The 115343-nt window shown below is 58.3% G+C and carries 111 protein-coding genes, 3 tRNA genes and 1 pseudogene (1 of these 115 running past the window's edge); 62 read left to right on the top strand and 53 right to left on the bottom strand.

Annotation, left to right across the window (positions count from 1 at the left end):
* The 5 genes from G6R15_RS16255 to G6R15_RS16235 form a co-directional block, all read right to left on the bottom strand.
* Positions 1-1293, bottom strand: partial view of a sarcosine oxidase subunit alpha family protein gene (locus G6R15_RS16255; protein WP_164661032.1) — the start only. Its footprint begins 1641 nt before the window's first position; 1293 of the gene's 2934 nt are visible here — the first part of the coding sequence; its start codon is at positions 1291-1293; the stop codon falls past the left edge of the window.
* Positions 1290-1553 (bottom strand): sarcosine oxidase subunit delta, encoded by a 264-nt coding sequence (locus tag G6R15_RS16250; RefSeq protein ID WP_164661031.1) that lies wholly within the window; start codon positions 1551-1553, stop codon positions 1290-1292. The genes G6R15_RS16255 and G6R15_RS16250 overlap by 4 nt, the downstream gene beginning before the upstream one ends.
* A 59-nt stretch (positions 1554-1612) precedes the next feature.
* Positions 1613-2866, bottom strand: coding sequence for a sarcosine oxidase subunit beta family protein (locus G6R15_RS16245; RefSeq protein WP_164661030.1), 1254 nt, complete (start codon positions 2864-2866; stop codon positions 1613-1615).
* A 159-nt stretch (positions 2867-3025) separates the two neighbouring features.
* The gene (locus G6R15_RS16240) at positions 3026-3925 is read right to left on the bottom strand and encodes a hypothetical protein (protein WP_240336789.1); all 900 of its coding nucleotides are present in this window, start codon (positions 3923-3925) and stop codon (positions 3026-3028) included.
* A gap of 168 nt (positions 3926-4093) precedes the next feature.
* Positions 4094-5524, bottom strand: coding sequence for a Glu/Leu/Phe/Val dehydrogenase (locus tag G6R15_RS16235; protein WP_164661029.1), 1431 nt, complete (start codon positions 5522-5524; stop codon positions 4094-4096).
* 339 nt (positions 5525-5863) lie between these two features.
* Here G6R15_RS16235 and G6R15_RS16230 point away from each other — a divergent pair, with 339 nt between their 5' ends.
* The 3 genes from G6R15_RS16230 to G6R15_RS16220 are packed head-to-tail and all read left to right on the top strand — an operon-like array spanning position 5864 to position 8649.
* Positions 5864-7561 (top strand): pilus assembly protein, encoded by a 1698-nt coding sequence (locus G6R15_RS16230; RefSeq protein ID WP_164661028.1) that lies wholly within the window; start codon positions 5864-5866, stop codon positions 7559-7561.
* Positions 7558-8094: a TadE/TadG family type IV pilus assembly protein gene (locus G6R15_RS16225; RefSeq protein ID WP_164661027.1), complete on the top strand. Its 537-nt coding sequence runs from the start codon at positions 7558-7560 to the stop codon at positions 8092-8094. The genes G6R15_RS16230 and G6R15_RS16225 overlap by 4 nt, the downstream gene beginning before the upstream one ends.
* A gap of 3 nt (positions 8095-8097) precedes the next feature.
* Positions 8098-8649 carry a TadE/TadG family type IV pilus assembly protein gene (locus G6R15_RS16220; protein ID WP_240336788.1) on the top strand — a complete coding sequence of 184 codons (552 nt, stop codon included), beginning with the start codon at positions 8098-8100 and terminating at the stop codon, positions 8647-8649.
* Between the two features lie 197 nt (positions 8650-8846).
* Here the strand turns inward: G6R15_RS16220 and G6R15_RS16215 are convergent, their stop codons facing one another.
* Entirely contained in the window at positions 8847-9317 is a 471-nt protein-coding gene (locus G6R15_RS16215; protein ID WP_164661025.1) for a hypothetical protein, read from the bottom strand.
* 98 nt (positions 9318-9415) lie between these two features.
* Between G6R15_RS16215 and G6R15_RS16210 the strand changes: the two genes are divergently transcribed.
* The gene (locus G6R15_RS16210; protein WP_164661024.1) at positions 9416-10591 is read left to right on the top strand and encodes a 4Fe-4S double cluster binding domain-containing protein; all 1176 of its coding nucleotides are present in this window, start codon (positions 9416-9418) and stop codon (positions 10589-10591) included.
* On the opposite strand, the gene G6R15_RS16205 is transcribed toward G6R15_RS16210, so the two are convergent.
* The gene (locus G6R15_RS16205; protein ID WP_164661023.1) at positions 10588-12009 is read right to left on the bottom strand and encodes a GMC oxidoreductase; all 1422 of its coding nucleotides are present in this window, start codon (positions 12007-12009) and stop codon (positions 10588-10590) included. The genes G6R15_RS16210 and G6R15_RS16205 overlap by 4 nt on opposite strands.
* Positions 12009-12134: a hypothetical protein gene (locus tag G6R15_RS23025; protein WP_255456178.1), complete on the bottom strand. Its 126-nt coding sequence runs from the start codon at positions 12132-12134 to the stop codon at positions 12009-12011. The genes G6R15_RS16205 and G6R15_RS23025 overlap by 1 nt, the downstream gene beginning before the upstream one ends.
* Positions 12135-12383: 249 nt before the next feature.
* Between G6R15_RS23025 and G6R15_RS16200 the strand changes: the two genes are divergently transcribed.
* Together G6R15_RS16200 and G6R15_RS16195 are read left to right on the top strand one after the other, a co-directional pair.
* Positions 12384-13295: a pirin family protein gene (locus G6R15_RS16200; RefSeq protein ID WP_164661022.1), complete on the top strand. Its 912-nt coding sequence runs from the start codon at positions 12384-12386 to the stop codon at positions 13293-13295.
* A gap of 38 nt (positions 13296-13333) precedes the next feature.
* Positions 13334-13633 (top strand): antibiotic biosynthesis monooxygenase, encoded by a 300-nt coding sequence (locus G6R15_RS16195; protein ID WP_164661021.1) that lies wholly within the window; start codon positions 13334-13336, stop codon positions 13631-13633.
* On the opposite strand, the gene G6R15_RS16190 is transcribed toward G6R15_RS16195, so the two are convergent.
* Entirely contained in the window at positions 13634-14221 is a 588-nt protein-coding gene (locus tag G6R15_RS16190) for a TetR/AcrR family transcriptional regulator (RefSeq protein WP_164661020.1), read from the bottom strand.
* A 100-nt stretch (positions 14222-14321) separates the two neighbouring features.
* On the opposite strand from G6R15_RS16190, the gene G6R15_RS16185 reads away from it, so the two are divergent.
* From G6R15_RS16185 to G6R15_RS16125, 15 genes and pseudogenes are all read left to right on the top strand, one after another.
* On the top strand, positions 14322-14621 hold the full coding sequence (locus G6R15_RS16185; RefSeq protein ID WP_164661019.1) for a hypothetical protein: 300 nt from the start codon (positions 14322-14324) through the stop codon (positions 14619-14621).
* An 87-nt stretch (positions 14622-14708) separates the two neighbouring features.
* Positions 14709-15995 (top strand): homoserine dehydrogenase, encoded by a 1287-nt coding sequence (locus G6R15_RS16180; RefSeq protein ID WP_164661018.1) that lies wholly within the window; start codon positions 14709-14711, stop codon positions 15993-15995.
* 94 nt (positions 15996-16089) lie between these two features.
* Positions 16090-17076 (top strand): class II fructose-bisphosphatase, encoded by a 987-nt coding sequence (gene glpX, locus G6R15_RS16175; RefSeq protein WP_164661017.1) that lies wholly within the window; start codon positions 16090-16092, stop codon positions 17074-17076.
* A 94-nt stretch (positions 17077-17170) separates the two neighbouring features.
* Entirely contained in the window at positions 17171-18910 is a 1740-nt protein-coding gene (gene recJ, locus G6R15_RS16170) for a single-stranded-DNA-specific exonuclease RecJ (protein ID WP_164661016.1), read from the top strand.
* A 92-nt stretch (positions 18911-19002) separates the two neighbouring features.
* Positions 19003-19077 (top strand) — tRNA-Glu (locus G6R15_RS16165).
* A 202-nt stretch (positions 19078-19279) separates the two neighbouring features.
* Positions 19280-19354: transfer RNA gene (locus G6R15_RS16160), tRNA-Glu, on the top strand.
* A 383-nt stretch (positions 19355-19737) separates the two neighbouring features.
* On the top strand, positions 19738-20613 hold the full coding sequence (locus G6R15_RS16155; protein ID WP_164661015.1) for a hypothetical protein: 876 nt from the start codon (positions 19738-19740) through the stop codon (positions 20611-20613).
* A 96-nt stretch (positions 20614-20709) separates the two neighbouring features.
* Positions 20710-21495: a molybdate ABC transporter substrate-binding protein gene (gene modA, locus G6R15_RS16150; protein WP_164661014.1), complete on the top strand. Its 786-nt coding sequence runs from the start codon at positions 20710-20712 to the stop codon at positions 21493-21495.
* The gene (modB, locus tag G6R15_RS16145) at positions 21495-22190 is read left to right on the top strand and encodes a molybdate ABC transporter permease subunit (RefSeq protein ID WP_164661288.1); all 696 of its coding nucleotides are present in this window, start codon (positions 21495-21497) and stop codon (positions 22188-22190) included. The genes modA and modB overlap by 1 nt, the downstream gene beginning before the upstream one ends.
* Positions 22187-23275, top strand: a complete 1089-nt coding sequence (gene modC, locus G6R15_RS16140) for a molybdenum ABC transporter ATP-binding protein (RefSeq protein ID WP_164661013.1) — start codon at positions 22187-22189, stop codon at positions 23273-23275. Before modB ends, modC begins: the two co-directional genes overlap by 4 nt.
* Positions 23276-23499: 224 nt before the next feature.
* A pseudogene (locus G6R15_RS23130) lies at positions 23500-23664 on the top strand (SAM domain-containing protein); the annotation flags it as partial.
* Positions 23665-23832: 168 nt separating this feature from the next.
* Positions 23833-27099 (top strand): adenylate/guanylate cyclase domain-containing protein, encoded by a 3267-nt coding sequence (locus G6R15_RS16135; protein ID WP_240336787.1) that lies wholly within the window; start codon positions 23833-23835, stop codon positions 27097-27099.
* A 28-nt stretch (positions 27100-27127) separates the two neighbouring features.
* Positions 27128-27385 carry a DUF4242 domain-containing protein gene (locus G6R15_RS16130; protein WP_164661011.1) on the top strand — a complete coding sequence of 86 codons (258 nt, stop codon included), beginning with the start codon at positions 27128-27130 and terminating at the stop codon, positions 27383-27385.
* Positions 27386-27512: 127 nt separating this feature from the next.
* Positions 27513-27680 (top strand): hypothetical protein, encoded by a 168-nt coding sequence (locus G6R15_RS22930; RefSeq protein ID WP_240336786.1) that lies wholly within the window; start codon positions 27513-27515, stop codon positions 27678-27680.
* The gene (locus G6R15_RS16125) at positions 27653-28699 is read left to right on the top strand and encodes an FAD-binding oxidoreductase (protein WP_306432351.1); all 1047 of its coding nucleotides are present in this window, start codon (positions 27653-27655) and stop codon (positions 28697-28699) included. The genes G6R15_RS22930 and G6R15_RS16125 overlap by 28 nt, the downstream gene beginning before the upstream one ends.
* A gap of 171 nt (positions 28700-28870) precedes the next feature.
* Here G6R15_RS16125 and G6R15_RS16120 read toward each other — a convergent pair whose 3' ends face one another.
* Genes G6R15_RS16120 through G6R15_RS16110 form a run of 3 tightly spaced genes read right to left on the bottom strand, consistent with a single transcriptional unit; the run spans position 28871 to position 31101 of the window.
* On the bottom strand, positions 28871-29335 hold the full coding sequence (locus tag G6R15_RS16120) for a CoA-binding protein (protein WP_164661010.1): 465 nt from the start codon (positions 29333-29335) through the stop codon (positions 28871-28873).
* Positions 29336-29338: 3 nt separating this feature from the next.
* Positions 29339-29746 carry a 2Fe-2S iron-sulfur cluster-binding protein gene (locus G6R15_RS16115; protein WP_164661009.1) on the bottom strand — a complete coding sequence of 136 codons (408 nt, stop codon included), beginning with the start codon at positions 29744-29746 and terminating at the stop codon, positions 29339-29341.
* Positions 29743-31101 (bottom strand): selenium-binding family protein, encoded by a 1359-nt coding sequence (locus tag G6R15_RS16110; RefSeq protein ID WP_164661008.1) that lies wholly within the window; start codon positions 31099-31101, stop codon positions 29743-29745. Before G6R15_RS16110 ends, G6R15_RS16115 begins: the two co-directional genes overlap by 4 nt.
* Positions 31102-31170: 69 nt before the next feature.
* On the opposite strand from G6R15_RS16110, the gene G6R15_RS16105 reads away from it, so the two are divergent.
* The gene (locus G6R15_RS16105; protein WP_164661007.1) at positions 31171-31911 is read left to right on the top strand and encodes an IclR family transcriptional regulator; all 741 of its coding nucleotides are present in this window, start codon (positions 31171-31173) and stop codon (positions 31909-31911) included.
* 113 nt (positions 31912-32024) lie between these two features.
* Positions 32025-32378, top strand: a complete 354-nt coding sequence (locus G6R15_RS16100) for a putative quinol monooxygenase (protein WP_164661006.1) — start codon at positions 32025-32027, stop codon at positions 32376-32378.
* A 21-nt stretch (positions 32379-32399) separates the two neighbouring features.
* On the opposite strand, the gene G6R15_RS16095 is transcribed toward G6R15_RS16100, so the two are convergent.
* Entirely contained in the window at positions 32400-33449 is a 1050-nt protein-coding gene (locus G6R15_RS16095; protein WP_164661005.1) for a patatin-like phospholipase family protein, read from the bottom strand.
* A 253-nt stretch (positions 33450-33702) separates the two neighbouring features.
* Between G6R15_RS16095 and G6R15_RS16090 the strand changes: the two genes are divergently transcribed.
* The 3 genes from G6R15_RS16090 to G6R15_RS16080 all read left to right on the top strand — a co-directional run bounded on the left by G6R15_RS16090 (position 33703) and on the right by G6R15_RS16080 (position 36867).
* The gene (locus G6R15_RS16090) at positions 33703-34719 is read left to right on the top strand and encodes a catalase (RefSeq protein ID WP_255456177.1); all 1017 of its coding nucleotides are present in this window, start codon (positions 33703-33705) and stop codon (positions 34717-34719) included.
* Between the two features lie 106 nt (positions 34720-34825).
* The gene (locus tag G6R15_RS16085; protein ID WP_164661003.1) at positions 34826-35440 is read left to right on the top strand and encodes a hypothetical protein; all 615 of its coding nucleotides are present in this window, start codon (positions 34826-34828) and stop codon (positions 35438-35440) included.
* Positions 35437-36867: a hypothetical protein gene (locus tag G6R15_RS16080; protein WP_164661002.1), complete on the top strand. Its 1431-nt coding sequence runs from the start codon at positions 35437-35439 to the stop codon at positions 36865-36867. Before G6R15_RS16085 ends, G6R15_RS16080 begins: the two co-directional genes overlap by 4 nt.
* A 24-nt stretch (positions 36868-36891) precedes the next feature.
* Here G6R15_RS16080 and G6R15_RS16075 read toward each other — a convergent pair whose 3' ends face one another.
* The gene (locus G6R15_RS16075) at positions 36892-40053 is read right to left on the bottom strand and encodes an AAA family ATPase (protein WP_164661001.1); all 3162 of its coding nucleotides are present in this window, start codon (positions 40051-40053) and stop codon (positions 36892-36894) included.
* A gap of 133 nt (positions 40054-40186) precedes the next feature.
* The gene (locus G6R15_RS16070) at positions 40187-41152 is read right to left on the bottom strand and encodes an SMP-30/gluconolactonase/LRE family protein (protein WP_164661000.1); all 966 of its coding nucleotides are present in this window, start codon (positions 41150-41152) and stop codon (positions 40187-40189) included.
* Positions 41153-41191: 39 nt separating this feature from the next.
* Between G6R15_RS16070 and G6R15_RS16065 the strand changes: the two genes are divergently transcribed.
* Positions 41192-41542 carry a hypothetical protein gene (locus G6R15_RS16065; protein WP_164660999.1) on the top strand — a complete coding sequence of 117 codons (351 nt, stop codon included), beginning with the start codon at positions 41192-41194 and terminating at the stop codon, positions 41540-41542.
* Positions 41543-41735: 193 nt separating this feature from the next.
* Here G6R15_RS16065 and G6R15_RS16060 read toward each other — a convergent pair.
* Positions 41736-41825: transfer RNA gene (locus G6R15_RS16060), tRNA-Ser, on the bottom strand.
* Between the two features lie 206 nt (positions 41826-42031).
* Between G6R15_RS16060 and G6R15_RS16055 the strand changes: the two genes are divergently transcribed.
* From G6R15_RS16055 to G6R15_RS16025, 7 genes are read left to right on the top strand one after another with little or no spacing between them, the layout of a single operon-like run.
* Positions 42032-42928 carry an SPOR domain-containing protein gene (locus G6R15_RS16055; protein WP_164660998.1) on the top strand — a complete coding sequence of 299 codons (897 nt, stop codon included), beginning with the start codon at positions 42032-42034 and terminating at the stop codon, positions 42926-42928.
* A gap of 14 nt (positions 42929-42942) precedes the next feature.
* Positions 42943-44109, top strand: coding sequence for a D-alanyl-D-alanine carboxypeptidase family protein (locus G6R15_RS16050; RefSeq protein WP_164660997.1), 1167 nt, complete (start codon positions 42943-42945; stop codon positions 44107-44109).
* On the top strand, positions 44106-44735 hold the full coding sequence (gene tmk / locus G6R15_RS16045) for a dTMP kinase (RefSeq protein ID WP_164660996.1): 630 nt from the start codon (positions 44106-44108) through the stop codon (positions 44733-44735). Before G6R15_RS16050 ends, tmk begins: the two co-directional genes overlap by 4 nt.
* 7 nt (positions 44736-44742) lie before the next feature.
* Positions 44743-45864: a DNA polymerase III subunit delta' gene (locus G6R15_RS16040; RefSeq protein WP_164660995.1), complete on the top strand. Its 1122-nt coding sequence runs from the start codon at positions 44743-44745 to the stop codon at positions 45862-45864.
* Positions 45861-46676 (top strand): TatD family hydrolase, encoded by an 816-nt coding sequence (locus G6R15_RS16035; RefSeq protein ID WP_164660994.1) that lies wholly within the window; start codon positions 45861-45863, stop codon positions 46674-46676. Before G6R15_RS16040 ends, G6R15_RS16035 begins: the two co-directional genes overlap by 4 nt.
* Positions 46673-47473: an MBL fold metallo-hydrolase gene (locus tag G6R15_RS16030; RefSeq protein WP_164660993.1), complete on the top strand. Its 801-nt coding sequence runs from the start codon at positions 46673-46675 to the stop codon at positions 47471-47473. The genes G6R15_RS16035 and G6R15_RS16030 overlap by 4 nt, the downstream gene beginning before the upstream one ends.
* 27 nt (positions 47474-47500) lie before the next feature.
* Positions 47501-48433 (top strand): AEC family transporter, encoded by a 933-nt coding sequence (locus G6R15_RS16025; protein ID WP_164660992.1) that lies wholly within the window; start codon positions 47501-47503, stop codon positions 48431-48433.
* 164 nt (positions 48434-48597) lie between these two features.
* Here the strand turns inward: G6R15_RS16025 and G6R15_RS16020 are convergent, their stop codons facing one another.
* Positions 48598-49605: a HupE/UreJ family protein gene (locus G6R15_RS16020; protein WP_164660991.1), complete on the bottom strand. Its 1008-nt coding sequence runs from the start codon at positions 49603-49605 to the stop codon at positions 48598-48600.
* A complete protein-coding gene (locus tag G6R15_RS16015) occupies positions 49602-50447 on the bottom strand; it encodes a peptidyl-prolyl cis-trans isomerase (RefSeq protein ID WP_164660990.1) in 846 nt (281 codons plus the stop codon). Before G6R15_RS16015 ends, G6R15_RS16020 begins: the two co-directional genes overlap by 4 nt.
* A gap of 109 nt (positions 50448-50556) precedes the next feature.
* On the opposite strand from G6R15_RS16015, the gene G6R15_RS16010 reads away from it, so the two are divergent.
* Positions 50557-51300, top strand: a complete 744-nt coding sequence (locus tag G6R15_RS16010; RefSeq protein WP_240336785.1) for a CbiX/SirB N-terminal domain-containing protein — start codon at positions 50557-50559, stop codon at positions 51298-51300.
* Between the two features lie 9 nt (positions 51301-51309).
* Here G6R15_RS16010 and G6R15_RS16005 read toward each other — a convergent pair whose 3' ends face one another.
* Positions 51310-52389 (bottom strand): peptidoglycan-binding protein, encoded by a 1080-nt coding sequence (locus tag G6R15_RS16005; protein WP_373456017.1) that lies wholly within the window; start codon positions 52387-52389, stop codon positions 51310-51312.
* 36 nt (positions 52390-52425) lie between these two features.
* Here G6R15_RS16005 and G6R15_RS16000 point away from each other — a divergent pair, with 36 nt between their 5' ends.
* Positions 52426-52677 (top strand): hypothetical protein, encoded by a 252-nt coding sequence (locus tag G6R15_RS16000; RefSeq protein ID WP_164660988.1) that lies wholly within the window; start codon positions 52426-52428, stop codon positions 52675-52677.
* Between the two features lie 331 nt (positions 52678-53008).
* On the opposite strand, the gene G6R15_RS15995 is transcribed toward G6R15_RS16000, so the two are convergent.
* The 15 genes from G6R15_RS15995 to G6R15_RS15920 form a co-directional block, all read right to left on the bottom strand.
* Positions 53009-54565, bottom strand: coding sequence for an SUMF1/EgtB/PvdO family nonheme iron enzyme (locus G6R15_RS15995; RefSeq protein ID WP_164660987.1), 1557 nt, complete (start codon positions 54563-54565; stop codon positions 53009-53011).
* Positions 54565-55761 (bottom strand): ABC transporter permease, encoded by a 1197-nt coding sequence (locus tag G6R15_RS15990; RefSeq protein ID WP_164660986.1) that lies wholly within the window; start codon positions 55759-55761, stop codon positions 54565-54567. The genes G6R15_RS15995 and G6R15_RS15990 overlap by 1 nt, the downstream gene beginning before the upstream one ends.
* Positions 55755-56468 carry an ABC transporter ATP-binding protein gene (locus tag G6R15_RS15985; RefSeq protein ID WP_164660985.1) on the bottom strand — a complete coding sequence of 238 codons (714 nt, stop codon included), beginning with the start codon at positions 56466-56468 and terminating at the stop codon, positions 55755-55757. Before G6R15_RS15985 ends, G6R15_RS15990 begins: the two co-directional genes overlap by 7 nt.
* 4 nt (positions 56469-56472) lie before the next feature.
* On the bottom strand, positions 56473-58386 hold the full coding sequence (locus G6R15_RS15980; RefSeq protein ID WP_164660984.1) for a vWA domain-containing protein: 1914 nt from the start codon (positions 58384-58386) through the stop codon (positions 56473-56475).
* Positions 58370-59341: a hypothetical protein gene (locus G6R15_RS15975; protein WP_164660983.1), complete on the bottom strand. Its 972-nt coding sequence runs from the start codon at positions 59339-59341 to the stop codon at positions 58370-58372. The genes G6R15_RS15980 and G6R15_RS15975 overlap by 17 nt, the downstream gene beginning before the upstream one ends.
* Positions 59338-61959, bottom strand: coding sequence for a virulence factor SrfC family protein (locus G6R15_RS15970; protein WP_164660982.1), 2622 nt, complete (start codon positions 61957-61959; stop codon positions 59338-59340). The genes G6R15_RS15975 and G6R15_RS15970 overlap by 4 nt, the downstream gene beginning before the upstream one ends.
* 7 nt (positions 61960-61966) lie before the next feature.
* Positions 61967-65032, bottom strand: coding sequence for a virulence factor SrfB (locus G6R15_RS15965; protein WP_164660981.1), 3066 nt, complete (start codon positions 65030-65032; stop codon positions 61967-61969).
* A gap of 9 nt (positions 65033-65041) precedes the next feature.
* Positions 65042-65977: a hypothetical protein gene (locus G6R15_RS15960; RefSeq protein ID WP_164660980.1), complete on the bottom strand. Its 936-nt coding sequence runs from the start codon at positions 65975-65977 to the stop codon at positions 65042-65044.
* Positions 65978-65984: 7 nt separating this feature from the next.
* A complete protein-coding gene (locus G6R15_RS15955; protein WP_164660979.1) occupies positions 65985-67670 on the bottom strand; it encodes a trypsin-like peptidase domain-containing protein in 1686 nt (561 codons plus the stop codon).
* 4 nt (positions 67671-67674) lie between these two features.
* Complete coding sequence (locus G6R15_RS15950; RefSeq protein WP_164660978.1) at positions 67675-68373, bottom strand: hypothetical protein; 699 nt, start codon at positions 68371-68373, stop codon at positions 67675-67677.
* A 311-nt stretch (positions 68374-68684) separates the two neighbouring features.
* Complete coding sequence (locus G6R15_RS15945) at positions 68685-69719, bottom strand: GGDEF domain-containing protein (RefSeq protein ID WP_164660977.1); 1035 nt, start codon at positions 69717-69719, stop codon at positions 68685-68687.
* The gene (locus tag G6R15_RS15940) at positions 69716-70303 is read right to left on the bottom strand and encodes a heme NO-binding domain-containing protein (protein ID WP_164660976.1); all 588 of its coding nucleotides are present in this window, start codon (positions 70301-70303) and stop codon (positions 69716-69718) included. The genes G6R15_RS15945 and G6R15_RS15940 overlap by 4 nt, the downstream gene beginning before the upstream one ends.
* Before the next feature lie 140 nt (positions 70304-70443).
* On the bottom strand, positions 70444-72003 hold the full coding sequence (locus G6R15_RS15935; RefSeq protein ID WP_164660975.1) for a trimethylamine methyltransferase family protein: 1560 nt from the start codon (positions 72001-72003) through the stop codon (positions 70444-70446).
* Between the two features lie 493 nt (positions 72004-72496).
* Positions 72497-73186, bottom strand: a complete 690-nt coding sequence (locus tag G6R15_RS15925; protein ID WP_164660973.1) for an HAD family hydrolase — start codon at positions 73184-73186, stop codon at positions 72497-72499.
* 56 nt (positions 73187-73242) lie between these two features.
* Positions 73243-73527: a DUF3572 domain-containing protein gene (locus G6R15_RS15920; protein WP_164660972.1), complete on the bottom strand. Its 285-nt coding sequence runs from the start codon at positions 73525-73527 to the stop codon at positions 73243-73245.
* 95 nt (positions 73528-73622) lie between these two features.
* Here G6R15_RS15920 and G6R15_RS15915 point away from each other — a divergent pair, with 95 nt between their 5' ends.
* The gene (locus G6R15_RS15915) at positions 73623-75017 is read left to right on the top strand and encodes a diguanylate cyclase (protein WP_164660971.1); all 1395 of its coding nucleotides are present in this window, start codon (positions 73623-73625) and stop codon (positions 75015-75017) included.
* Positions 75018-75019: 2 nt separating this feature from the next.
* Here the strand turns inward: G6R15_RS15915 and G6R15_RS15910 are convergent, their stop codons facing one another.
* Genes G6R15_RS15910 through G6R15_RS15895 form a run of 4 tightly spaced genes read right to left on the bottom strand, consistent with a single transcriptional unit; the run spans position 75020 to position 76934 of the window.
* Positions 75020-75484 (bottom strand): periplasmic heavy metal sensor, encoded by a 465-nt coding sequence (locus G6R15_RS15910; RefSeq protein ID WP_164660970.1) that lies wholly within the window; start codon positions 75482-75484, stop codon positions 75020-75022.
* Entirely contained in the window at positions 75485-75847 is a 363-nt protein-coding gene (locus G6R15_RS15905) for a hypothetical protein (protein WP_164660969.1), read from the bottom strand.
* The gene (locus tag G6R15_RS15900) at positions 75840-76427 is read right to left on the bottom strand and encodes an RNA polymerase sigma factor (RefSeq protein ID WP_164660968.1); all 588 of its coding nucleotides are present in this window, start codon (positions 76425-76427) and stop codon (positions 75840-75842) included. Before G6R15_RS15900 ends, G6R15_RS15905 begins: the two co-directional genes overlap by 8 nt.
* 57 nt (positions 76428-76484) lie before the next feature.
* The gene (locus tag G6R15_RS15895) at positions 76485-76934 is read right to left on the bottom strand and encodes an EF-hand domain-containing protein (protein WP_164660967.1); all 450 of its coding nucleotides are present in this window, start codon (positions 76932-76934) and stop codon (positions 76485-76487) included.
* A gap of 248 nt (positions 76935-77182) precedes the next feature.
* Between G6R15_RS15895 and G6R15_RS15890 the strand changes: the two genes are divergently transcribed.
* Positions 77183-77575, top strand: a complete 393-nt coding sequence (locus G6R15_RS15890) for a DUF983 domain-containing protein (protein WP_164660966.1) — start codon at positions 77183-77185, stop codon at positions 77573-77575.
* A 22-nt stretch (positions 77576-77597) separates the two neighbouring features.
* On the top strand, positions 77598-78311 hold the full coding sequence (locus G6R15_RS15885) for an NUDIX hydrolase (RefSeq protein WP_164660965.1): 714 nt from the start codon (positions 77598-77600) through the stop codon (positions 78309-78311).
* 221 nt (positions 78312-78532) lie between these two features.
* On the opposite strand, the gene G6R15_RS15880 is transcribed toward G6R15_RS15885, so the two are convergent.
* Genes G6R15_RS15880 through G6R15_RS15870 form a run of 3 tightly spaced genes read right to left on the bottom strand, consistent with a single transcriptional unit; the run spans position 78533 to position 80561 of the window.
* A complete protein-coding gene (locus G6R15_RS15880) occupies positions 78533-79435 on the bottom strand; it encodes a DMT family transporter (protein WP_164660964.1) in 903 nt (300 codons plus the stop codon).
* 21 nt (positions 79436-79456) lie between these two features.
* Positions 79457-80365 carry a fatty acid desaturase gene (locus G6R15_RS15875; RefSeq protein WP_164660963.1) on the bottom strand — a complete coding sequence of 303 codons (909 nt, stop codon included), beginning with the start codon at positions 80363-80365 and terminating at the stop codon, positions 79457-79459.
* Positions 80358-80561 carry a DUF2061 domain-containing protein gene (locus G6R15_RS15870; RefSeq protein ID WP_164660962.1) on the bottom strand — a complete coding sequence of 68 codons (204 nt, stop codon included), beginning with the start codon at positions 80559-80561 and terminating at the stop codon, positions 80358-80360. The genes G6R15_RS15875 and G6R15_RS15870 overlap by 8 nt, the downstream gene beginning before the upstream one ends.
* A 115-nt stretch (positions 80562-80676) precedes the next feature.
* On the opposite strand from G6R15_RS15870, the gene G6R15_RS15865 reads away from it, so the two are divergent.
* Positions 80677-81543, top strand: a complete 867-nt coding sequence (locus tag G6R15_RS15865; protein WP_164660961.1) for a helix-turn-helix domain-containing protein — start codon at positions 80677-80679, stop codon at positions 81541-81543.
* Positions 81544-81621: 78 nt separating this feature from the next.
* Here G6R15_RS15865 and G6R15_RS15860 read toward each other — a convergent pair whose 3' ends face one another.
* From G6R15_RS15860 to G6R15_RS15850, 3 genes are all read right to left on the bottom strand, one after another.
* A complete protein-coding gene (locus G6R15_RS15860) occupies positions 81622-82395 on the bottom strand; it encodes an SDR family oxidoreductase (protein WP_164660960.1) in 774 nt (257 codons plus the stop codon).
* Entirely contained in the window at positions 82392-83855 is a 1464-nt protein-coding gene (locus G6R15_RS15855; RefSeq protein ID WP_164660959.1) for a carnitine 3-dehydrogenase, read from the bottom strand. The genes G6R15_RS15860 and G6R15_RS15855 overlap by 4 nt, the downstream gene beginning before the upstream one ends.
* A 93-nt stretch (positions 83856-83948) precedes the next feature.
* The gene (locus G6R15_RS15850) at positions 83949-84866 is read right to left on the bottom strand and encodes a 3-keto-5-aminohexanoate cleavage protein (RefSeq protein ID WP_164660958.1); all 918 of its coding nucleotides are present in this window, start codon (positions 84864-84866) and stop codon (positions 83949-83951) included.
* A 134-nt stretch (positions 84867-85000) separates the two neighbouring features.
* On the opposite strand from G6R15_RS15850, the gene G6R15_RS15845 reads away from it, so the two are divergent.
* Positions 85001-85987, top strand: coding sequence for a GlxA family transcriptional regulator (locus tag G6R15_RS15845; protein WP_164660957.1), 987 nt, complete (start codon positions 85001-85003; stop codon positions 85985-85987).
* Positions 85988-86058: 71 nt separating this feature from the next.
* Here the strand turns inward: G6R15_RS15845 and G6R15_RS15840 are convergent, their stop codons facing one another.
* On the bottom strand, positions 86059-87105 hold the full coding sequence (locus G6R15_RS15840; RefSeq protein WP_164660956.1) for an aldo/keto reductase: 1047 nt from the start codon (positions 87103-87105) through the stop codon (positions 86059-86061).
* A 113-nt stretch (positions 87106-87218) separates the two neighbouring features.
* Between G6R15_RS15840 and G6R15_RS15835 the strand changes: the two genes are divergently transcribed.
* The 5 genes from G6R15_RS15835 (at position 87219) to G6R15_RS15815 (ending at position 91383) form a co-directional block, all read left to right on the top strand.
* Complete coding sequence (locus tag G6R15_RS15835; RefSeq protein WP_164660955.1) at positions 87219-87617, top strand: rhodanese-like domain-containing protein; 399 nt, start codon at positions 87219-87221, stop codon at positions 87615-87617.
* A gap of 94 nt (positions 87618-87711) precedes the next feature.
* Complete coding sequence (locus G6R15_RS15830) at positions 87712-88437, top strand: hypothetical protein (RefSeq protein WP_164660954.1); 726 nt, start codon at positions 87712-87714, stop codon at positions 88435-88437.
* 157 nt (positions 88438-88594) lie between these two features.
* A complete protein-coding gene (locus G6R15_RS15825; protein WP_164660953.1) occupies positions 88595-89224 on the top strand; it encodes an ImuA family protein in 630 nt (209 codons plus the stop codon).
* Positions 89225-89301: 77 nt separating this feature from the next.
* Positions 89302-89937 (top strand): YceI family protein, encoded by a 636-nt coding sequence (locus G6R15_RS15820; RefSeq protein WP_240336784.1) that lies wholly within the window; start codon positions 89302-89304, stop codon positions 89935-89937.
* Positions 89938-90159: 222 nt separating this feature from the next.
* Entirely contained in the window at positions 90160-91383 is a 1224-nt protein-coding gene (locus G6R15_RS15815; RefSeq protein WP_164660952.1) for an MFS transporter, read from the top strand.
* Here the strand turns inward: G6R15_RS15815 and G6R15_RS15810 are convergent.
* Positions 91380-91679, bottom strand: coding sequence for a hypothetical protein (locus G6R15_RS15810; protein WP_164660951.1), 300 nt, complete (start codon positions 91677-91679; stop codon positions 91380-91382). The two genes, G6R15_RS15815 and G6R15_RS15810, sit on opposite strands and share 4 nt — an antisense overlap.
* 72 nt (positions 91680-91751) lie before the next feature.
* Between G6R15_RS15810 and G6R15_RS15805 the strand changes: the two genes are divergently transcribed.
* The gene (locus tag G6R15_RS15805) at positions 91752-91979 is read left to right on the top strand and encodes a hexameric tyrosine-coordinated heme protein (RefSeq protein ID WP_240336783.1); all 228 of its coding nucleotides are present in this window, start codon (positions 91752-91754) and stop codon (positions 91977-91979) included.
* A gap of 55 nt (positions 91980-92034) precedes the next feature.
* Here G6R15_RS15805 and G6R15_RS15800 read toward each other — a convergent pair whose 3' ends face one another.
* Positions 92035-93705, bottom strand: coding sequence for a flotillin domain-containing protein (locus tag G6R15_RS15800; protein WP_164660950.1), 1671 nt, complete (start codon positions 93703-93705; stop codon positions 92035-92037).
* A gap of 63 nt (positions 93706-93768) precedes the next feature.
* Positions 93769-94476, bottom strand: a complete 708-nt coding sequence (locus G6R15_RS15795) for an OB-fold-containig protein (RefSeq protein WP_164660949.1) — start codon at positions 94474-94476, stop codon at positions 93769-93771.
* Between the two features lie 246 nt (positions 94477-94722).
* Between G6R15_RS15795 and metG the strand changes: the two genes are divergently transcribed.
* Entirely contained in the window at positions 94723-96438 is a 1716-nt protein-coding gene (metG, locus tag G6R15_RS15790; RefSeq protein WP_164660948.1) for a methionine--tRNA ligase, read from the top strand.
* Positions 96439-96511: 73 nt separating this feature from the next.
* On the opposite strand, the gene G6R15_RS15785 is transcribed toward metG, so the two are convergent.
* The 4 genes from G6R15_RS15785 to G6R15_RS15770 form a co-directional block, all read right to left on the bottom strand.
* Positions 96512-96736 carry a hypothetical protein gene (locus G6R15_RS15785; RefSeq protein ID WP_164660947.1) on the bottom strand — a complete coding sequence of 75 codons (225 nt, stop codon included), beginning with the start codon at positions 96734-96736 and terminating at the stop codon, positions 96512-96514.
* A gap of 147 nt (positions 96737-96883) precedes the next feature.
* Positions 96884-98206, bottom strand: coding sequence for an aspartate aminotransferase family protein (locus G6R15_RS15780; protein ID WP_164660946.1), 1323 nt, complete (start codon positions 98204-98206; stop codon positions 96884-96886).
* Positions 98203-98961: a 3-keto-5-aminohexanoate cleavage protein gene (locus G6R15_RS15775; protein ID WP_164660945.1), complete on the bottom strand. Its 759-nt coding sequence runs from the start codon at positions 98959-98961 to the stop codon at positions 98203-98205. Before G6R15_RS15775 ends, G6R15_RS15780 begins: the two co-directional genes overlap by 4 nt.
* An 84-nt stretch (positions 98962-99045) precedes the next feature.
* Positions 99046-100014: a GlxA family transcriptional regulator gene (locus tag G6R15_RS15770; protein ID WP_164660944.1), complete on the bottom strand. Its 969-nt coding sequence runs from the start codon at positions 100012-100014 to the stop codon at positions 99046-99048.
* Positions 100015-100266: 252 nt separating this feature from the next.
* Between G6R15_RS15770 and G6R15_RS15765 the strand changes: the two genes are divergently transcribed.
* From G6R15_RS15765 to G6R15_RS15745, 5 genes are all read left to right on the top strand, one after another.
* Positions 100267-101442 (top strand): efflux RND transporter periplasmic adaptor subunit, encoded by a 1176-nt coding sequence (locus G6R15_RS15765; RefSeq protein WP_164660943.1) that lies wholly within the window; start codon positions 100267-100269, stop codon positions 101440-101442.
* Between the two features lie 3 nt (positions 101443-101445).
* Complete coding sequence (locus G6R15_RS15760) at positions 101446-104601, top strand: efflux RND transporter permease subunit (RefSeq protein WP_164660942.1); 3156 nt, start codon at positions 101446-101448, stop codon at positions 104599-104601.
* A 268-nt stretch (positions 104602-104869) separates the two neighbouring features.
* The gene (locus G6R15_RS15755; protein WP_164660941.1) at positions 104870-105046 is read left to right on the top strand and encodes a hypothetical protein; all 177 of its coding nucleotides are present in this window, start codon (positions 104870-104872) and stop codon (positions 105044-105046) included.
* A gap of 108 nt (positions 105047-105154) precedes the next feature.
* Entirely contained in the window at positions 105155-105412 is a 258-nt protein-coding gene (locus G6R15_RS15750; protein ID WP_164660940.1) for a metal-sensing transcriptional repressor, read from the top strand.
* Positions 105413-105415: 3 nt separating this feature from the next.
* Positions 105416-106741, top strand: a complete 1326-nt coding sequence (locus G6R15_RS15745; RefSeq protein ID WP_164660939.1) for an MFS transporter — start codon at positions 105416-105418, stop codon at positions 106739-106741.
* A gap of 189 nt (positions 106742-106930) precedes the next feature.
* Here G6R15_RS15745 and G6R15_RS15740 read toward each other — a convergent pair whose 3' ends face one another.
* The gene (locus G6R15_RS15740; protein WP_164660938.1) at positions 106931-107953 is read right to left on the bottom strand and encodes a LacI family DNA-binding transcriptional regulator; all 1023 of its coding nucleotides are present in this window, start codon (positions 107951-107953) and stop codon (positions 106931-106933) included.
* Positions 107954-108090: 137 nt separating this feature from the next.
* Between G6R15_RS15740 and G6R15_RS15735 the strand changes: the two genes are divergently transcribed.
* From G6R15_RS15735 to G6R15_RS15695, 9 genes are all read left to right on the top strand, one after another.
* Positions 108091-108279 (top strand): hypothetical protein, encoded by a 189-nt coding sequence (locus G6R15_RS15735; protein WP_164660937.1) that lies wholly within the window; start codon positions 108091-108093, stop codon positions 108277-108279.
* 23 nt (positions 108280-108302) lie between these two features.
* Complete coding sequence (locus G6R15_RS15730; protein WP_164660936.1) at positions 108303-109448, top strand: TRAP transporter substrate-binding protein; 1146 nt, start codon at positions 108303-108305, stop codon at positions 109446-109448.
* Between the two features lie 113 nt (positions 109449-109561).
* The gene (locus G6R15_RS15725; RefSeq protein WP_164660935.1) at positions 109562-110074 is read left to right on the top strand and encodes a TRAP transporter small permease; all 513 of its coding nucleotides are present in this window, start codon (positions 109562-109564) and stop codon (positions 110072-110074) included.
* An 11-nt stretch (positions 110075-110085) separates the two neighbouring features.
* Positions 110086-111414, top strand: a complete 1329-nt coding sequence (locus G6R15_RS15720; RefSeq protein WP_164660934.1) for a TRAP transporter large permease — start codon at positions 110086-110088, stop codon at positions 111412-111414.
* A gap of 12 nt (positions 111415-111426) precedes the next feature.
* On the top strand, positions 111427-112734 hold the full coding sequence (gene hisD / locus G6R15_RS15715) for a histidinol dehydrogenase (RefSeq protein WP_164660933.1): 1308 nt from the start codon (positions 111427-111429) through the stop codon (positions 112732-112734).
* On the top strand, positions 112727-113488 hold the full coding sequence (locus G6R15_RS15710; RefSeq protein ID WP_164660932.1) for an SDR family NAD(P)-dependent oxidoreductase: 762 nt from the start codon (positions 112727-112729) through the stop codon (positions 113486-113488). Before hisD ends, G6R15_RS15710 begins: the two co-directional genes overlap by 8 nt.
* Complete coding sequence (locus G6R15_RS15705) at positions 113485-114465, top strand: alcohol dehydrogenase catalytic domain-containing protein (RefSeq protein ID WP_164660931.1); 981 nt, start codon at positions 113485-113487, stop codon at positions 114463-114465. The genes G6R15_RS15710 and G6R15_RS15705 overlap by 4 nt, the downstream gene beginning before the upstream one ends.
* Before the next feature lie 21 nt (positions 114466-114486).
* Positions 114487-114897 carry a universal stress protein gene (locus tag G6R15_RS15700; RefSeq protein WP_164660930.1) on the top strand — a complete coding sequence of 137 codons (411 nt, stop codon included), beginning with the start codon at positions 114487-114489 and terminating at the stop codon, positions 114895-114897.
* 32 nt (positions 114898-114929) lie between these two features.
* Positions 114930-115343: thiamine pyrophosphate-binding protein (locus G6R15_RS15695; RefSeq protein ID WP_164660929.1), on the top strand; the 414-nt coding region annotated here is incomplete at its 3' end.

The following is a 115343-nucleotide window of genomic DNA, read 5'->3' as shown; positions in this document are numbered from 1 at the left end:
GCCCGGTGTCGGCACAAAGCTTTCAATCTCGCGCTTCCAGGTTGGTCGCCCGTTCATGTGACAGGTCAGATGCACGGTCGGATTCCACCCGCCACTCATTGCCAGACAGTCGGCATGCAGGTTCTGTTCGCCGCTCGCGCTGCGGATGGTGATGGATTCCAGCGCCTTGCGCCCAGCGCTGTTGCTGACCTGCGCCCCGCGATAGACCGGATAGTCCTCAGACGTCGGCCCGTCATGACGGCTGTCGATGACGCCTGCCACATGCACGCCTGCATCCAACAGATCGCGCGCCGTGCGGTGTATGTCATTGGTGTTGCCAAAGACGGCAACCCGCTGACCAGGGGCCACGCCCCAACGGTTCAGATAGGTCCGCACCGCGCCCGCTGTCATGATGCCGGGGCGGTCGTTGTTGCGGAAAGCGACGGGACGCTCCAAAGCGCCCGCTGCCAGCACGGCACGCTTCGACGCAATCCGCCAGAACGTCTCGATCGGCGCACCCGCCGGGCGGCTGCCCAGATGATGGCGCACCCGCTCCAGTGCACCAAAGGTGCCGCCATCATAGGCTCCCGTCACGGCCGTACGTGTCATCAGGCGCACATTGTCCATCGACCGGAGTTCCGTCAGCACTTCGTCAGCCCAGACATGACCCGGCTTGCCGTCGAACTCTTGTGTCTCGGCCAACAGTCGACCGCCCATACGGCTGTCTTCCTCGGCCAGGATCACATCGGCACCGGCGCGCCCCGCGACCAAAGCCGCCATCAACCCGGCAGGGCCAGACCCGATCACCAGCAGATCGCAAAAGGCATAGGCCTTGTCATAGACATCCGCGTTGTCCTCACCCGACAGCGCACCCAGACCGGCGGCTCGACGAATGATCGGCTCGTACAACTTTTCCCAGAACGCGCGCGGCCACATGAATGTCTTGTAGTAGAACCCTGCACCCAGGAACGGCGCGGCCAGATCGGTGATCGCCATCGGATCGAACTGAAGCGACAGGCCGCGGTTCTGACTACGCGCCGACAGCCCCTCGTACAGTTCCTGCATCGTGGCGCGCACGTTTGGTTCCTGCCGCCCTCCCTGACCCACGGTCACAAGCGCATTGGGCTCTTCGCTGCCCGCCGTCAGGATGCCGCGCGGGCGGTGATATTTGAACGAGCGGCCCACCAGCCGCACCTCGTTGGCCAACAGTGCCGAGGCCAACGTGTCGCCCTCAAGTCCTGTGTAGTTCACCCCATCAAAGGAGAAGGTGACCGGCTTGCTGTAATCCAGCAGCCCCTTACCTGCGACCCTCATGACGTTTCCTCCGACACCAGCTGCGTTGCGGTGATCTCATGGGTCACGGTGTTGCGGGTCACTTCAATCCAGGCGCCGCAACCGCCTTCGTGATACCACAGATCGCGTGTCTCCCCAGCCGGGTTGTCGCGCAGATAGACGTAGTTGTCCCAAACCTCTTCACCTGCATCCGGTTCAGGCCTGTTCAACGACACAGCGTGCCCTTTGTAATAGAACTCGCGGCGATCCCGCTCGCCGCACAACGGACAGGTGATCCTCATGCCTCAAACCCCTGCTTCATTTTGTTACAAATACGGAAATCCGACATCTGCCTTACCCCCTAGTGCAGGTTGTGTTGAGAGCCCTTGCTCTCTTCGTCGATGATGCCCCGCCCGGTGCGGAAGCGATCCAGCTGATAGCCAGAGGCGTTCTCGTGATAGCGGTCCGTCGCGATCAGATGGGCAAAGACGTTGCCCGACCCCGGCACCGCTTTGAACCCGCCGTAGTTCCAGCCGCAGTTCAGATAGAGCCCGTCGATATGGGTTCGGTCTATGATGGGCGAGCCATCGGGCGACATGTCCATAATCCCGCCCCAACTGCGCAGCATCTTGGCCTTGCCGATCATCGGCATCAGGGCCATGCCCGCCTCCATCACATGTTCCGCCGTCGCCAGATTGCCCCGCGCCGCATAGGATGCGTAGAAATCCAGATCGCCGCCAAAGACCAGCCCCCCCTTGTCCGACTGGCTGATATAGAAATGGCCCATGCCAAAGGTGACGACATTGTCGATCACCGGCTTCAGCCCCTCGGTGACAAAGGCTTGCAGCACGTGGCTTTCGATTGGCAGGGTCATGCCCGCCATCGCTGCCACCTGGCTGGAACGGCCTGCGACGACCATCGCCACTTTCTTGGCCCGGATCGGCCCGCGAGAGGTTTGCACGCCCTTGACCGTGCCATCCTCTATATCGATGCCCGTCACTTCGCAGTTCTGCAGCAGATCGACGCCGCGCTGGTCTGCACCGCGAGCAAAACCCCAGGCCACAGCATCGTGGCGCGCAGTGCCGCCGCGCGGGTGATACAGCCCGCCGTAAATCGGGAAACGCGCGTTGTCGAAATCCAGATAAGGCAGCATTTTGCGCAGCTCGTCCCGGCCCAGCAGAACAGCATCATCGCCCTGGCTCAGCATCATGTTGCCTTGTCGCGCCCGCGCATCACGCTGCCCGTCGGAATGGAACAGGTTGATGATTCCACGCTGCGAATGCATCACGTTGTAGTTCAGGTCTTGTTCCAGCCCTTCCCACAATTTCAGCGAATGCGAGTAGAATTCGGAATTGCCCTGCAGGAAGTAATTGGCGCGAATGATCGTCGTATTCCGGCCCACGTTGCCGCCGCCGATATAGCCCTTTTCCAGAACCGCGATATTGGTCAACCCGTGTTCCTTGGCCAGGTAATAGGCTGTCGCCAACCCGTGCCCCCCGCCGCCAATGATGACGATGTCATATTCCGACTTGGGTTCGGGATCGCGCCAATGGGGTTTCCAGCCCTTGTTGCCGGTCAACCCTTCCTTGATAACGCGAAGGCCTGAAAAACGCATGATCTGCTTCCTCCTGTTGGGCCGGAATGCGCCCGTCAGAATAGATGTATCAATCCACTTTCAGATCACCATATCGCTTTTCGACAAAAACATGTCAGAGTGCGACCGGATCTGTTGCAAAGACGCCCCGCAGAGGATGCAGGAATGCCACGACTTTCCCTAAAACCGAATTCGCGCGGCTAAGCCGACGATTGGTGCGGTGTCATAATCTTGGCGACTGATTTCGGTGCCAGTCGCTGAATCCAGCGTCAGACGTCCGTCAAATTCGGCCCCGACAAAGGCGCTCACGCGGACGCCTGGGTTGGGCTCGTATGCCACAGACAGAACCACCGGAATGCTTCTGTCTTCGCCAACCCCGCCAGGCGCAAGGCCAGTGTTGTCCAGGCGAAAGCGAACTCGTTCCGATCGTGCTGCCAACGAAAAGCTCCATGCATCCGAATGCTGGTAGCTCAGGATCACTCCGGGTCCCTGTGTTGCCCCTAGACCCGTACCTGTGCTCAGGTTCCAATTGGGCGAGAAGTCCCAATCTACCAAAACCGCGGGAAAGATTTCGGTGCCGTCGGTTCCCACTTCAGAAAACGCGCCAAATGCAGGGCCAATCCGCAAGTTCGGGTTCACCTGCCAGCTGATGCCGGCAAAAACCCCGTAAGTCCGCCCATCAGACGACTGTGCCCCTTTCTCGTAATCCCAACGAACTTGCGGCGAGACAAAGACCGTGGCGGTCTCACCAACAGAAAACCGAACTGGAGCTGAAATCCTGACATCCCGGATGCGGTCCCAGGGTTGGTTGCCCGCAAAGCTGAAATCGTAAGAGAACTCGCCGTAGCTAAGAAACAGGCCCGCCGAAGCGCCGCTGTCGAACCGGTAGAGCCCGCCCCCGCGCACGAACGCACGCGATGCGCTGAATTCGCCCCCGGCGCTTAAGCCTGCGTTGCCCTGAAAAACCGCGAGCCCTTCAAACTGGGACACCCACCCCGTGCGCTGTTGCGACGCGGCTGGATCTCCGGTGAGCAAAATAGCGCCGGTGCAAACGGCAAGCAGACGTGTTAGATAGGTCACCGGCAATTCCTTTTGCATCTCATACCGAAATAATAGAGCGATGCCGCGTTCATCCCAACCCAAGCTGGCTAAAATCTAAAAACACTGCCTTTTCGGACACAGAGCGCCCAATAGGCAAAAAAGCGGCGCGCAAAACTGCACACCGCTTTGATTGTTGTTTCCATAAAATTAGAGGCCTTTGGCGCGATAGCTCGCTGCGACCTTGTTGATCGACACCAGATAGGCCGCCGTTCGCAGGTCTTCGACATCCGCACGGTCGTGCCAGATCTCGCGCATCGACTGATAGGCGATCCGCATGGTGTCATCGAGGCCCGAGCGCACCAGTTCCAATTCACCGGCACCACGCAGATACTTCTGTTTGAAGTCCGGCGACATCGACCAGGCATCGCCCAAGTAATTGTCCAGACGCTGCAGCTCGTCGATAACCAGCTGATGGCGCGCCTCTTCCTGACGGCGCTGCATCCGGCCAAAGCGGATATGGCTCAAGTTTTTGACCCATTCAAAGTATGACACTGTCACACCGCCCGCGTTGGCGTACATGTCGGGAATGATCACTGTGCCTTTCTTACGCAGTATATCATCAGCGCCGGCGGTAACGGGGCCATTCGCGGCCTCGATGATCAGCGGGGCTTTGACGTTGGCCGCGTTGCCCAGATTGATCACACCTTCCAGCGCCGCCGGAATGAGAATGTCACAGTCCTCTTCCATAAGAACCGCACCATCGGCTGTATGGGTTGCATCCGGATACCCGGTCACGCCGCCATGTTTGATGATCCAGTTCCGCACACCTTCGACGTCCAACCCATCAGCATTGAACAAACCGCCATCGCGCTCGATGATGCCGATGATTTTGGAGCCGTCTTCCTCTTGCAGGAACTTGGCCGCGTGATACCCCACATTACCAAGGCCCTGCACGATCACACGTTTGCCATCAAGCGAACCGCTAAGCCCTGCCTTGGCCACATCACGCGGATCGCGGAAGAATTCGCGCAGGGCGTATTGCACGCCGCGCCCCGTCGCCTCGACCCGGCCCGAGATACCGCCCGCATTCAGCGGCTTGCCGGTGACACAGGCACGCGCGTTGATGTCCGTGGTGTTCATCCGCGCGTATTGGTCCGCAATCCAGGCCATCTCGCGCTCGCCGGTGCCCATGTCCGGGGCCGGAACGTTCTGAGACGGGTGGATCAGATCACGCTTGGCCAACTCATAGGCGAAGCGGCGGGTGATCTGCTCCAACTCGTGCTCGTCATACTGACGCGGATCAATGCACAACCCGCCCTTGGAGCCGCCAAACGGCGCCTCGACCAGCGCGCATTTGTACGTCATCAGGGCGGCCAACGCCTCGACCTCGTCCTGGTTCACCGATGGCGCGTAACGGATACCGCCCTTGACCGGCTCCATGTGCTCGGAATGTACCGAGCGATAGCCGACAAAGGTTTGGATCTGTCCGCGCAATCGCACGCCGAACCGCACCGTGTAGGTCGCATTGCAGACCCGGATCTTCTCTTCCAGCCCCGGCGGCAGGTCCATCAGGGCAACCGCTCTGTTGAACATCAAATCTACGCTTTCACGAAAACTGGGCTCATTTGTACGGGTCATACTCACAATACTTCCTCCATGACCTTCTGCGACTCGCTCAAGGATGAGTTGTCGCAGCGACAGTATGACCGTTCGATTAATAAGTGCGACATTTTTAATCACTTGCAAAATGCCGGACTTACGGTAAATGCCGAATCACGCCCCGAATTGCGCAACGCGCCCATTGTTTCACCCAAGGAAACAAAGCCTGAGCGGCCACTCGAAATGTCTCAAACCAAGAGTTAATATCCTTTGTTTGGAACATATTGCGCCCCAATTTAGCCATCATCTCACGGCAAAAACATTCAGTGGAAGTTTGTCTTCAGAGTACTTGCGAGACGCTGAAGAGAGAGGTGAGTCATGTTTACTGACGGTGATAACAAGACCAGGCTTAACCGTGCCATGCGTCGTAATCTGTCACGTCGCGCAAAGCGTTTTGCGTCCGATGAAAGCGGCGTGATCGCCATTTTCGTATTGTTTCTGTTCGTCATCATGCTGGCCGTAGGCGGCATCGGAATCGATGTCATGCGATACGAACGGGACCGCGCAAAGCTGCAATACACAATGGACCGCGCCGTTTTGGCAGCGGCTGACCTTGACCAATCCCTCGAACCCGAAGCCGTGGTCCGCGAGTATCTGGAGAAGGCCGATCTTCTACAGTTTCTGACCAGCGTGACCGTCTCCGAGGGTTTAGGTTACCGGAACGTGAAGGCGACTGCGGAATCAGAATTTCCAACCCAGTTCATGCATATGACAGGCGTCGACACGCTGAGCGCTCCGGCGGCCAGCACCGCCGAAGAAAGTATCGGTGGCGTCGAGATTTCATTGGTTCTGGACGTGTCGGGATCCATGAATTCGAACAGCCGTCTAACAAACCTGAAGGTCGCCGCGCGCGATTTTGTCGACCAGATGGCTGACAATACCGAAGACGGGAAATTGTCGATTTCCATCGTTCCCTACGCCACCCAGGTGTCTGTGACGGACAACATGATGGACGAGTTCAACGTGACTGGCGAAAACGCCCACTCGAATTGTATCAACTTCCCATCCAACGACTTTTCATCGACGCTTCTGAACCCCACTGCAGCACGCCCGCGGACCTTGCATTTCGACACGTTCACCAGTTCAGGTTCCAGCCGCAGCGACGGCCGCCCTTATGGCGATCTGGTAATATTCCCGGTGTGCGAATCCGACAGCCGCCGCGAGATTATGCCACTGCAAAAAGACCGCGACACACTGAAGAACTTCATCACGGCGCTGACCGCGCGTGGCAACACGTCGATCGATGTGGGTATGAAATGGGGCACTGCTCTGTTGGATTACAGCATGAACGGTGTTGTCACCAACCTGATCACGGATGGCGATATTCCCAACGATTTCGCGCTGCGCCCGCACCGCTATTCGGATGGCGAAACGCTAAAAGTCATCGTGTTGATGACGGACGGCCAGAACACCAGCCAGTATTATCTGCGTGACCAGTATCGTCAGGGCAATTCGAACATCTGGTGGAATTCACAAGAAGAGAAGTATTCGGTCTACAGACCGTCTACCGACCGCTATTACTGGCCGCACGAAAACAGCTGGGAAGATCATCCCTATGGCAACGGTACAACCACGGAGTGGGAGTGCACCGGTACCCTTTACTACGGTAACTGCTACTATGGCAGTTGGGTTCAGGAAACCGTCGAAGAACCAGGGAGTGCCGAGCGTCTGGCATATCCTCAGCTGTGGGAACAGACTTCGCTGCAGTTCAATCTCAGCAAACATTATTATCCTTGGATGAACGACAGCCAAGCGCGGGATGAATGGTACTACGGCGTGCGGAGTTATGTAGGCTCCAGCACCAAGGACAATCGCACCAAAGATATCTGTGACGCCGCAAAGGCGGAGAACGTGATCGTTTACACCATCGGTTTCGAAGCCCCCAGTAACGGCCTGGCGGTCCTCAAGAACTGCGCCAGTTCGGACAGCCATTTCTATGATGTGGACGGGTTGGAGATTTCAGACGCCTTTGCGTCAATCGCCTCCTCGATCCGCAAGTTGAGGCTGACCCAATGATCAAGCGTATGGTTAAACGGTTCCGCCGCTTTTCGGACGACGAACGGGGCAATGCAACGGTCGAATTCGCGCTGCTGTTTCCCTTGCTCATGGTGGCCATGTTATCGGGGATCGAACTGGCCTTTGTCACACTCAAACACGCCATGCTGGAACGCGCCGTCGACATGACGGTGCGTGACATCCGTCTGGGCACCGGTGTCAACTTTCAACACGACGATCTGAAAACGACGATCTGTGAACGTGCCACCTTTATCAAAAGCTGTGATGCCAACATGCGGCTAGAAATGATCCAGGTGGATCCGCGCAGCCCGCTGGACATCGATGGCGATCCCGATTGCACAGACCGCACCGAAGAGGTCAAACCGGTGCGAAGCTTTGTCAGCGGAGCAAGCAACGACCTGATGATCTTGCGCGCCTGCGCCAAAATCGACCCACTGTTCCCAACCTCGGGACTGGGCAAGCAATTGGCAGACAACGCCGAAGGCCAATATGCGCTGGTCGCAACAACCGTATTTGTGCAGGAGCCGCAGTAAGCCATGTCCCGTTCAATGTTCAAAAACTTCCTGGGTCGGTTTGCCCGCGACGAAAGCGGGTCGGTTTCTGTCGAATTTGTCCTGATGTTCCCGGTGCTCTTCTGGGTCATCATGGCCTGCTACACCTACTTTGACGGCTACCGCCAGAGCGCGGCCAACCTTAAGGCAGCGTTTACCATCAGCGATCTGGTCTCACGCGAGACTGCTGGTATTAACGATACCTACATCGATTCGATGCAGCGGCTCCTGAACCTGATGACTCGCAGCCAGTCGTCCACCAAAGTGCGCATTTCTGTCATCCGCTGGGATGAAGAAGACGACCGTTATTACGTTGATTGGTCGCGTGTCCGCGGCTATCAGGACGAACTGACCAATGCGACCATCGGTGACATGGCCGACCGCCTGCCAACGATGCCGGACGAAGAGCGCGTGATCCTGATCGAGACCAGCAACACCTATGTGCCGCCCTTCAAAGTTGGGATCAACGAGATGGAAATGGACAATTTTGTCTTTACCCGTCCGCGTTTCACCAACCAAGTGGCCTGGGCGTCCTGAAACTGGCCACGATTGCGCCCTCTGCTATCTGCTGCGCGTCCGAAAGCTTCGCGGCGCAACGATTGGCACCTCGCCAAAGGCGAGGCCACGCCCAACGGGAGGACGTGCATCTTTGATGCATCGACGACTGGCGGGAGCACCCCGTTTTCTTGACAGCCACCAACACAATCCGGTCGCAGACGGCTGGCGTTTTGTCCTCAATCCCGCTGCGCGATCATGGCCGAGATCATTTCGGCCATGAATTTGCTCTGTGATCCGGGCGTCACGCCCCCGATCCCGACGCGGCGCCCCATCCGCCACCACAGACCCGGTTGCCAAACACGAGACGCTGGCTGGCTGGTCCGCAGCAGGAAACCATTCGAGGGTTTGAACGCAAAAACGCCCCGATCCATGTTTTCGATATCTTCGACCCGTGCGATCAGCTGACCATCGGTTGACCGCAGCTCGGTCTCGGTCAGTTCAACTTGCGCCGTGGTGGCGCGCCACATCTTGAGCGCCAGCCACATGGCCGCACCGCCCACGACGATCAAAAACGCCTGCCACAATAAGTCTGGTCCGCCCAGCAAAGCGACATAGAACGACATCAGCGACATAGCGGCGAGCATGCCGACCCCCATCCACCTGCGCGGGGCCGAGGCCTCGACCACTGCCAATATCTCTTCGTTCATCTGCCCCTCCGTTGGTCTACGGTCCCGGGCATAGCGCATCCAGCGCGCGGGCAACAGGGCCATTGCCCTACCCACAAACCGCAGATAGCGTCCAGATCATGAGCTATCCATCGAACCGGGACACCCCGCAAAAAGCCAATGACGCCGCCGCCGGCATCGACGTGACCGAAGATTTCGAACGGTTCACGCAGCGCAACGACGTCTTCACCCGCGCCATGTGGGACAACAGGGTGAAATCCAAGCACACGGCGAAGTTCTTTGCCTCTTACCGGATGGAGGCCACGCCCCGGCGCGGGGACGGGTTCACGCAAAAGGACTTTGCCCTGCGCAACGCCGCCTGGCTGATCTCGGACGTAATGACCAACCGTTTCGCGGATCAAGGTCGGCGTGAAGGGTTTCAGGCTCCGATCAGCAGCGACACCCCTGTCGCGCCCCTGCAGGCCGAGATCGACGATCCGGCCAAAATGAGCGACGAGGTCAAACGCATCGCCAAGTTCTTTGGTGCTGATCTGTGTGGCGTGACCGATCTGGATGACCGCTGGCTTTATACCTCGCGCGTGGATACCCGTGACCTGACCGAAGCACCGCTCGATCTGCCCGAGGGGCTGAACTCGGTGATCGTGCTGGGGCACGAGATGGACAAGGAACTGGTGGCCACCTACCCTTCGGCCCTGGCCGGCGCCGCCACTGGGCGTGAGTATAGCCATGAGGCATCGGTCGTCATGCAACTGGCCGCCTACATCCGCAATTTGGGGTATGAGGCCGTGCCGTCAATGAATGACACCGGGTTGGTCATCCCCTATGCGGTAAAGGCTGGCCTGGGTGAATATGCCCGCAACCAGATGGTGATCACGCCCGAATTTGGCCCTCGTCTGCGGTTTTCCAAGATCTTCACCAACCTGCCACTGGCCCATGACATCCCCGAACCAAAAGGGGTAAAGGCTTTCTGTAATATCTGCACCAAATGCGCCGACGCCTGCCCGGTTAAGGCCCTGCCCTACGGCCCACCATCGACCGACACGGCCAATGTCTCGGCGATCAAGGGCGTGCGAAAATGGACGTCTGACGCTGAAAAGTGCTTTTCGTTCTGGGCCAAGCTTTCATCCGATTGCGCGATATGTATGCGGGTGTGCCCGTTTAACCGCGACTATTCCAAACGGCGACACAAGTTGTGGCTAAAGCTGGCGCTGTCCCCCCTGCGCAAACTGGCTTTGCGCCTGGCAAAAGATCATGGGCAGCGGTCAAAACCAGGGGACTGGTGGGCAAATCCTTAAACACCTGCCCCAAGGTGATCCGCCAGGCGAAGCGCAAACTGCACGATGGCCAATGTCGGGTTGTTGTATCCAGCCGTGGTGTAGAGCGACGAACCAGCCATATACAGGTTCTCGGACCCAAACACTTTGCAATTGCCATCAACCACCCCGTAACGCGGCGAATGCGACATGCGCGTGCCACCCATGTGGTGATACCCCGCCAGCACATCGTCATCGGGGTATTCATCCCCCTGATATACCCAATCGCGCAGCTGCAGACGCCCCAGGTTTTCTCGGAGGATGTAGGCATTGAACTGCTGCGTCGAGGCCAGCATGGTTTCTCGATCGATCGGTGCCTTGGTCCAATGTAGTTCGGACAAGGGAACGCCGAAGCGGTCCACATCTCGATCAGACAAAGCCACCCGGTTTTCCCGATTTGGCGCCTGTTCCCACGCAGCGTGGAATTTGTACGAACAGATCAACTTTTTGCCAGCCAGATCCGCCGCCCAGGCGCCAATGCCTGGCGCCACGCACAACAAATCTTTGACCAGGCGTTTGGTGTTGCTGTCCCCTTGCTCTTCGACGACAACGCCGCATCCCAAGATACCCAACGTGCGCTGCATCTTTTCGGTCAGGGCAAAATACGTGTTTGCCTGATCCCAGGATTTGATCAACGCCTCACCAATGGTGAAATGCGGATGCTCCATCCAATATCGACCGATGGGCAAATCACGGTCGAACAAGGAGGCGCCGTGTCTCCCCTCCATCCACAAAAGTTGCCGCGAGTTGTCGATCCCACCCATGGCAAACACAACGGCATCTGATCGGATTTCCAGCTCTTGATCGGCATAGTTTCTAAGTTTGACAGAGCGGACACGCCTGTCAGCGCCCATCAAGTCTACAAAATTCGCATTCAGGAACAGATCGATGTTCTTTGAGGCTTCGATCTCGTCGTGAAATTTTTCACTAAAAACGACTGGCGGAGAATACTTGAAATCCACTTGCCGCAGCCCAAGCTGCTCGTCCACAAGATGGTCCTGGTAGTCAGAGTCGATCTCGACAATCTCGCACGCGTCGGACCGGTAAGCCAGAAGTTCATCGTAGGTGATGGGCCAGCGAAAATCGTCCCCCATGTGTCCACGATTGAAATCTGCGGCTTCAAAAGAACGGCAATACCCACCCCAATGATTGGTTGAACCGCCAAAGTACCGCAGACGCGCGATGTCCAGATCAAAATACGGGTCACCTAGGGTTGAGCCAGCATAAATCTCTTGCGACTCATCCTCATAATCCAGGCCCCCGCCTTCGCACAATGCCACACGCTTGCCCGCGCGACCCAGACGGACCGCCAAGGTTATTCCGGCCGCTCCGGCGCCTAGAATGCAAACGTCGTACTGCTTGTCCGACACAATAGAACCCTGCGCAAAATCAAACAGCATCAGACGTCTTCATCCTTGAGCAGCCATCCGTTCTGAACCCGCTGCGGGAAATAGCGCTTGAACAATGGGACCTGGCCCAATGTCAAAGCAACAAAGGCTGAAATAGAAAATGTGCGTCGATTCATTCGCCCCCCCTTAATGACCTAAATCTATAGCAGATTTTCTAAATCCAAGCATATATTCGCATTCATCCGGCTCCTGCATCGGGACAATCACTGGTAACGACGGCAATTGGGCGGTGATGCGAAATAATATTCTTGGTGTCAGGTGCAGACCTGTGCGATTTTGCACATAGCGCGTGCCGTTTCGCGGATTTGTGCAGAGGCTCCAGCTCATTATGTATAGGTGAACACCACATCGTCAGAGGTATCATAATGTCCATCAGACCGATCCTTGAATCCCGACCCGCCACCCCGACAATGGAGGGCGCGGGCGTCAAATTGCATCGGGCGTTCGGGTTTCAGGATCCGTCCGAGCTCGACCCGTTTTTGTTGTTTGATGATTTCCGCAACGAGCACCCGCGGGACTACATGCGCGGCTTTCCCTGGCATCCACACCGCGGGATCGAGACGATCACCTATGTTCTTTCCGGCACGGTCGAGCACGCAGATTCGCTCGGCAACGCCGGCCAGCTTGGCGCAGGCGACGTTCAGTGGATGACTGCCGGGTCGGGCATTTTGCACCAAGAGATGCCGGAGGGAAACGCGACCGGCCAGATGCACGGGTTTCAGCTGTGGGGCAACTTGCCTGCCAGCCAGAAGATGACTGCGCCGCGTTATCAAGACGTCGAAAGCAAAGAGATCCCCGAGGTCATCGACGATGACGGCACCCGGGTTCGGATTATCGTGGGTGAGTTTTGGGGTAAGACCGGTCCTGTGGATGGCATCGCCGCTGATCCGCAGTATCTGGATATCAGCATACCTGCCGGCGTAAGGAAAACCTTCAAGATCGACACCTATCGTCGTGCTTTTGCCTACGTGTTCCAAGGGGTCGCCGCCTTTGCTGATGCTTCCCAGCCCACTGGCATTCTGTTGGAAAAAGAGTTGGCTGGCCAAGAACTTAACATCCGCGACATGTCCGGTGATCGCACGTTGATCCGCTTTGGAACTGGGGACGAGGTCACGGTTCAGGCCGGTCCCGAAGGTGTTCGCTTTTTGTTGATTTCAGGCGCACCGATTGAGGAACCGGTGGCCTGGCACGGCCCCATCGTGATGAACACACAGGCCGAATTGCAGCAAGCGATGCGCGACCTGCACAATGGCACCTTCATCAAAGCTGCGCACTGAACTTGTGTTATGATGGCCTTCTTAGAACGGAGGCCATCATGATCGTTCGAATTTTTCGCGCCGTCATCTACGATAACAAGATCGACCACTTTCGCGCATTCATGCTCGATACTGCGTTGCCGCTGATGCGACAGCAGCCCGGTCTTGTGTCAATCACCCCTTGCCTGCCTCGCCCTGAAACACCCAACGAGTTTTGCTTGGTTATGGTTTGGGAAACCGTCGATGCACTGGCGGATTTCGCCGGAGCAGATTGGCGCCAACCCCATGTTCACCCTGATGAAGAAGGCATCGTAAAAGAGCGTTATCTGCATCACTTCGATCTGGCGGAAACGGCCTGATCAGCGCACAACCGATTTGCGGACCATGTCCCAATAGATCTCTTCGACCTCGGGCAGCGACAGGCGCCCGCCCGAGCGGTACCAGGTGTTGACCCCGGTCAGCATCGCGATAACGGCCAGTGTGGCGATCTTGGGGTCGGGCACATCAAAGACGCCGTCGGCCACGCCCTGGTGCAGGATCTCTTCGAGCATGTTTTCGTACTGCCCCCGCAACCCTTCGATGGTGGCAAAGTTATCGGGGCTCAGGTTGCGCAGCTCCATATAGGCGATGAAAACCGCGTCCGGGCGTTCCGAATGAAAGCGGATGTGGAACCGGGTGAATGCCTCTAGCCTGTCCATCACCCGCTTGGGGTTGGGCTGCGCGGCGGTAGCCTCCAGCAACTCTTCCAGATGGGACCGCATCAACCCAAGCAGCAACGTCTGTTTGTCCGGCGTGTAATTGTAGAGCGCCCCGGCCTGCACCCCCACCGCACCCGCAATCTGGCGCATGGACACCGCCGCATAACCGTGTTGTGCAAAAAGCCGCTGCGCCGCATCCCGGATGCGGGGGCCGGTGATGTCAGAATGGGAACCTTGGGTACGTGCCATGCGCCTCACGCTATCTGAACAAACGTTCAGAAAAAACCCCCGCTTGCGCCTTTTCGATCAAACAGGCATCAAAGGGCCACGATTACGGGAACCACTGATCATGAAATTGCGCCTTGCCATCTGCCTTTTGCCTGTTTTGGCTGCGTGTACGCAAGTGCCCGAGTTGAACGAAAAGGTCTCGTCGCAGTTGCAGGACGCAAAATATCCCGAACTGCTCCCGCTTGATCAAGCCTTGGGCCCGCCAATTGCCCCCGAAGCAGAGGCACGAAAGGTCACCCAACAGCTCGAGGCGCGGCGCGACAGTCTGAAACGTCGGGCTGCGGCGTTGCAAAATCCGGTTGTGGATGCCGATGATCGTGACCGTTTGGACGAAACTGTCCCCCGCCCCACATCTGACTGATTGCACCCATGCGCTGAACCCGCTAAGGCACGATCCGACCTTAGGCCGAATTTTCGGCGGGTTTCATAGCATGGAAGGACCCTCACGATGACACGAACGCTGCGGCTTGGAATTGCAGGTTTGGGAACCGTGGGCGTGGGGGTCGTCAAGATCATCCGCCGTCAGGCCGCACTGCTTGAGGCGCGCACCGGCGCGCGGATCGAGATCTCGGCCATTTCTGCTCGCGACGCGAACAAGGACCGGGGTGTCAACCTGTCAGGTTATGCTTGGGAAACTGACCCTGTGGCGTTGGCTAAACGTGATGACGTGGACGTTTTTGTCGAGCTAATGGGCGGATCAGAAGGCGCGGCAAAAAACGCGACCGAGGCCGCATTGGCCGCGGGCAAGGACGTCGTGACCGCCAACAAGGCACTACTGGCCATCCACGGTCAGGCACTGGCCGATCAGGCCGAAACTGCAGACCGTGTGATCCGGTACGAGGCCGCTGTTGCTGGCGGCATCCCGGTGATCAAATCCCTGACCGAAGGTCTGGCCGGGAACGAGATTACCCGCGTCATGGGTGTTATGAACGGCACCTGCAACTATATCCTGACCAACATGGAAGCCAAAGAACTGGGCTATAACGCGCTGTTCGATGAATGCGCCGAGCTTGGTTATCTTGAGGCTGACCCGAACCTGGACGTAGGCGGCATTGATGCGGCGCACAAGCTGGCGATCCTGTCGTCCATCGCGTTTGGAACCAAGCCCAACTTTGACGGGATCGAAATCGAAGGCATTCAGCGCATCACGCTAGAGGACATCCATCAGGCCGCCGATATGGGCTATCGCATCAAGCTGCTTGGGGTTGCCCAACGCACCGCGCGCGGTCTGGAACAGCGCATGCAGCCCTGCCTGGTGCCCGCGACCTCGCCCATCGGTCAGCTTGAAGGTGGCACCAACATGGTCGTGATCGAAGGCGACGCGGTCGAGCAGATCGTTCTGCGCGGTCCCGGTGCCGGCGAAGGCCCCACCGCCAGCGCGGTATTGGGCGACATCTGCGATCTGGCGCGCGGCCTGCGCATTCCGACCTTCGGTCAGCCTGCCGCAATGTTGGAAGAGGCGAAACCCGCCCGTACCGGCCTGCCTGCGCCCTATTACCTGCGCACGGCGCTGCTCGACAAACCCGGCGCGCTGGCAAAAGTGGCCTCGATCCTAGGTGATGCGGGTGTTTCCATCGACCGGATGCGCCAATACGGGCACACCGATGCCACCGCCCCGATCCTGATCGTCACCCACAAAACCACACGCGCCGCGCTGGACGAGGCGCTTTCGGCGCTGAACGCCACGGATGTGGTGGCTATGGAACCGGTCGCCTTGCGGATCGAAGAGCTTTGAACTCGGCCTGTCGCAGGCCACCCCCTTGCGGGAATGAACATGACCGGGGTATGCCGGTAAAAAACAGTCTGTATTGACCAAAAGGATAGTGAACATGAGCGCTTCGGCACCCCAAATCGCATTTGACGACCGCATGCTGTCGCTGGGTCTGGCCCGCGTCGCGGAACAGGCCGCGCTGGCTTCGGCCTCGCTGGTGGGACGTGGCGACGAAAAGGCCGCAGACCAGGCCGCCGTGAACGCCATGCGCGAGCAGCTCAACAAACTGGACATCGCCGGTGTCGTCGTGATCGGCGAAGGCGAACGCGACGAAGCCCCGATGTTGTTTATCGGTGAAGAAGTCGGCACCGGTAACGGCCCCGGCGTCGACATCGCGCTGGACCCGCTTGAGGGCACCACGCTGACCGCCAAGGACATGCCCAACGCGTTGACCGTGATCGCCATGGGCCCGCGCGGCTCGATGCTGCATGCGCCTGACACCTACATGGACAAGCTGGCCATCGGCCCCGGTTTCGCACCCGGCGTTGTGACCCTGGACATGAGCCCGCGCGAGCGGGTCGAAGCCCTCGCCAAGGCCAAGGGCTGCGCCCCCGCCGACATCACCGTCTGCATCCTGGAACGCCCCCGCCACGAAGCGATGATCGCCGAAGTGCGCGAAACCGGAGCCGCGATCCGACTGATCACCGATGGTGACGTGGCTGGCGTCATGCACTGCGCCGAAAGCGAGATCACCGGCATCGACATGTACATGGGTTCGGGCGGCGCGCCCGAGGGTGTGCTGGCGGCTGCGGCTCTGAAATGCATGGGTGGTCAGATCTTTGGCCGCCTGTTGTTTCGCAACGACGACGAACGTGGCCGTGCTGCCAAGGCGGGCATCACCGATTTCGACCGAGTGTATACACGCGACGAGATGGTTACAGCAGATGTGATCTTTGCCGCCACCGGCGTCACAGGCGGCTCGCTGCTGCCTGCGATCAAGCGTCAGCCGGGCTGGGTTGAGACTGCTACCTTGTTGATGCGTTCAAAAACCGGCTCGGTTCGCCGCATGAGCTATCGCACCCCGCTGTCCTCGCACGAAGAATAAGCGGCTTGCGCCGCTGCCTGGAGCGCGCGTAATTTTGAAAAGATGAAGAGGCCGGGTTCGCATTGGGTCCGGCCTTGCTCTGTCGGAGGTGGGAATGAGTTATCTGGGCGTTTCACAGTCTTTGACAGGTCGCCAATGGGTCGGACCATCCATCGAAGTCGAACGCACGGCCGAGATGATGGGACAGACCACCGACCTGCCTGCCTCGGTCTGCCAAGTTCTGGCGCGGCGCGGTGTTCCCGCGATAGAGGCCACGGGGTTCCTGTCCCCCACCCTGAAAGAGCTTTTGCCCGACCCCCGGTCGATGAAGGACATGGAGGTCGCGGCTGCGCGGTATCTGACAGCCGTGCGCAATCGCGAGAAGATCGCGGTTTTTGCAGATTATGACGTCGATGGCGGCAGTTCTGCCGCGCTGCTTCTGGTTTGGCTGCGGCAGATGGGGTTGCAGGCGACGCTTTACGTGCCGGACCGAATTGACGAAGGGTACGGCCCCAATGTTCCGGCCATGCAGGCACTTGCGCGGGATCACGACCTGATCATCTGCGTTGATTGCGGCACACTCAGTCACGAACCAATTGCGGCTGCCAAGGGCGCGGACGTGATTGTTCTGGACCACCATTTGGGTGGCGAGACGCTGCCTGATTGTGTCGCCGTGGTGAACCCAAACCGTCAGGACGAAAGCGGCGATCTGGGCTATTTCTGCGCGGCTGGCGTTGTCTTTCTGATGCTGGTCGAAGCAGGTCGACAGATGCGCGATGCCGGTGCCAATGGCCCAGACCTGATGGCGCTTCTGGATCTGGTTGCGCTCGCCACCGTCGCCGATGTAGCTCCGTTGATCGATGCGAACAGGGCACTGGTGCGTCAAGGCCTCAAAGTGATGGCGCAACGCCAACGGCCCGGTTTGGTGGCCTTGGCAGACGTGTCGCGTATGGATGCGCAACCATCGACCTATCACCTGGGGTTCCTGTTGGGCCCGCGCGTCAACGCCGGTGGGCGTATCGGCAAGGCTGATCTGGGCGCGCGGTTGCTGAGCACGGATTCGATGATCGAGGCCGAAGCCATGGCCGAACGGTTGGATGAATTGAACCGCGAGCGTCGGGACATCGAAAACGCGGTGCGCGCGGCTGCCATGGATCAGGCAGAAGAGCGCGGGTTTGAGGCACCTCTTGTCTGGGCGGCTGGCGAAGGTTGGCACCCGGGCGTGGTGGGCATCGTCAGCTCGCGCCTGAAAGAAGCCGCGAACCGTCCCGCTGTGGTCATCGGCTTTGATGGCGACGAGGGCAAAGGCTCGGGCCGGTCGGTGTCTGGCGTCGACCTGGGCGCGTCAATCCAGAAGCTGGCGGCCGAGGGGTTGCTGGTCAAAGGCGGCGGTCACAAGATGGCGGCGGGTCTGACGGTGATGCGCGACCAGCTGGAACCGGCGATGGCGCGGTTGAGCGAGTTGCTGGAAAAGCAAGGCGCGGGACAGGGTGGGCCTGCGGACCTCAAGCTCGACGGCATGCTGATGCCAGGTGCGGCGACGGTGGACCTGATCGAGCAGATCGAACAGGCAGGTCCCTTTGGTGCGGGTGCCCCTGCCCCGCGCTATGCCCTGCCCGATCTGAGCATCCGCTTTGCCAAACGCGTGGGCGAGTCGCACTTGAAACTGTCGCTGTCAGACGGCCTGTCCGGCGGCATTGACGCAATCGCCTTTGGTGCGTTTGACACCCCCCTTGGGGACCGGTTGCTGAACCACGGCGGTGCACGCTTTCACTTTGCTGGACGGCTTGAGATCAACACTTGGGGCGGTCGCCAATCGGCACAGCTGCGCCTGGACGATGCCGCACCGGCGTGAGGCCGTAGATGGTCAAAGTATTTTCACTAAACCGCACTTTTTGACTTGCGGACTTGGGCGCGGGAAACTAAATACCCGCTCACGCCAAGAGCGTCCCGTTCGTCTATCGGTTAGGACGCCAGGTTTTCAACCTGGAAAGAGGGGTTCGATTCCCCTACGGGATGCCATTTTCTCCCCCATCGGCATCTTCAAGCACGTTACCGCTGGCGGCCCGCAGCGTTCATGCGTCCCCATGCAAGCCTTTGAAAAAGATATGGAAATTTCGCCGTTCCTGTGTCGCGCAAACGCTGGGAAAAAATCTACGCATTCTGGGAAAAGGCACTTGCGCAGCAGCGCAGCCTTAATTAGATACCCCCTCACGCCAAGAGCGTCCCGTTCGTCTATCGGTTAGGACGCCAGGTTTTCAACCTGGAAAGAGGGGTTCGATTCCCCTACGGGATGCCATTTTTCCCAGAACTTCACTGTACGTCACATCGCGAATGACGATCTGGTTGTCTGTTCAAGAACGGCTCTGGCAAGAATGCATCCTTGACCTCGAATAATGCGCAGGTTCGAAAATTAGTGATTACGCCGATGATCCGTCCCGCATGAGCGTACTGACTTTCTCGGGCGGTCGAGCTGGCGCGCCGGTATGGGCAAGACGGCCATCACACCCAACGTCGCAGTTATCTTCTTGCTGCGATGATAATGATGCCCCGAACCCGGTCGACGTCACCGCAACGCGCATCCTGACCAACGCCCTACATCTGCAACCCGTTTGACTGCACCGAAGCAACGCGATAACTCATAGTCAACGTTGGAAGTTTTCAGAGGCAGTATCGACAGCAATGCAGATTACTTTTCACACCGGCGCACATGCAACGGATGATGAGCGTCTGCTGAAATGCATGTTATACAACAAAGAGCCTTTTGGAAAACGCGGCATTGCCGTGCCCGGCCCCGGAAAATATCGCAACCTGTTCGAAGAGGCCTTTGCCGCAATGGAAACGGCTGATCCGGCCGACGACGCGCGCGATGTCCTGATTGATGCCATTCTGGACGAAGAAGCGGCTGATCGAATGCTCTTGTCCAATCCTCATTTCTTTGGGTCTCGGCGGTTCTCATTGGATGGTGATACGTTGTTTCCACTGGCTGACGTGCGCTTGCGTCAACTGCGCAACCTGTTCAAATTCGATCAGCTCGAAGTCTTTATGGCGATCCGGAATCCAGCCAGTTACATTCCCGCACTTTTGTCCAAGGCATCGCCGGCGCGGCTCAAAGAGGTCGCGGAAACCACCAACCCGCTGAACCTGCGCTGGTCAGAAATGTTTCAGCGTTTGCGCTCCACAGTGCCTGACATACCGATTACCGTTTGGTGCAACGAAGACACCCCGCTTATCTGGGGACAGATCATGCGGGATTTCGCAGGGCTAGAGCATGGCACTAAGATGACCGGAGGCTTTTCGCTGCTTTCAGACATCATGAGCAACGAAGGCATGACTCGCTTTCGCGGATACCTGCATCAGCACCCCGAACTGACAGAGATGCAGAAACGCCGCGTCATTGCTGCGTTCCTTGACAAATATGCAATCGAAGATCAGGTCGAAGAGGAACTTGACCTCGAAGGATGGACCGAAGAACTGGTAGATGAACTGACCGACATCTACGATGAGGATGTCTTTGCCATCCAACGCATCCCCGGCGTCACCCTGATTGCCCCCTGATCACGACTGCTGTCTTTGTTGCGCCCTGCTCTTGCATCTCTTTCCTTTGGCTTGCCATATTTGATGGGCAACCCGGGCGAGGAAACAGGACAAACCATGGCCAACCCATTGCGGAACGTTCGGGGGCTCACGTTGGCTTGTGCCGCGTTGCTTTGCCTGCCCAATTTGTCGCTGGCAAACAGTGTCACCGTCTTTGCCGCCGCCAGTCTAAAGCCCGCCCTCGACGAAATTGCGCAAAACTATGAGACGGCAAGCGGTCAAGAAATCGATTTATCGTATGCTGGTAGTTCTGCCTTGGCCCGCCAGATTCAGCATGGGGCACCGGCGCAGGTTTTCTTGTCGGCCAATACCGCCTGGATGGACGCGCTGGAAGCGGACCGTCTGCTGGCGGATGGCACCCGCCGCGATCTTCTGACGAACCGGCTGGCCCTGATCGCGCCCGCAGACAGCCACCTGACACTTTCACCTGAGCCCGGTGCGTCCTTTATCCAGGCCCTGGGCGACGATCGGCTGGCAATCGCCCTGGTTCAGGCTGTACCGGCCGGGATTTATGGGCAGCAAGCGTTAGAATATTTGGGACAGTGGGACGAGGTTCGCAGCCAGCTGGCTCAGACCGACAATGTGACCGCAGCCCTGCGGTTGGTCACATTGGGCGAAGCGCCTTTGGGCATCGTTTATGAAACAGATGCGGCGACCGGTGATCAGGTCAAGCTTTTGGGGCTTTTCCCTCAGGAATCTCACAGTCAAATTGTCTATCCCGTCGCCCTGGTGCGCGACGGCGAAACCCCGGAAGCACGCGCCTTTTGGGACCATCTGCAATCACCCCAAGCGGGCGACCTTTTTCGTGCGCACGGTTTTGGTCTTGTCGGGGACGCGCAATGATGGATTGGTTCGGCCCGGAAGAATGGCAAGCCGTAGCGCTGTCTCTAAAAGTGTCGTTCTGGGCCGTTTTGTTGAGCCTGCCATTTGGCACGCTCACCGCCTATGCTCTGGCCCGCTGGCAGTTTCGCGGGCATCAGGTTCTCAACGGTCTGGTCCATTTGCCACTGATCCTGCCACCTGTCGTCACCGGGTATCTTTTGTTGCTGACTTTTGGACGGCGCGGTCCGGTTGGGGCCTGGCTGGAAGAAACATTTGGCCTGATATTGGCCTTCCGCTGGACAGGGGCAGTTCTGGCCGCTGCGATCATGGCTTTTCCGCTGATGGTTCGGGCCATTCGTCTGGCGATCGAAGCGGTGGACCCAAAGCTTGAACAGGCGGCTTCTACCTTGGGTGCCTCGCGCCTGTCGGTATTCACAACGGTTACACTCCCCTTGATCCTGCCGGGGGTGATCACCGGTGTGGTGCTGGCTTTTGCCAAAGCGATGGGTGAATTTGGCGCGACCATCACATTTGTCTCGAACATTCCTGGCCAAACCCAAACTCTGCCATCAGCAATCTACACGTTCCTGCAGGTGCCTGGGGGCGAAGGCCCCGCATTACGATTGGTGATCGTGTCGGTGATTGTTGCGATGGGGGCGCTGATTGCATCCGAATTGCTTGCGCGGCGCGCCAGAAAACGGGTGTCGGGCTCATGAACTTGTCCGTGACAATGCAACATCAATTGGCCGACTTCTCTTTGGACGTCAGCTTTGAGGCCCCCCGTGGCATCACGGCCTTGTTTGGGGCCTCGGGCACCGGAAAAACCTGTGTGGTCAACGCCGTATCCGGCCTTTTGCGCCCTGATCAGGGGCGTATTATCCTGGATGGCGAACCGATCTTTGACACGGCAATGAAGATCAATATCCCGCCGCACAAGCGCCGCCTGGGATATGTGTTTCAGGATGGTCGGCTTTTTCCGCATCTGTCGGTGCGCCAGAACTTGATGTACGGCGCGCGCTATGCCCCACCCGATGCCCGTGGCCCCTCGTTTGACGAGGTTGTTGACCTGCTTGGCATCGCCCCCCTGCTTGATCGCAGACCCGGACCGCTTTCAGGAGGTGAAAAGCAACGGGTCGCCATTGGCCGCGCCCTGCTGTCGCGCCCGCGGATGTTGTTGATGGACGAACCACTGGCGGCGTTGGACAGCGCCCGCAAAGAGGAAATTCTGCCATTTCTGGAAAATCTGCGCGAGCATACTGACATCCCAACGCTTTATGTTAGCCATTCGGTGGCCGAGGTGGCGCGTCTGGCGACATCGGTGGTGATGCTGGACGGTGGCCGTGTCACTCAGGCGGGCCCGGCCGAACAGGTGCTGTCCGATCCGGCAACAGTGCGTCAATTGGGTCTGCGTGAGGCCGGTTCGATCCTGCCCGCAACGGTGCGGACCCACCACCCCGATGGGCTAACAGAGCTCAGCGTATCAGGCGGGCGGCTGTTCCTGCCAAAGATCGACCAACCAATAGGCAGTGCAACGCGCGTGCGTATCCTGGCGCACGACATCATCGTCGCGCGCAATTACCCCAAGGATATTTCGGCGCTCAACATTCTGCCCGGAGAAATCACATCCCTGCGTCAGGGCAGCGGCCCTGGCATGATCATACAAATCAAATGCGGCGTTGATTTCTTGCTTGCTCGCATCACACGGCGCTCGGCCGAGGCGATGTCATTGAAACCCGGAGCGCAGGTGCACGCAGTCATCAAGGCCGTCGCCGTGGCGCGCGTGGACGTCGCCACACGCTGATCATCACCAAATTTGGCGCACTAGGTGTTTGATCCCAAAACCGTTGCGAAATGGCGCTAACGTCGAACCGTTGACCGCCGCAACCCCGACCACAAAGCACCAAGGTCACATCGGCCTTTGCAACGTTTGTCGTTCCCCCGAATCCGACCTATGCCAGACAAGCGAAAAGCATGCTTCTGTAGCGTTTTCTTGATTAGCTCCCGTTATCTCAGCATGATCGGGTTATGGTAAACGATATTAGCAAGTGGCTGAGAGATCTCAAACTAGGTCAGTACACTGACGCTTTTGCGGAAAATGACGTCGACGCGCGCGTCTTACCGCTTTTGACAAACGACGACCTTAAGGAGCTGGGGGTTAGCCTTGGCCATCGAAGAATCATTTTGGCCGCCGTTCAAGAGCTGACTGATGGGCAAGCGTTGCCAAGATCAAGTTCTGCACCAAGCCTTCGGACGGAAGAAAATGACCGAACACCCGACCCTAATGCTCGACCAGAAGAACATCCGTCAATTGGAGGCCCCGCAACCAAAGGCACCGCTGAACGGCGCCATCTGACAGTCATGTTCGCAGATTTGGTTGGTTCCACCGAACTGACCAATCAGCTTGATCCCGAAGACATGCGAGAGTTGCTCCAGACCTATCAGGATGCCGTTGCAGGAGCCGTGAGCAGGTATGGTGGATACGTCGCGAAATATCTGGGCGATGGCCTTCTTGTGTTTTTTGGCTGGCCTACGGCCTACGAGGATCATGCAATCCGCGCAGTTAAAGCCGGTCTTGAAGCCATCAGACGAGTCCATGAGCTCAAAGCACCAGATGGTGAGCGCCTGTCGGCCAGGTTGGGCATCGCAAGCGGTGACGTCGTGGTTGGCGACACAATTGGCGAAAACACTTACGAAGAAGGCGCCATGACCGGTCCGATCGTCAACCTCGCCGCACGAATTCAAGAGCTCGCAGAACCCAACACGATTGTCTTGCCGGCAGAAGAAACCGAAGCCGCCGTGCGTCGGGTATTCGAGTGCTCGTCTCTCGGGCAAACCCACCTGAAAGGGTTCGATGAGCCACGAACATTGTTGCGGGTGATCGCGGAACACAGCGCGGAAAGCCGCTTTCGAGCGGCTCATAGGAACGACAGCGTTACAGAAACGATTGGCCGGGATTACGAAAAAGGTATCCTATTACAGTCATGGCACCGCGCCCAAAATGGTCACGGGGAAGTTGTCATGCTGGCTGGTGAAGCCGGAATCGGAAAATCCAGGCTGACCGAAGACATCCTTTCCGAAGTGGCTGCAAATGGCATGGCCGACGTCATAAGGCTGAACTGTTCTCCTTACCTGTCCAGTAGCCCCTTCCATCCAGTCACCCAGAGAATATCTCAAGACGCCGGTGTCGAGCCGGATTTTGATGACGACCAAATCCTTGAACACGTACGGAAAGTGCTGGAAACCCGTGATGGCTTGAACGTGGATCAGGTTTTGCCCGCCTTCGCAGCGCTGGTGGCACCACGTAGCGCTCCCGCGCGAAAGGTGCTCGACCTGTCGCCGCAAGAACAGCGCGACATCACAATTCAAACTTTGGTCCAAACAGTGCAGGTACGGTCAAGTGTTTGCCCTGTTATCCTGTGCGTCGAAGACGCGCATTGGATCGACCCATCTACGCAAGCACTTTTGGATCGCTTCAAGGCAATCTGCGCCGACCTGCCCTTGATGATCCTGATAACCCACAGGCCCGGCTGGGAACTGGTCCGCGACGATGGCGACGCACATGTTCAAACGCTACAACTGCGCCGGTTCGACACAGCCGATGTATCTAACCTGGTGTGCAGAATTACAGGACGTACACCTGACGACGAACTGATCGCCGCGATTGTAGAGAAGACCGACGGTATACCCCTGTTTGTAGAAGAATTGACAAGGGCACTCGTCGAGGCCGGTGAACAGCGGCAAGTCAACGTTCCATCATCATTGAAAGGTGCGCTGATGGCCCGTCTTGATGCGGTTACACCAGAGGCCAAACAGGCGGCTCTATCCGGTTCCGTCATCGGTCGTGAATTCGAACCAACGTTGCTTTGTGCAGCGATGGGAATTGACAAGGGTGACCTTCAATCCCGCCTGGAAGAATTGTCTCGCACGGGTTTGGTTTATGAAAGCGGCCACAACCGGGGGCATTTCGTGTTCCGGCACGCTCTCATCCGTGACACCGCTTACAACTCTATGTTGGGCTCTACCCGAAGAGAACAGCATGCGAACGTCGCCCGTGCTTTGACACAACTACGTTCGGCAGAAATTGAACGCCGCCCCGAGTTGGTCGCCCGACACCTTTCAGAAGCTCAAGATTGGAGTGCTGCTTTCGACCGGTGGCACTCTGCGGCCGAAATGGCGCTGGCCCGGTCCGCGAGCCAAGAGGCGATGGTCAACGCCCACGAAACTATGAAAGCTGCAGAAGAGCTGACATCTGAGACAGGCATTGAGACGATCAAGAGCAAAATCCTGATTGGACGTAGCCATGACAGTCTGGGCCAGTTGCCCGAGGGTATTTCAATCCTGAAAGAAGCCGCCGACACAGCCCAAGAAATCGGCAATGTGGAACTCGCAGCTGATGCTGCGCATCACTTTGCCGACTCGTGCATGATGTCGAGCGAGCGATACGGCGAGGCCATTGGGCTTTGCCGAGACGTGCTGAAAGATTTGCCGACAAGCGACGAGGTTCGCCAATGCAGATTGATGAGCCAGCTTGCACGCGCCTATATGTTCGTTGGTCAGTTTGTCGAAGGCACGCGCTATGGACAGCAATCGATGGAACTGGCAGCGCGCCTAGGTGACCACAAGTCTCAGTTCTCTGTCATGATGATGCATTTTGGGGCACCTTTCGTGGCAAGAAAGGAAAGCGAGGCGCAGAACTGGCGTGAAAATCTGAAAGCAATGCATCAGGTCGCCGAAAAGTTAGGCACTATTGACCAGGGGCGCAACCGGACGCTCAGCCTGTTTGTTGGGGCCGAAATGGCCGACCGTCAATTGATGGACCGCTCGCTCGAACGTCTGACCGAGATATCGACCAAGGACAATCATCTACAGCTTTACTGGGTTCAAAAACACGCACAAGCCATGGTTGCGATCATGGAAGGTGATTTTCACCAGGCTGAACTGCACGCGACAGAGGCCGTGAACATCGGTCGAAAAACACACGGCAAGCATGTCGAAGGTGTCTTTGGTGTTCAAATGTTCACGATCCGCCGCGAGCAAAGCCGCCTGCACGAAGTTGCATCGGTTATGAAGCGGTTGATGACGGAAAGCCCCGAAGATGTGGCCTGGAAACCGGGCTTTGGCCTAATTGCCGCAGAACTGGGGTTCAGGGATCACGCCGGGCGTATTCTGAACGAAGTCGCTGAAGGTGGTTTCGTTCTGCCACCGGACGCAATGTATTCGACAACATTATCATACCTTTCGGACATCTGCGTCGCTGTGGAACATCTGGAATATGCAGAGACGATCTACAATTTGCTCAAACCTTACGAAGATCTGACAATCACGGCTGGGGCAACGACAGTATGCACCGGCGCGGCAGCCCGGCGATTGGGCAATCTGGCTGCAGTATTGCGGGACTGGGACACAGCTGAAAGGATGTTCCAGAAGGCGATTGAGATTGACACACGCATGAAGTCCCCGCCCTGGATTGCACACAGCAAAGCGGCGTATGCATCCGCCCTAAGAGGTCGTGGGAGCACGAGTGATACAAGGCGGGCGTTTCAACTGGAAGCCGAAGCGTTGGCAATTTCACAGGAACTGAGTATGGTTTCCCTAAGGTCAAAGCTCGAAGGAGTTGCAAGCTAAGGTCCGTTTAATGCCTGGGGGGAGCATTATGCCAAGATACATTATTGAAAGAAATTATGTCGAACAGCTGAATGTCAGCGACGAGGACAAAATTCACATCAAAGAGATAAACGACGATATCGGCATAGAGTGGATTTTTTCGTTTCTCAGCGCGGACAAGCGCAAGACGTATTGCTTGTACGAAGCCCCTGATGAGGAAAGCCTGCGACAGGCTGCTGAAAGGCTGAACATTCCCGCAGACGTGATAACGCCTGTAGACCGGATTGATCCAGGAATATTCGCCTGATCCCCATAACGATTTTACGACTGCAATATCATCCTCGTCGCCGGCAACAGGTGAGGTGAGGTGAGGGAATTGCCAAGGTGCTGAGGCAGCCGTGCAAGAAGCCATACCTGAAATAGGGAGGCGATCCATGTACGACCTGAAGTCACTTGATGGAAACACGGCAACTGTGGATCAAGCAGCGCTGGATTTGCTTGATGCATCACTGCGTGGCGCAGTCCATCTGCGAGGCAGCCAAGAATATGACGAAGCCCGGCCAGATGGAACAGCATGGTCGAGCGCCACCCCGGCGTTGTGATCAGGGCAATGGGGGCCAGTGACGTCCAAGTCGCGGTAAACTTTGTGCGCAACGCGGGCCTGATGTTGTCCATAAAATCCGGCGGCCACCAAATCGCGGGGCATGTCGTCGCTGACGACACGGTGCTGCTGGATCTGTCCATGATGCAATCGGTTTATGTGGACCCAGAAGCCAAAACCGCACGCGTGGCTCCGGGGGCATTGCTGGGCGATGTCGACCGGGAAACACAGGCCCATGGGCTTGTCGTACCCACAGGCATAAATTCCACAACCGGAATTGCCGGGCTGACACTTGGCGGTGGGTTCGGATGGACCACGCGCAAGTTCGGCATGACCATAGACAACTTGCTGTCTGCCGAAGTTGTGACAGCAAACGGGGAGATCGTCACAGCATCCCCCAACACTCACCCTGATCTTATTTGGGCAATCCGAGGGGGTGGAGGCAACTTTGGTGTCGTGACATCATTCAAGTTCCAATTGCATGACCTGGGACCGGATGTCCTGCCTGGCTTGATTGTTCACCCGATCGAAAATGCGCCAGAACTGCTGGCAGAGTACGCAAAGATTGCGGACACCTCGCCCGACGAACTCACCGTATGGAGCGTCATGAGAACGGCGCCCCCACTGCCGTTTTTGCCTGAAGAGTGGCACGGGAGGGAAGTTTTGATACTTGCGGCTTGCTACAGTGGCCCAATGGATGAGGGCGAAAAGGCAATGTCAGCCTTACGCGGGCTCGGGGAACCGATTGCCGATGTCATCTCACCTCACAAGTTCGTGGATTGGCAAGCAGCATTCGATCCATTGCTGACGCCGGGTGCTCGGAAGTACGGGAAAAGCCATGATTTCTTCGGGCTTACTTCGGACGCGATTGCAGGGCTTTTGGACGGTATTTCCAATTTTCGCGACCCCGCATGCGAAGCTTTTATCGCCCACGTGGGTGGCGCGAGGCTTTCACGAATTAAAGGAACCTACGATTCCGGCAACAAGTTCAGGCCAAACCACAACATATTGCCCTCATAAATGGGTAAAATGGCAGGCTAGGCCGAGCGGCTGCAACGCTACTTTCAGGCCTCCTCAGGATGTCTGCCACACATATGACTGGGATGTACTCTGTCCTTTCCCTGCCCTTCGCAGCGGCTAGAGCCGACCTATACCTGTGTCGGCCCATAGCCTTGCAACTGCCAGCTAGTGTCAGATTGCCAGATCAAGGCGTGGCTTCCAGAACGGGCGGAACAGCTCGATTTTGGGGCAACGGTTCATGACCACTTTTAGCCCCGCGTCTTCGGCGAGTTTTGCCGCGTCGTCGTCATAAACACCAATCTGCCCCCATAATACCTTTGCACCAATGGCAATGGCCTGTTCGGTGATGGCAAACAGCTCTTCTTTGGGGCGAAAAACCTCGACCATGTCGACGGGGCGGTCGATCTTTTCCAACGAGTGAAATACGGGAATGCCGCGGATCTCTGTCAGATTTGGGTTCGGGTTCACCGGGATCATATCGTATCCTGTTTCGTGCAAAACCCGAAGCACGCCGTAGCTGAACTTGGTCTTGTCAGCACTGGCCCCGACCATGGCAATGGATTTGACCGATTTTAGAATATCGGCCAGAAATTTGGGATCATAGTCATACAGGTCGTCCAAGGCAGCCGCAGGCATGGCTCAGGCCTCCTTCTTCGGTTTTGACCCAAGCGCTTCATCGCTTGAGGGCAACGGTGTCGCGATGTCCGCTTTCAGCTCATGTGGTTCCAGCGGATCAAGAAAGGGGTTGCGGTACAGCATGTCGTGGCTTTCGACGCCGATTTCCAACGTGCAGTCGGTTGTCGCGCGGGCAACGCACAGCAGGACATAGCCGTTGTTGATCTGACGGTTGCTCAGCGCAACCTGGCGCCGTTGATCGACTTCGCCAGTAGTCAGTTTGGCCGCACAAGTGATGCAGCCACCGTATTTGCAGCCGTACGGCAGATCGACCCCCTGCTCGCGCAGCGTATTCAACAAGGGGCGGCGGGCATCGACGCTATAGGTTGCCCCGTCGCGGTTGGCGATTGTTATTGTGTGGCTCAAGGTCACAGCCAGATATCGCTGGTGCAATCGCCACCGGGGTAGCGGGTTTCGTGGCAACGGCTGGGCCCATTGGGTTCCTTGCCGAAATCCACGATGAAATCCTTGTTGATCTTCATGCCGCCGTTTTCGACATCGCAATCGATCATGACCATAACGCCTCCTTGCGTGCGAATTTCGGGGTAAAACTGGTTGTCCCACGTCGAAAACAATGAAGTTGTGACGTAGAGCCGCTTTCCATCAAGCGAAAGCTGGTACATCTGCGGCCCACCCGCGACCTTCACGCCGTTGACCTCAGGCGCTTTGCCCAACAACCCGCCCATCCAGACCTGCCCGGTCAAGACGGGGTTATGGGGATCCTCGATATTGTATTGGCGCATGTCCCCGTGCAGCCAATTGTTGAGGTAAAGAAATTTGTCATCCATCGATACCAAGATCGCTGACATTACCCCCGGCACGGGGATTGGCCATTCGGGATGTGGTTCGTTCTCCACATCGATGATTTTTTCCCATTCCCATTTGCCGGCATCGGATTTCCAGAAATGGATGACATTGGCGCTTAGCGCTGCGCCGCAAAATCCGTGGGTGCTGTCAGGGTTGTGATGGAACTTCACCTCAAGCGGGATCAAGCCATCTTCGCCCAGATACATAGTCTCGATCGGTACGCGCTTTTCAAAGTCCCAGATATGCAGGCGGCGACCATATTTTAGATGCCCAACCTCTTCGAGGTCAAAACCCGGCATGAAGGTGTTTGGCGCCGCCCATTCCGAAGACACCATTACGTTATGGCGCGGCTGGTACCAAAAATCATAGCCGAACGGGATATCACCCATAGAGTTTTCCCAACGCCCGACAATCTCGAATTCTTTGTTGAGATGCAGATAGCCACCCGGTGCCTCACCTTTCGCGTCACCAAGGAAAGAAATGATAATCTCGGACCCTAGGCAATGCACAGTATGGGGACCGCTGAGGTCGGTCTTTGACTTGATCTCGGCCCCATCTATCACCTTGTGCAGGCGCGGCGCACGCGGATCGGTTGCGGTGTCGATGATGTGAATGTTGTTTGACCGTACACCGGGCACCAGCAGGTACTTTCGAGACATGCCAGCATCATCATGGCAGGACGAACAGGCATTCCACCCCATGTGATGCAGTTCGTCCCCAATACCAGGCATTTCAAGACGGTGAATGACCTGGGAATAGGTCGCGCTGTCGGGATCAGCGTCTACAGTGGCCAAATAGTCTGGCTTTTGAATGCCGGTGCCCGTGTAGATCGCGATCGTGTACAGCAGTTTCTCGCGGGGGGCCTTGATTGCCTCAGCCGGGCTTGCATAGCCGGGGCCGCAGCATGTGCCATCCATCATCACATTCCTCCCTTGTGAAACCACCTATATTCTCGTAATTCGATAATTAGATTCTCACAAGGTAAAATCATGCATCTCGAACGCCTCACGTCGATCCTGGAAATTGTAGGACAGAAAGGCGAGGCCACCGTGGCCCAGATCTGTACGCATGCTGACCTGCCCAAACCCTCTGCCTACAGATTGGTACAGGACCTTGTCTCTGCCGACCTGTTGACCCCATCAGCACGAGGCCGGTTTGCTATTGGTGCCCGACTAAAACGGATCACCCTGCGTGATCTGTCCGATCCGGCGCTTTTGGAAGTTATCACACCTGTTCTTGCGCGCGCCGCAACGGATCAAGGTGCAGCTTTCTTTCTGTCGCGTCTACGCGGGCAACGGGTGGAAATCATCCACGTCGCTACCCCTGAAAACGGCGTGTCGTATTTGCATCCAGGTTTAGGCAAACGGCCACTGCACGCCTGCTCGTGCTCCAAAGTGATTGCGGCCTTCTCGCCCGAATTGCTGTCAAAGCACGACCTTCAGGGTCGTCTCAAGAAATACACGGAAAGTACGATCACCAATCTCCAGGATTTGGAGACGGAGTTCGACGTAATTCGCAAGCAAGGGTACGCTGAATGCGTCGAAGAGCTTGAACGCGGTATGTGCTCTGTCGCGGCCATCTTGACCGAAACTGGACCCGGTGCGACACTTTCCATCGGTGCCACGGCGTCCACGCGGGTGTTCAACGATGCGGCACGAGAAGAAATTGGCCGAACCTTACAGGCAATGTCGCGAAAACTTTCAACCACACTAGGGTGGAGCGAAACCTAACCCAGCTTACAAACGGGATAAGGCAACAGTCGTTGATGAGATGGCTGATGATCGCAAGGTTCGCATGTGGCTGCCTTTGCACTGAAGGGAATTGTGGAAAAAGGGGATTGAAGATGTCAGACGGAATGCTTGGGACCTTTTTCGCGATCAACGTCCTACCCATACATCGAAAGGCCTTTTTGGACGCAAGCATCTTTGTGGCGCAAAGCGTAATAAGTGAGGAACAAGGCGTCTTCCAGTTTCACGTCATGGTGGATACCGCCAATCCGAACCGTTTCTATTTCTACGAAGTGTTTCGGGATGAAGCCGCCGCCCATGCACACAGGGAAACATCCGCTTTCAAGAATTGGTGGGAGACTGTCCAACCCCTTCTGGACGGTGAGTTGGAAACGATTGCGAATATGCGCTCTCTGTTTCCAACGGCCAAAGGTTTCCAAGCGCAAAAGCCTGGGCTGCTGCAATGGTGAGCCCCGATTGGCGAAAACGGCTCACCAGCTTTGCAACAGGACAAGAGCATCCTGCCAATACGGACTGTCCTTGGCGAATTGAGACGCCTCGTCCATCAGCTCGTACGACTTGGTATCACGCGAGGTCAGGCTAACGGTATTGGCAAGAGGCGGGTCCAGTCGAACAAGGCGATCATCCAGGACCAGCTTCGCGATCCAATATTGGTTTTCGGCCGACGTGGTCAACCCGAGATCCAGCAATGCCCCCCCAGGGGCGTCCGAGGTCAGGCCGAACCATTTGAGAAGACCCCAGTCATCGGGGTTTTTCACCATCTCTTCAGAGATCGAGATGGGTTGACGTCCGGTTCCAATTGAAATGACTTCTATGTCTGAAAGATCATTTGCGTGCCCCGCAGCGATTGCAACATTGATCCCGTTCAAAACCGGATTGTTGGCAAAAACGCCCCCGTCGATAAAATAACCGTAATCATGACCCTCAGAAACAATCTGGTGCGGCGGAAAAAACGTCGGGGCCGCCGAAGTGGCCATGGCCATATCCAGCAATTTGACGGTGCTCAGGTTCAACCAATCATCCCTGCTCAGTTCCTGGTTCGTCAGAGTGAACGGGGCCCAGCCGACACGATTGCTCCAGTGCAAACAGACTGCCGGTACCGCCAACACAATATCGGGTGGGATTGACCCAAGCTCCCGGTCGCCAACCAACGACTTGCCAATTTCTGCCAAACCCGTCGAGGTGAACTGCGACGATCTGATGCCTGGCCCATCGCCAAAACCGAATTTGTGCGCCATCGCATCAAACGATCTGTCGAATATGTTATGATAATTCTCACGGAATATTTTGTCAGCCTGATTTCTGTAAATGGATGTGATCTCATCCAACAAAGCCCCCAGATCCTTGCCCTGAGATCTGCCATCGGCCAATGCAACAGCTATCAACCCACCCGTAGACGTTCCGATAAACCCATCTACTTTGTCCAGAAATCCGGTCTCTTTGTGCAGCCCACTCAAGATCAGACAGGTCAGATAGCCTCTGACCCCACCACCGTCACAGGACAAGAGTTTGAATGCCATCGGACCCCTCCTGACCGAGCAGATTGCAATCACCTTAAGCACGTAGAAACGGCAATCGAAGACAGTTTTCACAGATAAATTCGAGCTGCGAACTCGCCAGTGAAACAAGCCAAGGGTCAGTCTTGCTTGCCCCTGACGATGCTCACAATGATCACCTTCAACCCGCTTTTGTTACAATAAGACGCGATTCTGCGCAAATTGTTACGCTTTTTCGTGTAATGATATTCAAATTGGAGAATCTGTGAGGTTGGATATGAACGATCAGACGATTGCAGCAGACCTAGTAAGAGCGCTCCAGCGACCCGATGGTGATCTTGACCTCCGCCCTGTTCACACGATGGGCATCGGGATGAGCGGACATTTCATAGCTTCAGACGTTGCCCCCAACTTTTGCACGGCGGCCCATTTTCAGGGCGCCAAAATTCCGGTTACGGGCCGGTTCTCGAATGGATCGGGCAGCGCGACGGAACGTGATGATTGGTCAGACGTGCGGGGCATGGCAATCCGGTTCCACCTGCCCGATGGCACTGCGACCGATCTGCTTGGAATGACGTTGCCCGCGTTTTTTGGGCCAACCAAGAAAACGGCGCTGGCATTCATCAATGCGTCCCCAGCAATCCCATATTTTCGTGAAAACGCATGGGCAAAGATATTTGACTATCTGCGAATGATGATACCCAAACGCAATCCCTACCCTAACGAAACCTTGAGCCCGGACGAGGGTGCGTTCGATTTTGCAAACAAGAACCGGTTCTCACAGCTTCCGATTTTTGGAGCAGCCACAATCGGAGCACCAACAGGATATACCCGTGCCGATTACCATGCGGTGCATACGTTCATTATCACATCTCCTGATGGCGTACGCCGGTATGTCCGGTTCACGTGGCAGCCGATTTCTGGCGTTCAGCCGAGAAGGCTGACCAAAGAACCTGACAACAACTATCTGCACGACGAACTGAGAGCCCGGCTGGATGGCGACGGGGAAGCGCAGTTCTCGTTGATGATGCAGCTTGGCGAAGCGGGCGATGACTATAACGATTGTTCGCGACCCTGGCCGCCCCACAGAATCCGGATACTTATGGGGACACTGACGCTGGACAAGGTCGCCGAAGATCAAACCGCAGATTGCGAAGATCTGAGCTTCAATCCGGGGCTTCTGACGAAGGGTATTGAACCCTCTGACGACCCGATCCTGGCCGCCCGGCGGGATGCTTATGAAATTTCAAGCGAGTGGCGCAAGGCCACACGCTGCCCGTTTGCGAAGGATTGAAATTATGGCGAACGAAGAAAGCTGGTTTGATCGTTATGTTGATTCACTGCCCGAGCGTGGGTGGTTCAAGTTTCTTTCCAAAAATGTCGTGCTTCCATATTGGGCAATGAAGGCCCCTGCCCCCAAGATGCCTGGCGGGCCACGCGAAACGCAGCAAAACAGCGAAAACGTGCAGAGGATGATGAACCTCGTCATGCCGCTCAAGGACAGCTCATCTATTGGGCGGGCCAAGGCCGCATTGGCCATTGCGCAGAACGTTGACGAGATTTTCGCCGGTCTGGACAATGTTGGCACAGTTCACTTTGCCCGCTTCCTGATTTTGGGGGACAATTTGTGCATGATTTCGGTCTATGACGGTGATTTCAGCAACTACATCCGTGACTTCATAATCACGATCGGCAGCGTTTTCGATGACGTGATGACCGTGGTCGAGGGCGGTGATGAGATGATACCTACGGCGCACAACATCGAAAAGTTCATCGATTGGGTTCACGCACACGATCTCTTTCAAGCGCCCGATTATCCAACCGATGTGTTTGAGCTTTTGGACGAAGCACGCGGGGTATCAAAAGATAGCCCGCCCCATGATCTAAAGACCTTGCCGCGCGAGCTTATTCTGTTGCTGCACGCAAATCCCGATCTGTCGTTGGGTGGCGGCTATCGTGCCTACCCCGGTTATTCAGCAGCGCAAGTGCGCGGCAAATTTGGAGTAGGCTGGTGACAAAAGAGTTCAACCACGAAGACGTGCAAGGCAACATCCTGCGTGGGTATTCCCTTAACCGTGTGCGCCACCTCGTGCTGGAAGTCACAAACCGGACACTGGCGCGTCAGTTTTTGGCCGCCGCGGTGTCCGGCACAACGGACGCAGTGCCAACTATTACCCGCGAATCCTCTGAAAAATGGGCAGACCCGCCGGATCTGTGCTTCAACATTGGCGTGACCTTTGCCGGATTGCGGGCTTTAGGTGTAACGCAGGATCACTTGGATACATTCCCGACTGAGTTCCGTCAGGGAATGACGAAACGCGCAGCCAAGATTGGCGACTTCGGGGACAGTGCGCCGAAGAACTGGGCAGAACCGTTCAACCAACCTGATCGAGTACATCTGATCGCGTCTATCTACAGCGACACCGACGAGCAGCTTGAAAAAGTTGAACAGGTGCAAGCACAAGTCGCCAAGGCCTTCGGTGTCATTGGCGTTCAAGACGGGCGTAACCTGCCTGAAGGTAAAGTCTTTTTTGGGTATCGCGACAGCATTTCGCAGCCGCGTTTTGCCCATGTGATCAATCCGGACCGCGCGAATGACAATGAACCGATCAACCCTCTAGGGACAGTTCTACTGGGGTATCCGACACACTACGAAGGTCTTCTGTTTCGGGTCCCGAACCCTGATGAGTTGGGGCGCAATGGCGCATTCAATGCCTTTCGCGTGCTGGCTCAGGACACGGTCGGGTTTGAGAAATACCTTTCGACTGCCGCTACTGAATTGGAGAACCACCCAGAAGTGGATCACCTGCTTCCTCCAGGAGCCGAAGAGAACATATTTGGAATGAAGGATAATAGACACGGTGCGCTTCGCGAGGTTGTGGCAGCCCAGATGTGCGGGCGTTGGCGCAACGGGATGCCTTATGAAAAGTCTCCCAATTCGACCGGACCTATACCGGACACCCCTGGCTTCCTGACCAACTTTGACTACGACCGCGAGTCGCGTTGCCCGGCTGGGTCGCACACCCGCCGCGCCAATCCGCGCAACGGTCATATCGTACAGCGCATGTCGAATTATTCTCGACGTATCGTAAGACGTGGCATGTCTTATGGACCGGATTTTGACCCCGCCAACCTCGACGAAGCAAACAATCCGGAACGCGGTCTGCTGGGTAATTTCTTATGCGCCAATCTGGGCGCCCAGTTCGAAGCGGTGATGTGTGACTGGATCAACGTCGGCTTGCAAAACCCTGATATCACGGGTGCTGACGACCCACTACTGGGCGCAAACGAGCCGGAAACAAGCTGGTTTGATCTTACGCTTGCGAATGGTGGATCGATCCGATTGCGTGGCTTTCCACGCTTTATCAAAGCGCGCGGTGGCGCATACACCTTCCTGCCCAGCCTGTCGGCAATTGCCTATCTGTCGCAGCTTGACACGTAATCAGGGGCCGACTGTGGCTTTGAGTTACTTGGCTGCTTCAAGTTCGGCCAGTGCCACATCAATGCGGGTCAGGAAGGGGGACGGGCCGATCTGTTCGGCAATACGGCGCGCGTCACGCAGGTGTTCGACGGCCAACCCCTTCTTTTTCTTAAGCTTGTACAGCAGACCAAGGATCATCTGACCCCGCGCGAAATAGTACCCATCTCGGTCAAACTGTGGATTAGCGCAGGCCTGGTCGATCAACTTGATGATGCGTCCGGCCCCGAACGTAAAAACCCAACTCAGCGATCTTATGTTGCGGAACAACAGACCCAGAGACGCCTCGCCTTCGCCAGAAAGGATGCCAAGATAAAGCTCTCCAAGGAATAGGCGATACCAGTCCGCGGCAAGACCATAGCCCTCCTGCTCACGTCGACCGATGGCGTCTTCCATGTGGCGCAAACCTTCGTCGATGCGCCCATTCATCGTCAGGGCGACGCCCAGCATCATGTCCGGGCCTGACAAAAACATTCCCCATCCGTCTTCTTCGCATTTGGAGATGAACCGATTGACCTCGTCAATGGCCTCCGGCCGTTCAAGTGGAACCAACGCCGCGGTGCGCGCAGCCTCGGCCGAGGCGCGTTCGAATTCGGCATGCGATACCTTTAACGCTTGTTCCGCGATCTCCAGCGCCTTGGCGTGATCGTCGTTGAGCATAGCGATCAGCGCGTTGAGAGCCGTCGCATAGCCCAATGATCGCGGATCATTCTTGGCTTCTCCAAGATCCACCATGCGTTTTGTCGCGTCATACGCATGAGCGAACCGTCCCCGACTCGTCTCATTCCAGGCCAATATTGCCAGGAAAAAGTTCTGCAAATAGGCGTCTTCGACACTGCCCATTACCACTTCTGCCTCGCGTCTCTTGGCCTCAAAAGCCTCATTGGATAGGTGTCCAAAAAAGCAAGAAACCGAAAGTTCACTGACAAGCGCATAGGCCGCTGCTTCCGGCGTATCCTGTCGCTCGGCCATCGCGGTCAAATCTTGTTGGGTTTGAAACGCATCTACGTAACGACCGTTGTAAACAAGGCAAGCGATGTAGTGATGTAGGAAGACGACATGCTGATAGGTGTCACCCAATCGACCCAGGATTGGTCGGACTTGGGGTGCCAATTCGATAAATTCCGTGATCTTCAAAGAGATATTCGAACAGGTCGAGTAGTCGACAAGAAATGCCGCAAATTCGTGGTCGTTCGCGCAGCCCGGATCGCTTTGGTACAGGCTAAGTGCACTTTCGAAATACCTGTTCGCATCCCCGAGAGAGTAAACACCAAGGCTCCTGGCACCGGCCAACGCGTTGTATTTGAACGCAAGGTCCCCGCGCTCGGTCCGCAAATAGTGATGTGCCAGTGCGCCCGCGACTTCTCCGACACGATTGTCGTTTCGCTGCTCCAGAGCCGCCGCAATGGCCAAGTGCAATTCGGACGCCCGCTCTGCCAACAAACTTTGATACACGGTGTCGCGTAACAGAACGTGTTTGAACGCATAATCAGAAGATCCGTCGTCACGGTGAATCAGATCCTGGGTCTGCAACCGGCGAAGCGCTTCGCCTACGGAGCCGTCGGTCTTGACAACGGACGTCAGCAAGCCCGGATCAAAGCGCCGGCCGATCACCGAAGCCGCCTGCAGCAACGCTTTGTCAGCGGGTTCAAGCTGGTCCATGCGTACCGTGAACAGGCTACGCATGCTTTCGGGCAACCCACTTGAAGCGAGATCAATATCGAAATTGGCATTTTCTGCATCGACGCTTAGCGCCCCCTTGCTGATCAAGAAAGACAAGATCTCTTCACCAAAGAGTGGATTGCCTCCCGCACGCTCGCTCACTTGTTCGACAAGGTTAGAGGGGAGGTTGTCGACTTGCAGACGGGTCTGAACGAGGTGCCCAATTTCACTAGAGGACAGCGGCAAGAGGGCGACTTCGGTCACTCTGGAATTCTCGATCCAACTCGGTTCATATTCTGGACGCCTTGTATGCAGAACAAAGAGGTTGTTGGGTTCGCCATCTTCAACGATTTTGCCCAGAAATTCTGCCGAAGCACTGTCGATCCAATGAATATCCTCGATCAAGAAGATGACCACAGAGTTGGCGCATTCCGCCTTCAACATAGCACGCAACAAATTGCGTGTGCGATGTCCGATCAAAACACCATCAAGACCGTCAAGCGATCCAGCGGGCGGTTCTTTTCCCAAAAGGTTCAGCAACAAGCCCAGGCTCTCTGGGTCATCCAAGCCCAAGCCGAGTAGCCCCCTTTGCAGTTTTTGTGAAATCTCTGCGGGTTCATCTTCAGAGCGGATTTGAAACGCCTCATTGACGACCTCAAGAAATGGAAAAAACGGAACCTGGGTGCGATCGGCAGCACAATGCCCGCGAAAAAGACGCGCTTCTTTTGGATTTATGCGCTGCAAAAACTCGAAAACCAGCCGCGTTTTTCCTAACCCTGCTTCACCGGCAAGGTCTACGACCTTCAAGTCTCCAACAGCTTCGGAGAATTTGGCGGAGATTGCTGCGAGTTCCTTTTCGCGACCAACGAAATGGCTTAATCCCCGAGCAACAGATCCATCGAAACGGGAAGCAGCTTTGCGTATCGCCAGCAGATTCCACAGCTTCCGATGCTTTGACACGCCTTTGATTTCATACTCGCCATCAAAATTCAGATCGACCTGCCCTTCGACTAGCCGTCTTGTCGTGTCACAAATCAGGCAGTTTCCCGCAGCGGCCAAGTTCTGAATGCGCGAGGCCAAATTCACTGTATTCCCGACAGCTGTCGCCGGTGCATCCTGCCCCTCAATCGACGCCATCAATGCAACACCTGAGCTTACCCCAACCCTCATGCGCGGTCGAAGTCCAAACCGGCGTTCAATCTCGTCAGCCGCTTCCGCAAAAGCTGTTTGAATGGCTAAAGCTGCGCGACAAGCCCGCAAAGCGCCGTCTTCCAGCGCCTCGGGAAGGCCAAAGAGGGCCATAACGCTGTCGCCGCCATAGCTGCTGATAGTGCCGCCATGTTCAACGACGGTATCAGCCATGAGGTTGTAAATCACCTGCGCGAACGGCAGCGTTCCGTCCTCTCCCAACCGTTCTACAGCGGCCGTGAAACCGACCATATCTGCGAACAGAACGGAGACCTGACGCCGCTCCCCCACGTGTGTCATTGATCCAGAAGCAATGCAGTTGCCCCCCTAAAGATTAGGTTAACGGCATTAACTCTTTACGACAACCTTCGGCGAATAGGCGCGTTTCCCGCCTGAACGATCAGCAATTTAAGTTAGTGTGGCCCCAGCATATTCAAGCCGTAAACGCCAAATTCAAACCTTTTCTTGGCCAACGCGCCTTATAGATTTTTCGCGAACTCGACGCCGTGATCCAAAGATCCTGCATATCGGTTCCCCCAAAGCAGAAGTTGGTCACGAACAGCGCCGGAATCGGGACATGTTCAAACGTGCCGTCATTGGGTTCAAAGACGGTGATGCCGCCATTGAAAATGGTGCCGACACAGACTTTCCCACTCGCCTCTACCTTCAGACTATCAAGCCATTGATAGATGGATTGATGCACCGGAAGAGATTGCACAATCCGACCGGGCATGTCGGGCAATGGTCCGGGTTCGACCTCGCCGGGGCCTTTAATGTCCAGCGCCCAAAGGCGGCTAAAAATAGTATCCGAGACATAGACCGTCTTTCCATCTGGTGACAGCCCCACACCATTCGCCATGGGTATTGTGGCAACCTTTTTCAGCGGCTGACCGTCTATCGTCCCATAGTACAAAGCGCCCTTGTATTGGACGTCCTCATCTTGATAACCGGAATCGGTGAACCAAAAACCACCTTCTTTGTCGAACACGATGTCATCAGGCGCGAGCAATTTTTCCTTGGACCAGGGTGAAGGGTAGAGAGTTGTGACATTGCCGTTACTCAGATCAACCCGCTGTATCGAGCCACCGGTGTAATTGGGCCGGCTTGGCCATGGCACATTTGCCGTCCCTCCGGGAACGGGAACCTCCTTGAACGTATAGACACCGCCATTGTTGCAGACATAAGCTGCGCTGTCGGGCCCAATCGCCACTCCGTTTGGGCCACCAGGTATTTCGGCGACAGTCCTGATCGTCCCATCGGAGGTGACCTTCGACAAGGTCTCTTTCTCGATGTCGACAAACAACAACGAACCATCGTTCATTGCAACAGGACCTTCGGGGAAGCCAATGTCTGAGGGGCCGGCCACTTCTTCTAGGTGCAATTCCAAATCCAATGACATTCAGTTGTCTCCCTCTATTTGACTATTTTACAAATCGGCGTGGCCCAGAAAAAGATGGCGTCAAGAACTACAAAAAATGTCCAGTTGGACATGCGCGCCTGTATTTTTTGGGTAAGCTTGCGCCAAAGGCGCTCAAACAACAAGTTCCGTGTATCTCCCCGTCAGATGCTTGAATACGACCAACAAGGCAGCCTGCACAAATGTCGACATCTGATCGTGTCCCTCGAACAGCTGAATTCTTACCAGGTTCGTGCAGATCTACTTGGCAAAAAAACAAATGAAAATTTGGTGCAGGAACAGAAATTGCTGCACGCTCTAATACTGCACAAGATCAGGGTGCCAGTGACGTCGCCCCCGAAAAGCCGACGGACCGCAGAGAAGGTTTCGTGATTTATGTGTCTTCGAAGCAGGCGGAATTGGCTGACGAGTCTGCGGCCGTTCGAAAAGGGTACCTGCGATCTGTCATCAACAGGATCGACGTCGGTAGAAAAAAATCAGAATTAAAGGATTCTGTGCGTCGATTGCACAAGCCTTGGCGTCAGGCAAAGTTCACCTAACGGCGGTTCCCACTTCTGTTCGTGAATGGCGGGGAGACAGGGATTCGAACCCTGGGAACGCTCTCACGTTCAACGGTTTTCAAGACCGCCGCATTCGACCACTCTGCCACCTCCCCGCGTGCGACGTGATTTAGGTCCTCCCCACAGTCGACGCAAGCTGAAAATGGGGAAAACTTGCCGACCGATGCGCTGCGGACTTTCATTGAAAGGCCTGTCGCGTTATGATCATGCCAAACAAGCTTAGAGCTTGATACGCGGGCAAACGACCGGACAACCGGCGCAAGGGGTGCAAAAGACGCCCAAAACAGGCAAGGAACACGACATGACCTACGGGGCTGAACGACGGACAGAACCACGCAAGTTGCCGAAACGACTTGTTTTGTTTGCGGCGACACTTGGCATCTTGGCCGGCTGTGAAGAAGGGCCCAACATGTCCTTTTTGCAACCCAAGGACAAGGAAACGACGACCGAAGAAAGCGGGCAAAGCACCCAGCTGATCGAACGCGACGTCGAAGCGCCCGAAGTGTTCGAGGTGACAGAAGCCGGTCTTTGGGACGGTCGACCGTCGCTTGGCGGTGTCTGGGTGGCCCATGCTGACGTGACCGAACCGGAACGCGTCATCATCCGCAACGCCTCTAACGGCAAGTTTGTGATCGGCGCCCTGTTCCGCAGGGCGCGTGAAATCCCCGGCCCGCGCATTCAAGCCTCGTCTGACGCCGCAGCTGCGCTTGGCATGTTGGCCGGTTCTCCGGTTGAATTGCACGTGACCGCACTGCGCCGCGAGGCTGTTGAAGAAGCTCCAGAAATTGACGCGACCGAAGTGGCCGTCGTCGAGCCGGAAGCGGAGATTTCGGAAGCAACGTTGGATCCTATCGCTGGTGCAGCCGCTGCGATCGACGCCACGGTTCCTGCTACGGCGGAGGCCCCAGTCGTGACTGCCTCGGCGTCTGCCGCAACCCCAGCGCCCAAACCCAAATCTTCGTCGCTGTCCAAGCCGTACATCCAGATCGGCATCTTCAGCGTCGAAGCCAATGCCAACCGCACTGCCGATCAAATGCGCAACTCTGGTATGGTTCCGACCGTCCTGGCGCAAAAATCGAACGGCAAATCCTTTTGGCGGGTTGTCGTGGGCCCGGCGCAATCCACTTCAGAACGGACGGCCCTGCTCAAGCAGGTCAAGGAAACCGGGTTTTCTGACGCCTATGCTGTCACCAACTAAGGAGAGCTGAACTCGTGCTGTCGTTGCTCCGCACAACTGCTGCTGCGCTGACCCTGGCGCTTGCAGCCCTGCCCGCCCATGCCTTTGACACCAAGGCCACAGCGGCCTATGTCCTGGATCAAAGCACCGGCACGGTCTTATTGGCCAAAAACGCCGAAGAGCCACTGCCGCCCGCGTCCATGTCCAAGCTAATGACGCTTTATGTGGCGTTTGAGGCGCTGCGCGACGGTCGGTTGACGCTGGATGAGCGCCTGCCCGTCTCACAGCACGCGATGAACTATGGCGGCTCGACCATGTTTCTGAACACACAGGATCGCGTCCGGGTCGAGGATCTGATCCGTGGCATCATCGTGCTGAGTGGCAACGACGCCTGCGCCGTAATCGCCGAAGCCCTCAGCCCCGATGGATCTGAGGCCGGGTTTGCGCGCTACATGACCCAACGCGCCAAACAATTGGGGATGGATAACTCGACCTTTGCCAATTCCAATGGCTGGCCAGCAGCGGGACATCGGATGTCGGTGCAGGATTTGGCTATTCTGGCCAATCGGCTGATCGCGGATTTCCCTCAATACTACCCCCTTTTTGCCGAAACCGAGTTCGAATTTGACGGGCGCGCGCCATCAAACACCCGCAATCGCAACCCGCTCTTGCGTTTGGGAATCGGCGCGGATGGCTTGAAAACCGGCCACACGCAAGAAGCTGGATACGGCCTTGTTGGGTCTGCCAAACAAGCGGATCGCCGCGTGATCTTTGTGATCTCGGGCCTCGACAGCACGGCACAACGCGCAGAGGAGGCGGAAGCCATCGTTAACTGGTCGTTTCGCCACTTTAGCCAAAAAACCATCGCCAAGGCCGACACCCCCGTCGCCCAGGCCCAAGTCTGGATGGGAAGTCAACAATCGGTAGGTCTGGTGCCGGCAGAGGACCTAAGCCTACTTCTCCCGGTTCTGTCGGATAAAGAGGTTCAGGCCGATGTGGTCTATGATGGCCCGCTCAACGCCCCAATCGTCAAAGGTCAGCAGTTGGCTGAACTGGTAATCAAACCCGAAGGTCTACCTGAAATGCGGCGTCCGCTGGTGGCTGCGCAGGACGTACCTATCGGTGGTTTTGTTGTGCGCATGAAAACGGCGGCGAGCCTGTTGATCAAACAATTCACTAACGGTCCTACGGGGGCAATGTGACAATTCCCCAAGGTCTGTTCCTGACATTCGAGGGTATCGACGGGTCAGGAAAATCCACCCAAGCGCGGCGTTTGGCCGACCACCTGCAGGCTCAGGGGCGTGACGTTGTGCTGACCCGCGAACCCGGCGGTTCGCCCGGGGCCGAGGAAATCCGCCGTCTGGTTCTGGAAGGCGATCCCGATCGCTGGTCTGCCGAAACCGAGATCCTGCTCTTCACCGCCGCGCGCCGCGACCATCTGGAGCGTACAATCCTGCCTGCGCTGGAAGCGGGTAAAGTCGTGATTTGCGACCGATTTGCTGACAGCACCCGCATGTATCAGGGCCTGTCACGTGGCGATCTGCGCGCGCTGGTAGATCAATTGCATGGGCTGATGATCGGGCGCGAACCGGACCTTACGATCCTGGTGGATATGGACCCCGAAACCGGCCTTAGCCGCGCCAAGGGCCGACAGGGCACAGAAGAGCGGTTCGAAGATTTCGGGCCAGAGCTGCAACGTAAGATGCGTTCCGGATTCCTTGGACTGGCGGACGAATTCGCGAGCCGCTTTCGCGTGATCGACGGCAACCGGGACATGGACGCCGTCGCGCGCGATATTGCGGGCGTTGTGGAACAGGCTCTGGTATAGAGCGGACATGAGCGACGACCTCCCTTCCCCGGATCAAGCGCCCGGTGCACCACACCCGCGTGAAACCGCGCAACTGTTCGGCCAGGATGCGGCGCAGACGGCGTTTCTGGATGCCTTCAACTCGGACCGCCTGCACCACGGCTGGCTTCTGACCGGCCCTCAGGGTGTCGGCAAGGCGACGCTGGCCTGGCGCATCGCGCGGTTCTTGTTAGCCACGCCGCCGGTGGGTGATGGTGGCCTGTTTGGCGCTCCGCCTCCGCCAACAACTCTGGACATCGGCCCGGATCATCCGGTGGTGCATCGCATTCTGGCGGGCGCTGAACCGGGATTGGCCTCGATCACACGCTCGGCCAATGATCGCGGCACCATGCGGGGTGAAATCGTGGTCGATGACGTTCGCAAGCTGGGCCGCTTCTTTGGCCTTTCATCGGCTGATGGCGGGCGCCGCATCGTGATCGTCGACAGCGCCGACGAGATGAACACCAGTGCGGCCAACGCCCTGCTCAAGATGCTCGAAGAGCCGCCCGCGCGCACCACGCTGTTGCTGATTTCGCACCAGCCCTCGCGCCTCTTGCCCACGATCCGCTCGCGTTGTCGCACCCTGCGGCTGTCGCCGCTGGATGCGACCGACATGCAGGCCGCCCTTGCCCAAACCGGGACCGAGCCGCCCGCCAACCCCGATCACCTTGCCGCTTTGGCATCGGGTTCGGTTGGTGCGGCCCTCAGGCTGATCAATCTTGGCGGGTTGCAAATGTACGCGGAACTGATCGCCATTCTGGGCACCATGCCCCGTCTGGATCGCGCCCGTGCGTTGAAACTGGCCGAGGCCGCCGCGCAGCGCGGCGCGGCCGAGAAGTTTGAACTGCTTCTCAATCTCATCGACATTTCGCTGGCCCGCCTTGCGCGGACAGGTGCCACCGGCCAACCACCGGAACCACAAGCCGCTCTGGGCGAGGGCGAGGTGCTGCTGAAGCTGGCGTCCGACCCGCAACGCGGGCGCAAATGGGCGGAAATTGCCGCAACGATCACGGCCCGTGCGCGCCATGGTCAGGCGGTGAACCTTGACCCCGCTGCACTTGTCCTAGATACGGTTTTCAAGATGCAGGAAACCTCCAGTTGGGGCTCATGAGCGACCACCAGATCACACCGGAAATCACCGATAGCCACTGTCACCTCGACTTTCCTGATTTCGAGGGGCAGTTGGATACAATCATTGCAAACGCGGCAGAAGCTGGCGTCACCCGCATGGTGACCATCTGCACACGCTTGCGCAATGAGCCATCAGTGCGCGCCATCGCCGAAGCCCACGCGCCGGTGTTCTACGCCGCAGGCACGCACCCGATGAGCGCTGCCGAAGAACCGATGGCTACTGTCGACCAGTTGGTCGCCCTATCGGCGCATCCGAAATTCGTAGGCATAGGTGAAACAGGCCTGGACTATCACTACACGGCTGAAAGCGCCGAGGTGCAGAAACAAAGCCTGCGCAACCATATCGAAGCCGCACAGCGCACTGGCCTGCCGCTGATCATCCACGCCCGCGCCGCTGATGACGACATGGCCCTCATCCTGGCCGAGGAACACCGCAACGCGCCCTATTCTTGCGTGATGCATTGCTTCTCGTCCTCTGCCGAATTGGGCAAAGCGGCGCTTGATCTGGGGTTCTACCTGTCGATGTCGGGCATCGCAGCCTTTCCCAAAAGCCAGGAACTGCGCGACATCTTTGCCATGGCCCCGGTCGACCGCGTTCTGGTTGAAACCGATGCGCCTTATCTGGCCCCCCCGCCCTATCGAGGCAAACGTAACGAACCTGCTTATACTGCACATACCGCCCGTAAGGGTGCAGACGTGTTCGGCATGGATTACGCCGACTTTGCCGCGCAGACGCAGGCCAATTTTGACCGGCTGTTCTCAAAGGCCGCCAATCACAAGGCAGCCGCATGACAAACGAGCTGCGTTTCACCATCCTGGGCTGCGGCTCGTCCGGCGGCGTACCGCGCCTTGGCGGTCATTGGGGCGATTGCGACCCCGCCAATCCGCGCAATGTACGCCGTCGCTGCTCGATGCTGGTTGAACGCGAAGGGCTAGAGGGCACGACAACCGTGCTGATCGACACCACACCGGATATGCGCAGCCAGTTGCTGGATGCGGGCACCGGGCGGTTGGACGGGGTGGTTTACACCCATTCGCACGCCGACCATGTGCATGGCATCGATGATCTGCGCATGATTGTTTACAATATGCGCGCCCGTGTTCCCGTCTGGGCCGATGGCGACACGCAGAACGCTCTGCTGTCGCGGTTTGGGTATGCCTTCATTCAGCCCGAAGGCTCGCCCTATCCGCCAATCCTGGATCTGAAAACAATCGGCGGCCCGTTTGAGATTGACGGACCCGGCGGCCCGATCACCTTTCGCCCCTTCAAGGTCGGTCATGGTTCGATCGACAGCCTGGGGTTCCGTATTGGCGATCTGGCGTATCTGCCGGATGTGGCCGAGATCTATGACGACTCATGGGCCGAGCTCGAAGGGCTGGATTGTTGGATCTTGGATGCCCTGCGCCGCACACCACACCCGACTCATGTGCACTTGGATCGCGCGTTGGAATGGATCGAAAACATGGCACCGAAACGCGCCGTGCTGACCAACATGCACATCGATCTGGATTATGCCACGGTCAAGGACGAAACCCCTGACCATATCACACCGGCCTATGATGGCATGGTGATCCGCTACAGTTTGTAACCCAAGCAGCAAAAGACGTCGCATCCCATGTTTCAAAGCCTGATCGACGTCATCCTGCCGGTTTTTCTGGTCATCGGGGCGGGCTACACCGTCACCCGCGCCGGGTATTTCAACCAAAGCCATATCGACGGGCTGATGCGGTTCACGCAAAGCTTTGCGATCCCCTGTCTGCTGTTTCGCGCTATTGCATCGCTGGATCTGTCGGCCAGCTTTGACCCGCGCTTGCTGGCGAGTTTCTACACCGGGGCAGCGCTCTGTTTCATCGCAGGCATGGCCGGAGCACGGTTGATCTTCAAGCGGGATTGGGAGGATGCGGTTGTCATCGGCTTTTGTTGCCTGTTCTCGAATTCGGTCTTGCTGGGCTTGCCGATCACCGAACGTGCCTATGGGGCAGACAATCTGACCGGTAACTACGCAATCGTCGCCTTTCACTCGCCTTTTTGCTACGGCGTCGGAATCACGGTAATGGAAGTGATCCGTAATCGTGGCAATGGTGGAACCAAAATGGTGGGATCGATCCTGTCCGCCATGTTCAAAAACGTGCTGATCTTGGGGATCGCCCTGGGGTTTATCGCGAATTTGACCGGGCTGGTGATGCCGCAAGTGGTGGATGACGCGCTTGATCTGGTGATCCGCGCGGCCCTGCCCGGCGCGCTTTTTGCGCTTGGTGGCGTGCTCGTTCAATATCGGCCCGAGGGCGATATGCGCACGATCCTTTTTGTCTGCTGTATCTCGCTGATGGTGCACCCGACGCTGGTTTGGATTTTTGGCAAGACGCTGTCGCTGCCGCAGGATCTGTTCCGCTCGGCGGTGCTCAATGCCTCGATGGCGCCTGGGTTCAACGCCTATATCTTTGCCAATATGTACGGGCGCGCCAAGCGGGTGGCGGCGTCATCGGTATTGATGGCGACCGGGGCATCGATCCTGTCGGTCTGGCTGTGGCTGACAGTCTTGGGATAGTCCAGCCTTCCGCGCCTGCGCGATTTCGACGTCATGCAGCGCTTGCCTTCGACGGTGCCGCGCCTCGCCGCAGGCGAGGCGCCCGGCGCAACGGGAGGAGTGTCCCGCAAGGGACAACGACGACGGGCGGGAGCGCCTTGGAAACCCGCACATCGACCGAAAGATCAGAACCCGGCCACCCGCTCTGCCAACCAATAGGTGGCCACGCCGCCAATGGCATAGCCCATCACCAACGTCCCGGATGAAGTTGGATCGCGTAGAATCGCGGTCACCCTTGGCGCCACTCCACGTAAGACGGCAAAGAGCGTGAGAATGACCGCAACAAAGGCCAGCTGTCCCGCTTCGACCCCGACGTTAAACGCCAGCAACGCCAGCGGAATATCCCCTTGTGGTAGACCGATCTCGGCCAACGCTCCGGCAAACCCCAGCCCGTGCAGCAGGCCAAAACCAAAGGACAACAGCCATGGGTATCGTTCAGTCAGTTGATCCCCGCCACGTCGGCGACGCAGAATCTCAACCGCCAGCAAGACAATGGACAGCGCAATAACCGCCTCGACCGGGGGCGATGGCACCCGGATCAGGTCCAAGGTGGCCAGTGCCAATGTCATCGAATGCGCCACCGTAAAGGCAGTGACCGCCCCCACCAGCCGCCAGGGATCACGGATCAGTACAAGTAGTGCAAAGACAAAGAGCAGATGATCGAACCCTTCGAGGATGTGATCAAAGCCAAGGGCGACATAACTGGTAAAAACCTCCCACCCTGTCATGTCCACAGGCACGTTGAATTCGGTCTGATCCGCCGTGAGCCGTTTGGACAGGGCCTGACCATCTGGCCCGGATAAACGGACCAAAACATCTGTGCGTGTCGCTTCCAGCCCTTTGATCACGATGGGCTGTCCGGCCAATCCACCGGGACACAGCGCCACCCATTGCGACACCCAAGCCGCGCCGTCGAACTGTGGATCACCTTCGGCCTGCCTCGGTCCGCAGTTGGGTGGCAAAATCGCGTCGATCGCCATCGGCTCACTCTGAACGGTTGGCTTACGCCAAAACACTTGCCACGCGTCGCCTTCCAGATGCTGTAGTTGCAAATAGCCAGGGTCCAAGGCATGGGCCTGCGCCATCCCGGTCCAGACCCACAACGCCATTATTGCGGCCAAAAGCTGTTTCATTGCACCACCAGCGTGTTCAGGTCGTCATCGGACGGAGTCTCGACCTCATAGGCTGTCAGCAACGCCTTGAACTGTGCCGCGGACAGGGCGTTGGCCTGTTCCCGGCGCCAATCGAATAAAACTTTGTCTTCGACCTCGGTCAGATCGGGCAGTCGGGGCGGCTCTGCTGCGCTCACCCGGATCAAATGGATGCCAAAACCGGACCGCACCGGGCCGCTCCACTCACCAACAGGTAATTCCATCAGCGCCTTTGAAAATCCACGTCCAAAGCCGCCATCAATCTGAACAGGAGCGGACGCGGGCACCTCGGTCGGCAGCATCGACGCGGTTCCCATGGACAAGGGCTCTGCTCCGTCGCGCAGTGCACTCAAGGCAGATTTTACGTCACCCTCGGTCGGGTTGCTGCCAAGCATTACCTGCTCAAACGCGAGCGTTCCAGATCGTTCGAACCGATCGGCGTTGGCCTCCAGATGAGCTTGCAATACTTGCGTTTGGGGGGTCAGGGCCTGGGCTGCGCTATCTGTCAGAAACTGCATCTTCTGGCGCAGACGATTGCGGATCACCCCATCGCCATTGTCCAACCCAAGCGCCAATGCCTCGCGCACCAAAACCTCCTCGCGAATGCGGGCCTGGATCAACCCGTCCAGCTCTTCGCGAGTCGGTGGCCTGTTCCAGGCCTGGCTGTATTGTTCGACAAGCAACCTCGCTTCGGCAGTGGATATCTCGATGACCCCGTCATCGACCGCTTCCGGCTCAGGCTCGGCCACAGCTTGGAAATAGATGAACAGGCCAATCGCCAAAAGTCCAAAATGTACAATAGGTTCGCGTAAAATCCGACGCATGAACTCTTTCTCCCCAGAGTCGCTCTTGCGATCAGTTTTGCCTCTGGAGAAGAGACACGCAACAGGCGCCTTCGGCTCAACATTGACAAGTGCGCAGTGCAGGACATTTATGGCACAACGCCAGATGGAGCCGCCGAACATGTCCCCTTTGCCTCGCCAGGCCCTGATTGTCTCGCATGGGCAACCCTCTGATCCCGCCCCGGCTGAGGTCACGCTGAAAAAGCTTGCGTTGAACATTGCGGCCCATCTGCCCGATTGGCATATTCAGTCGGCGACGCTGGCCGCCGACGGTCACCTGGAAAAGGCGCTAACACCGTTATCCGCTGGCGCGCTGGTCTATCCAATGTTCATGGCAAAAGGCTGGTTCGTCACGTCTGCCCTGCCAGAACGACTTGGTGACACGCAAGTCACCGTCGTCGACCCACTGGGTCTGGAACCGTCGTTGCCAGATTTGGCGGCTCAGGCTCTGCGAACGGCCGCAGAGACGGCAGGATGGCCGCTCGCCCAGACCACAGTTCTGCTGGCCGCTCACGGTTCGGGCCGTAGCCGGAAACCCGCACAGATGGCACAGAATTTTGCCGATGCCATCGCGACGCGCCTGGCACTGGCTGACATTCGCGTTGGATTTGTCGAAGAAGAGCCCTTTGTCGATCAGGCCGCCACAGGATGCGGCCCTATGTCGATTTGCCTGCCGCTCTTTGCCTGCCCTGGATTTCACACAACACAAGATGTGCCGGAAGCACTCGAAAAGGCGAGTTTTTCGGGAAAACTTCTGCCTGTTCTGGGCGAGGCACCGGGGATTCCTCGCCTTATTGCCGACAGGCTGCAAAACCATCACAGCCCGTCTGAGTGACTTTGTTTTTTAGTTGCCCGTAGGTACCGCAGGAAAGGCGGGGAGTGCAGCAGTGCCTGTCTGAGCCGGAACACCGGTCATCGCAGCGGACAAGACGGCGATCCGGTCAGGCGTTTGCCCCAGAACCGTTGCCCCGCTTTGGGCGGCGTTGATCGCCATTCGCATCCATTCGCTGGCAACGTTGGCTGGCCCCTTGGCGGCACCAAAACCCTCGCGCAAGTGGTGGCTGACAATCTCGCCATAGCCGAGCTGCCCGGCTGAGGCCAACAACACGCCCGAAGCCATCGCCATTTCAGCGTCATCGGTGCGATAGCCTACTCCCAGACACACCTTGCCGCCAGACACCAATTGATCCATCGGCTTACCGGAATTGCGTAGGAAGGATGAGCCATCTGCAATCACTTCACTGGGCGACTTGCTGTCAATCCCGACCATCTGCGGCGCCATGGCCTGCGTCAGGCCCTGGCATTGTGCCTCGATCTGCGGCGCCGAAAGGTTGGGGATCGTCGCCTCGATCCGCGAGCTTTCAGCCATAGCCTGCGTGCGGGCCAGGCAGAACTGCTCATTCAGCGCAAATTCTGCATCCGCAACGTTGCCGCCTGCGGTCAGTCCACCGTTGGCGGCGGTCAGGACGTTGATTTCGTTGCAGTGTTCGTTAGCGGAACGCGTTTGTTCACCAAACGTGAAATCGGGCAAGGCGCCTGTGTTGGCGCGTGCCGGAACTGTATTCTGGGTTGGCGCAGGTGCCGTGGCCTGCTGGACCTGCGGTTGTTGAACCTGCGGCGTTGGAATGCCCAACTGTTCGTCGCGATAGGTCCGCAGCAAGCCCTGCTGTCCCTGGCTGGCCAGGATCTGATTGTACGGCGCGACATGGGCGCTCGCCTGCGCGCGATGGTGGCTGTTCAACAAAAAGCTGCGTTCCGCGTCATCCAGGCGACCGTCGATGGAATAACCCATGTCTGACTGATAATTCGAGATACCCGCGCGCGTCTTGCGCCCGATAGATCCATCCACGGTTCCCACATTGTAACCAAAATAGTTCAACGCGGATTGCACGTTTCGGTTTTGCTCTCGTTGCGCAGCTGAAATCCCTGTCGATCGGGTAGATGTCCGCGCCCGGGTTTGTTGCTGTTGCTGCTGCTGTCGCTGCCGGGCTTTGTTTTTGTTGACTTCGTTGATGATGAGCCCACCCAGGATGGCACCGCCAATCAGAGCTGCCGCTTCATCGGCTCGCGCCTCTTTGGCTGGGGCCAGAACCAGACTGGTTGCCACGAGAGTGGCACAAACGCTTTTGGTAAACATAACAATAACCTCGTCGATCCCGACAAGAGTCGCACGTTGGCTGAGCCTGCAGGGATCTTTGCTAATGGAATTTGAGCCCTTGATCCAACAAGCCGAACAAACGGACACCTCATTGTCAAGGTTGAGACCTGCCCAAACCCGGATTTCACATCAAATGTGAACATATCAGGGCTGTTAGCACAAGGCTGTGTGGCTGCTCGCTGGCCAGTTCCCGCGCTTCAATCGGCAGAAGCACGCCTACGATGAAGCCCCCTGGTCAAGCTGCGCGGCCTTTCGGCCTTGCGTCCTGCGGACGGCAGGGGGCCAGGCTCACGCGGGCTTTGCCCGCGTGAGCCTGGCCCAACGGGAGGAGATGTTCCGCAAGGGGCATCGACGACGGGCGGGAGCACCTCGCCTTTTCATACCGCTAGCGTTGCCTCAAAGTCAGATCAAGAAGGTCATCGGCCTGCATGTCGGGCTGTGTCTCATATTGTCCCAGCGTCTGTGCAAACCGGTCCAAACCTGCACGCAACTGGGTTTGCCTCGACAAGGTCAGCTCCTCTTTGAGCACGTTCAAGGCCGTTTGCCGGGTCTCCGCCCCGATGTCCGCCACCAAGGTGTCCAGCGCCGTTCGGTACGACAAAAGATACACCTGCTGCTGACGCCGCATCTCTTCAATTTCGGTTACGTGCTTTTGTACCTGCCGGTCAAAGACCTCACTCTTGCGACCCGCCCTTTGCAGCGACACGAGCATGCGGATGTTTGCGGCCTTGTTATTGATCGCGCGCGCGTTTTCAACCAGAGCTTCGGCAAAAACCGTCCCCGCCAACAAGGTCGATCGCGCCATTTGTTGCTGTGCGATCTCAACCTGATCGCGATTGCGGCGCAGGTCCAATTGCAGATCCGTCAACGCCCCACGCCTGCGCGGGTCGGGTTCGGCTTCGATCAAGCCTGACAGCAATTCGGCCGGATCTGCCTCTCCGTCCCCCTCGGTTCCTTTTGCGCGCGCAATCCATCGGTCGCGAATGTCGGTCAGACGCGCCTCAGACGTGGCGATGTAGGTCGAGATCACGAACCGCGCCCCGAAACTGTCCCCGCGCAAGGGGCGGCCTGTACGTACATCGAACGGTGGATACTCGGTGCGCTGCGCGGAATAAATCTGATCCTCACTCGACAGAACCGACCCGCCTCGCGTGACAATCCCGCCCACCTGTCCATGTGCTCGCCCCAAAGCATTCAGGCGAAAGGGTTCCAGCATCAGTTCTTCTGCGTTGCCGTATACGTCGTACATGCCCAGCGGATTGGGACGCCGCAACCCCACCGGATTTAGCCGCCCGCGCCCGGCCCCTGCCCCCTGGTGAATCGCATAGTCCCGCATCTCGCCGTCATCAAAAAAGGTCAGATCCGAAAACCGGTTGGCGTCGATCACAGCCCCACCCCGCGTAGCATATTCCCATTCCGTTTCCGTCGGCAGACGGACATAACCCTTTGCCCCGTCTGCCGTGGGCAGCGTTTCGGCGGCATTGGCATAAAGCCAAGCGGTATAGTTTTGCGCCAGGGTGACCGCGTCGAACCAGCTAAGACCGCCACGCGCAATCCGGTCCTGTCGCGCGACCGGCGCACAATCCCCCTGAAGCGCGCGAAACTGGCCTTGTGTCAGTTCATACCGGCCAATGTAGAAAAAAGTGGTGCCGGCTAGGTCATCCACGAAAGGTCCGCGCAAAAAGTCATCCCGCAGATATTCGGCATACCCCGTCTGGTCCAGCGATTGCCCCAATCGCACCCGCCGATCCGCCAGCGGATCCGAGGCATCAAGCGGCACAGCCACTTTTTGAAACGCCATTTGCCCCCCACAAGGCATGGGCAAAAGCAGATCGGCAGTGGGCTCTGTTGCGGGATCATATTGTTCAACCGGCCAATCCTCGGACGTCTCAGCCGATGCAAGTGCAGGGAGCATCATCAGAGCAATCAAAGCCGCACGCATCACGTAACCTCTCGCAACACTGTCGCTGGGTCGATCCGCTGCACGGACCAGCCTGCAATAGCCGATACGCATAGCAACAACACCATGACCGCAGCCCCGATGCCGATGGCTTGGCTCGGCGCGATCAGCGTTAACGCCGCGCCCTCGGGCAAACCGCTGCCGAACAGGTTTTGCGCGATCCGGCCTGCCAAGTGATACCCGATCCAAGAGATGAACAATCCCAAAGCACCCGTCACGGCTGCTTGCACCACAGGGAAAAACATCAACTTCCTCCCAGTTACGCCAACCAGCGCGATCGAGGCCAACACGCCTTTTTTGCGCGCCACATCGCTCCAAAAGGCAAACCCCAATGCCGCCCCCAACCCGACCGAGGCCAAGCCTGCTGTCAACCCAAGCGCAAGTGTCAAGTTGCGGCCCAAACCCAACAAGCCCTCAACCTCGCGGGTGCGGGCCAGGGTTGCGACACCCAGATGGTCCTCAAGCCGGGCCTGTAGTGGGGCCAGGTTATCCAGGCTATCTGCATAAACTCGTACGCCCCCGTAACTTGGCACCCGCTGGTTCAACGACTTCGTGCCCACGATACCATGATCTGGCAGCTCATAGGCGTCGTAAAAAGCTTCGATCAGATCGAGAATTTCAAATGGGGCCAGCACCGCTCGCCCTGCGAGCGCTTGTTCGGGCAGCACAAAGCCCACACGTGCGTCAAGCACCAGTTGCCGGGGGCGGTCTTCGGCTTGGGTGATGAGCTGCAAGGACGCACCCGTTGTCAGGTTCAACTGCCGCGCCAACGCTGCACTGATCGCAAGGCTATCCTGGGCCAGGGCCGCACCTTTTGGCAAAGTCGGGTCCCCCGTGCCCGAAGGGATCACCAGTGCTGCCGCCAACCGCTTACCTTCTACGGAGCGGACGTTGACATAATCGAACTGGCTGCGAACCTTGGGGGTCGCAAACGCCACACCGGGCCAATCGCGGAGTGGGGCGACGTCAGCTTCGGTAAAAGTGGTGTTGCCTGCCGTGTCGATCTGACGGCTGGCCGGGTCGGCCAGCATTTCGTTCAGCAGCACCGCATAGACGCCGTTCTTGACCCCAAAGAGCAACAGCAAGGGCACCAGAACCCCGACCAGTATCGCCGTGTTGCACATCAAAAAGAACCTGTCCCGGAACAGATCGCGAAGGGCGAGCGAGACGATCAACATGGACCCGCCTCTAACCGGCTCACCACTGGGGGACCTGCCTGCACCTCCAGATTTCTGCGAGCAATCCCGTGACGCGCCATCCGGTCCAGATCATGAGACGACAGGATCACACCGGCCCCCTGCTCGGCTGCAATGTCCAGGAACAGTGCCAACACCTCGTCGGCGCTGGTGGGATCAAGCGCCGAAGTCGGCTCGTCCGCGATCACAATCCGGGGGCGATGGGACAAGGCACGCGCAATGGCAGTGCGCTGTCGCTGCCCGATGGACAGCGAGGCAGGGTATTGCCCCGCCTGATCGCTCAACCCCAAACGGTCCACCAAAGAGGCGCACCAGCCCGGATCGGGTTGCTCGCAAACACGTTGCGGCAGTGCGATGTTATCGGCCACTGTCAGAAAGGGCAGAAGACCGCCAGATTGCGGGACAAAGCCGAAGAGCCGCCCACGCATCTCAGCCAGCCGTGGATTGCGCGCGCCATCCCGCCAAAGCGCAGCCAAATCTATATCATCGACACAGTAACTGTTTACTGCCTGCGGTGCGCGCAACAGACCCAACATTTCCAGGATGAGGGTTTTGCCCGACCCACTGGCCCCCGTCAGCGCCAACGCCTGCCCGGTTTCAAGTTGCAGTTCTGGTACGTGAACCTCAAACTTTCGGTCCCCATCTGACAGGCTGATCTGCCCGTCAACCATGTGCAACCCCGCGCTCATCTGGCTAAGGCAGCACGTCAAACGGCATGGCAAAGACGTATTCACCGTCCGGTGCGCCCTCGTACAGCGCGGTCCAGATTGTGGGATCAAGCAGCCATTTACGATACTGCACCAGCTTCTGGCGCATCCCATCCAGGATGCTGCGGCGGTTCATGGCGCTTTGCTGCCAGCGTTGTTCGGTGGTCAGCATCAGCTGGCTTTCATACGGCAGATCTTCGAGAAATTCGAGCGACCCACCAAGCGTATCCGCATCCGTGCTGATCAGGCGGTCGGGGTTCTTCGCCATCCGTGCCACCACGTCGCGGACTTGGGAAAAGAAGTTTGCCGCATCATCGGGGTTGCGGCTCTGCTCACCCAACTCCAGCAGCTGCGACAGCAGATCGGCCATCGTCGCCATCTCGTTCTTAGTAACCAGCAGTCGCGGCTCGATCGCTAAGCGTGTGGGGTCTTCGACCGCCTTTTCCGACACCCAGCCCCGGATTACGTCCGGCGCCTGCGTGTCTTTGAGTCGCCCCAGATAGGCCAGCTGCATTGCCAGGCCAAGGTTCACCACCTTGCCCGCCTCAGCCGGGTCCAGCACCGGTTGTTCGTCGCGCGCGACACGGATCACATCGGTCAACGCGGTCACAAGACGGGTCACGGTTGCCTGAAACGCCTGCGGCGAGCCGTTGTCGATGCCGTAGTAATAGGTCTCGTCGTTGAAGCGTGATAGCGCCTTGTACTGTTGTGCGGCCCAGGCGTGCTGCCCCTGTCCGCCCGCTGGCGTTTGCAGATGCAGTGTCATCACGGCAATGCCTTTGTCCTGCGCAGCGCGCTGTAGCTCGGCCGGGCCAATATCAGATCGCGCGTTGGGATCGCGCGGGTCCTTGGGACCTGCATCGGTGATCAGGATCACGATGCGCGCATCAAACGGGTCATTGCCAGTGGGCGACCAATCGGTCAGCTCAATCGCGTCCTCTACCCCCGCAAGGCTATCCTCGTTGAAGCCCGGAGAGTTGACCTGTGCCACTTCGGTCGCCGCCCGGATTGTGGCTACCACCTGCGACTGATCACGACGGCGTTCCAGCGGCAAAAGCGTCTTGGTCCGATACCCAAGCCCCGGCGCTGCCTTGTCGTTGTCGCGAAAGCCAACGACACCGAATTGCACCCTCGTTCCTACTTCTGTGCCACGAATGCCCTCAATGATCTGTTCAACGGCCTCTTGCGTGCGTTCGATGTAGGGATCCATGGATTGTGTGGTGTCAAAGACAAAGACAATTCCAGCATCGAAGTTATCGGCAATAGCACCGGCCTGAACCCCGCCCTCTTGCAAGGGGACCGAAGCGACCTGCATCAACAGGTTTTCCTCGTAGTTTAGCGGATGCAGGTCTTGAGCAAACTCCAGGATCGGCATCAGGTAGAGCCGCTCGACGATGTTGACGTATTCTTGCGGTTCCACGGCGACGACACCGCTGTCCTCAGGTAGATTGTCACTTGCGGCTTGTTCCAGCAGCGTTTGCTGCTGATCGCGCAGGGCCTCATGTTCCATCAGGGCGCGCAGCTGATCTTCCGTCTCGAAGAGGATCTGGCGTTCGCGCCCGGCGGCGTTTGTAAAGGCCGCGACAATGTTTTGCTTCCAGACGACCACCTGATCTGATTTCACCCAACCCTGCGGACCTGCCGACAGCGACGGGCCGACGTGCTGCCAATCGCCTTGACGGGCGTAGACATAGAGTGGCTGAAACGCTGGGTATTGACGCAGAACGTCCCCCTCTGGTGCAGAAAACATCAACGCACCAGGGCGGGTCAACACCCGTTGGTAAACGGTCTGCCGCCCCTCGACCAACAACGGGCGGTCGTTGGCCAGAACCGGACCAGCGGTCAGTGGCAACAGGGCTAGGCCCACAAATGTCAAGATCACCCTAACGGCAGAAATCATCGTAAGCCCCCTTTTCCAGCGTCTGCGACGAGCCCTTGAGCCGGTCGCAGGTAGCCGTAACATGTGACTTGGCCTGCGTATCCCCGGCTTCAACCGCGCGGGCATAATATTCGACCGCGCGGGCAGGATCATCTGCAAAACTGAGGCCAATCAGGTTTTCAATACGCGGGTCCAACTGTTCACCGTCATAAAGCGTGCCAAACACCCGCAACGCCAGTGAATCACCCGTTCTGGCCGCATCCTCGATCAGTTCCAGAGCAGTATCCGGGCTGACGTCCGCACCACAGTCGCGAAGTGCATCAAGTTGGGCGGCAAAACCACCGAGCGCGTTAAGAGCCGTCAACCCGCAGCTTTCGTTGTTCGACACCGGAGTCGTGTTGATCGGCAGACTGACGCTCTCTTCGCGGCTCCAGAACCACGCGGCTGCCCCGGCAGCAGCGAGCAGCAGCAAAAGCACCCAAAGCCATAGCTTGCTGCGTTTCTGGGGCGCGGTATCCATCTTTGATTTCGGGGAGACAACCGGTTCCGGTGGTCGTTTCACTTCGGGTTCTGGAGCAGAGGCCAGTTTGGGCTGCGCCGTCTGCAATCCGCCAAGCCCCGCCAGTCCGGCGCGCGGTGGGATGGTATCGGGCCAGTTCACGCTGAACGCGCGCCCGTCCACTTCGATCACTAGGGGCGTGTATTCTTCGAGCTTGTTGACAATGTCCGGCCCGATCCGCACCCAATCCGCCCCGTCATGTCGCAATACGCCATAGGGGCCAAAGTTGGACTTTTGCGGCTGCCAGTTGGGATTACCGACCTCGACCCGCGCCTCTTTGACCGGTGTCAGCCAGCGTTCAGAGTAAGCATCCTGCACCGCAAGCGTGACCACATCCGGCAGACTGCTGCCGGTCAGTTCCAGAAATCCGTAGCCGCCCGTGGGCTCTTGCGGGTCGGGATGCAGCACTAGGCTCATGAACGCGCCTGCCCGGCCAGTTCAGACAGGATACGGCCAAGGCGCAGGTTCTGATCGACGTTGATCTGCCCCCCCAGCCCGTCTTTCGCGTTGTCCACAAACAGCGCCTCGATTGCAAAAACCCAATTGGTCCAGATCTCTTCGGCCATCGCGCGGGGCTGCGCAGGCAGATCGTTCACCGAGTCCGACGGTGTTTGTGGCGCGAAAATCGCCCGAGTTTGCCCATCAGACATCTCAACTTTCGGACGCTTGCCTTCAGGCACCTCGATCATGCCCAAGGTGGCCACGAACCGATTGATCGCTTCGGCCCCCAGGATCGAGGCCGGTTGCGCTTGCTTTTCCACTGTCAGACCAAAATTAACCTCTTCCAACTGCGCAGCGGTCCGCGTGCTCAGCCCTGTGCGGCGGGCGGCGTGGATCAGCTCAGTCACCAGATTACCCGATGTATCCAGCCCAAGGCCGTATGCCTCGCGGCGAGCCACATCATCGCGGAAGGCTTTCATCGCGTCGATCCAGATCTCCAGCGCAGTGTCAGCCTGAAACTGTTCGAGCGTCATGGTGCGCACATCGGTTTCGGTGCCTTCCGGCGCAGAACGGCCGGGCCGTTGTCTGCCGGGGCGTTGACGGGACGGCGCCGGAGCTTCTGCTGCCGCAGAGCTGACAGCGCTCGTGATACGAACCGAGCTGGGAACGCGGGAAATGCGCCCTTCGATTTCCTCCTGATCGACCATCAGCGCCGCCATCAGCGCGCCAAATCGGTGCCGGTTAAGCGCCTGTTCCAAATCGTCGATGACCAGGTTGGCGGCCTCCTGCTTTTCAAGAATCCGCTTTTCCACATCGTCCGACACATGGAACGGCGCCATCGCCCGGCGCAGTTCGCCACGTAATGCTTCTAACTGAGATCGTATCTGGCGCAGTTTGCTGTCGGGTCTACACACCGCCTGCAGCGCCTGCGTCAGATAGCTGACCCCGCCATCATTGAGCGACAGGGCTGCATCCCAAGCCTGTTCCGGGTTGTGGAAATGGCGCTGCACGGACGGTGCTTGCAGGCACCCTGCGCGCAATTCCGCGACGCGACCGGCCTTTTGCGGGCGGATCTGCAGCTCTTGCTTGCCTTCGCCATAGTCGATCAAACCGTCGACGTAGTAGTTCGGGTTGCGCAGCCAATAACAGTTGTCAAAGGGGCGTCCAGGTTGCCACTCGGACACCCACGGATCACTGCCCTTGCCGAACTTTTCCAGCAGCGAGGCCTGCATGCGGCGTTCAAACCGCGTCTCGTCCCCACCCTCGGCAGCACTGTCGCCCAGATGCTTGTCGAATTTGGTCATCACCATGAACAGGACGCACTCTCCCGCCGCGCGTTGTTCGGCTGTCGCCCCATGGGTCGCTGCGATCCAGTTCTGCACCAACCCCGGCAGATCAACCGTTTCCATGTTGCTGTCCGGGATACACAACAGCATCGAGGTGATTTCCTGGTTCTGCACATAGCGGTCAAAGAGATACGCTACCTTGCCACGCAACAGCAGTTCAGGCAGGATCTTGTCCGCCTCTGCAAAAGCCTGGCTCAGGTCCTGCTCAAACCGGTTTCGTGCACCAGGGAAATCCAACAGGTCGGTTTCGGCAAACATCTGCGACGGCAGACCGCGCATGGGCAGCACAAGTTCCGCCGCCAGCCCGCAGACCACGGACCGGGGCAGCGTGACCTTGCGCCCGTCAGTGGTGGTGAGGCTCAGCGGCGCGCCGTCCGAGACACCCGACAGCGTCTTGACGTCAATGATCGAGGTTTCGCGCGGCACCAGCGCGTCGAGGCCCGCAAACGCCTCCTCGGCATGGCCCAGTTGCGCCAAAGCTCCGGCAAGGCGGATGTAGAGGTTGGAAAACGGCTGATGCCCGCCCCAGATCACGGCAAAGAACGCCGCCCGGTCCGGCAGGGACAGGCCCGGTGCGATCACCGCAGCCTCTTCCCACAACGGCTTCAACGCCGCCGAATAAGCTTCGCGCCCAAACGCCGCCTCGATGTATTCGCCGATCTCGTGGACCTCGTCATAGCTCAGGCCCGGTTGCTCGGCCCCAGAGCGGGCCTTGAACGCATCCAGATGCGCCGCGATCTCGGCAGGTTCCGGTACCGGCTCGGACCGGTCGCCGTCCATGAAAAACGAGTTGGCGATGGTGCGGATGATGTCCGCCTCGGACAGCAACGTCAGCTTGACAGGCGCGCCCGCAGGGGTATCCGCTTTTTCCATCGTGAAACGAGTGACCAGGCCAGTGCTCTCGCCTTCGCCTTCGGGGTTGATCTCACGGATGTAGTCCAGCTGGCCATCAGCGACTTGGAAATCTGCCACCAAAGGGCCGGTTTCAGGGCGCGCCAGAACCGAGACCAGAAAACTTTTACCCGCCTGACTGGGGCCAAAAACGCTGACTGACATGCGGGTTTGCGCCGCGCGGCTCAACTTGCGCGCACGACGGGCGGACTTGCGCATCATCTGCACCAGAGAACGCGCCTCGGCCCCCACCAACTCGGCGTTTTCGGGGTCTTCGACCCAGGCCAGCGCCTTGCCCGTCAACTGTGCGATCTCAGCGCAAGACTGTGCCAACTGGTCTTGTTCTTTCTTGCTCATCCCCACCTCACAACCGGAACAACCCGGTGTCGATCCAATATTCATCCTCAAACCCCAGCGTATGCAACCGCAGTTGCACCTCGGCCGGTTTCATCGCGTCGCCTTCGGCGTCCTCGACTTCGGTCACGGAAAACGCCTCGCGCATGGCCTCGCGCCGCAGAACTGATTCCGAGGTCTCGACCTCGGGGTCCTCGTCAAATTCTGTCCGCTCGAATGTCACGCGCAAAGGCGCGCGCGATTGCGCCGATTGTGATGTGAAATCAAGTCGATAGAGCGGCGTTGTCGTCCAGCGTTCCAATGGTAATTGCCGCGCCCCCAGATAGACCGGCGTGTACATGGTGATCTCGGCCTCAAGATCCTGCGCCGATTTGCGACCATCCAGATCGACATTCGAAAACAGGATACGATCCGACATGATCTGCCCCGAGCTGTCCATTTCGCCGATGTAGCGCGCGGTGGATTGCATACGAAACGCCTGTGTCGTGACCTTAAAGTTCGGGATGCGCGCCTCGCTGAGCGCGATCAGCATGCCCCCGACAGCCACAGTCGATTTCGGGTCGCCGATACGTTGTGTGACCGGATCGCGGAACGGATACCAGCGCCCGGTCTTGTAGCTGTGCATCGGGATCAGGCGATGGGGCGGCACCACCATCATCTCAAGCAAGATCGCCCGCACGGCCGGGAGGCGCGACGGGCGCCCAGTGAGCAGCACCACGTCCACGCCCAAATGCGCGATCACTTCGGCCAGATTGCTGAGCACCTTCTGGAACACTTCGCGCGCAATGGCGTCCACGTCTTCACGGCTGAACGATAGAATCACATCGGCCAGCCTGAAACGTTCTGCGCCTAGACCGGTGGCCGCATCTTCCAGATAGGCGGTCAGCGCCTCGGGCACGGCATGATCGGCAAAGGGCAGCACGTCTGCGATGGCAATCGACAGTCCCTCGAATTCATCTGCCGTCTCACAAGCTTCGAGGATCGCTACGGCCACCGGCATCAGCACACGCAGTGCAAACTGCCGCCGTTTCTGGATGCTTTGCTGATCCAGCCCGCCGGTGTCGCCGGTGAACAGTTCGCGGATCTTTTCTTCGGCATAGCGACCGCCTGCATCTTCGATCGCGCGACGCAGGCCGGGCAGGATAACCGTGGCAATCACCCGCTGCAGCAGCTCGTCACCTGCGACCCGGAACCCTTCCCGAAACGTCTGTTGCGGGTGCAGGACGCGCCCGGCCTCGCCCCAATAGGTCGTGACCATTAGGTCCGTCGTTCCCCCGCCAATGTCGATGCAGGCCAGCCGCAGGGACGGCTCGGGCTCGCCCACCAGAGTTTGCAGGCGCGGCGTACCCTTGAGATTCAAGAAACGGTCGATGCGACCATCGAACTTTTGCGTCAGTTCCGAATACAGGTAGACCAGTTGCGTGCAGCTCGCCTCGTCCCAGTCGACGATTAACTCGGGCGGGCGCGAGATGGCGCTTTCGCCTGCATTCAACCCCATCAACGACCAAACCAGATCCAGTGCGCCCTTGGCTTTGGAGCGGATGATCGCCTGTTCTTGCGCCGTGGTCGCCGTGGGCAGGGTCAAGATGATCCGGTCAAGGCGGCGCGGTAACTCGGACTGGGGACGCCGCGCACGAGACGCGGGCGCGTTCACTTGGGCCAGCGCGTGAGCGATGATCTCGGCCAGCATAAAGCCAAAGAGTGAGGCGCGAGAGAACCGAGGACGGATAGCCTGTGATTTATTGGTCTTGCCGCGCGGGCGAAGCTTGGCGCGTTCGTCGGCCTCGATCTGCGTCAGCACATCGCCAGATTCATTCAGGAACCGCATTCCCGCGCGCAGGGATTTGGGCAGGTTGTTTGGGTCGGAGTGGTGATGGAACCGCCAGTCCTGCTGCAACGGGCTGTCATCCCAGAGGTAGCGCTTGGGGCTGCTAAGGCCTGATGCCGTCTCGGTCCCTTCTTCTCCTGCCACCAGGCGCAGCGCCTCTGGGCCGGTGCGCACAAAGCTGGGCCATATGAACGCGTTGCGTCGCCCCGACCTGCTGGCAAAGCGGTCGTTGCCCATGCGAAACTCGGAAAACTCTACCCGGCTGTCGAACAGGCCCGAATACATCCGTTCCGGCTGGCTTAGGTCGCGGATTTCCAGCGGGAAAGACCGTGCCAAATCGAGCCGCGTTTCCCCCGGAAACCGCTCGATCAAGATACCGCAGGTGCGTGAGTTGCCCACGTCCAACACCAGATCTACCTCGACCGGCGTAAGCCTCTCGCGCTGGGACACGGTGTTGGTCAGGCGCAGCCTTGGGACATTGATCGCAGCATCCACAAGACGCAAAAAGGCCAGATACCGCGCCCAATGTTCGAACTTGTGCGCCAGTGTGTCATGGGTGACCCGGCGACCGGGACGCTCTGCACGTTTGTAGGACATGAACAGGTCATCAAGCCAATCAGACACCCATTTTTGCAAATCCAGCAAAGTGCCATCCGCGTCCGTCTCTAGCCGCCGCAGGAACCAATCCATTCGCGTGGGATCTGATACGAATTTGAAATCCCGAGATTTTTCCGCGTCCACACGCTCGGGTGCCAGATATTGCATGTCCTGTTCTGCAATTGCCAACGTGGTGTCCAGCGACAACTGCACACGGTGGGTGTGGCCCGTGTCGCGATCCGGTTCGTCCAGCTCGACAACCCGCATCCGCGCCCAGGCCGACGGGCCAGGGTCAAAACGCTCTTCGCCCCCTGTACCCCGGTCGGATTTGATCCGCAGCACCGGCACTGGCACCCATTTCGACAGGAAAGGTTCCAGCGCGGCCACCGAGCGCACCGAATAGGCGTCATCGTCGGCCCGCTCTTCGCCCATCAGCGCCAGATCGCGATCTTCATCCCCGCTCAGCGGCAGTAGCGCCCATTCCTCTTGCGCGTCATCGCCGCCCACGACCCGTTCAACAAAGCGGGCGCTTTTCAGCTCCAGCGTGTCCAGTTGAAAACCGAAATCCAGGATCTGCACGCCAGAGTAAGGCACCAGAGTGATCTCATCCCGCCAATCCACCAGCCGGGCCAGATGTTCAGAGCTTTGCATACATTTCCCTTAATTCGCTGATGAGAATGGGTTTAACCGAGTGTAGAGCGCCTGTGCCCGTCCTGCCAAGCGCTTCAGCGTCTCGTCAGGTGATGGCGACAAACCGCCCTTTTGCTCGGGCTTGGATTCTGGTTTGGTTTCGGGCTTAGCGTTCGGCGCAGGCGTCACGGGCAATACGGGAATTTCAGCATGACACGCCCGGTCCGTCAGAGCAATTTCATGCTCAAGCCGCGCAATCCGTTCCTGCGCCACATGCTGCTCTGAATAGGCGGCCGACAGCGCCGATGCTTCGGGCTGACAATGATCCGGCCCCCATGGCGAAAGGGCACAAGGTGCAAGCGTCAGCCACAAGATCAGGGCAAGGAATGCGCCCAACAGCAGCCATCCCAACACGATCAACCACCACCAGAGCAGACGGAACCGCCCAGGCGCGTCATCCCCTTGCGAGTTCAAAGGCACAGCTCGGGGCACCATCGCCGTCAGAATGCCGCGTACGCCATGCTGTTCGTCGCGCAGCCAGGCCCAATGCACCAGAACCGGTTGCAACCCTCCCTCGCCTTCAACAACATGAATCATGCTTTCGGCGGGAACTTCGACGGCGTTGGCCCAGGCCTCTCCCAGCCGTTGATCGTCGGGTTGCTCACTGTTTCGAAGAACTTCGGCCTGGGTCGCGATCTCGCCGACGAGCCGCCCAAGCGTTGCTTTTACCACCTGTTGTTCGGGTGGCGGTAGATCGGTCAACCGCTGAGCGTGCCCCAAAACATGCGCATACCAGTCAATTTGGTCGCCATGATCGGTCACCACCGGTTCGGCAAAAAGCGCGGCATGCTGTGCACCCAAACGCTGCCGGATCGTGTTCGCCACCAGCTCGTACGACCGCTGCGCGGCCGACCCCAAGGGCTGCAACCCTTGGGTCGATGTGGTGACAAGAAGCGCGCCGGTCATGTCTGGATCACTCCTTGGCCGGTTCGCTTGGGGCGGCAGCCGCTGTGAATGGGCGCACCACAGGTTGGCACGGTGAATCGACCAGCTGCGGGGCGGCCGATGTGCCGTCAAGGAAGGACAAGAGATCGCCCACCGACAATGCGTAGCCGCGGTTCTGAAGCGGCCCTTTGCGTACAAAACTGTTAACACCCACAACGCGTCCGCACATGTCCACCAGCGGCCCGCCCGAATTGCCACTGCTCAGCGCGGCAGAATGCATCAGCAGGTTGGTTTTCGGGCCAATCTTCTGCTCGGTGTTGACGATGCCATCAGTGACCGTCAACCCAGGGATCGCTTCGGCGTCACCCGCCTGAAGAGCCGCGAAATCGCCATCAATTTCAAGCACATCGCCCGGATACCCGGCAGCGATCACATTGTTGAGCTTTAACGGCCCTGCCCCTTGGAACAGGGTAAAGGCGGGCGCGGACAGGCCTGGCACTTCAAGCAGGGCAAAATCCTGGCCTGTGTCCGACAATGGCCCTGCTGCCTTGGCCACGGTTGCGTCCAGGGGGGTGCCCACGGCCTGCCCTGCAACGGCCAATTGGCCAGGTGCCGCGCCTTCGATTACATGCTGGTTCGTCACAACCAGTCCTGGTGCGACCACAAACCCCGACCCTGCAGTCAACCCTTTGGCGGTGCCCACGAGCACCAGAACGGTGCGTGCTTCTATCATCCTCAGCAGCGATTGCGGTGTCTCTGGGTTGGCCGGATCCTCGACAAGAACGCGGTCGGTGGTGTTCGGCAACAGGGCATCAGGCGCGGCCTCGGCGGTTTGCGGAAAAGCCTCGCCCAGTTTGGGCGGCAAAAGCCCCTCGGGCGTTTGGCCGTTCGGCAGGATCAGCACGCCATCCGCGCGACACACCGCGCCATCCAGGGCGGCCTGAAGTGTATCTCCGCGCGTGCGCAACTCGTCATTCAGCGCATGCTGGGCCTCCAGCGTGGCTTGTTCTGTAATCAACGGCTCTTGCTTGGGAAAGAGCCGCGTGCCCGGCTGAAGCAACCAAAAGAGCACCACAGAAGACAACAACAAAAGGGCAAGCAGGGGTACCCAGGCAAGCCTCGAGATCCTACGGGCTGGAGCGGGCGCAGTGGGTGAATCCGTGGGCTGCGGTGTAAAAGCTGACACCGGGGCCGCTGTCGCTGTTTCGACCTGAGGCCGAACGGGCGCCAGCAGGTAGCGGCCCAAAGTGGCATCAAAATGCGCCATGCGGGTCGAGACGTTCGAACCTTTCCCCCCCGGCAACAAACCCCAGTTCACGATCACCGGACGGCCATCGACCACCATCACATCATCGGCGCCATAGGTGGACAACGCGCCCCAGACCAGATCGGCATGGGCGGGCTCTTCGGCCAGGGACCGCAACGGGCGCAGGTGGTCGGACAGATACGCCGTGATCTGCGACTGTTCGGCTGGCGACACGCGCGACAGCGGAACCGGCTCGGATTTGGCATCCGCATACCACGACACGCTTGGGGCCGCTGTGTCATTGCCCCGGCTGAGCAAAGGCTCGGCAAAGAGCCCAGCAACCTCAGGGCCTGCGCGGTCCGTGAGCAGCGCGCGCAGCTCGTCAAACCGTGCCAACACCGGACGGTCACCGGATGTCACCAGATCATCGACCGTGAGCTTGGTCTTGGACAGGAACTGATCGGCCATGGTGTTACCTCCTTGCCCGGCGCAGCGTGGCATTGCTGCGCCCGTTGGTTTCCGGTTGGTACGTGCTGCAATTTGCATTGCCACGATTGTCCAGCCGACAGGTGATGTCGCGGCGGAAGATCGACGAATTGTTGTCGCATTGCAGATTGCCAGGCTCGCGCATGGTCAGCCGCCCGTTGCCGGGCATTCGCCCTGTCAGACTACCCTGACACCGCACGCCATTGGTCGAGCGCATAATCTCGGTCCCGTTGCCGTTCTTATCGAAGCAAATCCGCCAATAGCGAAAGCGTGTGATCGCGCCGGTGTTGATTTCTCGCACCGCATAGTCAGACGACAACTGCCAGCAGCCCTCCATGACCGAAATGTCATTGTCGTTAAAGGCATCCGGTGCCAGCCCGCTTGGCGTCTGAGGTTTCGGAGGCGGAGGGGGCGGCGGCGGAGGTGGGGGCGGTGGCGGTTCCGCCTTGCACTGCAACAGGGCCAGCCTACGCTCCAACCCCAAAATTTCCGCAGACAGATCCGCCGTGTGTTGATCCGCAACTACCAGCGCCCGTCGCGTGGTCAGAACCTCATCTGGGGTGCAAAAGCTGATCACGCGATCACTGAACGGCACACGCAGGCCGCAAGATTGCAGCAACAGATAGGCCGAAGCCCCGGTCACCCCGATCAGAAGAACCGCCATGACGGCAACAAGAAATCGCATTTACATTCCGACATGGTTCCGACACGGCGCACTCATACACCTCAGGTCGGACCGTCAGCCCCAACTTGCACTTACGCCAAGCTTAGGCGTTGCAGGCCGAAACCTGCAAGTGACTTGTTTCTCAAGTGTTTTCGGGGCGCGGGAATTTGCCTGCACCGCATTCCGCCCCAAGACAGGGGATTGCTGCAAGACCCTCAATCCTGAACCGCGACTCAAACCGCACCTTGGGCATCCAGACCAGATCAAAACCAGTCGTCCAAGGTTTTGACACCGCCCCGCCAAGAGACGACACGATTAGAACGCACTCGGGTTTATGTCTGGTCTTCCGTCTCACCTTCGGCCAAGGCAGAAGTCCCCATCAGATCAGACATCGACGGATCATAGAAATGATGACAGGCCCGCCCTGCCCGTTTCGCCGAATAGAGCGCAATATCTGCGGCATGTAGCAATGCAGCCGGATCAGGGGTCTCGAATTGCGACGATTGCACTGTTCCGATACTCGCCGAAATTTGGCAAACATCGGATTGGAATGCAATTGGCTCTTCGAGCCGGTCGATCAGACGGCACGCGATGCTATCCAGTCGAACATTTCCTTGTAGGCCATTGAATATAAGAACAAACTCGTCCCCACCGACACGCGCAACTGTATCGTCCCCCCGGGTTTCTTCGACCATGACCCGCGCTACCTGTTGCAGTACGTGATCCCCCGCCGCGTGACCAAGGGTATCATTGACAGCCTTGAAGAAATCCAGATCCAGATGCATTAACGCAAAACACGCGGAGGACGCCGTCAGTCGCTCCAGAATGTGATCCATCGCGCGGCGGTTCTTGAGACCGGTCAACGTATCGGTAAAGGCCTGCTCTTCAGCAGCAATCATCGCACCCTGTAACCGCAGATTCAACGTGCGCGAAGCCTCCATCGCGGCTGATTTCGCCTCCACCAGATAGAGCAGCTCGATCGCTAAATCCGTGCCCGAAAAATCGGCACTGGTCAGCGCATAGTCCCGCACTGCATCCAGGATCGAAATACCAAAGGACAGGTTGACCACTGCTCCCATGTTGTTCGGCAGGGGCACGATCACACCTTTTAGCGCCGTACGCGGTTCGTCCCGGAATTGCAGATGCAACTTGGCCCCGGAAACGGATAGCAGGCCCGGCATGGTCGAAATCGACCGAGGGCGCATCAACTCGAACAATTCCAAAAACCGTTGACCTGCCATTGGCTGGTCAGGTCGCAACTTTTGCAAGGTGGGCCCTACCTGTTGCACGTGCCCGCTGTGATCAAGCAGAACAAACATCGGACACAGCCGCTCTAACAAGGCGGCAAGATCATCACGGGAAATCATCTGGCTGTCGCCCCCAAATCAAAGCTGCGCCCTTCTGCAAATGAGGTCTCGATCAGTGTTATCGAAATCACATTGCCTTCTCCCTTTGGCCCGTTGTGTTCGAGCATGGCCAAGGCCCCGTAGTCGTCCGCCATGGCCCGCAAAACCCCGATCATAACACTTTCAAACCCAGGCAAACCCGGGTGACAGGTCAGGGTGAATTCGTTTTGGGCGTGTTCATCCAATTCAAGCGGCGGCAAGGACAGATCAGACACCGCTAGACGCGCCCGATCTGGCAGATCGTCCAACGAATGCAGAAATTCGACGTAGTTTACCCCGCCGAACCGCAGCAGACGCCGCAGGGCTTCTGTATTCGGGTTCGACACCAGATAGGTGCCCAGATCCTCAAGCACCTCCGGCAAGGGGCGCCCAAGTTCTTCGCTCATGGCATCCAGCACCTGTGCCGTCATGGCATCGTCATACATCAGCATGGCTTCGAATTCGACAAAACCAAGGTTGGCCGCCTCGGTCATGCGAATCCAGCGCGACTGCCCGTAGGTGTTACAGACAAAAGATTGTATTGCCCTGTTGATCAGCCCATGCATGCAAGGGTCCCCAAGTTCATTGCAGGGTCAGTTTCACTCGGGAAAACTTAAGAAAGCGCCAACAAGGGAAGGCATCCGGGGAATAATGTTGTGCACAAGTTTAAATGCTGGCAAATCAACAGATATGCCAGCATCTAATCTTAGAAATCAGTAGGTGCGCCGCCTTCGGCTTTGCGACGGGCGACAAAATCGGCCAATTCGTCGCGGATCGCTACGTCCATCGGTGGTTCCTCAAAATTGGCAACGATTTCTTTGAACATGTGATGAGCGCGTTCGGGCGTCCAGATGCCCCCGGCAGCTTCCCACCCTTCATAGTTTTTCCAATCGCTTAAGAACGGTTGATAAAAGGCCGTGGTATAGCGATCCTGGGTGTGCTGGATGCCAAAGAAATGACCGTCATTGCCGACCGCCTTGATCGCGTCCAGCGCAATATGCTCCGGCGTTGTGGCAAAGGTTTCGGGCTCAAAATACCTCTGAATCTGCTGCAGTATCTCACAATCCATGATGAATTTTTCGGGGCTGGCGATCAGCCCCCCTTCGAGCCAACCGGCCGCGTGATAGACCATGTTGGTTCCCGACTGAACGGACGCCCAAAGAGAATTCGACGTCTCCCACATCGCTTGCCCATCCGGCACATTGGCCGCGCATACGCCAGAAGACCGCATTGGCAGGCCGTAGAACCGCGCCATCTGCCCAGTCATCTGGGTGGCACGCATATATTCAGGGGTGCCAAATGCCGGCGCACCGGATTTCATGTCCACGTTTGAGGTGAACGTGCCGATCACGCAAGGGATACCAGGTCGTACATATTGGAACAGGGCAATTGCGCAGAGCGCTTCGGCCAAGGACTGCGCAACAGCCCCCGCCATGGTCACTGGCGCCATGGCACCGGCCAAGGTGAACGGTGTCACCACAATGGCCTGCCCCCGCCGCGCCAAACGCAAACACCCATCGATCATCGGGTGGTCGTGTTTGAGCGGCGAGGTCGAGTTGATGTTGGTGTACATGCGCGGTTTGGCTTGAAACTCTTTTTCTGTCAGCCCTCCGCCGATGCGCACCATCTCCATCACGTCCTCGACCCGCTCTTTGCCAAGCGAGTAGGCGTGCATCGCTTTGTCGGTGATCGTCAGCTTATCAAAAAGCACATCCAGATGACGGACGCTGGCGTGGATATCGACCGGCTCGACCGGGTAACCTCCTGCGAAGTGGATGCAATTGAAATACTGAGTCAGCTTGAGCAGATTCTGGCACATCTCGCGATTGCCAGGGACCTTTTTACCGATTTCCATGTCCCAATAGTTGGGCGGGGACGAGACATTGCCAAATAGCATGACATTGCCCCCGACGGTCAATTCACGATCCGGGTTCCGGGGCGTGATGGTGAAGGTGCTGGGTGCCTTGGTAATCATCTCCATGATCCAGTGGCGGTCAAAGCGGACAATCTCGCCGTCAACCTTGCAACCAGCTTCACGCAGAAGGCCCAAGGCCTCTTCGTTCAGAAAGGCGATCCCGATTTCCTCGAGGATGCGCATGGCGCCGTCATGGATGGCCTCTACGCCATCAGGATCCAAGGGCTCAGTGGGACGGTCCACGTTGACCGGCAAGCGCCAAGGCATCTGTTCGATCACCGCACCCCCGCGCCTGGCTGCGGCACCTGCACGGCCACCGCCGCGTCGTTTTCGTCCTGACGTGTCTGCCATGAGCCTTCTCCTCTTTGCCTTGAGAGTCAGAAGGCCCCAGTCTCGTGGGAATACGCCGCTCTGTCTGCGACAATTCTTGTCGTATTTCACGTAAGATGGGGCGCTTTGGGTGTTCGGCTTAGATGTCTAGGAGGACACGTAGTTCTCCCGCACCCGAGCGGTCCCGGCTTCGCCGACACCCCTAGCGGCTTTGGGCGTAGCGCCGGGCAAAGCCCGGCGCGGCCCCGCCAAGACGCGACTTACCGTCAGATTTGCCAACGAAGTGACAGGCGCGATCAAACGCAACCGCCGAGCGAAGCGAGGCCCGGCCCAACGGGAGGAGGTGTTTCGTCAGAAACATCGACGACGGGTGGGAGCGCCTGGCTGACTGACGCAGTTCGCCGATGTAGGATGTTACGGTTGCACACAAATGGGTTGCACCCTGCCCACCTGTGCGACGTCTTTGCCCTCACTGCGAAGACGGATTTGGAACTTTCTCCCCAAGTCATCTGGATCAGCGGGCCAGCCACTCCGCGATATGACCGATGTTCGGCAGGACCACATCCGCATGTGGCGACAAATCGTCAACTGTCGCCATTCCCGTTAGAACACCGATGGTGGTCATACCGGCAGCGCGCCCAGCCAGCAGGTCATGAGTGCTGTCCCCTACCATCGCGACCCGATCTGGTGCCATGCCCACATGCGCAGCAAAGGCCAAAAGTTGCCCAGGCCCAGGCTTGGCACCATGACCACTGTCAAACCCGGCGATGAAATCGAATTTCCCTTGCACTCCCGCCGAGGTCAGATGCGCACGCGCAGGGTGTTCCGCATCATTGGTCGCCACGCCCAGCTTGAGCCCCTTGGCGCGCATGTCATCCAAGAACGCCGCCAAAGGTACTGCCTCGGCCTGGGGTGCCCGGGCGGCTTCGTCATTGATCATGTCGACCAGTTCCTCGTGCGACATGTCGGGGAAGAAATCAGCCAACACCTCAGCCACTTCACCAGGGGTGCCTGCAATTACGATGCTGTCGGACGCGTAGCTGTTCGTTGCCATGTCGAATCCGATGGCTTGCCCTACTTCAGCCGCCCGAGCCAGATCATCGCCAGTTACCCGCAACAGGAATGCACGGGCAAAGGCCTCCCACGTGGCGGCAAAGTCAAACAGGGTGCCGTCCTTGTCAAATAGCAGAGCGTCGATAGGCATGAAAATTTCTCCGGTCTTGAGGTGTGGAAAGACCCATCTGCATCACAATGGGTCTATCAGGTCCAATGCATATCTGCAGGTCCCGCTAAAACGGCGCGCGCCTGCATCGGGTGATCGTAAGGGATTGTATTGGCATCGCAAAATGCGACGATCCAGGCATCATCCATCATCAGGAAATCAAGGACCGAGCCCAGAAACTCCGGGTTCGACACCTGCGTCTTCACGTCCGCCTGGGATGCTCCGGTAGAGCCCAGGAAAACCGGCAACAATTCGTCATTTCCGATCAGCCAACTCAACGCCTTGAGGGCCAGGGTTTGAGCGGCATCGGCGGAAAATGGCATGTCAACTCCATCATTTTCGAAGCGGAAAGGGTTTGTTAACCAGTCTCATAAACACTTTAGCAAGAATTGGAAGCAACTGTCGAAAGGCGGAAGCCGTGCAGGGAACGATCTTGATACTCGATGGTGTTGCGACGAACCGCATCATGCTCAAGGTGCAGCTTTCTGCGGCCTGGTATCACGTTGTGCAAGGTGACAGGCTCTCAGGGCTCGAGGCGCTGGTGCGGCGGGTTCAGCCGGACCTGATTCTCTGCGCCATGACCTTACCAGATGGCAGTGCGCTGGATGTGCGCGACCTGCTGCAACAGGACGAGGCCACAGCAGGTATCCCGACCATCGCGATTACGGCTGAAAACGACCGGGCATCGAGGCTCGCAGCCCTGGGCGCCGGGATCGACGACGTGCTCAGTCAACCCTATGACGATGTGATCCTGCTGGCCCGCATCCGCAGCCTGATCCGGGCCCACACCGGATCAGAGGAGCTGCGCATGCAAGGCGGATCGCAAGCGCTTGGCCTGGCCGAGGCGTCGCCACCGTTCCATGGCCCCCTGCCCACCGGCAACATCGCCCTGATCACCCAGAGCCCCGGCACCGGCGCGGTCTGGCGATCGCGCCTCAAGGGGTGCACGCGGCATCACCTGGACTTGCACAAGATCGACGACATGCAACACCTGCTGACCGAGCGTGTGCCGGATGCCATTGTGATCGAACTGTGCGACAGCATCACAGGCTTGCGCCTGTTGGCGGATCTAAGGGCGCGTGGTGTCACCCGCAATTCTGCCGTAATCGCCATCCCCAACCCGGCCAACGCGCATCTGGCCGCCGATGCGCTGGACCGGGGGGCCGACGATGTGATGCCCGCTGGATTCTGCGTCGAAGAACTGTCACTGCGCCTGGAAACCCAATTGCAGCGCAAGGCACGAGCGGATCGGTTCCGCGATACGGTGCGTGACGGGTTGCGTGCGGCGCTGATCGATCCGATGACCGGGCTGCACAACCGCCGTTTTGCCTTGCCGGAACTGGCCCGCATCGCGCGCGAGGCCTCGGCACGTGGGCAAAGTTTTGCTGTCATGATGGCCGATCTGGATCACTTCAAACAGGTCAACGACCGTTTTGGCCATGCCGCTGGTGATGCGGTTCTGATGGAAACTGCGCGCAGGCTGCAGTCACAACTGAGGTCCGATGACCTGCTGGCGCGTGTGGGCGGCGAAGAATTCATGATGGTACTGCCCAACACCACCCGACCGCAGGCGTTGGAGATGGCAGATCGGCTGTGCCAGCGGATCAACCGCGATCTGTTTCGCATTCCCGGTCAGAAGATACCGATTCCGATCACCACCAGCATTGGACTTTTTGCCATCGATGGCCAATGCCTGTCTTCCCCGTTCCACCCGCAGGACGCGCCGAACCTCTTGGCGCAAGCCGACCGGGCGCTGTACGAGGCCAAGGGTGCGGGCCGCAATCAGGTCTCTCTGATCGCGGCGGCCGCCTGACCCTAATTTTTGTGCGTCTTGCGCTGCGAAACCTCTTCGAGGCGATCCGCATAAGTTGCACGACCTTCGTCGCTCATTGATGTGATCCAGTCGAACCATTTGTCCTGGATTGAGCGGTGAAACGTTTCGCGCTGTGCCAGTTGCCGGTCCATCACGGACTCGAGCCCCTCAGCATCAAACGGAACGGCCCGCAGCGCGGTCACAATGACCCCAACATCCTTGAATCCGCCTCTGCGCCGCGTGCCATGACCCGAGCGGCTGTGCTGCCGCATCTCTTGTCGCACGTCGTCGGGCAGTGCCCGATACAGAGCCGAACCCAGGCTTCGTGGTGGCGCGCGCATGCTGTCCGGGCCGCCGAACCGCAGAGCGGCCCCAACGATTAGCCCGACAAACAGCAAGTTCACTGCCAACGAGGTGATCAGCAGGATGCGCATCCAGGGCCATTTGCGTTTGAATTGCTCGGCCAATTATCCGTCCTCCGTCAGAATTCCGGGCAGAATCCCCGTCTCATCGACACCAAAAATAAGATCCACCTCCACCTCCTGCTGATAGACAAACCCCACCGGGTCAGGAAGGAAATCCGGCGGAGCCAACCCAATCCAGACCCCAGCAGCGCAAGCCGTTGCCAAACCGCTTAGCCCCGTCCACCCACCGAGGCCCGCGCGCAGCTGCGCCCAAAGGCCGGGGCGAGCGGCAGGCTCCATCGTGGCGCGCCCAGCTTGAACCTGCGCCGCATCCGCCAACATTCGGGCCGACAATGCGTCCGGCAGGTGATCCCGCTGCGTCCGCGCATTTGCAAACATCTGTTCCAGATCCATGTCGTCAGTCATCGTCGTATCCCAGTTCTGCACGTCGTCCCGACAAGGCCGCAGTCAACGCACGTTTGCCTCGGGCGGTCAGGCTTTCGACCGCCTCGACGCTGATATCCATGATCCCCGCAATCTCAGGGTTGCTCAGTTCTTCGATGTGGCGCAGCACCACAGCCTGTCTTTGCCGATCGGGCAGCTGCATCAGTGCCTGTTGCAACGCGTCCATTCGGCTTGTGTCCTGCAAGCGTTCGGCGACGCTCGGCCCGGCGTCTTCAGGCTCTGGCACCGCGTCCAGATCGACCGACCGTTGTCGGCGTTTGATGTCCAGGCACAGGTTCAGCGTCACCCGGTACAGCCAGGTCGATACTTTTGCCCGCCCCTGTTCCCATTTGGGCGCCACCCGCCACAGCCGCATCATCGCTTCTTGCGCCACGTCCTCGGCCTCGGCCCGGTTGCCCAGCACACGCAGCGCCACGGCATAGGTCCGTGGCCCAAGCCGCGTGGTCAAATCGCGGGCTGCCTGCCCATCCCCATTGGCGAAAAGCACCAGCAATGCATCATCGCATGGCGCGTCATTGGGCGCGTCAATGGGTTGGGTCACGGCGGTGTTCCCGCCGTGACTTGAAAGCGGTATAGAGGCAAAATCCTCCACTCCGGATCAGTCTTGATCCTGGTGACCACGTTTCTTGCGATGCTCCTTCATACGCTCGCGGGCTTCGGCAAATTCCGCCTCGGAAATGCCGCCGCTGCCATCGGTGTCCATACGGTCAAAGACCTTGCCCGCCCGACGCGGTTTCGGCAACTCTTCGGCGTCCAGAAAGCCGTCATTATTGGCATCGTGACGCTCGAACATCTTGTTCGCACGCTTGGCCGCACGTTCCTGCCCCTTGGCGGTTGCTTCCTGAAGGCTCAGCTTGCCGTCGCCATCGGTGTCGGCCTTGGCAAAGCGCGCGGTGCGGTGCGCTTCCATTTCTGCTTTCGAGATTTCACCGTTTCCATCTGCGTCCAACTCTTGAAACGTTGCATGCGACCCTTTGGCCAGAACCGCAGTACCCGCAACACCTGCCGCCGCAATCACCACTGCCGCGATAAAACCTGCATGTTTCATTTCCGATAATCCTTTACTCGGACGGCGACCCCGTGTCGCCGATCATGCAAATCAAACGCAGGAGCCTGCGCATTCCGTCGCTGCTTGCACATTTTTTCGATCATGTGCCTGTTGATCCCGTATAGTGAGTTTGTGGACACAATTAGCGACACGGCGCCACCTGGACACATTGCTCTCTTTGCGACGACCCAGAAGCGACCCGCAACATAGGGTAACCTCAAACGTGCTATGGATTGAGTGACAAAGGTATGACCGACCAGCCAGCCAACACACCCGCGGATCGCCCCACCTGGCCGGCCTTGTTCAACGGGTTTCGACGCAAATGCCCCAACTGCGGCAAGGGCAGGTTGTTGCATAGCTACCTCAAAGTGAACAATCAGTGCCCAGAATGTGGGCAAGAGTTGTTTCATCACCGGGCGGACGACGGTCCTGCTTACCTGACCATTTTGATTGTCGGTCATTTGATGGCCCCGTCACTGCATTTCACCTTTGTTCAGTATCGGCCGGAACCTTTGACGCTTTTTGCCATCTTTGCCCTTGGTTGTCTGTCGCTGTCACTCTACCTTCTTCCCAGATTAAAAGGAGCGATCGTGGCCTATCAATGGGCCAGACGCATGCACGGGTTCGGGAAATCCGGCTGATCATTCGAATACGTGAGGGGACATGAGCACTACAGGCAGCATAGATAAAACCGCGATCCGCAATGCGGCTACGGTGATCGTTTTACGCGATCGTTTGAACAACCCATCCATCCTGATGGGTCAACGCGGCGCAAAGGCCGCCTTCATGCCCAACAAGTTCGTCTTTCCCGGCGGTGCAGTGGATGCCGGGGATGCAGGCATTTCCCTAGCCACGCCATTGCCCGAAGTGTGCGACAACCGCCTGCGCGATGATGCGCCTGACGGGTTACAACACCCGCTGGCTGTGGCGGCAATCCGCGAGCTGTGGGAAGAGACCGGGCTGGTTTTAGGCACGCGTGGTACGTGGGATGGCAACGTACCTGCGGATTGGGAAACCTTTGCCGCCACCGGCCATTTGCCGTCAGCGCAGAGCCTGCAATTCGTGTTTCGCGCCCTGACCCCTCCGGGTCGTCCCCGCCGGTTTGATGCGCGGTTCTTTCTGGTCGATGCTGATGATATCCAGGGCGATCTGGATGACTTCACCCATGCTTCGGACGAGCTGTCTCATCTGCAATGGATCAAACTGACCGAAGCCCGCCAGTTCGACCTGCCGTTCATCACCGAGGTGGTTCTGGCCGAAGTCGCCGGTCGCGTCCAGGACCGCAACCCGCCTGAATCGGTGCCCTATTTCCATAACAACGAAGAGGCCAGCCTGTTCCTGCGCTTACGTGGTTATCCAATGCCCGATCATCCCTGACCGGAACCGATGCACAAGGTCAGCCTACGGTGTAAACAGGCAACGGGGTGCTCCCGCCCGTTGTCGATATTCCTGACGCAACATCTCCTCCCGTTGGGCCGGGCACTGCGCTTTGCGCAGTGCCCGGCCCAAAGCCGCTAACGGTGCCGACGAAGTCGGGATCGCTCGGGTGCGGGAGCCCCCCGAAGTTAATTGAAGTTCTGCAGGCAGACGAAAGCGATCTAGATCGCAACCACCAATGCCAGGATTGAAAGCCCTAGCATGGCAATCCCGGCGATCTCTCGGCCAGTGATCTTTTCACGGAAGAACAGCACCGACGCCATCAGGCTGAAAATCAGCTCAATTTGACCAAGCGCTTTGACGTAGGCCGCGTTCTGCAACGTGAACGCCAAAAACCAGCAGAACGACCCGCCCATGCTGGTCAGCCCGACAAACAGCCCTGTATTCCTTGTCTCCCACACCGCGCGTAATTCGGCTCGATCTCGCCACGCAAGCCAGACTGCCATGGCGACCATCTGAAAGCTGGTGACTGCGGCCAATGTTATCCCCGCCCTAAAAGCAGGCTCCAGATCGCCCAATTGCAGCGAGGCCCCGCGATAGCTGACGGCCGAAAAGGCAAAAAGCACGCCTGACCCCAGCCCAAGCACCGACGCGCGATTGGTCAGATGCGCCCACCATTTACCATCGCCGCCGGGTGTCTTGGACAACAGGAGCACCGCCAGCAATCCGATCAGGATGGCCCCCCCTCCCCAGAGCGACACTCCCTCTCCCAACACGATCAATCCGACAATTGCGGTCTGGATCACCTCGGTCTTCTTGAACGTGATGCCAACGGCAAAGTTGCGTTGTTTGAACAACGACACCACACAGATAGTGGCCAGAATTTGCGCCGTCCCACCGACAACGACAAATCCCCAAAACACCGGTTCCAGCGGCGGCAAGTCACGCCCGCTGATCAACAGATAGGCCAGCAGCCCGGCAACCACCAAAGGCGCAGAATAGGCAAAGCGCGCAAAGGTCGCCCCCGCTGCAGACAGCTTCACGGTGCTGAGCGATTTTTGCAACATGAACCGCACCGTTTGAAAAGCGGCGGCGGCAAGGGTGACGGGAATCCACAAACTCATGTCGCCCCGTATGGCCCGGATTTACTCGGCAGGCCAGAGTGGATGCGGCACGGGATCCTTGGGCTTCAAGAAGTAGCGTCGAAAAACCTCAGCGTACGAGCGATAGACATACCCCTCGTTGCAGTCGAGGTAACGGTTCTTGTCGGCCCGATACAGCGCGGGCAATCGATACCATGGTGCTTGTGGATTCATGTGATGAACCACGTGCAGGTTGTTGTTTAAAAACAGAAATGCCAACAACCCTCGGTCCTCGATCACAACTGTGCGAGCACGCGATTTTTCGTGTGCGCGGTGCTCCAGGAATGTACGTATCTTGACCAGCCCCAACCCGATGTAGGCCGACAGCGTCCAAGCCCAGACAGGCATCGCCGATTGCCCCACGACCCACAGGACAGCAGCCACACCTGGCAGATGCAACGCCCAAGCCAGCCAAATCGCCCGATCCCCGCGCGCCGCGCCGCGCAACTCCTCCAGAGTGAAACAGATCTGCCCGATCAGCGGCCCCAGCACGATCCGCCCCAGCATCGTGTTGTTGATGGAATAGAGTACTCGCTTCCAACCCGGCATGGCATTCCACACCACAGGGTCCTGATAGTTCGATTCCGGGTCGTCATACGGATCGGTCAGGTTCGAATCCAAGTGATGTGCCAGATGCTGGTCACGAAAGCGGTTGTAGGAGATGAAAAGCGTCAGCGGCAAAGCCAGCAGTGCTTCGTTAAGCCATTTGGTGCGGAATGGGTGCCCGTGCAGCGCCTCATGTGTCAATGACGAATGCATCGCCGCAACCACGCCGCCGACAAATATTGCCACCAGAACTGACAATTGCGCCAACAAAAAAATGACGACTGCCCAAGCGACATAGCAGGCGATGATCAAAATGAATGTGCCCCACTCGGGGGTCTTGGCTGGCTCGCGCGACTCCTCAGGCATTGCGGCCCCAGCGGATACCAGCCCAAACGCGTTCATAGATCAGGTACAACGTCAGGCCGATGGCCGTGTTGACAAGGGCCAATGTTCCGCCGATGGCAGCCGAGCCGGTGGCGATCAGCCCCACCAGTGTCATCATGACCAACCCCATCAAGTTCCAGATCACCGCCTTGACCAGGGATCTTTGCCGCGTTTCCATTCTGCCTCCGTATTTTCCGTTTTTTGGTAATCACTGATTTGCTACGCGGGCTGCGGTCAGTTGAGAATTCTGAATATGATTAACAAAACTCAGCATCTGTGATATTTATCACCACATGATTGAAAAAATTGACAAACGCATTCGCGCCGCCCAATTCCGCTTGCGCATGGCCAAGGCGATGGAGGACGGAAAGGTCAGTCAAAGTGCGCTTGCACGATTGGTCGGCGTCGACCGATCGACAATTTCGCAGCTGTTGACTGACGACGGAGCCCGTCTGCCTAACGCCCACGTGGTGGGTGCCTGCGCCAGTGCTCTTGGTGTTTCTGCGGACTGGCTCCTCAGCCTCTCTGACCGCCCCGAAAGCGCGGCTGAACTGCTGGCCGGATCGCTCAGCCTGACCGAAGCGCCCCGCGCGCTGGTGGATGAACGTATCTTTGACTGGCATCAGCAGGCGGCCGGCTACAAGATCCGCTATGTCCCGGCTGCTTTGCCTGACATGCTCAAAACGCGCGCGTTGTTGGAATGGGAATATTCACCCCATCTGGGGCGCACAGCGGATCAGGCTATCGGCGCTTCCGAGGACCGCCTGACCTGGATGCGCAGCGCGCAATCCGATTATGAAATCGCCATGCCACTCTACGAAATTCACAGCTTTGCCCATGCCACCGGCTATTATCATGGGCTATCGCTGGAAGTGAGATTGGAACAAATCGACCATTTTCTATCGCTCACCGAGCAGCTCTATCCGCGCCTACGCGTCTATCTCTTTGACGCCAAGCGGCTTTACTCGGCACCCGTCACGATCTTTGGCCCGTTGATGTGCGTGTTTTACGCCGGCGGTCATTACATGGCCTTCCGCGACAAGGACCGGATCGAAACATTTTCCCGCCATTTCGACACGCTGGTGCGCGAGGCCGATCTAACCGCGCGCCACTTCCCCACACACCTCAGGCAATTGCGCGCCGCCATCAGCGGCACATGACCCATGGCCCGCAGGGCCATTCAGGCTCAGCGAAGCTGAGCTAGGAAAAGCACGCGCCCGGCAACGCTGGACGCGCCCTCATATCTTGGGGTCGGGGTTGACCGTGTGCCCGTCGACGGCGATCACCTGTCCCGACACCAATCGCGCCGCATCGGAGGCCAGGAACACCGCCATCGCACCAATATCTCGCCCTTCGATGAAAGAACCCATTGAGGTGCCCGAGGCATACCCCGCGTAGACCTCATCTCGGGTCATGCCTTTGGCCGCTGCTTCGCGCTCCATCACGCCTTCGATCCGCGGGCCTTCGACTGACCCCGGACAGATCACGTTACAACGCACCCCACGCGGCCCAAGCTCCATGGCCAGCGTCTTGCCCAAACCAACCATGCCCCATTTCGCCGCTGCATAAGGTGCGCGGTTGGGATAGCCGTATTGCCCTGCCGTAGACGACGTGATCAGAACGCAGCCGCTCCCCTGCCGTTTCAGCATCGGCGCCGCGTATTTCGAACACAGGAAAGCCCCCTCGAGGTTGACCGCCAGACATGCCCGCCACGCGTCCAGTTCCACGTCCTCGACCAAGGCCGTCGGTCCCGCGATCCCTGCATTGGCGCAGAGCACATCCAAGCCCCCCCAAGCGGCCTCAACCTCGGCAAACCACGCCGCAACCGACGCCTCGTCTGCTACGTTCACTTCACTGCGTTGCCAGTCTTGAGGGCAGACAGCCAAAGCAGCGACATCCACATCCGCCACCCATACTTGCGCACCGGCCTCGGCAAATGCCTCAGCCACGGCGCGCCCAACTCCGGACGCGCCAGCGGTAATTAGAACCCTTTTTTTATTTTCGGGGTTCATGCAGGTTTGCGGATCGCGTTGCCCGCTCCCTCAGGATACGGCAACTCAGCTTGACCTTCAGCAATCCGTGCCATCGCGGTTTCAATCGCGTCGGACGGTGCGCAGGGCCGCCGTGTGTCCAGGCTCACATGCAGTAGGAAGCTCTCGCCTGTTGCCAGCAATGTGTCGCCCTCATACATCGAGTGGAACAGATGCAACTTCTTGCCTGCGCCAAGCAGCATCTGGGTCCGTACTGCAATCCTGGCTCCTGCATGGGTTTCGTCGATATGGCGGATGTGTGTCTCGGCGGTGAAATAGCTGCCACCCGAAGAAATGTAGTCCGAATCGCAACCGATGATCTCCATGAACCGGTCAGTGGAGTTGGCAAAGGCCTCCAGATACTTAGACTCGGTCATGTGACCGTTGTAGTCGGTCCAATCCAACGGCACCGCGCGGCTTAGCGTCAAGATGGGCTGGCTTAGGTCCGCCTCGTCCAACGTCGGAAGCGCGCCAGGTTTCAGCGCCGCATCATAGGCGTTCAACACCGCCCCTGCGCCCCAGTTCTGCGCCTTGAGCGCGCGCATCATGCCCACCAGGTTGTTGTCTCGAATACGTTCAAGCTCGCGGATCGAGTGCATTCCCGATTGCGCATCCGACTGACCAGCGATCAAGTCGACCAACTCGTCGGTGAATTCAGGCACATCCATCAGTTTGGTCCAGGGCCATTCCAAAGCCGGACCGAACTGTGCCATGAAATGCTTCATGCCAGCCTCGCCGCCCGCGACGCGATAGGTCTCGAACAGGCCCATCTGCGCCCACCGGATGCCAAACCCCATGCGGATCGCCTCGTCGATCTCTTCGGTCGTGGCAATGCCGTCCTTGACCAGCCACAACGCCTCGCGCCAGACGGCCTCCAGGAAACGATCAGCAATATGCGCGTCGATTTCTTTCTTGACGTGCAACGGGAAGAACCCCACCGATTTCAACAGGTCCTGCGTCTTGGCAACAAACTCGGCACTGTTGGCCTTGGTCGGGACGACCTCGATCAGCGGCAGCAGATAAACCGGGTTGAACGGATGCGTCACAACGATCTGCTCGGACCGCAGTGCGCCCTCTTGCAGCTCTGACGGCTTGAACCCACTGGTCGACGATCCAATGATCGCGCCCGGATCACAGGCCTCTTGCAGCCCCCTGTAGACCTTCAGTTTCATATCCAGCCGTTCCGGCACGCTTTCCTGAATCCAATCAGCGCCCTGAACGGCGTCGGCCATTTCAGCGTGAAAGGTCAAAGCGCCTTCAGGCGGGAGCGGCGCATCGCTCAACCCCGGCAGCGAACGGCGGGCGTTGCCCAGAACCTCGCCAATCTTTCGCTGGGCTTCGGGATCCGGGTCGAACACCCGCACGTTCCAACCGTTAAGCAGGAACCGTGCGGCCCATCCGCCACCGATTACACCACCACCGATGATCGCTGCTGTTTTCATCTGTCAGCTCCAAATAGTACCCGCCGCGCAGCGGCGAAAAAGGGGTGGGTGGGCGGGCCCACCACCCCGATAAGCCCCACACACGAGGCTAGTTTATTTCGCGACAGGCGCCCGTTTCACCAGACCCAGCTTCTCGCGCACCTCTTGCGGCCCAATGACCCGCGCGCCCATGTTCTCGATGATCGATCCTGCGCGTTCCACCAACTGCCAGTTCTCGGCCAAAACGCCCTTTTCCAGCCACAGGTTGTCTTCCAGACCTACGCGCACGTTGCCGCCTGCCAAAACGGCCGCTGCGACATAGGCCATCTCGTTGCGGCCCAGCGAGAACGCCGAGAACGTCCAGTTGTCCGGCACATTGTTGACCATCGCCATGAATGTGTTCAGGTCATCGGGTGCCCCCCACGGCACGCCCATGCACAGCTGCACCAAAGCGTTGGGTTCCAGAATCCCCTCTTTCACCAACTGCTTGGCAAACCAAAGATGGCCGGTGTCAAAAGCTTCAATCTCGGGCTTTACGCCCAGATCAGTCATCATCTGCCCCATGGCGCGCAACGCCCCAGGGGTGTTGGTCATGACATAATCAGCCTCGGCAAAGTTCATCGTGCCGCAATCCAGTGTGCAGATTTCGGGCAGACATTCGGCGATATGCGCGACCCGCTCAGAAGCGCCAACCAGATCGGTGCCCGCCTCGGCCAAAGGCAACGGATTCTCGATCCCCCCGAACACCATGTCACCGCCCATACCGGCGGTCAGGTTCAAAACCATGTCCACGTCAGCGTCGCGAATACGGTCCGTGACTTCGCGGAACATGCCCAGATCGCGCGAGGGCGCGCCGGTTTCCGGATCCCGCACATGGCAGTGAACAACGGCCGCGCCAGCCTTGGCCGCAGCAATCGCGTTGTCGGCGATTTGCTTGGGCGATCGGGGCACATGAGGACTGCGATCTTGCGTCCCGCCCGAGCCGGTCACGGCGCAGGTGATGAAGACGTCGCGGTTCATTTCCAAAGGCATTTGTGTTTTCCCTTCGATTTACCGTCTTATACCTGCGCTTATCCCCAGGCTTGTCCACGGATTCCAATTTGCGTTCATCCCCGACTCTGGCGCAGCTTTGTCATCGAAACTTCACATGATGCGAATCGAACTTGATGAAATCCGCAAAAAACATACTTCAGCCTGAACACCAGGCCCTGAAAACAGCCGTTCTTGTGCTGGACGATTGCAACACGCTCAGCTTCGCTGCGGCGGTCGATCCGATGCGAGCCGCCAATCGGCTGGCTGACCGTCCGGCCTTTGATTGGGACTATGTAACCGCGACGGACACGCCTGCGCATCTGACCAGTGGCCTGGCCGTACCCGGCATCCCGCTTGCGCGGCTAGAAGGCTGTGATCTGCTCATCGTGATTGCAGGCTTCCAACTGGCCCGCCATGCCAAACCCAACCTGCTGGCAGGTCTGCGCCGCATTGCGGCCAGCGGGGCGACGATTGCAGGCATCGACGGTGGCCCCTGGTTGATGGCCGAGGCCGGGTTGCTGGATGGCCATGCCGCCACCACTCATTGGGAAGACCTGGACAACTTCGCCAACCGCTTCCCCGAGATCGAAGTGCTGCGTGACCGCTTCACCCTGTCCGAAAACCGCCTGACCTCTGGCGGGGCCATGCCCGCCATCGAAATGATGCTACACATTATCGCTGCCCGCCACGGGTCCGGTTTTGCCTCACGCGTCTCGGGACTGTTCCTTTACGACGGTGCGCCCGCGCCAACAAAACCGCAAAGTCGCACCGGTCTGCCTCATCGCCACAACGCGCTGACCGCCAAGGCCAACGCATTGATGGAGGCCGCGCTGGAAGAGCCGATGCCGCTCTCGGACATCGCCAACACCCTTGGCACCAGCTCACGGACCCTGCAACAGCAGTTCCGCCTGCGCCTGAACACGACACCCCAGGACCATTATCTGCACCTGAGATTGGCCGAAGCCCGTCGCCTGGTCACCGACACCGAAATCCCACTGATGGATGTCGCCATGGCCACTGGTTTCACGTCGCAATCCAGTTTTGCCCGTGCCTTTCGAACGGCCCATGGGTTAACGGCCCGTGACTTGCGACAAGATCACGGTCAACCCACACACCACTAACGTTCATCTTTTCGAAAATACTCCGGGGGGAGTCCGCAGGACGGGGGCAGCGCCCCCCTCCCGTTCTCGCCTCAATACGGCATCGGGTACGCTCGATGCGCCGCGTTAACTTCGTCTAAAACGTCTTGCGACAGTTCAACGTCGACCGAGCCCAACACGTGTTCCAGCTGCTCCATCCGCGTCGCCCCAAAGATGGCCGAAGCCATGAAAGGCCTTGTCCGGCACCAGGCCAGCGCCATGTGCACCGGGTCCAGCTCATGCTTTACGGCGATCTGCAGATAGACCGCAACCACATCATAGACGCGCTTGGAGTGCCGCCCCCCCAATTCGGGGCTGATCGACTTGCGTGACCCATCAGGCATAGCGCCGCCTTGATACTTGCCCGTAAGCAAGCCAGTCCCCAGCGGTGAAAAGGCAAGCAACCCGACGTCTTCGTTCACGCTCAATTCAGCCAGATCGGTGTCATACATCCGGCACAGCAACGAGTATTCGTTCTGGATTGACGCCACGCGCGGACCATACCCGGCCTCGGCCAGTCGCAACCACTGCGCCGTGCCCCATGCGCTTTCATTTGACAGGCCAAAGGCGCGGATGTTGCCCTTGTCGACCTGCACCTGCAGGGCCTCCAGACACTCTTGCATATTGGCCAGCGTCTTCTCTCGGTTCTGTCCCGACGGATCAAAGGTCCAGTTCTGCCGGAACATATAACTGCCGCGATTGGGCCAGTGGAACTGATAGAGGTCGATGTAATCCGTTTGCAGCCGCTTCAGCGAGCCCTCGATGGCTCCCGGAATGGTCGCCGCCGAAATCGGCGCGCCGTCACGGGCATGGGCAAACCCCGCACCGGAATGTTTGGTGGCCAGAATGTAATCGCCCCGTTGACTTGCGTGGGCGCCATTCCAATTGCCAATGATCTCTTCGGTCCGCCCGACCGTCTCGGCCGAGATCGGGTTCACCGGATACATCTCGGCCGCATCGACAAAATTGATGCCGGACGCCAACGCCAGATCCATCTGCGCATGGGCCTCGGCCTCGCCGGTCTGGGTGCCAAAGGTCATCGTGCCCAGGCACAGTTCGGACACCTGCATGCCAGTCCGGCCCAACGGGTTCATCTTCATGGAAAATCCTCTCACTGCTTGGGCTGAACCCTAGCTGGCACACAGGCAGAGGCAACCCCTTGCCGCCCGGCCCGTTTTCGGACAGCCTGCGCGCAGACAAAGGGGAAAGAGCCATGCCGCAGACCATCACCAAAGGGATCAATACGCTTCTGGCCGAGGCAAATGAACATGTCAAAACCATGCCGGTGGCCGAGGCCAAGACGCTCTATGACAATGACGATTACGTGTTCATCGACTTGCGCGATTTCCGCGAGTTACAGCGCGCAGGCATGATCCCCGGCGCTTTCTCATGCCCCCGCGGGATGCTGGAATTCTGGATCGACCCCGACAGCCCCTACCACAAGGACGTCTTCAACCAGGACAAAACCTACGTCTTCTACTGCGCCAGCGCCTGGCGCTCCGCGCTCAGCGCCAAAGTCGCGCAAGAGATGGGCCTGTCCCCGGTGCTGCATCTAGAGGGTGGGTTCAGCGAATGGCTGAAACAGGACGGGCCAGTGCAGGAGCGTTCATGACATCAAGACCGACACTTCACTATCAGCGATTTGGGTCAGGTCATGACGACAACTGACGTAGCCAATCAGACTGAGGCGCCCCCAGAGAGATCAGATGAGAGCTGCTAAGAAAACATCCCCATGGCTTTGCGCTATTTTGTTCAGCTTTCTCGTCACTGAGAGTGCTGCGCAGGAGGACATCCGAATACCTGTTTGTAAAGACGGCCAGCTGTACAACCTTCCTCAATATGGCCAGTTAAACTCCAGGGGTAAACGTATTAAGCTTGATACGGGCGAAGGAGCTGAACAGACTCCCTATACATGGAAAGTTGGTCAGCCGCCGCTAAATCTAAGAAAATTTACCTATAATAGCTTTGGAGGCTCTCGTAGTTCTCGTACACCGCCTGTGATGGAGCTCCTTCTCGGGCGTAAATCAATGTTTGCAGTGTCTCAACTGGCAATAGGCAGTCGCTTGGACGCCCTCGACCCCTACCTACCTCCTGGCGAACGGGCAACTCAGTCCACTATGACGACGCACAACAACGGTATTCAAACAGATTACGAAATCGACATAAGGCTTTTTGAGAACATCGTTTTCGTCAGATGTAGCCAGGGCTTGCCGTTATACAGTAGTGACCCCCAATCCTACAGTTGCAGATTACGTGGTCGTCTACCCGACGGCACTGCCGTTTCTGTTTCATTTGATACGGGTAAAGATCTGGAGGGCCACTGGCCGTCCGTGAGCAAGCTCAATGAGCTCTGGCCCGCCGCGTTGGATGAGCTTGAAGAAGGTATTCAAGGGCTACTGTCGTCATATGACGAAGAAAAAACATGCAACTAATCAGTGAAAAGATTTACGTCTTTGAAGCTCGCAAAACCGGGCAGTTTACCTAAGATTGTTTCCTAGGAACACAAAGCAGTCATGAGGAGAGCCGCTCTTACGCCTTTCCCCAACTCCCTTGATTGAGAACAAAAAGAGAACATGCTACCCTCCCCACATGTCGACTCATCTGCTCAAACGCCACACCAACCGTCGCACGGGACCGGCCCTGCCCCTGCACCCCGAGGTCTCCTTGCAACTCGCCCGCGTGCACGAGGTCTGTGGTCCCGCGCGGCGCAACTTTGCGCTGTGGTTGGCAAGCCAAACCCAAGGCCCCGTCCTGTGGATCGCCCCTTCGTGGGAGGCGGATCGCCTGAACCCCGACGGGATGCTGGATTTTGCCGATCCCGCACGGTTCATCTTTGTGCACCCGCGCCGGACCGAGGATCTGCTGTGGTGCATGGAGGAAAGCTTGCGTGCCGGTGCCGTGCCGCTGGTGATTGGTGATCTGCCCGCAGCCCCTGCGCTGACGCCGGTGCGGCGGATGCATCTGGCGGCGGAAACCGGTGGCACCCTGGGCAAGGCACCGCTGGGGCTGCTGCTGACCCCCGGCGATGGCGGCGCGCAGGGGATTGAGAGCCGCTGGCACATGGCCCCGGCTCATGCAGGCACACGGCGTCGCTGGCAGCTGGAGCGTCGTCGTGCCCGCGCCCTACCCCCGGTAACCTGGATCGCGACGCAAACCCGTCCCCGCGCGCAGCTGGAATTAGAGCGCAAAACCGGGACATCCGCGCTCACAGCCCCCTGACAATGCGGTGAAACCGCAGGAATTCGCACAAAAGAAACACATCTCATGGCAGGCTACCCCTGAAACGGATGCCACACATGACGAGTTCACAAATGATGCGATCCCCAACACCCACCCGCCGCACTGTCCTGCGCGGCCTTGCCAGCCTGCCCTTGCTTGGTATGCCCTACGCCAATGCTGCCCTGGCAAAGCCAACCCGATACACGCTGGACACTCAGACCTCTTCGGTCGGGTTCTTCTTTACGCTGTCGGGCACCTCCCAGCGCGGCACGATGCCGGTCAAGCGTGCCGACATCCTGATCGACCCGCAGAACCTGACCGACAGCACCGTTGACGTGCTAGTCGACGTAAGTCGCGCACGCACTGGTCTGTTCTTTGCCACCCAGGCCATGACCGGGGCCGAAGTTCTGGATGCAGCCCGCTACCCTGCCATCCGCTTCGTTTCGACCCGGATCCAGCTGGGGGCCAACGGGCGCATTTCCGAAGGTGCACGGATCACCGGCGATATCACGATCCGAGGCGTCACCCGCTCCCTCACCCTCGATGCTTCGCTCTATCGCCCTCCAGGCAGCCGGGCGGATGACCTCACCACACTCAACATCCGTTTGCGTGGCGACATCAGCCGCAGCGCCTTTGGCGCCTCCGGTTACAGCGATCTGGTCACCGACACCGTCACACTGGACATCCAGGCCAAAGTGAACCAGGCTGGCTGACTGCCTCGCTGCGGCCACCGCCCCCACACGGCCTGCGTTCAGCGGGACCGCGCCGAGCCGCAGGCGAGGCGCCCGGCCCAACTGAGCAAGGGCCCGTCGGGGCAAGCAGCGAGGGCGGGAGGGGCCCGAGAAAGGAGAAAGACAAAAAATACGCTAAAATCGACGCGCAAACGTCGAATAAGCACGTGCATTCCCGATTGAACGGGATCAGGGTGCAAAATTATGCGCCTGATCATCTCATTTACCGCCCTGTTTCTCTCCGTCATCCTGCTACAGCTCTCGACGGGCGGCGTGGGTCCACTGGACGCCATCTCGGGGCTGACACTGGACTTTTCCAAGGAACAGATCGGTCTTCTGGGCTCTGCACACTTCGTGGGCTTCTTCGTGGGATGCTGGTGGGCACCGCGCCTGATGGGCAGTGTCGGCCATTCTCGGGCCTTTGCCGTGTGTACTGCTCTAGGCGCTATGGGGTTGATCGGCCACACACTGACCGAAAACCCATATATATGGGCTGTCCTCAGAATCGCGTCTGGAACATGCGTCGCTGGGTGTTACACTGTGATCGAAGCTTGGCTGAACTCCAAAGTCACCAACGAAAATCGCGGCCGCGCCACCGGCACCTATCGCATCGTCGACATGAGCGCCTCGCTTGGGGCGCAGCTGATCATCGCCATTTTACCACCCGCTTCTTACGTCTCTTACAATCTGCTCGCCATTCTCTGCTGCGCTGCGCTGTTGCCCTTGACGCTGACAAAGGCCAGCCAACCGGAAACACCAAGAGCGCCGCGCCTGCGCCCCAAGCTGGCCTGGAGGTGCTCTCCGCTGGCAGTTGCCGGTGTGATCGTGGCTGCTCTCAGTTCGGCTTCGTTCCGAATGGTTGGTCCCGTCTACGGCCAAGAGGTCGGACTGGAGATTGACCAGATCGCCTTTTTCCTGGCTTCGTTTGTTCTGGGCGGCGCGCTGGCGCAATACCCGATGGGCTGGCTTGCGGATAAGTTTGACCGACGCTGGATACTGATCTGGCTGTCAGCCATGGCCGTTATCAGCTGCGGCATCACCATGGCGGCCAGTGGTTCAGGCACTTTGGGCGTAATGTTGGCGGCCGGGTTCTTTGGCTTCACCACATTCCCGATCTTCTCGGTTTCAGCCGCGCACGCCAATGACTTTGCCACGTCGGAACAACGGGTCGAGCTTTCGGCGGCGCTGATGTTCTTCTTTGCCCTCGGCGCGATTGCCTCGCCCTATGTGTCGTCGTCACTGATCGACGCCTATGGCCCCGGCGCACTCTTTGCGTTTGTCGCCTCAGGCCACATTGCATTGATCCTCTTTGGCCTGACCCGGATGCGCGCCCGCCCCACCCCCGAGGAACGCACAAACTATGTCTATGCGCCGCGCACCTCCTTCACCATCGGACGATTGTTGCGCCGCCAACGTGAAGGCCGCTAGGAACCGAGCAAACCATCCCGCAACCTGAACAACAGGCATTGCCAATCCTGCAACTCGGGCTGCGTCATGCCTGTCTGCTTGATCATGCATCCGGTGATAGTCCGGCGCTGTGCTTTGGCCGGCGCGTTGACCATTTGCCGATCCGTGTCCCATAGCAAGGTCAGCGTAAGATACTGCGGATAGGTCAACCCAAGTCGTTTTAGATATGGAGCATAAGCCCGGCTAACTGCATGAGACGCGGTGTAGAAACCATAACAAATCGTCTCATCTGCCCGGGTGGGACCGTTTGTGTTCAATGGTAGGTCACAAAGTGCTTCGTGATATAAGTCGCATATAAGTCGCGCGCGACACAAATGAAGGAGATCAACATGTCTTGGCTACCCACATTGCAAACCGCCACCCCAGAAGAGGGGTATGAGTTGGCCATCAAGCTGTCCCGAATGGCTGTCAAAAAGACGCAACCCGATGACGCGGCTCGCACCCGGATGCGCCCGGAGTATGCCAACGCGGCAGACAGTCTGATTGCATCATCGCATGTGGTGGCCGTGAACTTCCAAACCGTCGCCCGAGCGAACGATTTTTGGTGTACTGACTAAGGCGCGCACCAAAAAGGGCCGGAACATGTCCGGCCCTCTCCAATCTTTTTTGCGCTCAATGCGCCATGTGATCAGGCTCCTGCAGCTCGCCATCTGCCTCGTCCGAAGGCTCGGTGACCCCCAGCACGCCGTTGGTCACACCGCTCACCCCGTTTTCCATCGACATACCCAGCTCTTCGCCCAACCTCTTGAGCGCAGGCATTTGCACTGCCATTCCCATGATGGAATCCAGCGCCTGATTGACCACCGGCTTTTCGCCGCCTGAACCACCGGTGGCCATTGGGGCGCCAATGCCGCCTACCTGGTGGATCTTGATCGAGTCGATCTTTTCCGCCGGTTTGACCATCTCGGCCACGATCCCCGGCATTGCTTCGACCCGTGCCATGTCGATCTTCATGCCGATCAGCTCGGCAGACAGCACATTCTCGGCCTCGACAATTGCGCGCTTACCTTCCGCTTCGGCCAGCATGTCGTTCTTCTTGGCCTCGGCCCGGATGTTGAGCGCATCCGCCTCGGCCTGCGCCTCTTCACGGCGTGCCTCGGCACGGTCAACTGCGGCTTCTTTCTCTGCCTGCGCAGCAAGGCGAATACCCGTTGCCTGACGTTCCGCTTCCCGAGTGGCTTCGATCAGAACAATCTGCTTCTGGCGCTCGGCCTCGGCCACTTCGCGGGCGGTAACCACGGCTTCGGTCGCCTTGGTCGCTTCGGCCCGCGCAAGATCAGCCGATGCACGCGCGCGGCTTTCCTCTTCGGATTTTTGCGCGATGATGATCTGACGTTCTTGTTCTGCCACTTCCAGCTCACGCTCCTTGGAGATTTCAGCATCCCGTATGTTGCGCTCACGCTCGATTTCAGCAGCGCGAATGGCCTCTTCCCGCGCGATCCGGGCGCGTTCGGTTTCGCGTACCGAATCTTCAGTTCGTGCGGCAACTTCGGCCTCTTGCGCGACCTTCATGGTCTCGACTTCCTGCGTCTGCTGAATGCGTGCCTGCGCTTCGTCTTGTTCGATCAGCAGTTTTTGACGTTCAGCCTCCATTGCGGCCCGGCGCACGGCGACCTCGGACTCCGCGTCAATCTGGGCACGCTCCATTTTCGAGGTCGCGATGACCTCGGCCAGCTTGCGCATACCCACAGCGTTAAAGGCGTTGTTTTCGTCAAGCGCCGCAAAAGGCGTCTGATCCAACGCGGTCAACGAGACCGATTCCAGAGACAGGCCGTTCTTGAGCAGATCCTCGGACACGGCATTTTGCACCTCTTGCACAAAGTCGGCCCGGTTTTCGTGCAGGCCGTCCATGGTCATCTGGGCCGCCACGGCGCGCAGACCGTCGATCAGCTTGCCTTCGATCATCTCGCGCAGCTGCTCGACGTCAAAGGTGCGTGCGCCCAAGGTCTGCGCCGCCCGTGCGATCCCCTCTTCCGAGGCCATGACCGAGACGTAAAATTCAACGCCGACGTCCACACGCATCCGGTCTTGGGTGATCAACGCAGCCTCGCCGCTCCGTTGCACTTCAAGGCGCAGGGTCTTCATGTTCACAGGGCTGACTTCGTGCAGCAACGGCACGACGATCGTACCCCCGTCCATGATCACACGTTTGCCGCCTGCCCCGGTTTTCACCAGGCTGATCTCGCGGGTAGATCGGCGGTACAATCGGCCCAGAACAAGCCCGATCAACAGCAAGACAACAATAACTGAGGCGACAACAACCGCCAGGAACTGAAATTCCATGTAAAATCCTCCAGTTTGGAATTTTTTGATAGTGTTCGACCCGTTGGGGTCAGGCCCGTTACGTCACTCGGACAGGCCGATCAGAACAAATGCACCGCTTCGGCGATTGCGCAGCACCAGCACTTCGGTGCCTTGCGCCAGTGTTTCGCCGTCCTGCAGGGGTTCGGCCCGCAGATAGTGGGTGTTCCCGTAGCGGTCCGCGACCCGCACTTCGGCCGGACGGCCCCGTGCGGCGGTGCCTTGGGTGATGATCCCACGGCGACGTGCCAACATGCGCTCAGACACGGCCTCGGTTTCGGTTTTGGGCAACAGGCGGGCAAACACCGCGCCAAAGCCACGTGCAAACCACAGACCAAAGGCCCCAGCAGGGATAGCGGCCCAGATCGCGGGCAGGTCTGCCCCGATCAGGTTGCGCAGGGCAATCTGTAGACCCATGCCACTCAGGCCAAAGCTCATGAGCAGAACCGCCAGCCAGATCATGAAAGGCATGCGCCCTAAACCAAGCCAACTCGCCGGGCCCGGAGAGCCGATGTCGGGCGTGACATCCGGCTCCACGTCTGCAATTTCAAAGGCATCCGCATCCACGTCGATGTCCAAGTCCAGATCGCCAAGTTCCGGGGCAACATCGACATCTATGTCGAGTTCCCCGTCACCAGCCATCAAACTTCCACCCATGAGCAACGCCACCAATTCCAGCCCCAGCAAACCGACAAGCAATGCCAGCGCCAAGGTGAACGGAGCAAAAGCCGCATCAAGTAGAAAATCGAACATCAAAACCTCTTCAGTATACATTTGTATGCAATCAAGATGGGAAGCCCACCACAACTTTTCAAGACATCGCTCTCACATAAAACAACCAAGGGTAATGCGACGATGACGTCGAATCGAATTTTTTACGCAGTTTCACGATGGTTTCAAACAGAGACAGAGGCATGAACGTCAGCCGCAACTAACGGTGCCCTTTTGCTGGCCCTCGACATGGGTTAGACGGACCTCACACATCAGACGGATACGGATATGGCACGGATTCTCATCACCTCGGCGATTCCCTACATCAACGGGATCAAGCACCTCGGCAATTTGATCGGCTCGCAGCTGCCTGCGGACCTGTATGCGCGCTACAACCGCGGCCGTGGCAACGAGGTCATGTTCCTGTGCGCCACCGACGAGCACGGCACCCCGGCAGAGCTGGCCGCCGCCAAAGCGGGTAAGCCCGTGGCGGACTTCTGCGCCGAGATGCACGGCGTGCAGTCGGACATCGCCAAACGGTTTGGTCTGAGCTTTGACCACTTTGGCCGCTCGTCCAGCCCGCAGAACCACACGCTGACGCAACATTTCGCGGGCAAACTGGCAGACGCCGGGCTGATCCGCGAAGTAAGCGAAAAGCAGGTCTATTCCAACGCAGACGGACGTTTTCTGCCGGATCGCTACATTGAAGGCACCTGTCCCAACTGTGGCTATGAAAAAGCGCGCGGCGATCAGTGCGAGAATTGCACCAAACAGCTGGACCCTACCGATCTGATTGATCCGCGCTCGGCCGTAAGCGGCTCGACCGATCTGGAAGTGCGCGAGACGAAGCATCTGTATCTGTGCCAGAGTCAGATGAAGGATCAACTGGACGCCTGGGTAGACAGCAAAGCCGATTGGCCGGTGCTGACCACGTCCATTGCCAAGAAATGGCTGCACGATGGCGACGGTCTGCGGGATCGCGGCATCACCCGCGATCTGGACTGGGGCATTCCGGTCAAAAAGGGCGACGTCGATTGGCCCGGCATGGAAGGCAAAGTGTTCTATGTCTGGTTCGACGCCCCGATCGAATACATCGCCTGTGCAGGCGAATGGGCCGAGGCCAATGGCAAGACCGACGCCGATTGGGAACGCTGGTGGCGCACCGACAAGGGCGCCGAAGATGTGAAATACGTTCAGTTCATGGGCAAGGACAACGTTCCTTTCCACACGCTGTCGTTTCCGGCGACCATTCTGGGGTCAGGCGAGCCGTGGAAGATGGTCGACCATCTGAAATCGTTCAACTACCTGAACTATGACGGCGGCCAGTTCTCGACCAGCCAAGGGCGTGGCGTCTTCATGGATCAGGCGCTGGACATTCTGCCCGCTGACTATTGGCGCTGGTGGCTGCTGAGCCATGCGCCGGAAAACAGCGACAGCGAATTCACCTGGGAGAACTTCCAAACATCTGTGAACAAGGATCTGGCGGATGTATTGGGCAACTTTGTCAGCCGCATCACCAAATTCTGCCGCTCGAAATTCTCCGAGGCTGTGCCAGAGGGTGAATACGGCGAGGCGGAACAGGCGCTGATTGCAGATCTAACCAAACGCGTGCGCGCCTATGAGCAGCACATGGAGGCGATGGAAGTTCGCAAATCAGCGCAAGAGCTGCGCGCGATTTGGGTTGCGGGCAACGAATACTTGCAGAACACAGCGCCCTGGACCGCGTTCAAGACCGACCCTGCCAAGGCCGCAGGTCAAGTGCGCATGGGTCTGAACCTGATCCGGTTCTACGCGGTGCTGAGCGCGCCGTTCATCCCCGAAGCATCCGCCAAGATGCTGAGCGCGATGAACACGCTGGATACCAGCTGGCCCGATGATGTCGAAGCGGCGTTGAGCGCCCTGCCCGCCGGCCATGAATTCACCGTGCCAGAGGTGCTTTTTGCCAAGATCACCGACGAACAGCGCGAAGAGTGGCAAGAGCGGTTCTCGGGCAACCGGGACTGATCATCCTATCACCAAGGCAGAAAAAACGCCCGCTGCCCAACGGGCAGCGGGCGTTTTCGTGTCGGCGTAGTTTTTAGTCGACGATTGGTTGCGACAGCACAAAGCTCTGCTGTTTCTGCTCAGCTGTGGTACCACCCGCGGCATCGCGCACGCTGTGGCCGATTTCGGAACAGACCTGGAAATCACCACTAGCACAGGCCGGTTTTTGCGATTGAAGCTCCTCGGGCAGGCTGCGTGACGGGTCGCCACAAGCGGCCAGTACCAGCGGTGCAAATGCAACAATAATCAGTTTCTTCATTAGACATTCCCCCAATTACTTTGGCGCCATTTTGCGCCAAATTTTTGAAAACGCCAAAGATTCCTTGCTCCCCCCAATCTGCAAGTTTCAATTCGCCGCCACATTGTCCCTAAATTGGTGACAATACAGGCCGAAAAAAAGAACTGTTCACGACAGCCCTATATCAAAGGCTTTGGCCAATCGGCTCGCGATCAATTGCGGATCGTCATCAGACATGATGAAGGGCGGCGCAAGCAACACGTGATCTCCTGAACGCCCATCTCGAGTGCCCGGCATCGGGTAGCAGATCAGCCCTTCGGCCACGGCCGCTTTCTTGATCTTACCGGCAAGTCCACGGCGCGCATCAAAGGGCGTTTTGGTGTCCCGATTTTCGACCAGCTCAACGCCCCAAAACAGGCCCCTCCCACGGATGTCCCCCACGTGGGTATGTTGGCCAAGTGTGTTGGTAAGAGCATATTCCATCAATCCGCCCAATTCCTGCACACGCGGCATCATTGCGGGGTCCAACAGTTGCTTGACCACCGCTAGGCCGGCAGCTGTGGCCGTGGGATGCCCGATGTAAGTGTGTCCGTGTTGAAAAAACCCGGAACCCGTTGCAATCGCGTCATAAATCGCGCTTGAACATAACATCGCGCCCACCGGTTGATAGCCCGCGCCCAGCCCTTTGGCGATGGTGATGATATCGGGGCGCACGTTCTCGCCATCACACGCAAACAGGTGACCAGTCCGCCCCATGCCGCACATTACCTCGTCCAGGAGCAACAACACGCTATATTGGTCACATATCTCGCGGATGCGTGCATAATAGCCTTCAACAGCAGGCACGGCCCCAAGGGTAGCGCCAACCACTGGTTCGGCCACAAAAGCCATGACGGTTTCAGGGCCCAGACGCAGGATCTCCTCTTCCAGCTCGTTGGCCACGCGCTGGCCATACTCGGCCTGGCTTTCGTCCGCGCGACGTTCAGCGTACTCATAGCACGGCGCGATGTGACTGACCCCGATCAGCAGTGGGTCGAACTGTTGACGCCGCCAGGCGTTGCCCCCGGCAGCCAGTGCGCCCAAGGTGTTGCCATGATAGCTTTGCCGCCGGGCAATCAGGTTGCGGCGTTCTGGTTGACCAATCTCCAGGAAATATTGACGCGCCAGTTTAATCGCGGCTTCAACCGCCTCGGACCCGCCCGATACGAAATAGACCCGGTCGATTCCATCGGGCGCGTTGGCTATCAGCAGATCGGCCAATTGCTCGGCTGGATCAGAGGTAAAGAACCCTGTGTGCGCAAAGGCCAGCGTGTCGATCTGTGCCTTGATCGCCCTGCGCACAGCTTCGTTTGAATGTCCCAGACAGGACACCGCCGCGCCCCCGGACGCGTCGAAGTATCGTTTGCCGTCACTGTCGATCAGATAGCAGCCGTCACCTGCCACGGCTGTGGGCAGAGTTGCTTGGCAGTGACGTGGAAAGACATGACTCATGCGGCGTTCCTTTCAAAACGGGCTTTTAGCGACGATACAGCATCGGCGTTGCTGCGCCAAAACGTGCCATTCGGGGACGTGAGATTGTTTTCGAAACCAACCCTCAGGATGTAAGCCCCCTTGTTGGCGGCGGCGAACAGACAAGCCTCCTCGTCAGGGCCAAAGGCACAAACGGCAAAACGCAGTCCATCAAGCAAAGGCATTAGCTGCACGAGATCGTTGGGCTTGCCCGCGCGTGCCGGGCTGTATGAGCCTAGCACACAGATGACCTCATCCTGATCTGCTCGAACAATCCCACGTTGGCGCCAATCCTGCAAAAGGGTCAGATCTGATGCGTCATAGGCGATGTGCTGCACCCGGGTGCCCTGATCCGCGCACAAAGCATAGAGCCGCTCGATAAGGTCGGGCGCGCGGTTGATCTCGCGGACCGAGATGCTGGCCCAACCGGGTTGAACGTCCTTGAGACATTGAAGTTGCTCTTGCGGGGCATAAATCCCCGCAGCTTCGGTGGTGATTTGCAACTCAAGCCCTGGAATCTCGGCTTTCAGCGCCGCCAGAGCCTCGCGATAACGCCCCGCGTCCAATGAGTGGCGCCCGTCATCGTCACGCACATGCATGTGCAGCGCACCAGCCCCTGCTAGGTGGCAAGCCCGCGCTGCGGCAATGGTGTCGTTCAGGTCAATAGGCAGGCATGGGTGATCCATTTTCCCACGGCGTGCGCCGTTGGGAGCGACCATGATCAAGGGGGCGTTCATGACGTAAAATCCTCGTCCTTTTGACCAATGATAAACCGGGAAGCTGCCCAGCATCTTCGATAATTCGACATGAACCCGTGCCCCTCACGACATGAGGTTCTCACGTCCACGGCGATCATCCGAGGGCAGAACTCCGAATGTCTTGTGATAGTTGCGCGCAAATGTTGCCGGGGAATACCCATAGTCCATTGCGATCTCACTCAAGCTCCGGCGCCCGGACAAAACGTCCAGCCGCGCATCTTCGAGCCTGAGTTCCGTGTACACATTTGACGGTGTTTGGTTGAACTCTTGCAAGAACAACCGCTCAAGCTGTCGTTGCGAGATACCTTGGGTTTCAGCAACCTCGGCGATAGACAGCGGCGTGAACAGATTTGCCCGCATCACACCAAGCGCGGCATAGACCGGACCATTGGCTGTTTCGAACCGCATGTCCGACACGCGCCGTTGCGAGGTCCGCCCGTCCCGGACCGCGTCGATCACCAGCCGGGCAGCGATGTCATCCGCCACTTGCGGCCCCAGATCGCGTGCAATGACCCACAGCATCATGTCCGCGGCTGCCCCGCCTCCGGCGCAGGTGGCAACTTGACCGTCACTCACAAACAATGAAGCGCTGACCTGCACCTGATCGTGGGCCTCGCGCAGATACTGCACGTCTTCCCAGTGCGACGCGACGCGGCGACCGTCAAGCAGCCCTGCCTGCACCAATCGCACCACGCCCGAAGACACACCCCACACCGGGTGCCCGCGTCGTGCCCATCCCCTGAGACGCGCAACAAAATTCGGTGCCTTGGTCTGATTTGCGTGCGCGCCCGACACAGCAATGATTACCGATCGGGATGGCACGGCGTCGATCTTGGCGTCCGGAATAAGCTGCAAACCATTTGATGCAGCAACCGGCACATCACCCATCGCAACAACGCTATAGCTGAACCCCGCCTCGGGCTTCAGGTGGTGGACCAGGCGCAAAACCTCCACCGCAGAAGAAAACGCCTGCATGGTGAACCCATCGTCCAAGAAGAAGACAAAATTACGCGCCGTCTGAAACTCTGGCATAACGCCCTCGCACTCCGTGTCCAACACCCATGTAAGCGGCACCAGTTTAATCAACGAAATTGACCCTGAAAACGAAAAAAACATTTTTGGATCAAGGAAGAGCCTGCCAAACTTGTAGAAAACCTCGGGTTGAGAAATTCGTGGATTGCAGCCATCCTGTATCCAAATAATCGCCGAGTCGCAGCGGTCGTCGGATGGGATCCGATGGGCGCTGTTGTTTGTGCACATCACATATTCCGAGAGGCTTTGCGCATGGTCGCCACATCTGAACACTTCCGTTCCCCCAAAAGCCACGCGGTGCGTTCGGCCCTTTTGGGGGTTGCCGCAGCCTTCGGTCTTATGTCGTCCCCGGTTCATGCCCAAGATGAAGGGAGCGCCCCAGCCCCCAAAGTCAGCGTTGCGGCTGCGTACACCCAGGATATTACGGATGAGACAACTTTTATCGGTCGCGGCGAAGCCATCGACAAAGTTTCGATTGTGGCGCGCGTCAGCGGTTTCCTGCAAAGCAAACAAGTGCCAGACGGCAGTTCAGTCGAGGAAGGTGAGCTGCTGTTCGAGATCGAGCCGGATCTGTATCATGCCACGCTTGACGCGCGCAAAGCTGACCTAGACCGCGCCGAGGCCGAGTTGGAACTGGCCAAACTGGAACTCGCCCGGAAAGAGGAACTGCTCAAGCGTGACGCGGTTCCGGTGTCCGAGCGCGATATTGCCCGTGCCAACGAGTTGGTCGCCGAGGCTTCGGTCAAGGCAGCGCACGCAGCCATCCAGCAAGCTGATCTGGATGTCAGTTACACAAGCATTCACGCCCCGTTTGCGGGCCGCATTGGGCGAACTGATACTTCAGTCGGTGACATTGTCGGGCCGTCGAATCCGCCGCTGGTGACCGTTGTGCGTGAAAGCCCGATCTACGTGACCTTCTCGCTGAATGAAAAGCAATTGATCACCGTGCTCGAACAACTGAACCAAACCACCGCGTCTCTTGCAGAAAGCGGGAAAAGCCCCGAGGTGTACCTGCAACTGCCGAACGGCACCCCGCTGGATGAGGCTGGCAAGATCATCTTTGTCGACAACCGCATCGACCCGCTGACGGGTTCGATCATGATCCGGGCCGAGTTTGAAAACGACGCCCGCCTGATCGTGGACGGAGCTTTCCTTCATGTGAAAATCCAGGCGCTAGAGCCTACGCCTCGTGTTCTGGTGCCCCAAGCCGCATTGCAACGCGATCAGCGCGGCGACTTTGTGTTGGTAGTCAACAACCAACAGATGGCCGAGCAGCGCTACATCACCACTGGCGACGTGGTCGACACCGCGATCATCGTTCTGGACGGGTTGCAGGCGGGCGAAAGCGTGATCGTTGAAGGCCTGCAGCGCGTGCGTCCTGGCGTGGCCGTGGACGCGGTGACCGCCGCTGAGAGCATCGGAGACTGATCGATGTTTTCAGCCATTTTCATTCGCCGTCCCAAGACGGCCCTCGTGATTTCGCTGGTGCTGACCATTTTGGGTGGCATCGGCTATTTCGCCCTTCCGGTCGCGCAGTTCCCGGACATCACGCCGCCAGTTGTCGGGGTGACCGCCAACTACACCGGCGCCAACGCAGAAACCGTTGAAAACGCTGTGGCCGCCCCGATCGAGGCGCAGGTCAATGGTGTGGACGACATGATCTACATGACGTCGACTTCGGCTGACAACGGTTCTTACTCGCTCAACGTCACGTTCGAAGTGGGTACCGATCCCGACATCGCGTCGGTGAACGTGCAGAACCGTGTCGCGCAGGCGATGGCATCGCTGCCGACCGAAGTGACCTCATCAGGCGTCGTGACGCAAAAGTCGTCGACGAACATGCTGATGGTGGTTACGCTGACGTCGCCCAATGGAACCTACGACGATGTATTCCTGTCGAACTATGCCTCGATCAACCTCAAGGACGCGCTGGCGCGGGTTGCCGGTGTTGGTAAAGCGGACGTTCTGACCGACCTGAGCTATGCGATGCGGGTCTGGATGGATCCCGACCAAATGGCCGGTCTGAAAATCACGCCCGGTGACGTCATCAACGCCATCCGCGAACAGAACACAGAAGTATCCGCAGGTGCAATCGGCGCACCTCCGGTGCCCGGCAATCAGACCTTTCAATACACGATTAAGACCAAGGGTCGCCTGACGACTGCACAGGAATTCAGTGATATCGTAGTCCGAGCAGGTGATGCAGGCTCGGTCGTGCGGATCAGGGACATCGCCAAAGTTGAATTGGGTGCTCAATTCTACTCCGCTTCCGGCTATTACGAGGGCCAACCCGCCACCGTTCTGGGCATCTACCAAGCCCCCGGCGCCAACGCGTTGGCCGTTTCCGAACGTGTTACTTCAGAACTGGAACGCCTGTCCCGCACCTTCCCCGATGATGTGGTATACGAAGTCCCGTTCAATTCGACCAACTTCGTCGAACAATCTCTGAAAGATGTGGTTTCGACCTTGATGCTGACTTTTGCGCTGGTGATCTCTGTCGTGTTCATCTTTCTGGGCTCGTTCCGGGCGACGTTGATCCCAGCGGTGGCTATCCCGGTTTCGCTAATCGGTACTTTTGCCTTCCTGCTGGCCTTTGGCATGTCGCTGAACACCATCTCGTTGTTTGCGCTGGTTCTGGCCATTGGTATCGTGGTGGATGACGCCATCGTTGTGGTGGAAAACGTCGAACGTATCATCGCCGAAGAGGGGCTGCCCCCTGCCGAGGCGACGCGCAAGGCCATGGGGCAGATCACCGGGCCAGTGATCGCCACCACGCTGGTTTTGCTGGCGGTGTTTGTGCCCGTCACCTTTATGCCGGGCATTACTGGGCGGCTCTATTCGCAGTTTGCCGTCACCATCTCGACCGCTGTCGTGATCTCGTCGATCAACGCGCTTACCCTGTCACCTGCCATGTGCGCGCTGGTGCTGAAGGCGCGGTCTGGACCGCCCACGGGGGTGCTGGCCGTGTTCGAAGGGTTTATCGGGGGGATGCGCAGCGGATATGTCGGAATCGTACGCCGTCTGCTGCGGTTACCTGTGATCGGCCTGGCCATCATCGCCGCGTTTGCCTTGGGCACCGGGGTTCTGTTCAACAACACCTCCAAAGGGTTCATTCCGCTCGAAGACAACGGCTATCTTTTTGTCGACATCCAGCTGCCCGACGCGGCCACGTTGGGGCGAACCGAAGAGGTCACCGCCCGCGTCAACGAGCAATTGCGTGATATCCCCGGCGTCGCCAATACCGTTCTGGTGAACGGATTCTCGTTGCTTAACGGGCTGACCACAAATGGCGCCATGATCATCGTCAACCTCGACAATTGGGATGAACGTCAGACCGACGAGCTGAGCGCCAATGGCATTCTGGATCAAGTGTTGGGCGTGGCTTATGGCGAGGCTGCGGCCTCGATCGTGGCATTCAACCCGCCGCCCATCTCTGGGCTAGGCATGTCCGCGGGTGTTGAGATGGAAGTGCAGCAAACCGCCGGTGGCACGGCTCAGGATTTGGCCGCCGCGGTGGGGTCGTTTGTATACGCGGCCAACCAAAGCGAAGAGATCGCGCAGGCCTATACCACGTTCCGGGCCAACGTTCCGCAGCTGTTTGTGGATCTGGATCGCGAAAAAGCCAAGACGCTACAGGTGTCCGTGGCCGAAGTGTTCCAGACCATGCAGGCCCATTTGGGGTCATATTACGTCAACGACTTCAACCTGTTCGGCCGGGTTTATCGCGTGATGATCCAGGCCGATGGTTCATATCGGAACAAAGTGGAAAGCATCGGCAACCTATATGTGCGTTCTACAAAAGACGAAATGGTGCCGCTTGGCACTCTGATCGATGTGGAAAACGTGCTTGGTCCGGTTCTGCTGAAACGGCACAACCTGTTCCGTTCGGCCACTGTTACGGCCGTTCCCGCCGAGGGGCTGTCGACCGGCGACGCAATCCGGGTGATGACCGAGACCTCGCAAACCGCTCTACCTCCGGGCTATGCCTATGAATGGACTGGCACGGCGCAACAGCAGCTGGATTCGGCGGGCTTGGTGCAGGTCATCCTGCTTATGGCGGTACTCTTTGGCTATCTGTTTCTGGTGGCGCAATACGAAAGCTGGACCATGCCGATTTCGATCTTGCTGTCTGTGATCGTGGCCATGTTCGGGGCGGTGGCCGCTGTGGCAGTGGTTGGCAGCGACATCAACCTCTATACCCAGATCGGGATGATCATGCTGATTGGGATGGCGGCCAAAAACGGCATTCTGATTGTCGAGTTCGCGATGGAACAGCGCGCAGCGGGCCTTAGCGTCCGCGAGGCGGCAGCCGAGGCCGCGCATCAACGTTTCCGCGCGGTGATGATGACGGCCTTGTCGTTCCTGCTGGGGGTTGTGCCTTTGCTTGCGGCCAGCGGCGCTGGTGCCGCCAGCCAAAAGGCCATCGGTGTGGCCGTCTTTGGTGGCATGCTCGCAGCCACGGTCGTGGGCGTCATCGTGGTGCCCGTGCTATATGCAGTGATGCAAAGTGCGCGGGAATGGGTGAAGGGGGACCGCGGCGGCAGCGATCCCGAACCGCCCAGTGACACGGCGACCCCTGCCGAATAACTTGATCAAACAGCCCTGCCCTTTCCCGGTGGGGCTGTTTCTTTTGGACTGTGTCGTTTGCAGGGAAACATTGGTGACTTCTAACATGGTCTTGCACAATGATCTGGGCGACGCTGTAGAATTAGCTCCGATGATCCCACAATCTGGCTGGTTCTTGATCCGACCAGCCTCAGCTTTGGCCACACATAGAGCCCGGCTGATCCAGCTTCCAACCGCGCGTGTTTCTCTCCGCTCCAAACGGGAATATCTTTACTTGGGTTAGCTTTCAGTGAGCGAAATCGAAGGAAGACAGGGACTGACCAAACCTCTGATCCAGCTTGCAGCCGCACGGGCACGTAATTTGAGACTGTTGGTATTGGAGCCAGAGACCCAGTTCGACATGACGGAAGATCACGACACCTTTGAACAGTTGGAGTTTTCCACTGATCAGGCATGGCACCCATGACAGTGATGTTCACCCCTCATTTGTGATCATGCGTCGCGCGCTCGCTTTGCAAAGTTGATGCTGACCCAAATGCTTGACGCATCCCCCCTAGGGGGATAAATTCTTTTCATGGACAAACCCCATCTACACAGCTCTCACCCCAAGATCTCGGCGCGACTAAAACGGGCCCGTGGCCATTTGGACAGTGTTATCGCCATGATCGAAGATGAACGCCCCTGCACGGACATCGCACAGCAATTGCATGCTGTGGAAAAGGCGATCACCAATGCAAAACGCGCCCTGATCCACGATCATGTCGACCACTGCCTGGACAAAGCCAGTGCTAAAAGCACGGCCGACTTCAAGGAAATCACCCGGTATCTGTGATCCATGCTAAGCGTTCTTAAACACCGCGGCTATCGCCACATGTTCCTGGCCCAGGTGGTTGCCTTGCTGGGCACAGGGCTGGCTACCGTGGCGCTTGGGCTTCTGGCCTTCGATCTCGCAGGAGATCAAGCAAGCCTGGTTCTGGGCACGGCTTTGACGATCAAGATGATCGCCTATGTGACCCTTGCCCCAATCGCAGCAGCCTTTGCCGGACAGATGAACCGACGTACACTTTTGGTGGCGCTCGATATCGTCCGGGCGGTTGTCGCGCTTTGCCTGCCCTTTGTCACCGAGGTCTGGCAAATCTATGTTCTGATCTTTCTATTGCAGGCGGCTTCGGCCGGATTCACCCCGACGTTTCAGGCGACAATCCCGGACCTGCTGCCGGATGAAGACGATTACACCAACGCTCTGTCGCTATCGCGATTGGCTTATGATCTGGAAAACCTGCTCAGCCCGATGCTCGCCGCTGCACTTTTGAGTCTCGTGGCCTTCGACACGCTGTTTGTCGGCACATCGGTTGGATTTGTGGCCTCGGCCCTGCTGATCGTGACCATCGCCCTGCCCTCGCCCAAACCCAGCAAACGGCGTGGCGTTTGGGATCGGACGACGCGCGGGATGCGCATCTATCTGGCGACACCCCGCCTGCGCGGCTTTCTGGCCTTTTGCATGACTGTGTCGTTGGTGGGGGCCATGGTTCTGGTCAACACCGTGGTGATCGTCCGCTCTGATCTTAACCTGAGCGAAACCGCCGTGGCCCTCGCCCTGGGGAGCTTTGGAGCAGGCTCGATGCTGGTTGCACTCCTGTTACCGCGAGTGTTGCGGGCCTTGTCTGACCGATCTGTTATGACCTTTGGGGCCGCGTTGATGTCAGTCACCGCGCTGGTTCTGGCGGCTTGGTCGCATCTGTTGGGCCTGTCCTTGCCCGCGGTTTTGCTGGTCTGGCTCCTGATCGGCGTCGGATTTTCGGCCGTCATGACCCCCTCTGGGCGATTGCTGCGACGCTCCTCGCAGCCCGAAGATCGACCCGCTCTCTTCGCTGCGCAGTTCACCCTCAGCCATGCCTGTTGGCTGATTGCATATCCTTTGTCCGGCTGGTTGATGTCCGCATATGGCGCAACAGTCACGTTGATGGTTCTGGGTGTTGGTGGCTTTGCTTCTCTGGGTCTCGCGCTGGTGGTATGGCCCGGCCGCGATCCGGATGTCATTGCGCATTCCCATCCTGAACTGCTACCCGATCATCCCCATCTGAAAGGCGGGCACAGCCACCCTTACGTGATCGACGACTTGCATCGCCATTGGCCCGGCCATCACCAAACCTATCGTTGATTGAGTGAAAGTTCGAAAGCTGGGCGTTAACGCGGCCATCGATGTTCTCCCGCCCTCGACTGCTTCGTTACCACCTGCTGCACGCGGTACCGCGCCGCGCGCAACGCGGCGCCCGGCCCAACGGGAGGAAATGTTTCGTAAGAAACATCGACGACGGGCGGGAGCACGTCCGAATTGAGGCGCAATGCCTTACGTTTTGGAGAAAGCCAAAGAGGCTCGCGAAACGATGTGGGTGCGAATGCATGTGGATCGGCCAGCCGACCGCCCCTCGACCATGTCGATCAGCTCGGATGCCGCCTTTTGGCCCATTTCCCGATGGGGAACATGAACCGTTGTCAACGATGGGGTGATGATGTCAGCCAATTCGATATCATCGAATCCTGTGATCGAGATCTCACCCGGAACCGAAATGCCCACACGCGTCGCCTCGCGCAATGCCCCGACTGCCAGGACATCGTTGCCACACATAACGGCCGTTGGCCGTGGCTCGCGCCGCATCAGTTCTGCAAAAGCCTGGGCACCATTGTCGATCCCATAAGGCGTTTCGATAACGGTCAACGCCTGAGGTTCCATTCCAGCCTCTGCCAAAGCATCCCGCGCCCCGTCAACACGGCTGAGCGCGCGGTCATTGCCTTGGGTCACACCAGAAATTAACCCGATCCGACGGTGCCCCGCCGCCAATACACTACGGGCCAGATCGCACATTGCGCCCCGATTGTTGAACCCAACAGACGGTTGCCGCGCCTCTGGCAGATAGGACCAGGCCACCAATGCGGGCACCTGATGCTGTTCGAGGTAGTCGTAAATCTCGTCCTCACGTGCGTGACCGATCAACAAAAGTCCATCAACTCCACGCGCCACCAATGTTCTGATCTGGTCCTTTTCGACGTCTGGGTGATAGGCTGAACTGGCCACCAGCAATGAATACCCCTTTTCGCGCAGATGATCCTGAAACGCCTGCAACCCGCGCGCAAAGATGGCATTGTCCATCGTCGGGATGATCGCACCAATGCTGTAACTGCGATTGGCCGCCATGGTCCGGGCGGCCATATTGGGCGTATATCCCAACTTGTCGACGGCGCTCAGAACTCGCTTGCGCGTTTCCTCCACAACCCGCGCCGGAGAATTCAGGCACCGCGACACGGTTGCCGTCGAAACGCCTGCCTCTTTCGCGACATCGTTAAGTGTTGGTGCGGTACGGCTTTTTCCCATTGTGCCATCAGTAATTGCCTATTGCCTCGTGTGTATCACAAAAAATGACAAATACCATTCTCGAATGTAAGCGCTTGCATTTCCCATGTAAGCGCTTACAAAGCTAAACAGAACCGATTCATACCGGGGAGGGTTTGATGTTTCTTGCTGCTTCGATCGCCGTTTTTGTCTGCTTTTTCGCAAATGTTGCCCTTGGGGCTTTTGCAAACAGCGCGTTCCTTGGCGACGTGGGGGAAATGCTGGTTCTGTTTGCGGCGGCGATCCTGTTCGTCGTCGCAATTCTAAAAAGAGAAGCTGACGCGACCGAAAAGAACAACGGCAGCTGATACATTCATTGGGAGGAGACAACATGACAATCGAGACGGACGGGTTAAAGTCTACAGAGCGTCGGAATTTTCTGAAACTCAGCGCCAGCGGTGGCTTTACCGCAGCGGTTGTGGCCGGGGCCGGCGGGGTCCTGTGGTCGTCTGAGGCTGCGGCGCAAACCGCCAAGGAAGAAAAGGAACGCGAGGCTGGCGCAGAACATATCATGACGGTTGCCACCGCTTATGTGCTGGGTGCATCGCGCAGCTATCCAATCATGCAACTGGACCTGAAGGAAAACATCCAGAACGCCACCAACGGCAAGGTCTATGTCAAACTGGCCCCAGGCGGACAGTTGGGGGCTGGCGGCGCGCTGGTGCAAAAAGTTCAGGGCGGCACAATCCAGGCCGCGCAGCATTCTCTGTCGAACTTCGCGCCTTTTGCGTCGACCGTTGACTTGATTAACATGCCTTACCTATGTGGTTCGAACCAGCGTTTTACTAATCTTGTGAACTCGGGTTTCTGGAAGTCCGAAGTTGAACCCAAGATCGAATCCAACGGCTTTAAAGCGCTGTTCTACGTCAACATTGACCCCCGCGTTGTCGCTGTCCGCAAAGGCGGCAACAAAGTCACCTCGCCGGGCGATATGTCGGGCGTCAAGTTTCGCGTTCCGGGTTCGAAAATGCTGCAACAGTATTATCGAATGGTCGGCGCCAACCCGACACCTGTCGCTTGGGGTGAAACCCCTTCGGCGATCAAACAGGGCGTTGCGGATGCGTTGGACCCATCGGTTGGTGCACTGTACGTATTTGGTTTCAAGGATATCTTGAGCCACGTCACCTTTACCCAAGCTGTGCCCGACAGTCAGGTTTATTCCTGCAACTTGGAATGGTTCAATTCGCTGCCCTCGGACGTGCAGGAAGGTGTGATGTGGGGTTCGGAGATGACCGGACACCAGAACTTGTCCAAAGTGCCCTCGGCCCGTGCTTTTGCGATGTCAGAGCTGACCAAAGCTGGCGTTCAGTTCCACTCTCTCAGCGACGATCAACTGGGCGAATGGAAAGAGGCTGGTGGCTATCAGCGTCCAGAATGGGACGAATTCAAGACAGAACTTGCCGGGTCCATGGACAATTTTGCCAAGATGGAAGAGGCGGCTAGCACGCAAGGCAAATACTTCGTGCACGACGCTTGATCCGACCTATCGCAGGCATCCCTTGTGGGTGCCTGCATCCCCTTTTGATGGCATGAACTGTGAGCGTCACCACAAGGCGCATCTCAAGGCGTGTCGAACGTTTAGGATTTACGATGAATATCCTGCGAACAATCGACAGTAACGCAGAGCGCTGGCTGCTCCTGACATTTTACGTGATGCTGGTCGCCACGATGGCAATCGAGGTCATCCGTCGCGAACTCTTTGCCTATTCCTCGATCTGGGGCGAAGAAATCGTACGCTACTCCTTTATCTATCTGGCCTGGATCGGTGCCGCCGCTGCAGTCAAGGACCGGGCTCACATCCGCATTGACGTGATTCTCCATTACTTTGGCCCACGCCTGAAGGCGATTTTCTACATCTTTGGAGACTTGGTGATGCTCGTGGTCGCGCTAGTGGCGCTCTACTGGTCCTACGAGACGGTGCACGTTTCGGCCAAGTTCGGCTCGGTCAGCCACGGCCTGCGCATATCCATGGTTTGGTTTTTGATGGCCGTTCCACTGGGTTTTGGCCTGATGACCTGGCGCCTGCTGCAGTCTTTGTGGCGCGATATCAACGACTTTCGAACCGGCACTCCCGTGTTCGAAGGCGAAAAAATGTTTGATTGAGGGGATAGACGATGCTTTGGCAACAACTCAATCATTCCGTTGAACTGGGCTGGGATTTTTATCTGCCCGTACTCATGTTCGTAGGTCTTATCGCGATGGCCGTGCCCGTCTGGGCCGCCATCGGGACCGCAGCGATCACCATGCTCGTCATGTCAGGCGACCTGCCACTGAGCGCTGTCGGCGAAAGCCTGTTCACTGGCATTGACGCCTTTGCCCTGACGGCCGTTCCGCTTTTTATCCTGACCGGCGACGTTCTGGTACGCACCGGTCTCAGCCGCAAGTTTCTGGACGTGGCCGAGGCGCTGACATGTTGGACCAAGGGCGGCTTTGGCTCGGCCACGGTTCTTGTCTGCGGTATGTTCGCCGCGATCTCAGGCTCGGATGCGGCAGGCGCTGCCGCTGTGGGCCGGATGACAATCAACCGCCTGGTCGAAAGCGGTTACCCCCGGCCCTACGCTTGTGCGCTGGTCGCGGCCGGTGCTTGTACCGGCATCCTGATCCCGCCTTCGATCGCCTACATCATCATTGGTCTTGTACTGGGAATTTCCGCCTCAACGCTGTTTCTGGCGGCGCTCATTCCCGGTCTGGCGATCCTGGTTTCGATCCTCGTCACCAACATCATCGTCAACCGCCTGTACAGCTATGAAAGCGGCGGCAACCTGAGCATGGCTGAATGGACCGCCAATCTGGTGAAATCGCTGAAATCCGGTTGGTATGCGTTCATCGTGCCTGGCATCATCTTTTACGGCATCTTCTCGGGTCGCCTGACCCCAACCGAAGCAGGCGCTACGGCCGTTGTTGTCACCATCCTCATGGGCTTCATCCTCAAGACACTAAAGCTGTCGGATTTCCCGGCCATGCTGGTCAGTTCGGCAAAGGTCAACGGCGTCATTCTGCCCATCATCGCCTTTTCCGCACCTTTGGCCGAAGCACTGGCAATCATGGGTGTGCCGCAAGGGTTCGTGTCTTCGATCACCAGTCTGACGGATGATCCGATGGTTCTGATCCTGCTGATGATCTGCATCCTGATCGCTGCCGGCTGTGTGATGGAAACAACGCCCAACATCGTGATCCTGGCGCCAATCCTAAAGCCGCTGGCAGACAATATCGGCATGAACGAGATCCAGTTCTGCATCATGATGATCACTGCCCTGGGTGTGGGTTTCATCACGCCACCACTTGGGCTGAACCTGTTCGTGGTCTCTGGCATCACCGGTGAATCGATCCTCAAGATCGCGGCGCGCGCTGTGCCCTTTGTTCTGACCATGCTGATTGTGGTACTTCTGATCGCATATGTACCTGCGATTTCCACCAGCCTTCTTCCTGATATCTACAGATAGGATTTCCCTGCAATGACACGCGAATACCTCAAGCAGGCAACGCTGACCCCCAAATCGAACGCCGCTGAAACCCACTTGATCGTAAAGGAAATCCTGGACGAGATCGAAGCGGGCGGTGACGCGGTAGCAAAGAAATACGCCGCCAAGTTCGACCAGTATGAGGGCAACGTTCTGTTGACCGCGACCGAGATCGAAGCCGCCTGTGCACTGGTTCCCGAAAAGCTCAAGGCGGACATCCGTTTTGCCCATGACAACGTGCGCCGTTTTGCCGAGCTGCAAAAAAGCACCGTCAGCGATGTCGAGACCGAGATCGCTCCAGGGTTCATCACCGGTCAAAAAGCAATTCCGGTGGATGCTGCGGGTTGCTATGTGCCCGGTGGGCGTTACAGCCACATCGCTAGCGCGATTATGACCGTGACCACAGCTAAAGTGGCGGGTTGCAAACACATCACCGCCTGCTCGCCCCCCCGCCCTGACGTTGGGGTCGCTCCTGCGATCATCTATGCCGCCCACATCTGCGGCGCGGACAAGATCATGGCCATGGGTGGTGTGCAGGGCGTCGCAGCAATGACATTCGGCCTGTTTGGTCTGCCCAAAGCCAACATACTTGTGGGCCCCGGTAATCAGTTCGTGGCCGAGGCCAAGCGCATCCTGTTTGGTCGCGTCGGAATAGACATGATCGCAGGCCCCACTGACAGCCTGATCCTGGCCGATTCAACAGCGGATGCTCATATTGTCGCCACTGATCTGGTGAGCCAGGCCGAGCACGGTTACAACTCTCCCGTCTGGCTGATCACGGATAACCGTGCCCTGGCCGAAGAGGTGATCGCCCAAGTGCCCGACCTCATTGCCGATCTGCCCGAAGTGAACCGTGAAAACGCCGCGGCCGCGTGGCGCGATTACGCCGAGGTCATCTTGTGTTCCGACCGCGACGAAATGGCCGCCTGCTCTGACGAATACGCCCCCGAGCACCTGACCGTACAGGCTGATGACCTGGATTGGTGGCTGAACCAGCTTACGTGCTATGGCTCGCTGTTTTTGGGGGAGGAAACCACAGTGTCCTACGGCGACAAGGCAACCGGTACCAACCACGTGCTGCCCACCTCACGGGCCGCCAGCTATACTGGCGGTTTGTCAGTTCACAAATACATGAAGATCGTCACCTGGCAACGTGCCACCCGCGAAGGGTCAAAAGCAGTGGCCGAGGCAACAGCCCGCATTTCGCGCCTTGAAGGTATGGAGGGGCACGCGCGTGCCGCCGATGTGCGTCTTGCCAAGTATTTCCCGGATGAAACTTTTGACCTGACCGCAAATGGCTAGTCCCAGTCACCTTTTCAGCCTGAAAGGCAAGATCGCCTGTATCACCGGCGCAAGTTCGGGTCTTGGTCGTCGCGCGGCAATCACGCTGGCGTCAGCTGGCGCAAATGTCGTGACGGTCGCCCGACGCGAGGACGCCTTGCGTCAGGCCTGCCGCGATATCGGGGATCGCGCGTCTTTTGTAGTGGGCGACGTCGCCGACCAGAACGAGATGGATGATCTGTGTCAGGCAATCCGCGCACCTTTCGGCGCACCTGACATTCTGGTCCATGCAGCTGGCGTTAACACTCGCCAACCGGCTGATGATGTCACGGCTGAGGGCTGGGATATGACGCTGTCCCTGAACCTGTCTGCGCCGTTTTTCCTTAGTCAGGCTTTTGTCCCTGAGATGAAGACCAAGGGCTGGGGAAGGATCGTCAACTTTGCTTCGCTGCAAAGCACACGCGCCTTTCCAAGCGGCATTGCCTATGGGGCCAGCAAAGGTGGGATCTCTCAACTAACGCGCGCCATGGCGGAAGCTTGGTCACCCCATGGCATCACGGCCAACGCGATTGGTCCGGGGTTCTTTCCGACGGAACTGACCCAAGCTGTTTTTCAAGACGACGACCGAGCCGCCCGCAATGCTGCCCAGACCTGCATCGGGCGCAATGGCACACTCGAGGATATGGATGGCCCCCTGCTGTTTTTATGCTCTGATGCATCTGCCTATGTGACCGGTCAAACCCTGATGGTCGATGGAGGGTTCACAGCGAAATGAAAGCTTTGATTTACGAAGGCGTCGAAACGCTTGTCTACAGGGACACAACCGGCCCGATTTCAAGTGTCGGTGAACATCTGGTACGGGTGTCCGCCGTTGGCATCTGTGGCTCGGACATGCATGCCTATCTGGGACATGACACCCGTCGCCCTGCGCCGCTGATCCTGGGACATGAGGCTGCCGGATTAATCGAAGGCGGATCACAAAGCGGAAGACGCGTGACAATCAACCCGCTCGTGACCTGCGGGACATGCCCAGCTTGCATCGCGGGACGCGAGAATCTGTGCCCTGAGCGGCAGATCATTTCGATGCCACCGCGCGAAGGGGCCTTTGCCCAATATATCTCGATGCCCGACAGCAACCTGGTGACCGTGCCGGACCATGTACCGCTGAACAAGGCGGCGCTGGCGGAACCACTGGCGGTGAGTTGGCATGCCGCGCGTCTGGCGCTTGAGGCATTGCACCCCTCGATGGACCGTCGCGCTATCGTAATTGGCGGCGGCGCTATCGGACTGGCAGCGGCTCTGGCGTTACAGGCCATGGGTGTCGAAGATGTCACCATTCTGGAGCCCAATGACAACCGCCGAGTGTTCTTGCGCGAACACTGTGGACAGACCGTCGAAACCACCACCCGCCACCCTGCCGCCTTGGTCGTTGACGCCGTGGGCTTTGCCAAAACACGCGAGATCGCCTCGGCAATGGTCGAACCGGGCGGTGTCATCGCTCATGTGGGTCTGGGAGAGGATGCTGACGGGTTGGACATCCGCAGGCTAACCTTGCAGGAAATCACCTTTGTCGGCACCTATACTTACACTGCGCAAGATTTTCGCGACACAGCCCTGGCCATCTTTGATGATAAGCTTGGCGATCTGAACTGGATCGAAGAACGCCCTCTGTCGCAAGGGGCTCAGGCCTTTCGCGATCTGAGACAAGGGGTCGTGGCCGCTCCTAAGATCGTGCTCGATCCCTGGAACTGACGCCCTGAAAGGAGACCACTAATGTACGACAAAATTCTGGTTCCCATGGCCTTGGATCACGGCCTGTCACAGCACACACTGCAGGTGGCACAAGCACTTCGTGCAGCCGACGGTCAGATCATCGCTTTGCATGTTCACGAAGCCCCCCAGGGGTCTGTCGCTGCCTTTTTGGACAAGGACGCCGTTCGCGAAGGGTTCGAACGGGCCGTTCAAATGCTCAAGGAGAAGACAGACGGGTTGAACGGTGTCACGGCCGAAATTGTCAAAGGCCATACCTACCGCTCGATTATCGACTATGCGGTCGCCAACGACATCGACTGCATCGTCATCGGATCGCATCGTCCAGGGTTCAGCGACTATCTGCTTGGCTCGACAGCTGCGCGTGTTGTCCGCCATGCACCCTGCGCCGTCCACGTCTACCGCAGTACCTGAAATTATCCTTCAAAAACAAAGGCAACCCCCCCATGAGTATTGACGCCCGGATCACGGATGATCTGATATCGAACGGGATCGAGTTCGTGACGACCGTTCCCTGCAAACAACTGGCCGGGGTGATCGAGGAAATCGACGCGCGGCCCGAGATCCATCATGTGCCCTCGAACAAGGAAGACGAAGGCATGGGCCTGTGCGCCGGGGCCTGGATGGGCGGAAAACGCCCCGCCATCATCATGCAAAACACTGCCATCGGCGTCACCATCAACACGCTGGCCACGCTGACGCAGTACTATCGCATGCCCCTGCCGATGCTGATTTCCTACCGCGGAGAGCTGCGTGAACCGGTCGCCTGCCAGGTTGAAATGGCCGTTCATACCAAGGCGCTTCTGGCGCAGCTCAACATCCCAACCTACCATTTTCATTGGCAAAAAGATGTCGAAGAG

Origin of the sequence: Tropicibacter sp. Alg240-R139 (assembly GCF_900537075.1) — a bacterium.
Lineage (GTDB): Bacteria > Pseudomonadota > Alphaproteobacteria > Rhodobacterales > Rhodobacteraceae > Falsiruegeria.
This window is presented reverse-complemented; position numbering and strand designations above follow the sequence as displayed.

Bases quoted from the DNA above. Each gene is read 5' to 3' on its own strand.
- G6R15_RS16250 (WP_164661031.1), bottom strand. From the start codon at position 1,553: ATGAGGATCACCTGTCCGTTGTGCGGCGAGCGGGATCGCCGCGAGTTC.
- G6R15_RS16245 (WP_164661030.1), bottom strand. From the start codon at position 2,866: ATGCGTTTTTCAGGCCTTCGCGTTATCAAGGAAGGGTTGACCGGCAAC.
- G6R15_RS16235 (WP_164661029.1), bottom strand. From the start codon at position 5,524: ATGACCCGTACAAATGAGCCCAGTTTTCGTGAAAGCGTAGATTTGATG.
- G6R15_RS16230 (WP_164661028.1), top strand. From the start codon at position 5,864: ATGTTTACTGACGGTGATAACAAGACCAGGCTTAACCGTGCCATGCGT.
- G6R15_RS16225 (WP_164661027.1), top strand. From the start codon at position 7,558: ATGATCAAGCGTATGGTTAAACGGTTCCGCCGCTTTTCGGACGACGAA.
- G6R15_RS16220 (WP_240336788.1), top strand. From the start codon at position 8,098: ATGTCCCGTTCAATGTTCAAAAACTTCCTGGGTCGGTTTGCCCGCGAC.
- G6R15_RS16215 (WP_164661025.1), bottom strand. From the start codon at position 9,317: ATGAACGAAGAGATATTGGCAGTGGTCGAGGCCTCGGCCCCGCGCAGG.
- G6R15_RS16210 (WP_164661024.1), top strand. From the start codon at position 9,416: ATGAGCTATCCATCGAACCGGGACACCCCGCAAAAAGCCAATGACGCC.
- G6R15_RS16205 (WP_164661023.1), bottom strand. From the start codon at position 12,009: ATGCTGTTTGATTTTGCGCAGGGTTCTATTGTGTCGGACAAGCAGTAC.
- G6R15_RS23025 (WP_255456178.1), bottom strand. From the start codon at position 12,134: ATGAATCGACGCACATTTTCTATTTCAGCCTTTGTTGCTTTGACATTG.
- G6R15_RS16200 (WP_164661022.1), top strand. From the start codon at position 12,384: ATGTCCATCAGACCGATCCTTGAATCCCGACCCGCCACCCCGACAATG.
- G6R15_RS16195 (WP_164661021.1), top strand. From the start codon at position 13,334: ATGATCGTTCGAATTTTTCGCGCCGTCATCTACGATAACAAGATCGAC.
- G6R15_RS16190 (WP_164661020.1), bottom strand. From the start codon at position 14,221: ATGGCACGTACCCAAGGTTCCCATTCTGACATCACCGGCCCCCGCATC.
- G6R15_RS16185 (WP_164661019.1), top strand. From the start codon at position 14,322: ATGAAATTGCGCCTTGCCATCTGCCTTTTGCCTGTTTTGGCTGCGTGT.
- G6R15_RS16180 (WP_164661018.1), top strand. From the start codon at position 14,709: ATGACACGAACGCTGCGGCTTGGAATTGCAGGTTTGGGAACCGTGGGC.
- glpX (WP_164661017.1), top strand. From the start codon at position 16,090: ATGAGCGCTTCGGCACCCCAAATCGCATTTGACGACCGCATGCTGTCG.
- recJ (WP_164661016.1), top strand. From the start codon at position 17,171: ATGAGTTATCTGGGCGTTTCACAGTCTTTGACAGGTCGCCAATGGGTC.
- G6R15_RS16155 (WP_164661015.1), top strand. From the start codon at position 19,738: ATGCAGATTACTTTTCACACCGGCGCACATGCAACGGATGATGAGCGT.
- modA (WP_164661014.1), top strand. From the start codon at position 20,710: ATGGCCAACCCATTGCGGAACGTTCGGGGGCTCACGTTGGCTTGTGCC.
- modB (WP_164661288.1), top strand. From the start codon at position 21,495: ATGGATTGGTTCGGCCCGGAAGAATGGCAAGCCGTAGCGCTGTCTCTA.
- modC (WP_164661013.1), top strand. From the start codon at position 22,187: ATGAACTTGTCCGTGACAATGCAACATCAATTGGCCGACTTCTCTTTG.
- G6R15_RS16135 (WP_240336787.1), top strand. From the start codon at position 23,833: ATGTTCGCAGATTTGGTTGGTTCCACCGAACTGACCAATCAGCTTGAT.
- G6R15_RS16130 (WP_164661011.1), top strand. From the start codon at position 27,128: ATGCCAAGATACATTATTGAAAGAAATTATGTCGAACAGCTGAATGTC.
- G6R15_RS22930 (WP_240336786.1), top strand. From the start codon at position 27,513: ATGTACGACCTGAAGTCACTTGATGGAAACACGGCAACTGTGGATCAA.
- G6R15_RS16125 (WP_306432351.1), top strand. From the start codon at position 27,653: ATGGTCGAGCGCCACCCCGGCGTTGTGATCAGGGCAATGGGGGCCAGT.
- G6R15_RS16120 (WP_164661010.1), bottom strand. From the start codon at position 29,335: ATGCCTGCGGCTGCCTTGGACGACCTGTATGACTATGATCCCAAATTT.
- G6R15_RS16110 (WP_164661008.1), bottom strand. From the start codon at position 31,101: ATGATGGATGGCACATGCTGCGGCCCCGGCTATGCAAGCCCGGCTGAG.
- G6R15_RS16105 (WP_164661007.1), top strand. From the start codon at position 31,171: ATGCATCTCGAACGCCTCACGTCGATCCTGGAAATTGTAGGACAGAAA.
- G6R15_RS16100 (WP_164661006.1), top strand. From the start codon at position 32,025: ATGTCAGACGGAATGCTTGGGACCTTTTTCGCGATCAACGTCCTACCC.
- G6R15_RS16095 (WP_164661005.1), bottom strand. From the start codon at position 33,449: ATGGCATTCAAACTCTTGTCCTGTGACGGTGGTGGGGTCAGAGGCTAT.
- G6R15_RS16090 (WP_255456177.1), top strand. From the start codon at position 33,703: ATGAACGATCAGACGATTGCAGCAGACCTAGTAAGAGCGCTCCAGCGA.
- G6R15_RS16085 (WP_164661003.1), top strand. From the start codon at position 34,826: ATGAAGGCCCCTGCCCCCAAGATGCCTGGCGGGCCACGCGAAACGCAG.
- G6R15_RS16075 (WP_164661001.1), bottom strand. From the start codon at position 40,053: ATGACACACGTGGGGGAGCGGCGTCAGGTCTCCGTTCTGTTCGCAGAT.
- G6R15_RS16070 (WP_164661000.1), bottom strand. From the start codon at position 41,152: ATGTCATTGGATTTGGAATTGCACCTAGAAGAAGTGGCCGGCCCCTCA.
- G6R15_RS16055 (WP_164660998.1), top strand. From the start codon at position 42,032: ATGACCTACGGGGCTGAACGACGGACAGAACCACGCAAGTTGCCGAAA.
- G6R15_RS16040 (WP_164660995.1), top strand. From the start codon at position 44,743: ATGAGCGACGACCTCCCTTCCCCGGATCAAGCGCCCGGTGCACCACAC.
- G6R15_RS16035 (WP_164660994.1), top strand. From the start codon at position 45,861: ATGAGCGACCACCAGATCACACCGGAAATCACCGATAGCCACTGTCAC.
- G6R15_RS16030 (WP_164660993.1), top strand. From the start codon at position 46,673: ATGACAAACGAGCTGCGTTTCACCATCCTGGGCTGCGGCTCGTCCGGC.
- G6R15_RS16025 (WP_164660992.1), top strand. From the start codon at position 47,501: ATGTTTCAAAGCCTGATCGACGTCATCCTGCCGGTTTTTCTGGTCATC.
- G6R15_RS16020 (WP_164660991.1), bottom strand. From the start codon at position 49,605: ATGAAACAGCTTTTGGCCGCAATAATGGCGTTGTGGGTCTGGACCGGG.
- G6R15_RS16015 (WP_164660990.1), bottom strand. From the start codon at position 50,447: ATGCGTCGGATTTTACGCGAACCTATTGTACATTTTGGACTTTTGGCG.
- G6R15_RS16010 (WP_240336785.1), top strand. From the start codon at position 50,557: ATGGCACAACGCCAGATGGAGCCGCCGAACATGTCCCCTTTGCCTCGC.
- G6R15_RS15995 (WP_164660987.1), bottom strand. From the start codon at position 54,565: ATGCGTGCGGCTTTGATTGCTCTGATGATGCTCCCTGCACTTGCATCG.
- G6R15_RS15990 (WP_164660986.1), bottom strand. From the start codon at position 55,761: ATGTTGATCGTCTCGCTCGCCCTTCGCGATCTGTTCCGGGACAGGTTC.
- G6R15_RS15985 (WP_164660985.1), bottom strand. From the start codon at position 56,468: ATGAGCGCGGGGTTGCACATGGTTGACGGGCAGATCAGCCTGTCAGAT.
- G6R15_RS15980 (WP_164660984.1), bottom strand. From the start codon at position 58,386: ATGATTTCTGCCGTTAGGGTGATCTTGACATTTGTGGGCCTAGCCCTG.
- G6R15_RS15975 (WP_164660983.1), bottom strand. From the start codon at position 59,341: ATGAGCCTAGTGCTGCATCCCGACCCGCAAGAGCCCACGGGCGGCTAC.
- G6R15_RS15970 (WP_164660982.1), bottom strand. From the start codon at position 61,959: ATGAGCAAGAAAGAACAAGACCAGTTGGCACAGTCTTGCGCTGAGATC.
- G6R15_RS15965 (WP_164660981.1), bottom strand. From the start codon at position 65,032: ATGCAAAGCTCTGAACATCTGGCCCGGCTGGTGGATTGGCGGGATGAG.
- G6R15_RS15960 (WP_164660980.1), bottom strand. From the start codon at position 65,977: ATGACCGGCGCGCTTCTTGTCACCACATCGACCCAAGGGTTGCAGCCC.
- G6R15_RS15955 (WP_164660979.1), bottom strand. From the start codon at position 67,670: ATGGCCGATCAGTTCCTGTCCAAGACCAAGCTCACGGTCGATGATCTG.
- G6R15_RS15950 (WP_164660978.1), bottom strand. From the start codon at position 68,373: ATGCGATTTCTTGTTGCCGTCATGGCGGTTCTTCTGATCGGGGTGACC.
- G6R15_RS15945 (WP_164660977.1), bottom strand. From the start codon at position 69,719: ATGATTTCCCGTGATGATCTTGCCGCCTTGTTAGAGCGGCTGTGTCCG.
- G6R15_RS15940 (WP_164660976.1), bottom strand. From the start codon at position 70,303: ATGCATGGGCTGATCAACAGGGCAATACAATCTTTTGTCTGTAACACC.
- G6R15_RS15935 (WP_164660975.1), bottom strand. From the start codon at position 72,003: ATGGCAGACACGTCAGGACGAAAACGACGCGGCGGTGGCCGTGCAGGT.
- G6R15_RS15925 (WP_164660973.1), bottom strand. From the start codon at position 73,186: ATGCCTATCGACGCTCTGCTATTTGACAAGGACGGCACCCTGTTTGAC.
- G6R15_RS15920 (WP_164660972.1), bottom strand. From the start codon at position 73,527: ATGCCATTTTCCGCCGATGCCGCTCAAACCCTGGCCCTCAAGGCGTTG.
- G6R15_RS15905 (WP_164660969.1), bottom strand. From the start codon at position 75,847: ATGACTGACGACATGGATCTGGAACAGATGTTTGCAAATGCGCGGACG.
- G6R15_RS15895 (WP_164660967.1), bottom strand. From the start codon at position 76,934: ATGAAACATGCAGGTTTTATCGCGGCAGTGGTGATTGCGGCGGCAGGT.
- G6R15_RS15890 (WP_164660966.1), top strand. From the start codon at position 77,183: ATGACCGACCAGCCAGCCAACACACCCGCGGATCGCCCCACCTGGCCG.
- G6R15_RS15885 (WP_164660965.1), top strand. From the start codon at position 77,598: ATGAGCACTACAGGCAGCATAGATAAAACCGCGATCCGCAATGCGGCT.
- G6R15_RS15880 (WP_164660964.1), bottom strand. From the start codon at position 79,435: ATGAGTTTGTGGATTCCCGTCACCCTTGCCGCCGCCGCTTTTCAAACG.
- G6R15_RS15875 (WP_164660963.1), bottom strand. From the start codon at position 80,365: ATGCCTGAGGAGTCGCGCGAGCCAGCCAAGACCCCCGAGTGGGGCACA.
- G6R15_RS15870 (WP_164660962.1), bottom strand. From the start codon at position 80,561: ATGGAAACGCGGCAAAGATCCCTGGTCAAGGCGGTGATCTGGAACTTG.
- G6R15_RS15865 (WP_164660961.1), top strand. From the start codon at position 80,677: ATGATTGAAAAAATTGACAAACGCATTCGCGCCGCCCAATTCCGCTTG.
- G6R15_RS15860 (WP_164660960.1), bottom strand. From the start codon at position 82,395: ATGAACCCCGAAAATAAAAAAAGGGTTCTAATTACCGCTGGCGCGTCC.
- G6R15_RS15855 (WP_164660959.1), bottom strand. From the start codon at position 83,855: ATGAAAACAGCAGCGATCATCGGTGGTGGTGTAATCGGTGGCGGATGG.
- G6R15_RS15850 (WP_164660958.1), bottom strand. From the start codon at position 84,866: ATGCCTTTGGAAATGAACCGCGACGTCTTCATCACCTGCGCCGTGACC.
- G6R15_RS15845 (WP_164660957.1), top strand. From the start codon at position 85,001: ATGAAATCCGCAAAAAACATACTTCAGCCTGAACACCAGGCCCTGAAA.
- G6R15_RS15840 (WP_164660956.1), bottom strand. From the start codon at position 87,105: ATGAAGATGAACCCGTTGGGCCGGACTGGCATGCAGGTGTCCGAACTG.
- G6R15_RS15835 (WP_164660955.1), top strand. From the start codon at position 87,219: ATGCCGCAGACCATCACCAAAGGGATCAATACGCTTCTGGCCGAGGCA.
- G6R15_RS15830 (WP_164660954.1), top strand. From the start codon at position 87,712: ATGAGAGCTGCTAAGAAAACATCCCCATGGCTTTGCGCTATTTTGTTC.
- G6R15_RS15825 (WP_164660953.1), top strand. From the start codon at position 88,595: ATGTCGACTCATCTGCTCAAACGCCACACCAACCGTCGCACGGGACCG.
- G6R15_RS15820 (WP_240336784.1), top strand. From the start codon at position 89,302: ATGACGAGTTCACAAATGATGCGATCCCCAACACCCACCCGCCGCACT.
- G6R15_RS15815 (WP_164660952.1), top strand. From the start codon at position 90,160: ATGCGCCTGATCATCTCATTTACCGCCCTGTTTCTCTCCGTCATCCTG.
- G6R15_RS15805 (WP_240336783.1), top strand. From the start codon at position 91,752: ATGTCTTGGCTACCCACATTGCAAACCGCCACCCCAGAAGAGGGGTAT.
- G6R15_RS15800 (WP_164660950.1), bottom strand. From the start codon at position 93,705: ATGGAATTTCAGTTCCTGGCGGTTGTTGTCGCCTCAGTTATTGTTGTC.
- G6R15_RS15795 (WP_164660949.1), bottom strand. From the start codon at position 94,476: ATGTTCGATTTTCTACTTGATGCGGCTTTTGCTCCGTTCACCTTGGCG.
- metG (WP_164660948.1), top strand. From the start codon at position 94,723: ATGGCACGGATTCTCATCACCTCGGCGATTCCCTACATCAACGGGATC.
- G6R15_RS15785 (WP_164660947.1), bottom strand. From the start codon at position 96,736: ATGAAGAAACTGATTATTGTTGCATTTGCACCGCTGGTACTGGCCGCT.
- G6R15_RS15780 (WP_164660946.1), bottom strand. From the start codon at position 98,206: ATGAGTCATGTCTTTCCACGTCACTGCCAAGCAACTCTGCCCACAGCC.
- G6R15_RS15775 (WP_164660945.1), bottom strand. From the start codon at position 98,961: ATGAACGCCCCCTTGATCATGGTCGCTCCCAACGGCGCACGCCGTGGG.
- G6R15_RS15770 (WP_164660944.1), bottom strand. From the start codon at position 100,014: ATGCCAGAGTTTCAGACGGCGCGTAATTTTGTCTTCTTCTTGGACGAT.
- G6R15_RS15765 (WP_164660943.1), top strand. From the start codon at position 100,267: ATGGTCGCCACATCTGAACACTTCCGTTCCCCCAAAAGCCACGCGGTG.
- G6R15_RS15760 (WP_164660942.1), top strand. From the start codon at position 101,446: ATGTTTTCAGCCATTTTCATTCGCCGTCCCAAGACGGCCCTCGTGATT.
- G6R15_RS15750 (WP_164660940.1), top strand. From the start codon at position 105,155: ATGGACAAACCCCATCTACACAGCTCTCACCCCAAGATCTCGGCGCGA.
- G6R15_RS15745 (WP_164660939.1), top strand. From the start codon at position 105,416: ATGCTAAGCGTTCTTAAACACCGCGGCTATCGCCACATGTTCCTGGCC.
- G6R15_RS15740 (WP_164660938.1), bottom strand. From the start codon at position 107,953: ATGGGAAAAAGCCGTACCGCACCAACACTTAACGATGTCGCGAAAGAG.
- G6R15_RS15735 (WP_164660937.1), top strand. From the start codon at position 108,091: ATGTTTCTTGCTGCTTCGATCGCCGTTTTTGTCTGCTTTTTCGCAAAT.
- G6R15_RS15730 (WP_164660936.1), top strand. From the start codon at position 108,303: ATGACAATCGAGACGGACGGGTTAAAGTCTACAGAGCGTCGGAATTTT.
- G6R15_RS15725 (WP_164660935.1), top strand. From the start codon at position 109,562: ATGAATATCCTGCGAACAATCGACAGTAACGCAGAGCGCTGGCTGCTC.
- G6R15_RS15720 (WP_164660934.1), top strand. From the start codon at position 110,086: ATGCTTTGGCAACAACTCAATCATTCCGTTGAACTGGGCTGGGATTTT.
- hisD (WP_164660933.1), top strand. From the start codon at position 111,427: ATGACACGCGAATACCTCAAGCAGGCAACGCTGACCCCCAAATCGAAC.
- G6R15_RS15710 (WP_164660932.1), top strand. From the start codon at position 112,727: ATGGCTAGTCCCAGTCACCTTTTCAGCCTGAAAGGCAAGATCGCCTGT.
- G6R15_RS15705 (WP_164660931.1), top strand. From the start codon at position 113,485: ATGAAAGCTTTGATTTACGAAGGCGTCGAAACGCTTGTCTACAGGGAC.
- G6R15_RS15700 (WP_164660930.1), top strand. From the start codon at position 114,487: ATGTACGACAAAATTCTGGTTCCCATGGCCTTGGATCACGGCCTGTCA.